Source organism: Bacteroides xylanisolvens XB1A (genome assembly GCF_000210075.1).
Taxonomy (GTDB): Bacteria; Bacteroidota; Bacteroidia; order Bacteroidales; family Bacteroidaceae; genus Bacteroides; species Bacteroides xylanisolvens.
In genome coordinates this window covers 2,688,190-2,803,532 of the sequence record NC_021017.1, presented here as the reverse complement: position 1 = coordinate 2,803,532, position 115,343 = coordinate 2,688,190, and the positions used below count along the sequence as shown (strand labels likewise).

The following is a 115,343-nucleotide window of genomic DNA, read 5'->3' as shown; positions in this document are numbered from 1 at the left end:
GATATTAGCCATCCCGTAATCTTGCTTTTGTCCGTAGAGACGGGTGCCGACGGTCATCCATTTCACTATCTTGGCTTCCAGGTTGGTACGGAAATTGATTTTCTGCGTACTTGAGTCGAGGTTCCAGCGGTTCATGACTCCCTGATTGTCGAGATAGCCTAAGGAAAGCATGTATTTCACTTTCTCCGAACTGCCGGAGACAGACAGGTTGTGCTCTTGCGAATATCCGGTGTCGAATACTTCGTCGAACCAATCGGTGTTGGGATAAGCCACGTAATTGGGTACTCCGTACTCGTTCAACCCGTTCGGATCGGCAGAAGCAGCCCTCCAGCGGTCGATGCTTTCCTGCGAGAAGATGCCTTTGGTATTCACATTGTCGCAAGCCTCGTTCACCAGTCCCATATAACGGGCATAGTCGCTTACGAAAGAGAGGTTGTTGTAGGGCATCTGCACGACTCCCGAATAAGAATAGGAGATTTGCGGTTTGCCTTTCCCGTTTTTGGTGGTGATAAGGATGACTCCGTTGGCGGCTCGCGTACCATAAATAGCTGTGGAGGCAGCGTCTTTCAGTACGGAGATGCTTTCGATGTCGTTGGGGTTCACATTGTCCATGCTCCATTCGATACCGTCCACCAGGACCAATGGGGAGTTGGTATTGAACGTACCGTTACCGCGGACGCGGATGGTGGCACCGTCCGAACCGGGTTGTCCCGAAGCCTGCGTGACGTTCATACCGGCGGCAAGTCCCGAAAGGGCGGAAGAAACACTCATGATGGGTCGTCCTTCCGTCTGGTCGGCAAAGTTGATGGAAGTCACAGAACCGGTCAGGTTCACTTTCTTCTGTACACCGTAGCCCACTACCACTACTTCATCCAGCACTTTCGTTTCCACTTTCATCTGTACATCAAGTTTCGTACGCCCGTTCAGGAGAAGCGTGGTGGTCTGATAACCAATGTAACTGAAAGAAACGGAAGGTTTGGCAGAAGTTGTTTTTAAGGTGTAGTGTCCGTTCAGGTCTGTCAGGACACCGTTTGTTGTACCTACTTCGACGACGGAAACACCCGGCAGGGTTTCTCCATTCTCATCGATCACTACTCCATTTACCGTGGCAGATGTTTGTGCCCACACCACATCTGTCAGTAAAAAGAGCGAAGCCAATAAAAATAATAGATAATGCTTCTTTTTCATTTTATTAGATTTAATGAAACAATTAGGTTGTTAAATACTCACCCTGCAAAGAAATGGGATATTTAGCCAATCTAATAATACTGTTTAGGCGATTGATGCCACTAATTAAGAAAATTCGGCGGAGAATGGAAAGGAAAAACAAGCTTTTAAGATTTCGACCAGCTTTTATCAGAAAATGACTAGCTAGTTTTATTCCATATTTAAAAATAGGTTGTATTTTTGCCTGATACCTAATAATTATTCGTCGAATATCTAATAAAAACAGTATGAAAAAACATTTTCTACTTCTTATTTTATCACTTTTATTCCTGCCGATTGCACAAGGCAAAGTAAAACTCCCTGCAATGATGGGAGATCACATGGTACTTCAACAGAATAGCTCCGTTAAGTTATGGGGGTGGGCGGACGGCAAAAAAGTAATTGTCACCACTTCGTGGAACAACCGGACTTATCAGGCATCTACGGATAAAGACGGGGCCTGGCTGGTGAAAGTAGACACTCCCGAAGGAGGATATACTCCTTATTCTATTACGATCAGTGACGGCACTCCGGTCACTCTCTCGGATATACTGATAGGGGAGGTGTGGATCTGCTCCGGACAGTCGAACATGGAAATGCGTATGATGGGAAATGCAGCACAACCCATTGACCACTCACTTGAAACGCTGCTGAACTCGGGAAATTATCGCGACCGTATTCGTTTTATTACCGTACCGAGAACCAATGATACAGAACGCCGCACGGATTTCAAGAAAAGAAAATGGGAAGTATCGTCACCCGAAACGAGCATTGATTGCAGTGCCGCCGCCTATTTCTTTGCCCGCCAACTGACTGAAAGTCTCCATCTCCCGGTAGGACTGGTTATCAACAGTTGGGGAGGTTCGGCGATTGAAGCATGGATGGATGAACCGACATTGAAAACCGTGGAAGGTATGAACATTGAAGCTGCCAAAAATCCTAAAAGAGGGGTGCACCAGCGTTTGGAATGTCTGTACAACTCGATGTTATGGCCTGTTAAGAACTTCACGGCAAAGGGTTTCCTCTGGTATCAGGGAGAATCGAATATATCCAACTATCAATTCTATGCTCCGATGATGACTGCTATGGTGCAGCTATGGAGAAATGTATGGGAGGCTCCCGATATGCCTTTCTATTATGTGCAGATCGCTCCTTACAAATATGAAAACAGCAGCAATACGGGGGCTGCTTTATTGCGTGAAGCACAGATGGAAGCACTGAAAACGATTCCTAATTCGGGCATGGTGCCCACTACGGATATTGGTGATGAATTTTGCATCCATCCGCCACAGAAGGATGTAGTGGGACTTCGGTTGGCTACACTTGCATTGACTAAAACATACGGTATCCGCCGGTTACCATCCAACGGTCCAACGATGACCAAAGTGGACTATGCGGACAAAAAGGCCATAGTGACATTTGATAATGCACCTGCGGGGTTGTCCCCTACTTTCTCCGAACTGGAAGGATTTGAGATTGCGGGAGCGGACAAGAAGTTCTATCCGGCGAAAGCAAAGATTGTAGGACGTACCAACACAGTAGAAGTGTGGAGTGAAGAGGTAGCCCAACCGGTTGCCGTGCGCTATGCTTTCCGTAATTATGTGGGAAATATCACGCTGCGGAATACTTTCGGATTGAGTGCTTTCCCATTCCGCACAGATACGTGGGATGACGTGAAATAAAGGCTTCTACAAAGGGGGTAATTACCCTGTTTACAGGAGCTATAGATCCAATCTGTTGGGTATATATGTGCTGCGTGTTGGGTATATAGATCCAATACGCAGGACATATAGCTCTTGTAAACAAGAAATATATCCCCCATAAAACAGGCTCTCATAGCTTGTGGAGGGGATAACTGCCAACGAAAACTAAACGGTAGCAAACCGGAATGAATAGAACTAAACTGAACGGAACAAAATTAAACTGAAAAACAGAACGGAACAGAATTAAGCTGGACAGAATTGAATTAAACCGAACCTAATAACAAAGAAAGGAAATTATGAAACGATTCATCTTATTCATAGGTATACTGCTTGCATCCGTTTCTCTGGTCTTCGCCAATATCTACAAGAAATATGACGTTAGATCGGGGTTATCGGGCAATTGTGTCCGGAGCATCCTTCAGGATAGCATCGGATATATGTGGTTTGCAACGCAGGACGGGCTGAATCGTTTCAACGGCATCGAATTTACCAATTACGGACATTCGTCAGAAAACGGTGGAAACAGTTATATGAATATAGTAACTATCTGCCGCCATCAGGATAACAATCAGATTTGGGTGGCCAGTACGGAAAAACTGTATTTATTCGATTCGCGGGAGGAGAAATTCTCCGTATTCGATACACAGACGGAAGACGGAGTGACAGTCAACAGTGTCTTCGGAATGGCATACGACAATGACGGGCAGTTATGGATCGGAACAACCAACGGACTGTTTGTCTACAACGAGAAAAAAGGTACGTTGAGGCACTATCTACATTCTCTTTCCGATCCCCATTCATTGCCGGACAATCACGTATGGGTGATTTACAACGACTCGTTCGGGACTATCTGGATAGGTACCCGGAATGGACTGGCGAAATACAACCAACGCACGGACAACTTCACAGGGTATATATCCGAGGACACTTCTTTCGGACGTCCTGCCTGCAACGAGATTATCTCTTTGATGGAAAGTTCGCAGGGAGTATTATGGGTGGGTACATGGTACGGGGGACTGGCACGGTTCAATAAGGAGACAGGGCAATTCCGCTATTACTTCGGAGAAGGGGACACGCTTACCATTCCGCGCATCCGCACCTTGTTTCAACGAACGGCCAACTCTTTCTATCTCGGCTCCGACGACGGACTTTATACATTCAACACCACGACAGGAGAATGTCTGCCTACCGACGACGGACAAAATAAAGAAAGTATCTATGCCTGTTATCAGGACAGGGAAGGGGGAATCTGGATCGGGACTTATTTCAGTGGGGTGAGTTACTTGTCTCCCAAGCATAAGGATATTGAGTGGTATTATCCCAATGGTACAGAAAATTCTCTTTCGGGAAATGTAATCAGCCAATTCTGCGAAGATCCCGACGGAAACATTTGGATTGCTACCGAAGACGGGGGACTGAATCTCTTTGATCCCCGCACGAAGAAGTTTAAAAAACATCTGTTGAAAAACAGTAACCCTAATATCGGTTATCACAATATCCATGCACTGTTGTACAATGAAGGAAAATTGTGGATTGGCAGTTTCTCCCGTGGATTATATATCCTGGATATTCAAACGGGAAAAATGAAAAACTATCGCCATAACCGCGCAAACCCACATTCAATTCCTAACGACCATATCTACTCCATCTATCAAACGAAGGATGGCAGCATTTATCTGGGAACGCTTTCCGGATTCTGCCGGTATGACCCGGAAAGTGACTCTTTTCGAACATTGGAACCTTTAAGCCATATCTTTATCTACGATATGGTTGAAGACCAACATGGGGACATGTGGCTGGCAAGCAAAAGGGACGGCATTTGGCGTTACAACCGCCAAACCGGTAAATTGCACAACTATCGCAACGACCCAGTAAATCCTGATTCTCCTTGTAGCAACTGGGTAATCCGTGTGTATATCGATCATAAGCAGCATCTATGGTTCTGTACCGAAGGCGGTGGCATCTGCCGTTATCACTATCAGGAAGACCGTTTTGAAAACTTCTCCACCAAAGAGAATCTGCCGAACAATATCATCTATGGCATACTGGACGACCAATCGGGTAACTATTGGCTTTCTTCCAACAGGGGACTGATCCGGTATGAGCCGCAAAACAAACGGGCACAACTCTATACCATCGAGGATGGATTACAAAGCAACCAGTTCAATTTCCGTTCTTCCCTGCAAGCCAGTAACGGGAAATTCTATTTCGGTGGGGTGAACGGGTTTAATTGTTTCTATCCGTTCAAATTATCGATTAATAAGGTAAGACCTACGGCGTCTATCTCGGCGGTATATATGCACAGCCCCGACGACAAAGTAAGCCTTAGCAAGCGTATACCTGCTCTTAGCGGACAAGTAACGATTCCTTATCAGGTGGTATCGTTCGACATCGCATTCGAAAGTCTTAGTTATGTGGCTCCCAGCAAGAATTTATATGCCTACAAACTGGACGGTATTCACAAAGAATGGATATATACGGATAAACATAACGTATCTTTTCTCAACCTGCCTCCGGGTGAATATACTTTCCGTGTGAAAGCCAGTAACAACGATGAATATTGGAGCAATGACGACTGTTGCCTGCATATTGAAATTCTTCCTCCACCCTGGAAGACCATTTATGCCAAGATTTTCTATTTACTAATAGCGTGTGGCCTCGCATATTTCCTGATACAGCTTTATTTGCGTAAACAGCAGGCTGTGAAAGCAAGAAAGATGAAAGAGATGGAACAAATCAAGAATCAGGAATTGTTCCAGTCGAAAATTACATTCTTCACCCAAGTGGCACATGAAATCAAGACTCCGGTTAGTCTTATCAAAGCTCCGCTGGAAGCGATTTTGGAAACACATGAATGGAACAGTGAAGTGGAAAGCAACCTGTCTGTGATACAAAAGAATACCAACCGGCTGATGGAGCTTATCAAACAATTGCTCGACTTCCGCAAAGTGGACAAGGAAGGTTATACGCTTTCATTCAATGAAGTGGATATCAACCGGATGATAGAGGACATCATCGACCGTTTCCGTGCCATCTCCCTGACCGGAATCTCTTTCAGTGTCTCCCTGCCGAAAGAACATCTGCAATATAATGTAGACCAGGAGGCGCTGACTAAAATTATCAGCAACCTGCTGACGAATGCCATGAAATATGCCCGCACCCGCATTATGGTGATTTTGGACGAACATCTGTCTGCAGAAGGGCGTACGCTCTCCTTGTGTGTACGCGACGATGGTCCGGGTATTCCGCAAGAGGAATGCAGCAAGGTTTTCGAACCGTTTTATCAAGTGGGAAACGCAGGAAACAACGGTTCGGGAGTAGGAATCGGATTGAGTCTCGTCAAATTGTTGGTGGAAAAGCATAAAGGAAAGGTTTATATCAATCCCGGCTATACGGAAGGATGCGAAGTATGTGTGGAAATTCCGTATTTGGAGAAAAGCATCTCTGTCAGCCCCTCCATTACTTCCATGCCCGACAAGGTTCCCGCTCTGGAGGAAGAGAGCGAACCCGCCGGTTACTCTCTTCTGGTAGTGGAAGACACGACGGATATGCTGGAGTTTCTGGCTAAGAATCTGGGAAATACCTATACCATCCATACAGCCGCCAATGGCAAGGAAGCGTTGGAATGTCTGGAGACAACGACAGTAGATCTTATTATCAGCGACATCGTCATGCCTCACATGGACGGATTCGAATTATTAAAGTCCATCCGTTCCGACAATATGCTTTGCCATATCCCGTTTATCCTGCTTTCGGCACTCGACAGCATCGATTCAAAGATTGCGGGTCTTGACTATGGCGCGGACGCTTATATAGAAAAGCCTTTCTCGCTAAGCCACATGAAAGCCACCATCAATAATCTGCTGGAAAACCGGCGCATGCTGTTCAACCACTTTACAACTGTTCCGAATATGTCATACGACCAGACATTAATGAACAAAACAGACGTGAAATGGCTGAACACGATCAATGAAATCATTACCCGCAATTTCACCAATGAAGAATTTACCATCGATAAGATGGCAGAGGAGATGGCTATCAGCCGTTCCAACTTACAGCGCAAATTGAAAGGGCTGACCGGAATGCCACCCAATGATTATATCCGGTTGATACGCCTCAAAACAGCCGGAGAACTGCTGCGTGAAGGAGAATACCGGATCAATGAGGTTTGTTTCATTGTAGGATTCAATAATCCTTCGTACTTTGCCCGTTGCTTTCAGAAGCAGTTCGGGATATTGCCGAAAGATTATGTGAAGAAAGGAAGCTAGCCTTTCATATAAAAAACCGAACAGCCAAAGAGGTATTAATGGGCTGACCGCTCTTAACTTTGCTCACAATATTGAGTTTTTCTTCAAATGAATGTCGCATAAAAAACTGCACTCCTAAAGTTTTATGTCTAACTTTTGGGGTGCAGTTCAATGTGTGGTAAGAACACTTTTCTTTAGAAAAGTATTTCGATTTTACCTTTGCATTATTTCTTAACAATGTGCATTCCGTCTTCCTGGATCTGATAGTATTTTTTTAACGTTCTATCGCTCTTGTGTGTTACCTTAATGCTTGCTTTTAGTTTATTGTTATTGTATTGCTCCCGGGAAATGGTGATGCGTTCAACGTAACCGTCCGCACCATATCCGGATGCTTCCAGCGCTTCTTTAAAGCAAGTAGATGAATGGTTGATATACTGTTCGATGTCGGCATAAGTAAAAAGTATGTCTTTGAATAGGTCATACTCCTTAATCACATTGTTTTCCGAATCCGACAGTACGATATCCGTTACACTAAAATCGTTAGGAGACGATTCTGAACTATACCACTTGGCCTCGGCTAATCTATTTTTATTCTGCGGTTTTACAATTTCCAGGTCAACAGAATAACTCGTTTTGCCTGAATGGCTACAACTGGAATTAATGCTGGCGAACTCCGCCGTTTCCAGCGTTCCGCCTGCATTCTCCATAATCTCTGCCAACTTTGCTTTTAGTTCGTCGGGATTGGTGCCTACCGTATCAGTGGGCCGGGGAGCGGTACTCTTTGCTAATCCACAGGATACAAGAATTAATGCCAGCGAAAAGATGGCTACTAATGATTGAAATGTTCTTTTGGTTGTCATACTTGAAAGTTTTTAAGTTGATTTATTTTTTGAATATCAATTCTTTATAGGGGAATGGAGTTTCCACAGACTGCGTTGCCCCACGGGGTGATAGGTGGTGCTTGTTTCAGCAGAAATATACATTTTAATAGTTTCCATCTCGTCTTCTATTTTATCGTCTTTACTACATTCCATAAAGCTGAACGCCCAAAAGGATAGCAAAAAGATTCCGAACAGGTTCTTTGTTTGCATGTGTATCTTTATTTTGTGTGTATAAATCAAATACTATATATATTTATAAAATAATATTATAACAATCTGTATATCAATATAGTATTTAATTTAGATAATATATTGTATTTTTATAAGCCATAAAAATACAATTTTACCGTATTACAAACAAAAGAACAGATCATTTTTTTCTGCCATTCCCTAAAATTGTGTTTTCTAACATGATATAAGCACTTTGCATATTTTTTCATACCTTTGTTTGCCAAAAGGAAATATGAACCGAAAAATGGAAGAAAACAAGCCCAAACGTCCACGTCGTACACGTGCCGAAATAGAAGCCAAAGTATTCGATGCCATCCGTCAGTTGGCGGACACGAAAGGATTATCCAATATCAACTTTGCCGATATTTGCCAATATGCCGATGTTCAGCCAATCGTATTGAACCGTAATTACGAAACAATGGAAAAGCTGCTTGACAAGTACGCTTATACTTGTGATTATTGGCTGCACGACCTGTTCAACAGCCAGCACCCCACAGACCAAGCCGGTAAAGATATTCTAAAGAATACCCTACAGGCATTAGCCGGACACCTTTATGACAATCCGGATATGCAGCGTTTGCTCACATGGGAGCTGTCCGCCGATAACGAAATCACCCGCCGCATGGCTCGTAGCCGTGAGATGTATTACAAGGCTGCCATAGAAGAATACAACCGGATGTTTGCCAATACAGACATTCCTATCGACACGATAGCCGGACTACTCGTAGCCGGAACGTATTGTCTGATTCTGCGCCGCAAACGTTCCACATTCGTAGGGGTGGACTATCAGAAGAAAGAGAGCCGGGAACGCCTGTACAAAGCACTGGATTACCTGTCTCATGTTGTATTCCAGTCCCTCGAAGAACATGACCGCACGATAGAGATAGCACGTAAACTCAAACAGAAAGGAATAGACACCGCCGTCATCGCCGAGTGTACCGATCTTCCCGTTACTACCATCGAGCAACTGTAACCTTGAAATTATCTGCCACATTTTGATCTTTCTTTCTCCAAAAACTTTCCTTCCAAAGCAGTATCTGCTTACACATGTGCAACTTCCATTATACTACCTTATGGATAAATAAAAATATACTATAACTTGAACAATAAATATGGTAGAAAAATACTCATAAAGAACATATTGATTAATCGTTACCGCTAAAAAGTATATGACGGATTTGTAGATTACCGCAGAATGTAAATTGTTAATATACAAACCATTATATTTCAAATTCGAAATATGATGTATATTTGATGTGCCGCTATCAAACAGCAGATGAAACTATTGAAAGCTTTGTAGGGGAAGAATTTTAGGAACTCCCGTTATCTGAATCTATTTTTGTTGACGATAGCAGATTCATTAACTTTAAAATCTTATGAGAATGATAAAACATGTAGTATTGTATCTATTCCTTTTATCTTATACCTGCCTGGTACAGGCGCAGGATTTCAATATCCGAGGGACGGTTTTCGAAGAAGAAACCGGAATGGGATTAATGGGAGCCGCAGTATTGATTGAAGGAACGACCAACGGAGCTCAAACAGATATGAGCGGTTCCTTCTCACTGTCGGGCGTGAAAATAGGAGATAAACTGGTGGTTAGTTTTATCGGTATGAAAACGGAAATTATTCCTATCACTAACCAAAACCGTTCAAGCGAAATCATCGTCCGCTTGAAGAATGATAATTACCAATTGGAACAGGTAGTAGTGACCGGTTACGGTACGGCCCGCAAAAGGGATTTAACCGGAGCGATTGTCTCTGTATCCGGTGAGGAACTTAAAAATGCGCCTACTAATAATGTAATGTCTTCCCTGCAAGGAAAAATACCGGGACTGATGGTAACCAATTCCGGATCGGCAGGTGCGGAACCGGATATTAAAATTCGCGGTATCGGTACGTTGAATGCCAGCAGTAATCCTTTGTATGTAGTGGACGGTATGTTGATGTCGGACATCAAGTTCTTGAGTAACAGCGACATTGCCAGTATGGAAATTCTGAAAGACCCTTCATCTCTTGCTATCTTCGGAGTGCAGGGAGCGAACGGAGTAATTATCATCACAACGAAACGTGCCCAAGGAGACAAAACATCGGTTACCTACGACGGCTATTTCGGTGCACAAACCGTTTGGAAACGCGACCGGGTAAAGCTGACTAATGCAACGGACTTCACCATGCTCTACAATGAGATGTTGCAGAACCAGGACCCAAACGCTGCTTCATGGGTCCCCGACATGCTGGGTACGGGCACTGACTGGCAAAGCAAAGTATTAAGAGAAAGAGCGATGATTACCAATCATAACCTGACGGTATCCAAATCCGGAAAGAACAGTAAGTCTCTATTATCTGTCGGCTACTACAAGCAGGACGGTGTACTGAAATATAATACTTACCAACGTTTCAACGTACGTTTCTCACAGGATTATGACATTACCAAGAATCTAAAAGCAGGAGGAAATATCAACCTCTCGCAGATGGATAGCAAACCTGCTTCTGCCAAAATCCAAAATGCGGTCATGGCGCTCCCTACTTATGTACCATACGCTCCGGAAGAAGATTACGACCCGGAAAACCTGGGTTCGCTCTATCATCCGTCTGCCGATATACAATCCAACGTAAACAATCCGGTAGCTCAAATGGAGCTTTACAAGGATACGGAGAAGTATCGTGATTACCGCATCATCGGTAACATTTATGGTGAGTGGAACTTTCTGAAGGATTTTACGTTGAAAGCAACCGGATATATGGATATCGGACTCTATCGGGGCGAACAGTATACACCGCGCTATGACGTGAATAACTCTACCAGCCATTCGGCACATAAGAACGATATTACCAATTTCTATCGCAAAAGTGATGAGGCTCGCACCTTTCAGGCAGACTTCCTTTTGAGTTATAAAAAGATGATAACCAATCATCGCATCGACGCAACAGTGGGATATACGGCACGCAAAGCCATTAGTGAAGGCTTCAACGCCAAAGTAGACAGTCTGGCTAATGGTATGAATATAGTACCTAATGACCTTTGGATGCTTAGCATGGGGTCCGTCAACCGTGTTTCCGCAGGTGACTGGTGGAACGAGGAGTCTTTTATCTCTTACCTTGCACGTGTGAACTATGCATACAAAGATCGTTATTTACTCACCGCTACTTTCCGTGCCGACGGTTCTTCCAAGTTTTCACCGTCTCATCGTTGGGGATACTTCCCGTCTGTGGGATTGGGCTGGGTAATCAGTGAAGAAGCCTTCATGGAGCCGCTGAAAAAAGTGGTGGACTTTGCCAAGTTAAGAGTCAGCTGGGGTAAACTGGGAAATGACAAGATAGGAAACTATCTCTACTACCCGACCATCAACCCAAAAGGGAAACAAGTCATCATCAACGGAGTGACGCAGTTTATTCCTACCCTTAGTTATGATATCGACAAAAACATCCATTGGGAAGTCATGACAGGTATTGATGTAGGTATCTCCGCGCAGCTTTTCAACAACCGCTTGAGCATGGAACTCGGTTATTATAGCAAAACGACCGATGACCTATTGGCTTATGTATCACCTTCTTCTTCGATAGGCGCAGGTTATGCCATTACCAACGCCGGCTCTATCAACAACAAAGGATTCGAATTCAGCCTTTCATGGAAAGACCGGATAGGGGCTGTGGACTATGGCATCAATGTCAACGGCGCCACTTTAAAGAATAAAGTAACCAAACTGGGTGATAATAACTCGGACATTATTTCAGGAGATTATCATCGTACCTCCGTAGGTCATCCCATCGGCTCTTATTACGGCTACGTACAGGATGGAATCTTCCAAACGCAAGAAGAGGTCGACAATTATTACCCGATGACATGGACAGCGAAACCGGGAGATATCCGCTATAAGGATTTAAACGGTGACGAAAAGATCACGGATGCCGACCGTACTTACCTCGGCAGTCCGATGCCAACTTTTACCTATGGATTCGGCTTTATGCTGGGCTATAAGAATTTTGATTTGAATGTGGATTTCAATGGTGTAAGCGGCAATAAGATTTTGGATTTAAAGAAAACCGTATCGTGGACGACAACCAACTTTTATGAGAAAAGTCTGCAAAGATGGCACGGTGAAGGGACTTCCAACAAAGAACCTATTTTAGATAAATCACGTGGGCACAACTACCTTTCTTCGACCAATCTGCTGGAAAATGGTTCCTATCTCCGTCTGCGCAATGTGCAACTGGGATATACACTGCCATCATCGGCCATCAGCAAATTGGGAATATCCGGTTTGCGTGTCTACGTAAGCGGACAAAATCTGCTGACTTTCAAACATAACACCGGATACACACCTGAAATAGGAGGAAGTGCTCTGCAAGGAGGTATGGACCAGGGAGATACCTATCCATTACCATCGGTGTATACCGTAGGTTTATCCATTAATTTCTAAGCCAACATCGGTTGAGCGAAATGATTCATCCCATCCGCTGTTGAACTAAAAAAAAATATCAGTTGAGTAAGTGGCTCACTCAATCAACTGTTGAATTAAAAATTAAGTCATTAGAAATATCAACGAATTATGAAACGAATTACTTATATAATAGCAATATTGTTCGCCTGTACCTCTTGCAGCGATGCCTTCCTCGACAATGCGCCGAAAGGTAAATATCACGAAGGCAATTATGATATGGGTACCGCACAGGAGCTTCTCGTCCTCGCCACGCTAATGGACGGATACAACGTATTCGCCCAACAGACCTGGCCTGTAACAGCCATGCAATGCCATACAACGGACAACAGTCACCCCGGAGGACCTTCGGGCGACGGCGGTGTAGACTTCAGCCAGTTTCCTACCATGTCATTCACACCGGCCAACAGTATGTTTAACACCTATTACTCACTTCAATTCACCGCCATCACCAAAGCCAACGAAGCTCTGCAGATGTTGAAAGACCTAGAAGAAGCCAACGGAGAAACAGCAGAAACCAGACAGTACAAAGCCGAAGCCTATTTTATCCGTGCGGCAGCATACTTCCGCCTGACACAGGCATTCGGTGCGGTTCCCTACGTAGACAGAGTAATGGGAAAGGACGAAGCAATGGCCGACCAGCTTAGTGCAACGGTTATCCGCAACAAGTATCTGCCCGAACTGATCGGAGTGATAAACGACCTGCCTACCCGCAAAGAAGCAGTCAGCTCGGGAAACATCGGACGTGCCACCCAAAACGCCGCCCGTGCCATCATCGCCAAAACTTACCTCTATGAAAAGGATTACAACAACTGTCTGACCTACACCGGACAAATCATCAGTTCCGAAGATAATGACCTCTCTACTCCTTACGCGGAAATGTTTTGGGAAGAGAACGAATTCGGTCCTGAATCTGTATGGGAAATCAACGCCGACTACAAACCGGACCAAAACATCTCTATCATCGGCGAAAACAACCAATGGTGCCTGATGAACGGTATCCGCGGATTCCCAAACTTAGGCTGGGGACATAATGCACCCAGTGAGAATCTGATGAACGATTACGAAAGTAACGACCCGCGTTTCGGTGCTACCATACTGGAACACGGTGAAAAGGTGGATGGCGAAGAAGTGGTGGCAAGCAACTACAAATACTTCAACAGGAAAGCCTATTGCCGGAAAAGCGAACGCTCGCTCTACGGACGTGCCGACTGGTGTTACGGTTACTGGAGCAATCTTCGCATCATCCGTTATGCCGACATCATACTGATGCACGCCGAAGCCGCCTGCGAAACCAATGACCTCGATGAGGCAAAGAGGAAACTGGAAATGGTTAGAGCCCGCGCCCGTAACGGTCAGTCGGTATTGCCCGAAATTAAGACTACCGACAAAGACGAACTAAGAGAGAAAATCCGTCACGAACGCCGCATCGAACTGGCGCTGGAATTTGAACGTTATTTCGACCTGGTACGCTGGGGAATTGCCGAAGACAAGGTAGCCAACTTCGTTGTCGGCAAACACGAGGTATTCCCTCTCCCGCAAACGGAAATCGACAAATCGAACGGTAAGTTGCAACAAAATCCTAAGTATTAATCGAAATCAAATAACAACTATAAATATGTCAAAGATGATATTAAATATAACCGCTGCCCTGTTCTCGGCACTCATATTGTGGAACTGCGTGGAAGATGAATCGACATTGGGCGAATCGACCGTGAACAACGACAACACCTATTCGCCGCTTACCGTGAAAGCTGCCATGAACGACCAGCAGCAGAAGGTTATCAGTTATTTCTATGAAGGTGCCAATCCGGCAACCGGAATGGCTTACAACGGATCTACAAGTAAAACAACCCTTACCACAGGTGCCACAGGAATGGGAATCATGAATCTTGTGATAGGAGTAGAGCGCGGCTGGATCAGCCGTGAAGATGCTGCCAACCATATCGTAAAGATAGTCCGCTTCCTGAAAACAGCCGACCGCTTTGCCGGAGCCTGGGCACACTGGTACAGACCCGACGGCAAAACTCTCCCCTTCGGAAACCAGAATGAAGCCGGAGAAATTGTGGAAACAGCTTTCATGATGGGTGGCTTATTGACTGCCTGCGAATATTTCACCGGTAACAACGAAGCCGAAAAGGAAATCCGCGAAACGACACACTATTTTTGGGAAACCATCGAATGGAACCATTTCGTAAACAACGGCCGCTTATACTGGATATGGCACAAAGATACCAATACCTACGAACTGCCTTTGATAGGCTGGAACGAAACTCTGTTGGTATACATATTGGCGATGGCCGCACCGGACAATCATAAAGTATCGACAGATATCTACAAGAATTGCTGGCAAGGCCGCAACTTTGCCACGCCCGGCAGAAAAACGTATGGTTACCTGATGCCATTGGGCACTGAATATGGCAACGCACTTTTCCTGTCCCAATATTCTTTCCTCGGACTGGACCCCAGAGCCATGGAAGACAAATATACCTACTATTGGACACAGAACGTAAGCCATACAATGGTCAACCGCCATTACTGCATATATGAGGCTCCGGAAGAATATAAATATTCGGAATCCGACTGGGGACTGACTGCCTGTGGCGGTTGCGGCAAAAACCCCGAATACAAATCGCGCGAACCATTCAAAGACGACGGCATCATTGCACCTACGGCAGCAATCAGCGCTTTTCCATATACCCCGTTCTATTCCACACAAGTATTGATGAACCTGATAAGAAACTACCCGAAACTGAACGGCACCTACGGGCTTAATATATCCTACTGCCCTTCCGACAAATCGGTAGGAACGGAATACCTGGCCATGGAGCACGCACCGATGGCTATCATGATGGAAAACTACCGCACGGGACTTATCTGGAAACTGCTGATGAAAAACGAGTATGTGCAGAAAGGCCTCCAACTGGCAGAAATCAAAACGACTCCCGAATATACCCCGGGATTTTACCTGGCAACAGTCAACACCGCAACCCGTGTGTATGACATGATGCGTCACCCCGACCGTGAAAAGTATGAAATAGAATTCTATACGAAGGCTTCGGGCAACGGACTGCTCATACTGACTAATATGAAAAACGAAGAGATTTACCGCACCAATATCGAGCTGTCAGCAGGCACTAATATCATTTCTTTCTTCGACAACTCCATCCTAAGAGGAAAAAAATACAAGCTCACAGTGACCGACGGTGCAAACCAGTCTTATTCTATTCCTGTAACTTTAAGATAAAAAACAACGATGAAGAAATTATTGACTACTATAGTGTGCCTGATTTTACTAATGGGAACTTCAATGATGAATGCCCGCCCCCCAATGTATACTTCAACGAATACCGAAGTTCCCTCCAGACTCGTAAAAAACGAACACGGAAGCTGGCAACTAATAGTGAACGGAAAACCTTTCATCATGCTGGCAGGCGAACTGCACAACTCTTCGGCCTCAACCACCGAATATTTGAACAGCCTGTGGACTTCCTTAAAAACACTGAACCTGAACACGGTGCTCGCCCCCATCGCTTGGGAACAGTTTGAACCGCAGGAGGGTATATTTGATTATACATTGATAAACAATATGATAGATGGAGCCCGAAAGAATGGATTCAAACTGTCTATCCTGTGGTTCGGCAGTTGGAAGAACGGAGAATCTAGCTATGCGCCTACTTGGGTGAAAGAGGATACCAAGCGTTTTTTCCGCGTGAAGAGCGTGGAAGGCAAAGAAATCGAAACGATTTCCCCTTTCTGCGAAAACGCCATGAAAGCGGACGCCAAAGCATTCAAAACATTGGTGGAACATATCAAAAAGGTGGATCAGGCAACGGGAACAGTCATCGCCCTGCAACCGGAAAACGAAGTGGGTATCTTTCAGGGTATGGACTACTCGAAAGCCTCACTTGCGGCATACGAGCAGGAGGTTCCGCAAGCACTTATTCAGTATATGAAGAAGAACCGCAAGAACCTGCGCAAAGAGTTGCTTTCCGTATGGGAGGAGAACGGAGCCAGGACGTCCGGCGCATGGAAAACGGTGTTCGGAGATAATGCCTGGAGCAAGAGTTTTTACACCACTTGGCAGTATGCCACTTACATCGATTTTATCTCTGCCGGTGCGAAAGAGATTTATCCGCTACCTACCTTCTGCAACTGTTGGCTGGTGCAAAAGCCTGATGACATGCCGGGAGTTTATCCCAACGGCGGACCGGTATCCCGTGTAATGGACATCTGGAAAGCAGCCGCACCGCATATCGATGTGCTTGCTCCGGATATTTATCTATCTGACTTTAAAAATATTGTAGCAGACTATCACCGGGCGGATAATCCGTTATTGATTCCCGAAGCAGTGATGAAACCGGCCAATGCTTTTTGGGCATTCGGCGAACACAGCGCACTTTGTTATTCACCTTTCGGTATCGAAGATGGGGCGGATAATTTCGTCTTTGCACAGTCCTATAAAGTGCTGAATGAATTGATACCGCTTATTTCCGAACACCAAGGCAGCGACCGCATGATTGGCGTAATGAAAATGCCGGGTGAATCGGAACGTACAGTGACGATGGGCGATTATCAACTATGTATTAAATACGATGCCGAAGATGCTTACGGATTGATTATCCAAACCGGAAAAAATGAGTTCGTCGTTGCCGGAATCAACTTCAAGGTTTATTTCACTTCTACTGACAAAAAGAAAACGGGTTATATCAAGCAAGTATGGGAAGGCGGTTACGATACGGACGGTGAGTGGAAAGCCACCCGTTTGCTCAATGGTGACGAGACTTACCACAACGCTGTACTGATTGCCAAAGGACGTCGTACGTTTACATCGGAAAAGAGTAACAACTACAATGCCGACCACAGCGACGAGATATTTGTTTACTCACCTACTTCCTATCAGGCAGTCTGGAGTCCGGGTATATATCGCGTGACAACCTATTTACGGTAAAACCAGCTTATTCATACATGAATAGGGTAGAAATCAGATATAAAATAGATCAGGCCTATTCATCTATGAATAAGTATAAAACTAATAACCAATAATTAAACAGTATGAAACACATATATTGTATATTTATCTCTCTTTGCACGACTCTATTCATCTGGAGTTGCAAAGATTCCGAAGAGATAGCTCCGGCATCTCTGACTATCAACAAGAATGAATTGTCATTCACCGGATATAAAAGTACCCTCGCCGTCAAAGTAGACGCCACCCGTCGCTGGAGTGCCGTTGCTTCCGAATACTGGATCACCATAAGCCCGGACAACTATCCCGGAGTAAATGAGAGTTTTATAGCGAATGTAGCTGTCACTGTCTCCGACAATGCAACAGGTCAGCCCCGCGAAGGACATGTCACCTTTTTCCTGCAAGACGAAGAGGTTATTACCCTGACCGTTAAGCAAAGTATTCAGGATGAAGGAGAAAGACCGGATGAAGAGTTTCCTATCACATGGGCCAATCTGCAATGGTGTGCCTCTAGCGTACTCAATGAGGGAGACGATTTTGAAGCCGGTTCATGTGTGTTTGCCGACGGCATCACCAATTCTGTCGACAGCGAAACAGGAGAAGAGATTACCTGCGATATCGGTTATTCGTTTACCGATACTGACCCGTCCGGAGAAGATTGGATATGGACTTCCTGTCCGTTTAATGGCGACTGGGGCAACAACTTCTATTATCAGGGGCGTATTCAAAACCTCACTGCCGGCACTTACTTTTATACATTCCGTTTCCGTAATGGTTCGGGACCTTACAAATATGCAGGAACAGGCGGATTATGGGATGGAGAAGTAAACGTCAACGGAAAGTTTGAAGTGAAAGAAGAAGAGGAAGAACAAGAAGAATACGCAAGCATCGAAGATTACAGCCAACTATCCATCAGTTGGGCAATACTCGGTGACTGGACAGCCAAGAATCCTATCCCACAAGGAGAACAGTTTGAAACGGGCGCACAGGTATTCATCGAAGGATTAACCGACTTGGGAACAGGCACTGCCAACAAACATGTGACTTGTGAAATCGGTTACTCCACAACAAACTCTGACCCGTCGGGAACCGATTGGACATGGCAATCTTGCCATTGGAACGGGCAATGGGGAAACAATCACTATTATCAAGGCAAAACTCCCGAAATCTCGACTGCAGGAACATATTATTATACTTTCCGTTTCAGAATAGACGAAGGAACTTATGCCTATGCAGGAACAGACGGGCTTTGGAATGGTACAAGCAGCACCTATAAAACTTTTCAGGTAACAATGTAATTGTGTATTAGCATATATGCCGGGCTGGTTCTTTATAGTCCGGCATATATCTTTTAGATGATGAATCCGGGATTCATTCTTTCAGAATTGAGTACATCTTCATATCCACCACAACACCATTTTTTACCGCATTCTTCCTCAATGTCCCCTCTAACTCAAACCCGCATTTCTCAAGGATGCGGCAAGAAGAGGCATTATGTGCAAAAGGTTCAGCATACAGTCGGATTATATCCGTATTTTGAAAGACATATTCGCATATTTGTTTCACAGCACTTGTACCGATACCTTGCCCCCAATAAGGCTCTGCAATGTAATATCCCACCTCGGCAGTTCTCGAATGTATGTTGCTTTGGCGGAAGGCACCTATACTCCCTATTGCTTTATCATCGACAGTTATTGCAAATGAGAACGTACTTTCCGAATCGGCGGCATTCATTGCCTGTATAAACTCCCTTGCATCATGCACGGTATATGGAAAGGGGATGCCATCCCGCAGGTTATCCAGTATATTCTTATTATTCAGTGTCTCTGCAATATCTTCTGCATCCTCTATCCGCCAACAACGTATTTTACATTCCATATTATGATTACATTTTATGATTATACCTTCTTTTTCCTGATACGTCCGTAAAACTACAAAATTAATCCAGAACCGGAAGAAGAGTTGATTTATTTTTCCGGAAGAAAAAGAAGAAAAGAAACGGTTTATTGCATCTTTGATTTTTCTCTTTATCTTTGTAATAAGTACATTCCCTGTTAATACAATACAAATGAGATACAATTGGATTCTTTTTGGACTATCTATTTTATTATCCTTTACCTGTCTCTCTCCGGGTATGGCACAAACACCTATGCAAATCACCAACTATAATTATAAGAACTACAAAGGCGGAATTCAGAACTGGGGCATTGCGATTTCTCCCGAACAGATTCTATATAGCAGCAACAATAACGGACTATTAAGATACAACGGCAATGACTGGGCACTTCTCGAACCGGGCGAGCGAAGTACCGTACGTGCGGTCTGCTGTATCGGGAACCGGATTTACACAGCAGGCGACAACAACATCGGCTACTGGCAATATGATGTAAACGGAAAAATCAACTATACGTCTCTTCTACCGCTGGTAAATAAGCTTGGAATCAAAGGAGAGACTTTTTGGAGTATAGCCGAAACGGAAGGCAAAGTATATTTCCATTCCTTCGGCAATATTATCTGGTATGACGGCAAGGATATGGGTTATCTGGTGAAAAACGACTGTTGTGTTTCTCTCTATCCGGCAGGTGACAAGCTGTTTACGCAGAAGTGCGGCGGTGCTCTCATGCAAATTCGCAGCAATAAGCTGGAAAACTTCTGCGAGGATACAATCTTCATGAATGGAGAAACTAAATTCATGTTTCGGATTGCCGATGATGAATATATCATAGGGCAAGCCAGCGGGAAGATATATACACTGAAAGGTAATACCATAGTCCCGCTACTCCAGTTGGAAAATGCCAATCATATCCCCGTCCGGATAGACTGCGGAAGTATTTGGAAAGACGAACTACTTGCTGTCGGAACCATAGGCGACGGCTTGTTCCTGATTAACCTGAAAAGCGGGCAACAGACGCATTATCATTCTTCGCAACTGCAAGACCTCAATATTCATGGTTTGTGTTTCGCTGCCGAGAACTTCCTTTGGCTCTCGCTCGACAACGGAATATCATCGGTTATCCTCGAACCGGCCACTTATCTATGGAAAACAAATACTGACATAGGCACTTTCTTCGATGCGGCATCTTTCGACGGAAAGACTTATATCGGCTCCAACCAAGGTATTTATCTTTATGAAGAAGACGGTAGGAAGATGCAGACTTCGATGTACCCTCTTCAGTTCTGCAACCTGAAAAATGAATTGTTGTGCGGCACTACCACCCAACTGTTTAAAATGAAAGCCGGACAAACCAATTTCGAACCGTTCTACAACATAAACGGCGTCAGACAGTTTGAATATATAGCCGACCGTGGCGATGAATACATCTTCTTACGTTCTTATTCCGGAATTGCCCTGCTCGAATATAAAGACAACACCTGGAAATATAAGTCTTTACTTATAAATACGGAAGATTATGCCAACATCATGCCGGAAAATCTTCATACGGTATGGGCTATCCATCCGGAAAAAGGAATCTTCCGACTGCGCATCAACAAAGACCTGAATGAGATAACGGATTTCGAGAACTTCTCCGAAATAGACGGATACGCCAATTATAACAGAATCAGTCTGGTAAAAGTGGAAGATAAGATTCTGTTTGCGACGCCTAAAGGAATATACATGTTCGATATTACCGGGAAGAGTTTTAGAAAACAAGAACAAATAAGCAGGGAAATTTTGTATCTGAACAAGTTGCAATCTATAAAACCAGCCTATAAGAACGATATCTGGGTAGCTACGGATGAAGAGTTATTCCTCTATCACATTGCGGATTTATCTGCCGAATTAATAATGCACTGGCCGTTTGTTGATAATGAACTTATGCTTTACGACAAACATTATAATCTGAAATCAATTAATGATTCAATCACGTTTGTTTCTACCTGTGAAGGAACTGTCGTTATCAACAGTAAAATGGTAAACCGCCATGTCTCCAATCCACGCCCGTTACAGATAGAGACTTTCTGTTTCAACGATTATGATAACAATACTTTTTATGCAGATTTCCACCAGCAGAAAATAGAATTGCCTAATACCGCCACCAATATCACTATTCAAGTCACTACCGGACTGGGGACTCATGCCACTTCTATCTCCTACCGCCTTCCCGGAGTAACGAATGAATGGAGTCCGTGGCAAACGTCGGGCACTATCCACTTCACCAACCTGCCATCCGGCATCTATCAACTCGAAATAAAGGATAGTAATCAAAATACATTGATAGTCCCGATACTCGTATCTCCACCTCTCTACAAACGGACATGGATGATTACGCTATATGTGTTGTTCCTGGTGATAATCACCGTTGGAGTGGTGACTCTCTTCAGCGAACGAAAACGGAAGAGATTACTCAAACAATACGAAGAGGAACAGAGAAAACATGCAGAAGAACTGCAACATCAAGCCTACGAACAATTGCAGGAGAAAGTAAGAAACCAGGAAAGCGAACTTAAAAACCGGATGCGTTTCTTAACCCAAAAGCAGGAATTGCTGGACGCTATTTCTACGGAAGTGGAAACACAAAAGAATGAACTGGGCGAGCGGTATCCCAACAAGCTCTACCTCCGGTTAATGAAAATTATTCAGCAGGGCGCTACGGAAAAAGATAAGCTATTATCCTTTGAAAACTACTTCGTAGAAGTGCACTATGAATTTATGCTGCGCATGCAAAAAGTATATCCGGACTTGTCGCCTTCGGAACTGAAATTCTGCTGCCTGATACGTGCCAACTTATCTACCAAAGAGATTTCCGTTATTATGGGCATTGCGCTCCGGTCTGTCGAATTGAAGAAGTACAGACTCAAACGGAAACTCAATCTCGATCAGGATAGTAGTCTGACGTCTTATATACTTAGTATCTGATATTGGTGCGATAACTAATAAAACAACTCAACCCGATGTAGGAATAATCAATAATAAGGTCAACTGTAGATAGGGTTAGTAATATTGCAAGTCAACCCGAAACAGTGATAAGAAATAAAATAGTCAACCATTATCAGGGAAGTGCAAATTCTCAAGCATTCTCACTGCGATGAGAAAAAATACTCATTGTAATGAGAAAAACTCTCACTGCAATGAGAACTTTTTCTCATCGAAGTGAGAATATACCCTTGTCAGAATAGGCTGAAACAGCTCATGAAGCCAATAAAAGGGCGAGCAATAGAATAGGAAGTATAAAACTTCTGAATTCTATAGGTTCGCCCTCTTATATTAATTTTCTTACGTATTATCAAGAAGAAATATATCCCTGTTTAAATTATATTTTAATAAGAAGCTGTTGCCGGAATACCTTCCTTTTCCAATAAAGCCACAATACGGTCTAACTCTTCATGCGTAGCCTTTTGCAAATCGTGGTCGGGAGTCTCCCGGTCAATCGTATAAATCATCACTTGACGGGGAGCGATTTCTTTCACTGCTTCTATCCAGGGGAGCACATACTTGTCGGATGTATTATCCATGTCTTTTCCCTGATAACCTCCTTTCAGAAACATCGTCTGTACGATGCAGTTTCCTTTGAACTCTTTCATTCTTTCGATGATCTTCTTAACAGAATATTTTCCGTTAGGACGGTCCAACAGATGAATGTATTCTTCATCCACCGTATCCAGTTTCAGGATATTATTATCTATCTTGTTCAGTGCTTCGAATACGGCAGGACGGTCGATAAATGTAGAGTTACTCAATACGCTTACTTTTGCTTTTGGGAAATACTTGTCGCGAAGCGCAAGTGTATCTTCTATGATTTCCGGGAAATGGGGATGCGCAGTCGGTTCACCGTTTCCGGCAAATGTCAATACATCGGGAGCAGGGCCGTTTGCCTGCATGTCTTTTAGTTTCTCTTCGAGAGCCATGCGGACTTCTTCACGGGTAGGAAGAAGTTTCTTCGTACGATGTTCGGCATTGAAACCACACTCACAATAAATGCAGTCGAATGAACAAACCTTACCGTCGTCCGGCAATAAATTGATTCCCAATGAAACGCCCAAACGGCGGGAATGAATAGGGCCGAAGATGGGTGAAGGAAAAATAATAGTCATCTTATTCTAATTATTTATTCATAAATCATAGCAAAGATAACCCAAAACTTATAGGTTATTCTATCTGTACGACCATTTTTTCATCATCCCAAACAAATTATTACTCTAACGCCACTCAAGAAACCACACGGAAATATTGATCCATTCTTCTCAAAAGCAGAATATACATATCACGTACTTCCTTTTGGGAATGTATCGTGCTAAGCTCCTCCAGTCTATCGTGCAGACTATGCAATTCGTTCGTTAAACGTTTCTTTATACTATTATGTTCAGTAGCTTCCTGCATAATATCCAGCCACGCTTCCAAACATATCAGCTGAATATCCATCTGTTCATAACTAACGGCAGACTGCGGATCAAAACCATTAAACAATCCTTTATAAAGATCCCGGAAAAAATCAATATCGTCATACCCCTTCCGGTCACTCTGCAACGCCTGCAATCGAAGAGCTGAAATTGTCTTTACACTCAACAATTGTTTGAACAACTTCGCCAGTTCCGGATACAGAAGATTGTTTCTTGTTTCCAACAAATTCTCTTTTACATAGGTACATTCCATCTTTTTAACAGAATGAAATAAATAGTTGTCCAAATCAAGCATTGCCTGACGCTGCGCATCTGCCGGTTGAGAACTACCCACCACCTTTGCCATTTCCATCAGATAACTCCCATACAGACGAATAGCCTTTCTGTATATATCAGTGAGCGAACTCCCTTTATCGTATTTCTTCCCCTTATACACAATCTTATCCAACCGACTCACTACAGTCTGTAAATCCGATATTTTGACCGCATAATCTTCTGGAAATGAAGAATTAGAATTCTCCTTCCCTGATGGTTGGAATAAACGAATGTGATCTGGTAAATTATGATCTATCCATTGGCGGAGCTTCTCCCGTTCATCATAACAATTTTGGTCTCCTTTGAAAGGATGATAGCCAAAATAAATAGTCCGGCAATCATCATCTCCAACTTTTAAAGTCTTTCCACACGAGCTTTTCGATAAACTTCTGCGCAAACCTAAAAGATATCCAATTTCTTCCGTTATTTCATTTTGCAACAATTCTTTTTCCACTTCTTTAGAATAACGGTCAGCCAGAATACGCGAATCCGAGGCACCGCAACTTAACAGATAGTCGTCTAATTTTCCTTTTAGGAATCCATGTCCGATATTCAGACGACATGAAAGTATTTCTCCGGTACGAGGATGACAGATAAAGTCACTTTTGATCCCCGGTATTCTTAAATCATAAGATATAAAAGCACGTTGTTCCGCCGGAATTATCTTTCGGTCTGCATACCTTACTTGTAAAGCATCATGAATACCTGCTTTATGGAAGGCGGTATTCCATGCTTCCACTCCTTCCTTTACTGCCTGGAAGTATTCCTTCGGAAAAAGAGTGTCTACATAGAAAGTAAGCGGTTGTGACATATCCCAACGAAGAATCAATGAATCTTCTACCATACAATAAGGATTTTGCGAGTAATCTTTGAAACTCAATGTCCGGTAAGGTATTCTGTAATCTGCCAAGCGGATCTGATCTTTTTTCAGAGGTAGCAAGCGTACTGCACAAGTGACTTCCAAAGGCATACTACCTTCAGGCAATATAATGGCAGAACTGGACAGCATATATCTTTCCGCTTCAACTCCATGATAGCGCCTGACCGTAAACGACACACCTTCCTTAAAAGGATGTATTTTCATTATTTCCGACAGTTCCGGAACCAAGGAACGAATAAAACTATCATTATAGCTGAACCAGTCATCGCCAGTCATCAGATACTCTGTTATCCGAATAATAGCTCCCTGCTCTTTTGAATAGGCCACCACTGGATAACTTTTACCGGCAGGTTGCATATTTGACAACGAGAAAGATTGCTGATATGTGCTTTTTTCATCTAAAATACGCTCTGTATAAAACGGTTTTTGAAAGCAAATTGTAGCTTTATCCGGAGATATAATACGCACTACTCCCAGTCCGTCAACCGGACGATTCAACAAATCAAACCCTCGGTCTATCTGTCCACTGACTTCAATTTCCCGCCCGATATATTTTTCGGGTATTTCCAAATAGATTTCTTTTTCCGCTACATACACAGGAAACACACCGTCGATCTTATCCATCCCGGCAACAAAAAACTCGTCAAATGACTTGACGAAATCCTGTGCCTGAAGCAAAGCTGTGACACACAACAATATACCAATCACATATCTTCTTCTCTTCATGAATTTCTTTATTTACTTTTCATCATTAAAACAAAATACTATCTACAAGAAACATTGCCCGTTTTTTGGCAACCGGATCCGTAATCTTATGGCTATAATCAAGACTTTCCTCCTTTATTCTATTCAAAGCCTGCATGATGGAAACCAATAATCTCGACGAAGTTATCTTTTCTGATCTATCCAACAATTTAACAAGTTTACTCACATAAAGCAGCTGCACTTTATACTTGGCGTCACTTACAGGAATATTGTCAGCCCATTCGGTAAATAATTCTTTATGTATGCTTTCCAAAAACTCATCTACAGACAACATATCCTCACAAACATTCTCCGTTCTTTCCACTTCCCGGAGGGAACGAATCATTTCCGACATCAGCTCTTCATAAAAGCGATCGAACTCCCGACTACCATTTATTTCTAATTTAGCGGTAAGTTTTTCATCAAACATCCACACAGGCGGTTGTAATATATAAGCCTGTATAAAGCTCATAACCTTCTTATTGTAATCGGCTTTTTCAGGTATGTAAATATTCTCATCATCCGGCTCAGCAAGACGTTTCCCGCCCAAATGAGACAAAACGTGCTGTACCCACTGTTTATAATGCTCCAATACCGCTTCATAACGCCCCTGTAATACACGCAAAGACGTTTTATCCGTCACATTCCAGACATCCGGATGTTCACACAAATATTTCAAGTTCTCTATTCCCTGTGTATTAACCATAACATGGTCATTACCCAAATCTTCTGCCTGAGCCCTTACATCCATTCTGCCCGAAAAATGTAACGAGGGATCTTTCTGTTTTTCCTGATTCCAAAGGCTCCTGTTCTTTTCTCTTTCAGAAGCATCTTTACCCGGAAATATACGGTAGCCCCATTCAATAGCCCACTTATCATATTCGCCGACACGTACCCGCCTGTTTCTCAAATCAACTTTATCTTGAGGACGCAAAGCATAATTACACCGCACATAATCCATTATGGAACTACCAATACTATATTGACTTAAAAAGTCATTATCACGTAATTGATCGATGGAGTAATGAGAACTACCCAGAAAGTTATGTTCCAACCCTAATGTATGACCCACTTCATGTGTCAATACTTGTTTTATCTGTTCGTATTGCAAAGAGTCCGGCAACTCTATATTCCATGCCTGCGGATCATTCGCTCCACATTGAGCAAAATACCATTTCTGTTCCAAATTCAAGACACTGCAAAAAATACCGATGTGGCAAGCTATAATCTCACCGGACCGGGGTTCGCATGGAGTCGGTCCATAAGCGTTATTTTGTCCTGATATCTTCCATGAGATGAACGGATAAGTACTGTCATAAATACTAAAATCAGGATCTTCCTCAACGGTAGGAGCCAGTCGCGCATCAATGGCGTTCTTAAATCCAGCTTTCTCGAAAGCCGGACGCCAGTCACGCACCGCTTCAATGATACAGTCGATGTACTTTTCCGGTGTATTACGATCTATATAAAAAATAATAGGTTGTATGGGTTCTACCAGTTCCCCCCTCATGTATCTTTCTTCATCTTCCGCCCTTATTTCCAGCCGCCATCGTTTGACAACAGATTTCCGAATAGCAGGCTGATTCCCTTGAAAACACTCCTTGCTGATAGAAAAATAAGCTCCGGTATTTGCAGCAACTGCCTCCAACGGTCTTTTTGACAGTAATTTTATGCAGATACCTGTATCCCAGTCTCCAATATAAGGAGGTGCAACAGGCTTACCTGGTATTTTCATTGACGAACTTCGATAAACTCGTGATGCGTGTATCAACAAGCGGTTGTCATATCCTTTAATTTCCTTGATATAATCTTTCTCTCTTAAACGCGTACCTATCAATAAATCAAAAGATACAATATCAAGAGTAAACAAAGGAAAATCTTTTAATACTTCACCAATCTCTATCAAGCTGCTTCCCTGATTCCTAGCTTTAATCGGTAATATCTTATAAAGCCTTTCGTTCCCACGTTGGGCGGCGATTTTTGCATACGTTCCTTCAGGATTTTCTATCACCCTCTCATATTGTGGATCCATCATCCACAACTCGTCACCCTGTTTACGGAAACTGAAAAATACCGGACCTATCATGTCACCCGCATATCCGAATTTCTTTTCCATATCCCGGTCCGGACGGGCAGGAGCTGTCAGGATAGTTGTCGTTACGGCAAACTCACGTCCAATCAATGAATCCGGGATTTCCCAATAGATATGTTTATCACTTCGGTAGGTAGTAAACATACCGGGAATAACTTCCACTGGTGCTTCTTCTTTAATAAAAGTTGTAATACTTTGCTGTTGCCCGTACAGACAAGTACAGACAACAGCAAGAAATACTGCACCGATAATTCCTTTTAGCATAAAGACCGGTTTATACTATTCATAATTATAGCTAATATCAACAATCTTCCCAATAGGCTGATCGGGATCTTCGTAAACACAAATGCTGTTTTCTTCACGAGCTACATCGCCCGCCACTGTCAATTGCAATTCGACAACTACACCTTTGTCAGCAGTATTGATACCCAACCCGAGAGACATACCTAGTTTCTCCTTATATTCGCCTATTTCCTCATCGTCATCTTCCTCTCTCACACTTTCAGGGTCCTTAAATTTAAAACTAACTATCTGTGCTGACGGATCAGTTTCATAAGTATAAAGTTCAATTGCCCTTCCGCGACCAAGATCAATGCGATATAATTTATTACCCGATGTCATAAATATAAGGTTTGCCGTATACGCGTAAGAAGCTGCAAATTTTGCTGTTTCTACATTTACTTCGGACGGTAAAGCAATCGTATACCGGGCAGCACAAATCGGATCTTCATCTTGCGCACTGAATTTAAACACAGTCAGCTCTTTTCCGTTATGGGGAGCAGCAATTGCATAAGCAAAATTTCCCCCGTTTCCTCCCGTAACAATGTCATGCACTTCTAAAGACGGATCAATCTTATTTGGATCAAAGACATTTGATTCATCAGACGACATTAAATATGTCCTGACAGGTTTCTGATCAGTCCATTTAGTTCCATAATTACGTATATCTTGAGTAGCCGAATTCGGTACCATATAATCGCTAAAACCCAGAATAGAGGAAGCAAGAAAACGATGATTTTCAGAATCAAAAAACAAATAGCCTCCTCCATACGAACCATAAGCGGAAATGGCGGGAAACTCACTTTCCTTTTTTACTGAGAATGGTACACAAAATCCATCCATAGGAGCACAATATGCTTTTCCACTATTCACAAACAATTCACCATGAGTACTCATCTTATAGAGCTCGATATTCAACGGTTCCCCTTTTCCAGTCGGTTCAAAAAGTATTTTATTCGATGGATATCTCGTTATTAAAGTACTTGGAGTCAACAAGGCCAAGTCCCGATCGGTTACCACCATTAACGCCGGACTTACTTTAAAACCAAAAAAACCCAGCATACTACTTAAAAACGAATCCCCATAGTTTTTTCTTGCACTTACCGCCAAAGGTTTTCCTTCTAACGGAAATGACTGATTCAGTTCTGATTTAAAGACATCCGGATAAACATAATATCCTTCCGGAGTACCCTCTATCGCTCCTAATACTCCCTTTCCTTCTTTTTCCTGCAATACAAACCAGCAAGGATTTAAAGGACGAATAATTGCAACTTCACCTATCTGATACCAGGTTGTTCCATTCTTTTTATCCGTAATGACCAACATCAAACCTATATTTTCGGATTCATAAGGCTCGACTGTTACTTTACATTCTTTGCCTACGGAATAATCTTTATAATCACTAAGTCTGTCCGACCCCGCTTTCTTTCCTTCGATTGTTTTCTTCCATTGAAATACAAGGTTTTTCTCATTTTGCTCCAAAGTCTGAGAAATCTCGGGTATAATTGAAACTTCGACTGCTTCCTCTTTAGGCATACGTACCTTCGTTTCAGGTATTACGATATCCATCGTATTTACATCATGATAATCGTAATCTCCCTTGTCATCGTAACAGCCTGTTTGCAATAAAGCCGCTCCGATAAAACTTACTATACAGATGATATATTTCCTCATAACGTTTCTTTTTAATCTTATTCATATTCTATTTCATCACCCTCTTCACCTAAAATCGGTGGATTTCCCTCCTCCTTATATTCTCTATAAGCTTGCTTGATTACATCAATATCTTCATCTTCCAAATCATCCCATACACGTTGACATACATCCATAATAAACATATATTTAGCATCGCTATAACTGCCAAATCCCACATAATCACTCCATTCGGTCGGTTTCAACTCCCATCTGACATTTAAAACGATTTGATTCTTTTCTACCAGACCTTTATCAAACTGATGAAGAGGGTTATTCAAATCAAACTCCAGATAACAACCATAAACATTTCTACCTGCCTCTACTTTCGGACGATTTATTTTATAATAGAATATCTGGCAAACTGTATCAAGGTCAGTATATGTATACTTGCTTTCCAATAATACATCCACTGAATTCTGATAATCATTATTCGGAGTTACTTTCACACAGAAATCACGATTCTCTTTCAAAAAATCTCCTTGTATTCTTACCTCGAAACTGTCTACAGCATAAGGTTCTTTCTTCACATAATCCGTATCAACCAAAGTACGGACATGCGTAGTGCTACCATAGAAATTGATACGAGGTGTCTGGTCATATAAGTCTATCTCGTTTTCACTGCATCCTACATAAATGCCGCAAACAAGAATAGCTAAAACAAAATATATAATACGTTTCATAATGCTTCATCATTTAGAGTTGTTTCCAAAAATATACTCGTCATCCGGCAACGTCATCTGATAATGGGCTTCAGTCATCGTTTCAATCCCACAACCATAATAAGTGCTATAATTATGCGCTTTCAAGAAATAGAAAAGTTGACCTTCCGCGAAATATTCTTTTCTATATTCTTTCATTATCTCATTAATACGTTTAGTCTGGTTTTTGTCTTCTTCCGAAGTATTATCAAGGTCATCATATCCGGTAGTCGGTATTTCATCACTATAAGAGATACCACGTGCAAAACGTACGGTATTTAACGCGTCAGCACTTTCCGATGCAGAAGGAACACATTCTGCTACAATATAATACATTTCGGGTAAGCGTATCAAAGGGATAGCGTCAGCACCGGAATAAGCATATCCGCCATTCAAAGGTTTCTGATTATATTTTCTACAAAAAACATCTGTCCGACTTGCCCCATTAATAACCTCAAACATTTCCGTATTTTTTCTCCAGTCAGTATTCCCTGCATCGGCAGTTTCATAGAAGAATTTAAATTTATCTCCATCCAGATAGAAATGTTGCTGAGTATTGGTATTCTCCATATCCATATAATTTCCAATAAGCAAATTGGAGAATTCATTGACTGTTATTCCAAAGATTTGCTCTGCGTAGCGTATGGAATTGTAATTGGAAGCAGTCTGCGATTTATACAATGTAAAATACTTAGAGGCAGCAATCACTTGTTTAGCGTACTCTGTGGCCAATCCTTTACTTTCCGCATCACCTTTGTAACAATATACACGAGCCAGCATAGCTTTAACCGCATATAGATTCATACGAAACTCACGATTGACAAGAAAATGATTTTTATCTATAAAATCTTCATCCGTCTGATCGGTAAAGAAATCAAGAGGATCACTCTCTTTCAGTAATTTTTCAGCGTCATTCAAATCTTTGAGAATAGCGTCAACCACTTCGCTGGCTGGTAAAACAGGAGTGGCATCCTTATCAAAAGCAATACGGTAGGGTATAGCTTTGGATGCAGGATGTTCTTTATAAACAGGACCGAACATACGCAACAAATCAAAGTGAAGAAAAGCGCGAAGCCCGAGTGCCTCTCCCTTCATAGTTTCATAATAGCGTTCGGTAACTAAAACATCTTTATTTTTGTCTACGTACTCCAAGAAGTTATTAATATTGGCTATGATGTTATACATCGTTGAGTAAATCCCATTCTTCTTACTCAAAAACATGTTCTCATAATCGAACACGATACTTTGGTCGAAAACAGCATTTGTATTATACCCCGGATAATCGGAATATAATCCTGCCAACTCATCCAAATAAGCATAAGTCAAGTCTCCGGCATATAATGTCGTGGTTCCCAACTTCAAATAAATACCTGTAAGCGCATCCTTAAATCCTGATTCCGACTCAAATTGCTTGTCGGTAGGAATAGAAGTCTTCGGAGATACATCCAACCAGTCGCTGCAAGACATAAGTCCCAGCATTGTTGTTGTTAATAGTATATATATTATCTGTTTCATACAAATAGGTTTTTAATTAGAAAGCAACATTCAGAGCAAATGTAAACTGACGGGAATACGGATAGTACAAACCTCTTTCGCGTTTCACTGTAGACCAATAGAAAAAGTCTTCCATATTAAACGTCACTTTAGCGGAACTCAATCCCCAATGACTAATAAATTTTGTATTAGTACGATCCATACGATAGTAAACAGACAACGAACTTCCCTGGAATATATTTTCATCCATTATAAACCGGGAAGTGGCTTTCGTTTCCAAACCGTTAGGATTAAGAATACGGAACTGTGCCTTATCACCCGGTTTCGCCCAACGTAGCTGAGTTACCCGTCGATCTACATTATATTTCAAATTAGCATTTTCCACCTTGTCAAGCAAGGTCTGATTATATACCTGACCGCCAAACTGATACCTGAAGCTGACATCTGCTCCCCAACCTCTGTATGTAAAGGAAGAATTAATATATCCTTGCCATTTAGGTTCTGTATTACCAATAGGTACTACATCATTCGCACTCCAGTTAACGGCACTCGTCATCTCCCCGTTACGTTTCAATAATATTTCATCTCCGGAAGCCGGATCAATACCTAATGAACGTACTACCCAGATACGGGAAAGAGATTCACCTTCTTCATAACGTGGCAACGGCGTATCTTTTAAATCTGATGCACTTTTATCATTTCTGTATTTCATCGCTTCCGATATTTTCAATAGTTTGTCAGTATTATGAGAACCGTTTACTGTAATTGTCCAATAAGCTTGTTTAGCAGTGTTTTTATAAGGAATAGCCGAGAGAGAAATTTCCCAACCCTTATTCTCTATCTTTCCCAGATTTTCCGGATAACTGCTGAAACCAAGAGAAGGAGCAAGACTTATATTGGCAACCATATTATCTGTTATTTTCCGATAATATTCCACACGTGCAGTAAAACGCTGATCGAAAAACCCGAGTTCCAAGGCAAGATTAGTACTTTTCGTTGTCTGCCATTTTAAACTCTCATTATGCATAGCCAAGATTTCCGAACCTGTTGCATCAGATGAGTAATAAGGAAGCAGCAAATTAGAGTATGTATAATAACCATGTGCCTGATAAGGATCAAAACCTTGCGAACCGGTCGTACCGTATGTACCCCTCAAAATGAAATCGGAAATAAAAGATACATCTTTCATGAAGTTCTCTTTTTTCAAATCCCAGCGCAATCCTGTTGACCAGAAAGGAGCCCAACGGTTATTTTTTCCAAACTGTGAAGAACCGTCCAAACGTATATTAAAGTCGAACGAATACTTATATTTATAAGAATAACCTCCGGCAGCCACCCAACCGATAGAGCGTGTTGTCCTCTCATCGCCCGTCACTTTCTCGTTATATTTCTTACCAAACAACAAGTTATCCATATTATCATTCGGGAAACCGGTCACATAGTTTCCATAAGTCTCCGAATTATTCTCCAATACACTCATGCGTGCATTAGCAGTCAGATAATGGTCTTTCAATTGCTTGTTCCAGCTTCCTGTCAAATCGATTCCCCAACTGACAGCTTCACTCTGGCTTCTGCGGTAATCACCTCTTAAGGTAGGATCGGTCACATTATCAAAAAGCGTATGTTGTGCAGGACGGAAAATATCACGATGTCCTACACTTTTGGACAAATTAAAAGCTCCTTCAAACCGTAATTCATTAGTAGGATTATATTCTACCCTGAAAAGTTCACGTACTGTGAAGTTCTTACTCTGATCTTTGCTGTTGAATGTCGTATTATACATCGGATTCAGGTAGCTCGACTCACCACCCACTCCTTCAAAATTATCAAGCCGTTTTTGTATTTCTCCGTTCTCTCCATACGGACGCAGATAAGGATTCAAGCGGGTATATTCACTAAAACTTCCCCACGGAGACTCATTAGCCACCGAATTATCCAACGTAATGCTATTCTTTAACAACACCTTTTTCAGACGATACTGAAAATCAAGTGAACCGGTCAGTACATCACGTTTGCTGTCTTTCATCACACCCGGAGAACTATTATATCCGACATACATCCGATAGCGTAAGGCTTCATCACCACCTTCCAGCGTAACCGTATGTCGTTGTTGGAAAGCTGTTTGCAAAGGCTTGTCCAGCCAATAAGTATTTACTCCTGCCAGCACTTCACGCAATTTAGATTGATAGAGCTGCCATTTTTCAACTGTTTCGCCGCCGTATGTATAAAGTCCGCTTTGCAACTCTGCATCTATCTTCTCTCTTGCATTCATCAAGTTATACCCGGTCATATCCGGAGCTTCAATACGAAGTTCCCCACCATAAGTCACCCAAATCCGTCCCGGTTTGGGAGTCTTGCTTTCGATAACAATTACTCCATTTGCCGCACGCGAACCATAAATAGCCGTAGCTGCCGCATCTTTCAACACAACGATGGAAGCAACACGGTCGGGATCCATATCAGCAAGTGTCTGTATACTGATTTCAAATCCGTCCATGATAAGCAGCGGTTGATTGGCATAGGTCTCATATTCGCCCTGAACTGCCAGCACATCATTACTGGCAGAATTTAAATCTACCGTAGCCTGTGCATTCAAATCCATATTTGCACCGCCACGCATACGCATATCAGGCAGATTATTCGGATTAGACCCCATATTGATATTATCCATGATACGAAGCCCGGGAGCGACAGCAGCTATCGCTTTAGCCACATTATTCGTACTATACTTTTTCAGTTCTTCACCCTTGATAGTAACAGCAGAACCAGTGAATCCCTCTTTCTTTCTATTAAACATACCTGTCACCACCACTTCATCGAGTGCTTTTGTATCAGACTTCATCACTACCGACATATAGGATGAAGGATTCAAGAACTGAGTCTCCAAACCTACATACGATATTCTAACCCGACTATCTTTCGAAACATTAGAAAGCTGAAAATTACCATTATTGTCCGTGATAGCCCTAATATTATTGGCATCTTCTACGATAATAGTGGCACCGATAACAGGAAGTCCGTCTTCCTCGGAAAAAACTTTTCCTTTTACTTGTGAAAAAAACTTTTTAGAATCCTCTTTTGTGATATTGATGAATTGTCCGTCAATGTGGTATTTCAACGGATTTTTCCCGATAATCACTTTCAATGCTTCATCGACTGTAGCTTTTTCTACTTTTCCGGTAGAAGTATAAGAACTGATTTCATCGTAGATAAAAAGAACTTTATATCCCGATACTTTTTCAAAACGTTTAAAAATAGAGGGTAATCCTTCATTTTTAAACTCCATTGTTATTTGCTTTTCCTTACCTGTTTGCGCTTCAACACGCCATGAATAGGCAAAAAGGAAAAACAAGAACAAGACAATGAACTTTTGTGCTTGATTCTTTTTCATAAGCCCGAATAGTTAAATAATATTTCATTCTTTTAATTATATACGAAGTTTAAAAAAGAATGGTTACCCTTAAAAGAATTTATTTTTCAGAAATATATATTTCTATTCAGATTTATGACTTTTTGCTCGTTTTTTATTCAATAATTAGTTTTCCTGTTTCAAAATGAGCATGTATCCTCTCCATTCGATTCAATAATTCAATCAAGTGAAAGATGTCTTGGTGACGATTTGCAAAGAAATGCATACGAAGATCCATAATTTTGCTATTGCGGAACTCAATATCTATATTATACCAACGCCCTATTTCTTTCATCATGTCAACCAGGGCAACATCGTCAAAATAGAAAAATCCTTCCTTCCAATATAAAAATGATTCAATGTCCACCTCGTTCACAGCAAACGTTCCGTCAGAAGAAAGCTGTGCACTTTGTCCCGGCATCATTTCAACACTATGAATTCCACAAGTATCGCTAACAGCCACTTTTCCTGTAATGAGCGTAACACGGACATCAATAGGAGAGTAGCTACGCACATTAAATTCCGTTCCTAATACGCGAACCTGTAGATTTCCACTTTTCACAATAAAAGGATGTTTTGCATCTTTAGTAACTTTAAAATAAGCTTCACCTTCCAAAGAGACGACTCTTTCTTTTCCTTTAAAAACCGTAGGGTAAGCCAGACGACTATCCGAATTCAAGAAAACTTCAGTCCCATCAGATAAAACGACTTTGAATGTCTCTCCCCTAGGAATACTTAATCTATGTATCTGTACTTTCTGCTTTCCTACTTCCTTGGTTTCTGTCTGAAGAAGAGCACGACTATAATCTATTTCTTTAGAAGACAACTGTGCAGTAGAGGAAGACGAAAGAGATTCTACCACTTCTTTTAGTGGTTTTATTTCCTTCTCATCATTCACTTGTAAAGTGACTTCTTGGGCAACATGATTGGCTTGAAACACTTGAATGATTTCCGGTTGCGACGAAATCATCATTGCACGCAAAACTAAAATTATGACAACAGTCGCCGCTACACCCGTGGCACTGGCCCACAACAGTATCCGCGTATTTTTTCTTCGATCGTTTTTAGAATGTTTATTATGAAAATCTGCCAATTCATTCCGGACATCAATTGCCAGCATATTTTGTTTTTTCTGCATTTCTATCACAATTTCTGCCAAATCAGAATATGCCTGCAAGCACTCCTCATCTTCTTTCAAATTATGCAATTGATCAGTAGTTATATGAGAACGATTCTCCATAATTTCCAGGAGTTCTTCTTCCGACTTACTTATATTTATATTCTTTTCATCCATAAATAATGTATTCAATATATATATTTACGTTTTAAAGTCTATTCCGGTTACCCTCTTGACCCAATTCTTCGCGAAGAATACGCAAAGCCTTTACTATATTCTTATGAATAGCCGCAACACTTACATTCAATTCTTCGGCCACTTCTTTATATTTCTTATTATGAATATAGCATGCTTCCAATATATGATAATTATAAGGAGTCAACTTTTCCATAGCTTTACGAATACGCAAAACACGAGAATCAGAATGTTGCGAATCGCTTTCTATCATTTTATCAGTTAATTGCGAAGTAAACTCTACATATTCTTCATGGATATTTTGCTTGCGAAGATAGTCAATGCAACGTGTACGAATGATTGTATAAAGATAAGTTTTAGCCGTCGCCTCTTCTATCTTTTCATAATTACGCCACAAATACTCAAAAGCATCACTTACGATATCTCTGCATACCTCAGCGTCATTTATAAAATAATATGCAAAATATACAAACTGTGCATACCATTCATTAAACATTTTGTCAAAAGTAGCCCTGTCATCCATTTAATATCGTATTCTTCTATTATTTTTGGCAGACAAATATACATTAAAACTTAATACGCAGTTGCATTTGCACATCTGCTTTTTTATTTCCACAGATCAAATCATTGCCCGAACCGATCTCATTCCGATCTAAATAGACTGTTTCGCCAAACTTGGTTATGAACAACCAGTGCTTATTCAGTTCATATCTGAGACGGACGCTACAGCGAAATCCACGACCTTGGAAGGACGGTGTGTAGAACGTATAAAGCAATCCGCTTTCCGAAGCATATACGCGCGAATCATAATCCTCTGTAAAAAAGTAACTGCCCTGAACGTCAGCAAACAGCCTGGCCCAAGGCAGTTGGGAGGATATCATTTGTGTAACCTGATATCCTATATTAGCAGCTCTGTCCTGAGAATGAAAATGATTATAATCTAAAGTTGTACGACTGCTTAACACATCTCCTAAAGAATAGTTCAAACGATAACGAAGTTGATGGTGAAAAATAGGAAGTGTTAGTGATCCTTTACTACCTGTCCAATCCCGTTCTTTGCGTTTATAGCGGTACTTCAGATACATGGATAGATAGCTGCGTGGAGTGAAAGTGGCTTGAAGCAATCCGTCTGTTCCGCGAGAGGGTTTATTTACTCTGTATTTTTTCCACGGAAAAGAAAATAAATCGAATGAGGCGAAGAATTTCCAATAGGCAAAAGGAGAAGTCTCCATGCCGATATAATATCCCTGTTCATTTTGTGTCGTACTTCCTTCACCAAAAGAATGGGCAAACATGGCCCAATAGTTATAAGAATAAAACCGGTGTATCAACATGATTTGAGTGTTTTGAACCGGTGAATATTGCAAACGGTTCAAAGAGGCCCAACCTTGTTTTCCGATGGCCGTCTCTCCTTGAAAAGAAAAACGATGCCAGCGGTAAGCATAATCAATCCCCAGATTATAGAAGTTGTTTCCATGAAGATTGTATTTGGAATAGCCTGTTAATTCCGGTTCGTATGGTCGGTTGAAAAGGTAGTAAATACCGGTGATACCCAGTCGAATACGGTTGTGTTGATAACTCACGTGTCCACCTGTTAATTGCATGGTGAATAGGTTCTTTTTATCCGCTTCTTTTTGACTTCGGTGCAGTCCGGTTTTATAGATAGAGGTGATTTCTCCGTCAGTGATTACTCCATCTAATGAACGGTGTGAATAGAAACCGGAAAGATCCCAATCTTTAGATAAAGCAACAGTGGCGGCCACTCCCCGAAAATAATTGTATTCATCGCTGGAAGAGTGTTTCTTTATTCCGCCACTGCGATTGTTGAAAGAAGAGGCATAAATTGTTTTTCCCATCAGATAATCAGTGCTAATCACTAATCCTTGTCCGAAACTAAGCCGATAGTTACCAATAGCTAATGCTTTTAATCGTCCACAATCTTTTAATAACAGATAAAAGGAATAATAATCATAGCCGTAGCGATTGTGTAAAGCTCCAAAAGGTTCTCCAGCATCTTTTTCAGCAACGACTCCTGCATAGAGTCGGTCACTGTATCGGAAACTGTATTTCACAGAGTTATAAACAGAAGGTCCTAAATAGGTATGTTCATAACCTTTTCGCCTATAAAATGGTATATCAAAGCGAGTTAACAGCTCATTTTTTCCATATTTCGCTGCGCTTTTCAACAGACTTTTCCACCGAAAAGCAGGTTCATTGTTAATAGCTTTTATACAGACAAAAGGTAGTAAATACTGGATTGTTTGCCTATCCATCTCTTCTACCAGTTGAAGTTCATAGATGGTTTTCATCTGTCCGTGTATATAGATGTAGGCCAGCAAATGTTCAATCTGAATATCACTAAGGAAAGGAAACTGTTCGAGTTGTTCACGGGTAGCAACATTCAAATTAACTGGTTCCTGCATACGATTGGAAAGTTCTTCCAATTCATTTTCCCAATTAGGAGTATTAACAGAGTTATCAGTTCCGTTATTAACGGATAAATCTTCAAGAACATCTTCTAAAAGACTTTCAGAAAGGTTTTGAGCACTACAAGCAGGAATTATTAACAGGCTGTTTATAATACTTATCAACCGTAAAAGTTGAATAGTTTTCATCAATAAAATGGTTTATTCTTCCTGCTTTTTAACAGATAAGGCCGCAAAGATACTTTAAATAGGTTAACATCGAAGAGAAATGTCTGAATAATAAAATTTTAATTCTATTTTTGTATCGTGAAAAGAAGGCTTAACATAGTAGTAATGACGCTGTTTGCTATTGTTTGTTGTTCGTTGCGCCTGCAAGCTCAAGATAAACAAAGCATCAATGGATATTTGGTTCCGATGTGTATCTACAATGGAGATACCATTCCATGTGTCCAGTTAAGAACTGTGTATATTTTCCGTCCGTTGAAATTCAAAAATGAAAAGGAACGCCAGGAATATTACCGACTGATCCGCAATGTGAAAAAGGTATATCCTATCTCCAGAGAAATTAACCAGGCCATCATTGAAACTTACGAATATCTTCAGACTTTACCCAATGAGAAAGCCCGCCAAAAACATATCAAACGGGTTGAAAAAGGATTGAAAGATCAATATACTCCCCGAATGAAAAAACTCTCGTTTGCACAGGGAAAACTGTTGATTAAATTAATAGACCGCCAAAGCAATTCTACCAGTTATGAACTGGTAAAAGCATTTATGGGACCTTTCAAAGCGGGATTCTATCAGACTTTTGCTGCATTGTTCGGAGCCAGTTTAAAAAAAGAATATGATCCGCAAGGTGAAGACAAACTAACGGAACGTGTAGTGTTGATGGTGGAGAACGGACAGATCTAAAATCAATCAGCTTATAAGTTTATAAACTTTATAAACTAATTGATCACTACTCAACCATACTAGTTATCATTTCAAGAATTAACAAGCTTCCTGCAAGGTATTAATTTCCGGTTTCTCAGAAGTTAATACTTGAGTTCCCAGCTATTAATACATATCATATAGGCTGTTAATACCTGAAAACTCAAGTATTAACAGCCTGAAAACGAACTATCAACAACTATAATAATAATTACCCAACACCCATAGAATCAACATGGCTCCATATAGTTATAAACAGAACATAGTTATTGATTATGAATGAATTAACTAAGCTATTAACTCATTATAAACAACTTATTAACCAATCCTGTATTATGACTATTAGTGTAACTTTTTGAACAAATCCCAAATCACAATACCAGTAGTTACGGAAACATTCAACGAATGTTTGGTACCATATTGAGGAATCTCTATACAGCCATCCGAATGGTTAATAACCTCCTGCTGTACCCCTTTCACTTCGTTTCCCATAACGATAGCGTACTTCTTGGTTTTATCCAACTGGAGCTCATCAAGCATGATGCTTCCTTCCGCCTGCTCTACAGAATAAACGATATACCCTTCATTTTTGAGGTTATCAACAGCATCAACAGCGTTATTAACATACTTCCAGTCGACAGTGAACTCTGCACCCAGCGCAGTCTTATGCATTTCAGGGTGCGGTGGGGTAGCTGTTATACCACACAGATAGATACATTCAATACGGAAAGCATCCGAAGTACGGAACACAGAACCTATATTGTGCAAACTACGAATATCGTCCAGCACTACCACCAAAGGCAGTTTTTCAACCTGTTTAAACTCTTCGGCACTGATACGGTTCAGCTCTGTTATTTTCAGTTTACGCATACGTCTTTTCTTTTATTATGTTCTTGTCCACAAAGGTAATTCTTTTCAGTTAACAAGGTGTTGATAACGGTTTAAAACCTGTCAAAACTATCGGCAAAGATTTTGAAAAATAATTCTTGCATTATTCAAAAGAAGATATAAGAGGCCTTCATTATGAACATTCCAAAAAACTAACCCAAAACTTTCTACACAGACATAAACATATTTTTCAGCACTTATCTACCTGTTTATATCCATAAAGTTTTTAACTTTGCACTTTATCAACAGGGAGTTAATAGCAAACTTCCATTTGACGGCATTTAACGATGCTTTCATTGATAATGAAGCAAGTAGAATAGGATATCTTGCCCTTTACATCAGTTCATAACCGACTCATAAAGCAGAAGTATGGACTAATAACTTATCCGGCAAGAAAAATCGTATTTATTTGCTAACATTATTAACAGGCTATCATCACCAACAAAAGATTTTTTTAAAAGGAAAGAAATAAGAATATTATTATGAATGAACTCATAAAGGCTATTAACGAGCTAAAGAAAGAAAAGAATGCAATCATTCTGGGACACTACTACCAGAAAGGGGAAATACAAGACATCGCCGATTACGTTGGCGACAGTTTGGCATTGGCTCAATGGGCAGCCAAAACGGAAGCGGACATTATTGTGATGTGTGGCGTTCACTTTATGGGGGAAACGGCAAAGGTGCTTTGTCCGGACAAGAAAGTGTTGGTACCCGACATGGCGGCAGGTTGTTCGTTGGCGGACAGTTGTCCGGCGGATCAGTTTGCACAGTTTGTCAAAGAACACCCGGGATACACCGTTATTTCGTACGTCAACACAACAGCTGCCGTGAAAGCAGTGACAGATGTGGTGGTGACTTCCACCAATGCGAAGCAGATCGTGGAAAGTTTCCCCAAAGATGAGAAAATAATCTTTGGTCCGGATAGGAATTTGGGTAATTATATCAACTCAGTTACGAACAGGAATATGCTTCTTTGGGACGGAGCTTGTCATGTGCATGAACAGTTCTCTGTTGAAAAGATTGTGGAATTGAAAGCGCAGCATCCGGAAGCGTTGGTCTTGGCACATCCCGAATGTAAGAGTACGGTTTTGAAACTGGCGGATGTGGTAGGGTCTACGGCAGCATTGTTGAAGTATGCCGTGAACCATCCGGAAAACACGTATATTGTGGCTACCGAATCGGGTATCTTGCATGAGATGCAGAAGAAGTGTCCGCAGACAACGTTTATCCCTGCTCCTCCGAACGATAGTACGTGCGGATGTAACGAGTGTAGCTTCATGCGGTTGAATACGTTAGAGAAGCTCTATGAGTGTTTGAAGAATGAAGCACCGGAAATAACGGTAGATCCGGAGGTGGCTAAGAAGGCAGTGAAGCCGATTCAGCGGATGTTGGAGATTTCGGCTAAGTTGGGATTATAAAGAAATTTGGTTTTTATTATTGTTCTTGAATGAATAACAGTTAGAAACTGTTTTAAAATAATTCAATTCTTTAAAGATAAAAAAATCCTCCCAGTTTATTAACCGAGAGGATTTTTTATTGTTGATTATTGAATCAATTATTTTTTATTTGGATTCTTCCGAACTTTGAAGCATCTGGAACAACTTATCCAACTTCGGAGCCATGATAATCTCCGTACGGCGATTCTTGCTTCTTCCTTCTATTGTTTCGTTGTCATCAATAGGCATATATTCACCGCGGCCGCTAGGCTGAATCTGTAAAGGATTTACATTGTAATTCTTGATGAGGATACGAACTACGGAAGTGGCACGGATCACACTCAAATCCCAGTTATCTTTGAATTGTACAGTATTGATCGGTTTGTTGTCCGTATGTCCTTCGATAAATACGTCGATGTCCGTCTGTTTGTTCAATACTTCGGCCAGTTTGCCGAGAGCTTCCTCTCCACGTTTATCTAGGCGGGCACTTCCTGACTGGAATAATAATTTGTCGGACATCGCTACATATACTTTTCCGTCTTTTTCGCGAACGGTCAGCTCGTCAGTACTAAAACCAAGTAATGCATCTTTTACATTACTCAAGAGATTTTGTACCTTATCATTCTGTGCCTTAATCATGTCCTGCAATTCATTGATCGTGCGTTCTCTTTCGTTCAGCTCATTTTTCTTCTGGCTCAACAGCGCATTCAGTTTTTCCTGTTCAGTCATGTTGACATTCAACATACTCTGATATTGGCGGATACTGTTCCCCATCTTGGTCGTATCACGCAAGAGGTTTTTGACTTGTGCCGATAGCTGGTTACCAACTTCGCGGGAGTTATTCAACAACCCTTGCAGACTGTCTTTGCTTGCGGTGGCTGCCATCTCTGCAAGCATGAACTTCTTTTTTGTTACACACGAAGTACACAATAGGAGCGTAAGTAAAGTAAATAAAGTAATTTTCTTCATTGTGTTTTATATTTTAAGTGGGTATGTATAATCAGCTTTGCAGAAACTCACAAAGTTTCTGTACAGCCAGTGCGCGATGGCTGATTTGGTTTTTTATATCATTTCCCAATTCGGCAAAAGTCCGGTCGTAACCTTCAGGCATGAATACAGGATCGTAGCCAAATCCGGAATCACCACGTTTTTCTTTGATTATTTCGCCTTTTATCACTCCTTCAAAGAGATACTCCTTTCCGTCCAGTATCAACGAAATAGCGGTGCGGAATTGTGCTTTACGGTTTTCTTTTCCGTCCAGTTCGTGAAGAAGTTTGAGCATATTTGCCTGGGCGTCGTGTCCTTCACCTCCTGCATAGCGGGCGGAATAGACTCCGGGAGCTCCGTTCAAGGCTTCCACTTCCAATCCCGTATCATCGGCAAAACAATCCAGATGATAGTTTTTGTAGATATAGGAAGATTTTAATAACGCATTTCCTTCCAGTGTTTCAGCAGTTTCGGGAATATCCGCTTGGCAACCGATATCATTGAGACTTAATAATTCTACTTGATCTCCCAGGATAGCGGCCACTTCTTCCAGTTTATGAGCATTATTGGTAGCAAATACAAGTTTGCGTTTCATCATCTTATTTTTTGTTTTAACAGGGTTGTTCACTACTTATCAACCGGTTATTATTTCACTTTCAGCTTATCGAATCCTTCGCCATACACACCGATAACGGAACTTTGAGAGATAAAAGCATTCGGATCAATGCGTTTTACCAAACGGAAAATTTCGAGTGACTGACGTTTCTTGGCAAGTACTACCAACACTTTCACATTGGTTTTACTGTACCATCCCGTACCGTCGAGTACCGTTACTCCCCGGTCGGCGTCTTTAATGATACGGTCGGCTATTTCATCATATTTCTTGGAGAAGATGAAAAATTGAACCGATTGACGGGCACTGTTGATAATCCAGTCGAGCACAACACCAATAATAAATAGGGTGACAAAACCGAAAATAACCCGGCGCCAATCATGAAATATAAAGTAACAGGAACTGATAATGAATACATCACAAATCATAATCATTCGTCCAAGCGATACATCTTTGTATTTATTGACGATGGCTGCGATAATATCTGTTCCACCCGTACTTCCATTGTAGTTGAAAGTGATACCGAGGCCTACACCGCACATGGCTGCACCAATAATACAGGCCATAAAATCCTGTCCTGTACCGAGCAATAGCGGCTTACCGTCCGGCGTCATATCCGGTGCTTCTACGTAATTGTTCACCACTAACTGGAATAACCAAAGCAGAAAAGTCAGCGTAAAAATAGCATAAGTCGTTTTTATACTGAATTTCGGACCCAATATCCGGATGGCAAACGTCATCAGAACTGCATTGATAATAAAGTATGACCACTGAATTGGAAATCCTGTTGCATAATAGATAATAGCTCCGATACCGGTAGTTCCTCCGGTAGTTATCTGATAAGGTAACAGGAATGCAGCCCATCCCAAAGAATAGCTTATCAATCCGAGAGTGATATAGATGTAATCTTTCACTTCTCTCATTATTTCCGCTTTTGTCAGTTTATGCATGGATTTTAAGTTCAAGTATTAGGTAATAAGTATTAACCTGACGGATATATTTGGAAAACGACTACGGATAATACTTATTACTTAATACTTATTGTTTTATACTTAATACTTTAAATTACAACGTTTACAATCTTTTTCGGAACGACAATGATCTTTTTCGGAGTCTTGCCATCAATCCACTTCTGTGAACGTTCGTCTGCCAATACTGCGGCTTGGATAGCGTCCGAAGCTTCATCTGCTGCAAATTCCATATTGAAACGTGCCTTTCCGTTGAAAGAGATGGTATAGTTGATAGTATCTTCTTTCAGATATTCTTCGTTGTATGCAGGCCATTGGGCGTCGCATACGGAAGTTTCGTGTCCCAATACATCCCACAACTCTTCGCAGACATGCGGAGCGAAAGGAGCGAGAGTGATAACGAGCTGTTCCAGAATCTCTTTTTTGCTGCATTTCAGGTTGAAGAGTTCGTTTACACAAATCATGAATGCGCTGATAGATGTATTGTAAGAGAACTGTTCAATATCACCAGTCACCTTCTTGATTAATTTATGAAGGCTCTTCAATTCTTCTTTTGTTGCAGGTTCGTCCGTTACCAGATATTCGTCCGTACGGCTGTAGAACAACGACCAGAATTTACGGATAAAACGGTGTACACCGTCGATTCCGTTTGTATCCCACGGTTTAGACTGTTCTACCGGGCCGAGGAACATTTCATACATACGAAGTGTATCTGCACCGTATTTCTCAACAATCATATCCGGATTGACTACATTGAACATAGATTTACTCATCTTTTCAACTGCCCATCCGCAGACATATTTTCCGTCTTCGAGGATAAATTCGGCTGTTTTATATTCAGGACGCCATGCTTTGAATGCTTCCAAATCCAAAATATCATTAGATACGATATTTACGTCTACGTGAATAGGGGTAACTTCGTACTGATCTTTCAGGTTCAGTGAAACGAAAGTATTGGTGTCTTTGATACGATATACAAAGTTGCTGCGGCCTTGAATCATTCCTTGGTTTACTAACTTTTGGAAGGGTTCTTCCATTACAGACACACCCATGTCATACAGGAATTTATTCCAAAAACGAGAATAAATCAAGTGCCCTGTTGCATGTTCGGTACCACCTACATATAGGTCTACATTTTTCCAGTACTGGTCAATTTTCGGATCAACTAATGCCTGATGATTATGCGGGTCCATGTAGCGGAGATAATAAGCCGAAGAACCGGCGAATCCCGGCATGGTGTTCAGTTCCAGCGGGAAGACGGTTACATGGTCAATCTTCTCATTTTCTACGACACATTTGTTTACTGTATCCCAAGCCCATTTAGTTGCGTGTCCTAATGGAGGCTCACCTGTTTCGGTAGGCAGGAATTTAGCGACTTCCGGAAGTTCCAGCGGCAGGCTGGCTTCGTCAATCATATAGGGCATTCCGTCTTTGTAGTAAACAGGGAACGGCTCACCCCAGTAACGTTGGCGAGAGAAAATAGCGTCACGCAGACGGTAGTTCACTTTCACACGGCCCAGATTGTGCTCTTTTACATATTTCTTGGTTGTTTCTATCGCTTCTTTGATGGTCAGTCCGTTCAATGAAAGATCACAGTAAGGAGTGACATCAAGACGCGGAGAGTTGCAAACAATGCCTTCTTTTGCATCGAAACTTTCTTCGCTAACATCACAACCTTCTACCAACGGACGGATTTCCAATCCGAAATGTTTGGCAAATGCATAGTCGCGGCTATCATGAGCAGGTACAGCCATAATAGCTCCTGTTCCGTATCCGGCCAGTACGTAATCGCTGATCCATACAGGCACTGCTTCACCTGTGAACGGATTGATAGCATACGAACCACTGAACACACCGGTAACACTACGGTCGGCAATACGTTCGCGTTCCGTACGTTTTTTGGTACGATCGAGGTAGGCGTCTACTTCTGCTTTTTGTTCAGGAGTCGTTAACTGTGCCACCAATTCACTTTCCGGAGCCAATACCATAAAGGTAACACCGAACATGGTATCTGCACGAGTGGTGAAAATAGTGAATTCGAGGTCACTGTCTTTTACTTTGAATTGCACTTCAGCACCTTCCGAACGTCCGATCCAGTTTCTTTGGGTTTCTTTCAGAGAATCTGTCCATTCGATCGTGTCCAATCCATCAAGCAAGCGTTGTGCGTAAGCGGATACACGCAGACACCATTGGCGCATTTTCTTCTGGATAACAGGAAAACCGCCACGTTCGCTGACTCCGTCTACTACCTCGTCGTTAGCCAGTACAGTTCCTAATTCGGCACACCAGTTTACCATTGTTTCACCCAGATAAGCGATACGATAGTTCATCAGGATTTCCTGCTTTTCTTTTTCGCTTTTGGCGTTCCACTCTTCGGCAGTAAAGCTGATATCTTCGCTGCAAGCGGCATTGAGTCCTTCGTTTCCGTAGATGGCGAAGGCTTTTTCCAGTTCTTCGATAGGACGGGCTTCCTGTTCGTCGTTACAATAATAGCTGTTGAACATTTTTTGGAAGGCCCATTGGGTCCAATGATAATATTCCGGGTCGCAAGTACGGATTTCACGGTTCCAGTCGAAAGAGAAACCTATTTTGTCCAACTGCTCGCGGTAGCGGTTGATATTGTTGACGGTAGTGATGGCGGGATGCTGTCCGGTTTGGATGGCATACTGTTCTGCCGGCAGACCGTAAGCGTCATATCCCATCGGGTTGAGTACATTGAAGCCCTGCAGTCGTTTGTAACGGGCGTAAATATCCGAAGCAATGTATCCCAGCGGATGACCTACGTGTAGACCAGCTCCTGATGGGTAAGGAAACATGTTTAGTACATAAAATTTTTGCTTCGAATCATCTTCCGTAACTTGGTAGGTTTTCTCTTCTACCCACCTTTTCTGCCACTTCTTTTCAATTTCTCTGAAATTGTACTCCATAGTGATAAAGTTTTTATTTATAGTGATTTATACTGTTATTTCTAATTCGAGGCACAAATTTACGTGTTTATTTTCAGATAACCACGCTTTCCCTATTGACTTTCTTCTTTTTATTTTGTATATTTGAGGTCAATAATAATAAAGAAATAACAATGAAATATATAAATTTTATTACATAAAGTTCAATAGGTTAATATGCGAATTGCATAACGAGGATAACGAATGGGCAAGAAACTGTGAAGGTTCTTGCCCATTTTTGTTGCAATAATTCTATTTTAGGTATTGAAAGTGTCAAAAAAGAGTTTATAATAAACTTGGATACCGTTTATAATAAACCTCTTTGTTATTTATTAAAAACTTGAATAGAGTTTATTCGATTTCGAGGCTTTCGTGTAAAGAAGAAAGAATGATTGCAATGAATAACCGGCATCTTCTTTTCTTTTTTAATAAATAATTTCTACAATATACTGAATGAGTGTATTGATTATATTATTTTACAATATGTCATTGTTTTGCCCGGTAATTGATCATTCAACGTAAAAAGCTCCTGTTGTCTGTTCAATCAGTTCGGACTTATGAGTCAGTTCCGGATTGAATAGAAACCATCATTGAGTCAAAAAAAATGCAGAAATCGTCTGTCATATCATATAATTCTGTAATTTTGTTGTGCAAGCCCTGTAAAACTAAAACAGCATTTCCAAGTTAATCTTTTAATACTAAAAATACATATAAGTATGAAAATGAATCTTCATTGTTTTGCGAATCTTATCCCGATAATGATTCTCGCGCTTTTCTCGAATAGCGGACTGATAAACGCAACCGAAGTCGGAAAACGTACTGACGCATTGGAAGCATCAGCCTGGAACGAATCCAAATGGATTTCCGCAGTAGACGCTCCTGTAGTGAAAGGACATAACGACGATCGCGCAGCCGATGGCGCGAGTTGGTTCGTGTCCACCGTGAAAAATGAACAGAAAATTGTCTCCGCCAAGTGGATGACCGCTGGACTGGGAGTTTACGAGTTGTATGTGAATGGGAAACCCGTAGGCGAGGAATTTCTGAAACCGGGCTTCACACACTATGCCAAGACCAAACGTTCTTTCACTTATGATATTACAGACATCATCCGTACCAAGCTAAACGCCGAGAACATGCTTTCCGTACAGGTAACGCCGGGATGGTGGGGTGACAAAATCATAACTCCCGGAGGATATGACGGCATGATAGGCAAGAAATGTGCCTTCCGTGGTGTACTGGAACTAACTTTTTCTGACGGAAGTAAGAAGCGTTACGGTACCGACCTCGAAAACTGGAAAGCCGGAATTGCCGGTCCGGTGAAACATGCCGGTATCTTTGACGGAGAAGAGTACGATGCACGCGAACCGATGGGCTTCGAATGTGTGGATAAACTCTCCATACCCGAAGAGAACACCGAATTTTCTGGCGACATTCTGCCTTCGGACGGAGCGGAAGTCTATCTGCGTACAGATCTTGCTCTTGCTCCTATCAGAGCATATATTTGGAAGAATATAGAAGGAGCGAAAGAGAACGAGTTCGGTAAGGTGATTATCGCCCGTGAGTTCGCATCGGGCAAGGAGATAACCGTAAGTCCGGGAGAGACGTTAGTGGTGGATTTCGGGCAAAATTGCGCCGGCATACCCTCTTTCGTATTCAAAGCTGCCGAGGGAACGGTGCTGACCTGCCTTCCTGCAGAGCTGCTCAATGACGGCAACGGCGCCAAGATTCGTGGGATGGACGGTCCGGAAGGAAGCTGCCATCGCGAAAACCTGCGCATCCCCCACACCGGTATCCGTCTGGATTACACCTTTGCTGGCGGAGATAACTATGTGGCCTATTATCCTCACTGCACCTTCTTCGGTTACCGCTATGTCTCCATAACTGCCACCGGGAATGTTGCCATCAAGTCGTTGAAGTCCATCCCCGTTACTTCCATCGCAAAGGAACTGGAGACCGGCACTATCACCACAGGCAACGACCTTGTGAACAAGCTCATCTCCAACACTTATTGGGGACAGCTATCCAACTACCTGTCTATACCCACCGACTGTCCGCAGCGTGACGAGCGTCTGGGCTGGACAGCAGACACACAAGTGTTTGCAGAAACCGGTACGTTCTTTGCTAACACCATGAAGTTTTTCCATAAGTGGATGCGTGACATGCGCGACACTCAAAACAGTTTGGGTGGATTCCCCGGAGTGGCTCCCTTGGCACAATACGGTGATGAGAAAATGCGTTTGGGTTGGGCCGATGCCGGAATCATTGTGCCCTGGACGGTATGGAAGCAATTCGGTGACACGCAAATTATTGAAGAGAGCTGGAACGCCATGGACCTGTTTATGAACCACATCAACGACACCAAGTATAATCACGAGACTCTCTGCGGTGAGAACGGCAACTACCAATGGGCCGACTGGTTGAGCTACGAACCACTGGAAAGTTGTAGCGGACTCGCTTTCTCTCCCCAAGGCCCGCTTCCTGATGCCGTCAGCTATTGGAACTATTTGAGCGCTTCTTACTGGGTGATAGATGCTTTCATGATGCGGGATATGGCTGCCGCCACTGGTCGCGATGCCGCCAAGTACCAGCAAATGGCCGATTCGGCAAAGGCATACATCAAAGAGAACTTCCTCAACGAGGACGGCACCTTCAAAACCGCCATCCTCAACACCATGCAAACTCCTGCCTTATTTGCCCTAAAGAACCAGCTTGTGGAAGGCGAAGCCAAAGCGAAGATGATAGACCGCCTGCGTGAAAACTTCGCACAGCACGATCTTTGCTTGCAGACCGGATTCTTGGGCACATCCATTCTCATGGCCACCCTCACGGAGAATGGCATGGAAGACATTGCCTATGAACTCCTCTTTCAACGTAAGAACCCAAGCTGGCTGTATTCTGTGGACAATGGAGCCACCACCATCTGGGAACGGTGGAACAGCTATATGATAGACAAAGGAATGGGACCGCGCGGCATGAACAGCTTCAATCATTATGCCTATGGATGCGTATGTGAATGGATTTGGGAAACCGTTGCCGGCATCGCAGCCGATCCTGCCACCCCCGGCTTCAAACATATCATTATGAAGCCCATTCCAGACAAGCGGTTAGGACACGTGACTGCCGAATACCGTTCCGCCGCCGGACTCATCAAGAGTGCCTGGAAATACGAAGGAGATACCTGGATTTGGGAATTCACCATTCCTAAGGGTGTTACCGCTACCGTAACCCTTCCCGGAGAGATGAAGTCAAAGGAGTATGGAAGTGGAACTTACAAGGTGACCAAATAGTTCTTCATGTAAGAATTTGATAGTAAGGAGATGTATCGAAACTCTCTTTTAACGTGATTACCCTCATTACAGCTATTTGTGATGAGGGTAATTCTTCATTTTTACAATATATGGTTATATCTTGTCTTTCTCTTCTTTTTCTATCATCTCGTCGTAATATGTTATGCGTGCAGCACATTCTCGGATAGTCACTTCGCGCAGTACCTCTGTTCGTGCCAGCATATACTCGTATTCCTCTTTGTTGACGGTGAACAGCCGGTTGTATCGCGCTTCGATATATGCCCTGCATAATTTATCAAATGCTTTATTATCTTCGAAAGTATTGGTAGGAAACACATTAGCAAATCCTCGTGAACAGCTTCTGACCATCGCTCCCAGTACTTTTAATTCATGAGATTTAGGGCGAATTCCGTTATACACAAGCGTAAATGATTTGTAGAAGCGCTCGCAGGCTTGATGTAATAAGAAAGAACCTAATTTATAGTCTCCATCTTCATAGGCTAGTTCGCCATGTCTTAAGAATCCTTCTGCTAAAGGAAAACATTCTTCATATTCTTCCTCTGCATATTGCTTAATCTCCCGATACGGCAACTTTTCAGGTTTGCCAATATGAAACGTACCATTGTCATACAACAGAATTCCGTCTTTTATAATTTCATAAAAGAAATAATGCTTCCTTCTTATAGCTCTATTAATGGTCACTGGAGTTTCTACAATAATATTAGGCGGTGCCGGATGCCGCTTTCCTTCCATTCTTGTATCATATTTAGGAACGATCACCTCGCGCGCATGCCTCTCTGCTTTATTTGCGTCTCTCGTATCACATATCACCAGAATATCCAAATCACTTTGGTAGTAAGTAGTTACTCCACGTTCGTCGTATGTTTCATCCCAGATAACATATTTTCCCCGTGCATAACTTCCATACAAGATAATCATACGCACATTCGTAAGATTCGACAATATCAGCTCTTGCAACACCGCCAACTCTTCTTGCGTGCGTTTGGGCAAACGTTTTATTGATCTTTTCATATTGTTAGCCTATCTGTTAAACCTCTTCACATATCGGCATATCCATTCCTTTGTATACCACCACAATCTTATGAAGTTGTGTAGTGCCGACTGCTCTCTTTACCGTATCAGTGTCAGCATAATGATTCGCTTGGGCAATAGCTTCCTGTCGCAGTTCTTCCACGCGGCTTTCGGGATCTTTATACTTGGCATACTTCAGTTCCACAATGTAGCTGTGCTTCATGTCGGAATAGATATCCAGTAGCGGACAGAGGAAAATATCGACATAACCTGCCTGTGTGTCCTGTTCGGAAATGGGACGGTAGAAACGGTTTTGTGCCGTCATGGCAAGCGTAAAGCCGTGGACAAAAAATTCACCTTTCTGCTTGTCACGCTGGGAAGTGTAGTGTTTCAGGCAGTCAGCAATATAACCGAAATAGGCTTTCCAATCGCCATCGTAGGCAAGAGCGCTGGCAAGTTCGTTCTTTTCGTAACTACTGAAATTGAGTTCGGCTTCGTTATAGGTACTTAGCAGATAAGTGTAAATTTGTTCGCGGACTACCTGATTAGGAATGGTGAGTTTGGTCTTTCCTTTATACGTGCCGCTAATGGTGAGCATACCGAAATAGTAGAGCAGGCTCACAAAGTTGTCGGGATTGGTGATATTGATGGCAGGAAAACCTTTTTTCAGTTCTCCGGTGACGTAGCCTTCGCTCACCAATGTCTGTATGATGGAGGCATCATGGGCAAACTCTTTGTCCTTCCGGATGAGCATACGTAATTTTTCGTAGTCGATACGGATATTGTCTTCTACCATATCCCGGGGGGCTTTGCCTCGTTGAATATAATTCTTGACGAAGTAGAGTACCATATTAGAGTTGTACATAGTGGTTTCACCATAACATTCTTCCGCAAAGCAGTAGTTGTCATACCAAGGTTTCATTATTTCTATCAGTTCGTCCACACTGTGGTTGAATGGACTGGTGGTGGAATAGTAAGTGAGCATTTGGCGCACTTCTTCTTCCGTGAAACCTATCATCTCGTTGAATTCCGGTGTGAGCGAGTAGTTGGTTCCGATATTGAAACCACTTGTGAGGTCGTCCATTGTCACGGGGCTTACGCCGGTGATGAAACAACGCTCGATGCTGGAATAGGTTCCGGCTTTGATTTTATTGAAAAAGGCGCGCAGATAACCTTCGCCATGTGTTTCGTCCGTATAGCGATGCAGGCTTTCTATATCCGAGAGGATGGCATTGGTGAAATGGTCGTATTCGTCGATAAAGAGGTAAATACGTTGGTTGGTCTTATTACATTCTGTGAACAGGTATTCAAATTGTTCGACAGCTCCTTCTTTTTTGTCGAGTTCTTCCTTGATGCCTTTGGGGAGATAGTCAGCGTAAATGTCACAGAAGTAGTCGAACATTGTTTGGCAATGCGCGTCCAGTCCCTTGCGGTAGTTGTGTAGTTCGCCTACTATTCCGGAGAAGTTGAGGTATAGTACCAGATAGCTGTTCCGGTCGCGCGTAGGGTGCTTTCCGATGTAAAGGTCGCCAAACAGCGCTTCGAACTTATCCTTGGCAAGTATATCATAATAGTGCTGCAACATATTTACAGTGAGGCTTTTGCCGAAACGGCGCGGACGAATAAAGAAGAAAAACTTGTCCGCTTCTTCTATCATGGGTATAAACCGGGTTTTGTCCACATAATAACAGTCGTCGCGGCGGATTACTGCAAAGTTCATCATGCCGTATGGGATACGTTTTCTGTCCGGTGCTATATATTTTTCCATAACTTATACCTTATTTTAGGAGCTTTCTTTGAACATAAACAAAGGTACGGGCTTTTTGTTACTTCTCCAAACAAACATTCCATAACTTCTCGCTATCTTTGCACTCTATTAAACAAACATCACCACCATTATGGAATTGAAGCATGGATATTACCATCTGATTGCGATACTTGTAGTTGCTATCTGGGGATTGACTTTCATATCAACCAAAGTATTAATTAATCACGGACTGACCCCACAGGAGATATTCTTTTATCGTTTTCTCATTGCTTATCTGGGTATTTGGGTGATTTCTCCCAAACGTCTGTTTGCGGGTAATTGGAAAGACGAACTTTGGTTGATGGCAGGAGGTTTCTTCGGTGGTTCACTCTATTTCTTTACAGAGAATACAGCTTTGGGAATTACGCAAGCATCCAATGTCGCTTTCATCATTTGCACAGCTCCCCTGCTTACTACCATTCTTTCCCTTCTCTTTTATAAGAGTGAAAAAGCCACCAAAGGTTTGATTTATGGTTCCATATTAGCTTTAATCGGGGTGGGACTGGTGGTCTTTAACGGTAGTTTTGTACTTAAATTATCTCCGGTAGGGGATCTGCTCACTTTACTTGCCGCCCTGTCGTGGGCATTTTATAGTTTGGTGATAAAGAAAATGACAGGGCGGTACCCCACTGTATTTATCACCCGCAAAATATTCTTTTATGGAGTATTGACTATACTTCCCGCCTTTCTTCTTCATCCGTTACAACCTGATTTCGATGTACTTTTAAAACCGGTTGTATTATCCAATCTCTTATTTTTGGCCGTCCTGGCATCCTTGGTTTGTTATGTCCTCTGGAATGTGGTATTGAAACAGTTGGGAACCGTTAGAGCCTCCAATTATATCTATCTCAATCCGTTGGTAACAATGGTGGCATCCGTAATCATTCTTCACGAACAAATCACATGGATTACATTATTGGGAGCAGGTTGCATTATTTTTGGAGTCTATCAGGCAGAGAAAAAATAAGAAAGAATTTCTTATTTTCATATAGAAGAAATTCTTTCTTATTTCAGTTTGAATGACAGATCTGTTTTATATCTTATTTAGCGAGTAATTGGAGAATTTTATTACTAACATCGCTGTTTTCCTGAACACCACCAAAAAGCTTGGATTGTGGACCGTATGCAAACAGTGGAACCATGATTGGTGTATGTCCTTTAGATACAAACATTGCTTTCATTTTGCCTTCTTTTATGTTTCCGTCACGTAAAGCTAATGCTCCGGTTTCATGATCAGCTGAAATAATCACTAATGTATTTCCATCTTTTTCTGCAAATCTGATAGCAGCTTCTACCGCCTTGTCAAAGTCCAATACTTCACGGACAACTGCCGAATAATCATTACTGTGCGCACTTTTATCTATTCGGGCACCTTCTACCATTAAGAAGAAACCGTTAGTACTCCTGCTCGAAAGATAGTCAATAGCCATTTGGGTGGTAGACGGAAGGAAATCTCCCCGGTTTTCGTTTACAGAAGCTGTTTTGCTCTTTGTGGGTAAGTATCCCAGTTTTTTAGATTTCTTGATAGCTTTGTCATTCGGTTCCTCTATGATGGTAAACTCTTTTTTGATTTCCTTTTGAACGTTTGGTGCTTGTTTTTCAAATAGTTCATAACTACCGGCAGAAAAGAATGTCAGCTTACTGTTAGGAAGATCCGCCCAAATTTCTTTAGACATTCCACGCTCCGGTTGGTGAGCAAAAAAAGCAGCAGGAGTAGCTCCGTCGAGATTGTCAGTGGTAACGATTCCTGAAATGTAGCCATAGCCGGATAACTTCTCCGGTAAGTTGGGAATAACTTGGTTATTTTCATCCATTCCGAGCGCTCCGTTTTTAGTTTTTTTTCCGGTTGAGTAAGCAGTTCCGGAAGCAGCTGAATCTGTTGTAAACTTGTTGGCGGATTGCGTTCTGACGAAACCGCATGTTTTTAAATTAGTGATAGTAAGCTGTCCTTGATTGGCATACATTCCTGAACAGATATGTGCCAGTCCCATGCCGTCTCCTATCATTAAGATGACATTCTTCACCGGTCTGTCGGTAGCATCCATGTCAAATGAAGGAACATACGAACTTTGTGGATTTTCGTTCTTAAAATCTCCTTTGACGATTTCTTGTGCTGATAGATTATAGCAAAAGAATAAGGAGAGAATAAATAAGTGAGTTTTAAATTTTACATTCATGGCTAATATGTTTTTAATTCGAAGTAAGTAATTCGGATATGTTGACTGTATCGTATGGCTTTTCTCCAAATGCGGCATAATATTCTAATTGCATCCTCTTGGCATTATCTTGTCGGAATACATGCCAGCATCTTTCGTTTACCGGAATCACAAGCTCGTGTAACATGACAAACTTGTAAGTTGCTTTCGAACCGGCTAGTGACTTTTCTAATTGTTGTAGCCCTTCCGGATTCCGATCCCATGGATCATAACACACAAATAATACATCATCAAGAGTAGTAGTGTAATTGGCTGATTGTAATGATGGATGTCCTGCCAACCTTGCCATATTGGGTAAGTATACTTTTTCAAAAGCTTCTTTAGCCCCTGGTCCTGTGATATCATGATTACCTTTAGTCATAATGAAAGGTACTTTCAGATTCATTTTGTTGACAGCCTTAAAGGCACTGTTAGCCATCTGTATTGCTTTTTGTGGAGAACCGGCCAATCCTTCTGACAAGTCCCCCATTTGCAGAACGGCTTTTATTGACGGCTGGTGTTTTTGAACTTGCCCGCTGATTATCCGGGAGAATTCCGGCCATGTATTTTTCGTGAATACTGAATATTCTTTGGTAACTTGGCGCAGATCATCCGGTTTGGTGGATAATCATTCCATATCGTGATCTTCCAATAAATCATAGTGTATATCTCCCAACAAGAGAAATGAAACTTCTTTTTCATTTTGCTCTTGGGAGTATGATTGCAGAGAAGTCAAAAGCGATAAAAGGACAAATAATATTTTATTCATATTCTGTCATTTATTCATTTCAAAAGAAGGGGGTACACTGTCTGCCGCCCAATTCTTATTGGGAGTGTTTCCCATTGTAAATTCCAGTTTGCCGCCATTCATCAGTTCTTTATGTTCGAACCAGGATTGGTTCCAATCTTTGCCATTTAATTTGGCTGATTGGATATATTTATTTGTCGGCGAATAGTTGTGCGCAATGACTTCGAATGATTTGCCGGCTCCTGTTTCAATAACTGCTCTTTCGAACATAGGAGTTCCGATGACATAAATAGGCAAACCAGGAGTAATAGGATAGAAACCTAGCATGGAGAAGACTACAAATGCTGACATTCCTCCGCCATCTTCGTCGCCCGGGAGTCCCATCAGGTCATTTCTAAACCATTCATCGAGCAATGTCCTTACTCTTTTTTGAGTTCTCCAGGGCTCTCCTATATAGTTGTACAGATAAGGAATGTGCATACTGGGTTCGTTAGCCATTGAAAATTGACCTACATTACCCGTATGATCCGGTAATTGTGCATAAAATACATATTTGGCTTCGCCCAATGGGGTGTTATACATCGTTTCAAGATTATTTCTGAATGCTTCTTTCCCTCCCATCAGTTCAATTAAATCAGCAATATTATGGGGAACATCCCATCGGTATATCCAACCGTTATTCTCGCCGTATGCTTCACGAGCACCTAATCCACCGGCAGTGGCATAATCAAAGGGTTCTATGAATTCGCCTTTTGCATTTTTGGGATGGAAAAATTTTGTTTCAGGATTGAAAATATTCCGATAGTTTTTACTCCCTTGTAGAAAGTAGTTATAGTCTTTCTCATACCCAAGTTGTTTGGCTATTTGTGCCAGGCACCATTCATCGTAAGACGTACCTAGAGTGACAGCTACCGGTTGGCGTTTTTCAAATGGGTGTACTTCGTCAGCAGTTTCTTGTTCTCCCGGTGCCAATGCCGGTAAATATCCGTTTTCCCAATAGAATTTTGTGATTTCACCTCCCTTTATGCCTGACCATGGGGCTAACGTTTTTTCTGTAATACCAAGTTTGCAGGCTTCGTAAGCAGCTGATAAATCAAAGTTACAGATTCCTTTTATATATGAATCAATAACAGTGGCTACACCGTGATTGGAATTCATTCTACGGCTGTCTCCCGTAACTTCAGGAAATGTAGGCATCCAGTTATGTTCCATTTGTTGTGCCATTCTGATAAAAGACTGAATCATGTCAGCTTCCATTTCTGGTTCGATGATAACACGTAAGGGGTGGACTGCTCTATACGTGTCCCAAATCCAATCGTCGGTATAAAATGGGACAGAATCTTTGTGGATACTATTGTCGAAAGCACTGTAATAGCGGTTGTCTTCCGAAAGGCAAATCATCCGTTCGTAAGTCCGGTAGAGGGAAGTATAGAATATTGCTTTTGCATTTTCGTCTATTCCTTCCACTTTGATTTTACTTAATGTTTGGTTCCAGATGTTTTTGGCAATGTTCATCTGGTTTTCTACATCATAATCTTTTATTTCCCGCTGTAGGTTGGCTTTTGCTTGCTTTTCATCAATGAAGGATATACCGTAGCGAACTTTGATTGTTTTTATATCTGTTGAATATAAGAGAGCGATACCCACGTTCTTGCCTTTTATGGCAGTGTGGCTGTGATTTATTTCTTCTTTGCTGACAGTCATCGTTTTTTCCGGCAGTGCGGAAGTCTCCATATAAACATATACTTTGGTTTGATGATCTATGTTCTGATAACCGGAAATGGTATTCTCCGTAGTTTTAAGCTCACCATTGGTGGTACTAAGTATTAAATATGGAGCATCGTTTTTCCGGAAACTTAGTTCATAGATTCCTGCCTGGTGGGAAGGAGCGAATTTAGTGGAAACCTCTTCTTCTTCAAAATAGGAAGAATAGGAATAGGGTTTTATCACTTCATTATCATAACAATAGTAATATACCGGTTGTAATCCGCTCTCTGCTCCCTGATAGAAAGACAGGCTGAATGCAGACTTTCCCCGATGCGAGGTAACAATGACCGGTAAGCCTTTTATTTTATCAGAAGTGTAATCTGCTCTTTCCGGATAGATGCGGAGCATACTATTGGGAAGATGGACAGTTGGGTAAGTAGGAACTAACAAATGACTGATATTCCCCATATAAGGATTTACATAGTCAACCGGAGTTGACATTACCTCTTGCTTGTTGCTGCATCCATTGACGATTAAAATCATTAACAGTACTAACGGAATGAATTTTCTCTTGTACATAAACAGATTTTTTTATTTTTCGATGGTTTTAATTAGATTTGCTGTAAATATATAGTAGTTTGATTAATGAAAACTTAATGTAACCTTAAAATCTATCTTCTACAAATATTTTTTTTGTAAAGTCTCGCCATTAAGAGAATATTAATCTAATATTAATCACCATAAAATATCTTTGGTTCATCTTTAATGCATTAATCAATACTGTATTCTTTAATTTAATAATTAAGTATTATGAAAAACTACTTCCTATTCTTATTCTTTTTAGTAATAAGTGTATCGGGTTATGCGCAAGGAAAGCGTATAACGGGTAAAGTGACAGATGCTGCGGATGGAATGCCTATCATAGGAGCTACGGTGGTAGCTGTTGATCCGGATGGTAAGACGAACGCTAAATCGGTAGGTACAATTACCGATATAAATGGTACGTTTACACTTCATGTGCCTAATGGATGTCAAGAATTGAAATTTTCGTATGTCGGAATGGAGACGAAAACGGCTAAAATTACCGGTTTGACTCATATCAATGTATCTTTGGCCAGCACGGCGAAGGCTCTTGATGAAGTGGTTGTTACCGCTCTCGGAGTGACGCGTGAAGCTAAGAGTCTTAATTATTCACGGCAGAGTGTAAATGCGGAAGCCTTGGCAGAAAATAGTAGTGGCAATCTGATATCTTCTCTTTCCGGTAAGGTGGCGGGGGTTACCATTACTCCTCCGGGAACGAGCAATGGTAGTGCGCGTATTGTCATTCGCGGAACAAGCTCACTGACTGAAAACTCACAGCCCGTATTCGTGATTGATGGTATGATTATTGAAAACGAACCGGGTGATACAAGTGTGACCGTTGATGGTGGTACAGGTTCTACCGACCTTGGTAATCCGGTAGCGGATATCAATCCGGATGATATTGAAAGCATTGAAATCCTGAAAGGACCGAATGCAGCTGCACTTTATGGTTCGCGTGCAGCACAGGGAGTTGTATTGGTAACCACTAAACGTTCGAGCACATTCGAAAAAACAAAAGTTTCTTATAGCGGAAATTTCCAATTTGAAAAAGTGAACCAGTTTTTAGATTATCAGAATGGTTGGGGAACGGGAGAAAACTCTTATTTGCTTGACCATAAACTGACACTTCAACCTAATGGTAACAGGTTGCAAACAGATTTACCGAATTTCAGTGGTTATAATTCTTCTGCAGGTGCTAAATTGCGTAGCTGGGGAGCACCTTTGTGGGATCAGGTTATCTATGGACATGACGGTGTACTTACTACTCATTCTTCACATCCGGACAATGTGAAGGATTTCTACGAAACCGCCCATCGGTACACACATACATTGGCTGTAGAAGGTGGTTCGAAAAAGAATAATTATCGCGTATCGTATACGAGAAGTAAGGGTAATAGTGTAGTACACGGTATCAATGAAAGCTTTAAAGATATATTCAATCTCCGGTTGATGAATACGATTACCAAATGGATGACTTTAGATTCTAAAATGACTTACTCACATGAAAAGGTAGACAATCGTCAATATATGAATGGTTCGGATAAGAATCCTATATATGCGTTTGTTACTCTTCCCCGTTCGCTTTCTATTGATGTATTGAAACATTATAAGGATGAAAATGGAAATGAAATGATTCCGATTGGTGAACGTGGTTATAATCCGTATTGGAATATTTATGAAAATACGAACTCTGACACGCGTGACAGGGTGAGCGGATCGATGAATCTGGAAGTAAAATTACTTCCGGGCTTGAAGGCGGTAGGTAAAGCCGGACTGGATGCTTATTGGTGGAAAGGAATGGAGTTCTTTAATCTGGGTGCACGTAGTGATGTGGACGGTGGTATGAAGAACTGGATCAATAACAGTACTTCTACTAACTTTGAAGCTTTATTGATGTATAATAAAACATTTCATAAAATATCAGTCAATGCCATTGCCGGTATTAGCCGATATGAACGCAACTCGGAGAAAAGAACGGAAAGCGTGAATAGCATATTGGTTCCTGATTTCAAGAATATTTCTAACTCGAATGAGTATCCTAGTGCCACTCAACTGCAATCTAAGAAGATAATCCGTTCTGCCTACGGCTCGGTGTCATTAGGTTACAATAGTTATGTTTATTTAGATGTAACGGCCCGCAATGACTGGTCGTCTACTTTACCACTGGATAATTGCTCTTATTTTTATCCTTCTTTTGGTGCTACGTTTATTTTTACCGATGCATTTAAGATCAAATCACCTATCTTGTCGTTCGGTAAGATTCGTGCTTCTTTTGCTTATGCCGGTTCTGACACAGATCCATATCGGATTAATCAAACCTATAAGTTGGGTAGCATTTATAATGGTTCACCTTTGCAAACCATTAGTACAACTTTAAATAATGATCAACTTTTGCCGGAACGTAACCGTTCTTTGGAACTTGGAGCTGATCTCCGCTTTTTCCATAATCGTTTGGGTGTAGATGTAACTTATTATCGTTCTGATGCCTATGACTTGATAACGAAAGTCGCTTTGCCGGTGCCTAGCGGTTATAGTTTTAAATTCTTGAATACAGGTCATGTACGTAATCAAGGATGGGAAGTTGTGTTGTCTGCTACTCCGGTCAAGACCAAATTGTTTGAATGGAATGCAAATATTAACTGGGCGCGTAATCGGTCGGAAGTGATTAAGGTAGTGGACGGAAATCCTAATGTGCAATTATTGAAATCAAGTAATGTCAGTATTATGTTGGAAGAAGGCATGCCTTATGGAGTCATTCGGGGACGTGCTTGGAAACGTGATGACCAGGGACGTAAATTAGTCGATTCTTCAGGTAAAATATTGGTAACGGATAATACGCAATATTTAGGCTGTGCCGAGCCGAAATGGACGGGAAGTTTTGGAAGCAATTTCAGAATCCAGAATTTTACAGTTAGTTTCCTGTTTGATGCACGTATTGGAGGAACTCTTTATTCGGGAACATGGAATAGAGCGACAACAGCCGGTGTGGTTGCCGAATCTGCCGAAGGACGTGAAGGATATTATTTGAGTAATGTGATTTATGGTGAGAGTAGCGCGAAGGCAACTTCCGGTTATCAATATCCGGACGCTTATTTTGAAGACGGAACGCCTTGTCTCTTGTTTGTCAAACCTAATAACCGCTATGCTAGTTTTGATGAAAGATCTGTATTTGATGCTTCCTATATTAAATTCCGTGAACTCTCTGTTGCCTACAGTCTTCCGAAGTCTATCCTAAAGAAATTACCGATTAGTGGTCTACGACTGGCTGTGGTAGGACGTAATTTGGCTATTCTTCATCAAAATACTCCTAAAGGCATAGATCCGGAGGCTTCTTCTTCATCAGGAAATGCTCAAGGTATAGAATATGGAGGAATGCCGCCCGTATCTTCTGTCGGATTTGATATTAAACTAACCTTCTAAAGATAGAATATTATGAAACAGATTAAAATATTATTAGCCAGTTTTGCTGCAATGGTCATTTCTTTCGTTTCGTGTACGAATGACTTTGAATCTGCCAATGCCAATCCCAATGAACTGAATGAGATTAATCCAGAATATTTGTTCAATACGAGTTCTTATTATACGCTGAATGCTTTTTGCGGAAGCATGAAAAAAGTGTTGTTGGCCAACTATAGCCATTATTATGGTGGAGCTACCGGTGGACAGGTACAACGGTATGGAAATCAAGGTTCAACCAATGATTCATATTGGAAGAATGTATATAACTATGCTATTTTTCCTGTTCACTTTATACAAACGCAAATGGAAAATGACGAGCAATATCACAATCGTGTACTTATTGCTAAAATATGGGAAAACTATCTTTTCTCACAAGCAGTTTCTATTTGGGGAGGTATTCCTAAAAGTCAGGCATTTAATGCCGGCGAGAGAGTGCCTTACGATAAGGAATCGGATATTTATTATGCTATGCTGAATGATTTGAAAGCATGTGCCGACGGGTTGAAGATGGATGGAGATGTTTATAAAGCAGACCCTATTTTTCCTTCAGGACAGAAATCCAGCGACTTATTGAAATGGAAGAAGTTTGCCAATTCACTACGTTTGCGTTTGGCCGTTCGTATTTGTAATGCTGACCGTTCGAAAGCGACTGAAGTGATTGATGAACTTATGGAAAATGAACAGAACTTGATGACAAGTAATGAAGATAATTGTCTTTTGCAATGGGGAGATAACGCAGATACAAGAAATTATTTTTATGATTATCTGGTTATCAACCGTGAAAGTAATTTGGATAAGCTTCATTCTGCCGGCGAATCGATTCTGATGTATATGGCTCCCTATGCTGATCCGCGGTTGGAGAAGTTTTTCACTCCTGCCAATGCTGCTTCTATGCCTGATAACTTCCATTGGGCACCTTATTGGGGACAACCGAAAGTTTCTAATTTGCCTTCGGGAGTCAGCTTGTCTCCCAATCCGCATAGTGGAAAGACGGCTGATGATTACTCTCAATTACAGGATAAATTCACGGAGCAAAGTTATGCAGAAGTAATTATGAATTATGCAGAAGTGTGCCTGTTGAAAAGTGAATTGGTTCATAAAGGTTTGGGAAGTGGTTCGCAAACAGCCGAGGCTTATTACAATGCGGGTGTGAACGCTTCAATGGTTCAATATGGCGTAGACGGTGGAAAAGTGAATAATTATCTTCAGACTCCGGGAATTAAATGGAATACATTGACAGATCTCACAGTCACAGAAGAAGGGGAAGATTATTATAAAGATTTTATCGGCATTGTATCTTCTGCTATTACCTCTGATGAACCTGATCCGATTTATCGTCAGATTATCATGCAGCAATATATAGCTATGTTTTATCAATCGTTGGATGCGTGGACACTGATTCGCCGTAGCCAAGTATTGGAATTCCCGCCGCATTTCTCGCCGGAAACCGGATATGGCGCTGTAAATGCCGGCACCAAGGATAATCCTTATGCTTATATTCCTCAGCGATTGGTATATCCCGATAGCGAGAAAACAAACAATGAATATGAATTGACGAAAGGTATTGCAAATCTCGATGGTGGACAGGATGCAATGTCGACTAAGTTATGGTTTGCATTGCCCACTAAGACTAACCCTTATTTGACGAATAATTAAAAAATGAAGGATATGAAAAAGATAACTATTATATTGCTCGGATTCATCGCTTTGTTAGCTGTATCTTGTGATAAAGACGATCATTTGGCTCCTGATAAGAGCAAATATGTGTATGATATACCACAGACGGATTTACCTGTGGATGCGATAGTCGGTGCTTATTATACCAATATAACTTCCTCTTCCAGCTGGTTAAAATCCGGTAAGAAAATATATGCCGGTACTCCTTTGTTGGGTGAATATTTGTCTACAACCAGTGGAGTGTTACAGCAACAGCTTGCTTGGGCGGATGAGGCTGCCTTGGACTTTCTGATAGTTACTTGGGATGCTGCTTCAGCAGATAATACATTGATTACAAACTTTAAGTCTGTACGTACGGCAACCAATGCAAAAGTCCGCTTAGTGATCAATTATAACACCAAACATCTGAAAGTATCTAATGACAAACCGCTTCAAGAGGAAGAGAATTTGAATAAGATGATCAATGACTTTACGAATACTTTAGTGCCTTTATTTAATGATGAGGCCTATTATAAAATGAACGGAAGACCGGTTATTCTAATAACTCCGTCTAACCTTTCTTCTTCTGCATTGAAGAGTATTGATTATTCTTTGGTCATCCCGGCATTAAAGAAGGCTGTATCAGAATTGGGGTATGATCTTTATACGATTGGAGAATTTACTACCGGTTGGGTAGCTCCGGTGAATTATGAGGAACATCAGATTGCTTCTTTTGATGGAGTGACAGTGAACGACTGGTCAACGAATATGTATGACCGTTATTATGCCTTTTTCAGTTTTGTTGATTTGAATTGGGCCAATTGGAAGACTACAATATCCAAATGGAATACAGACTTTGTTCCTTGTATCTTTCCTTCTTATAATGACCGTATCAATTCAACTTCAAGTTATAAATATACTTTCGGGCAAGATGGAGAGACTGCTGATTATATTAATTTCTGTAATGTAGCTAAACGGAATATCGGAAGTAAAAACATTGTGTTAGTCAATTCATGGAATAATTACCAGAAAGGAACGAATTTGGAACCGACGGAGGAAAACAAATCCGAATTTCTGAAGATAACCAGAAATCAATTTAAGAAGTAATAGTTATTAGTAACGGGATACGACGCATCAGGCAGATCGTCGTATCTCATGATAACAATAAATAATTTATGAGAAAGAAAATAATATCGGTCGTTTGTTTTCTCTTGGCTGTTTTTGTATCTCATGGGATAGCAGCGGATTCTGCTCCCTTTTTCTTTTTGCAATTAAGTGATCCCCAATTTGGCTTCATGGATAACAATAAGAGTATTTCGGCAGAAACAGAGGCTATGAATAAGGCTGTGACAGCTATAAATCAGTTAAAACCTCCGTTTGTGGTGATAACCGGTGATTTTGTAAATAATTCGAAGAGTAAGGAACAGATTGCTGCTTATAAGTCGATGATTGCTCAAATAGACTCTTCAGTAAAGGTTTATATGATTCCGGGAAATCACGATATAGGTAAGGTCAGCCGATCTTCTATAGATAATTATAAAAAAAACTACGGAGAAACCCATTTTTCATTCAGGTATGGTGATTGTGCATTTATAGGTATTGATTCAAATATAATAAAAGAAGAGGACAAGGAGAGGGAAGAAGTTCAATTTAAGTGGCTGGAACAGGAATTACAGAAAACGAAGGATGCCAGATTCAAGTTTGTTTTTACTCATTGCTCTGTTTTTCTAAAGCGGATGGATGAACCTGTGAATTATTCGAATTTCTCTTTGCCTATGCGAGAGAAATATGTGCGTTTGTTTCAGAAATATGGAGTAAACGCAATATTTGCAGGGCATTTACATAACAATGCTTATGGAAAGGTTGGCAATATGGAAATGATAACGATAGGTCCGGTAGGAAAGGTGCTGGGGACAGGGTATCAAGGGATGAATCTTGTGAAAGTATATCCGGATCGGTTTATCAGTGAATTTATTGCCTTAAATCAATTTCCTAAAGAGGTGGTGATGTCTGATCCGGCGACAAAAACGACGGAGTCGATGAGTCGTGTCCGTTTCAAATCAATAAGGAATTTAGTGATGGCAGGGTATCAGGGTTGGTTTAATACTCCTGAAGACGGTGCTGGTTTGGGTTGGAAACATTTTGAAAAAGAAAAAGAGTTCAAACTGGGCAAGTGTACCATTGATCTTTGGCCGGATGTTTCTGAATATGAGAAAACCTATGAAACGGCTTTTAAGTTACCTGATGAGACACCAGCAAAGGTTTTTAGTTCGTATGATGCTTCTACTACAGATCTGCATTTTAAATGGATGAAGCAATATGGAATTGACGGGGTATTTATGCAACGTTTTGTTGTTTCTATACGAAATCAGAAAGGGAAGGATAATTATAATAAGATACTGAATAATGCTGTTCTTTCGGCAGAAAAGTATGACCGGGCAATTTGCCTGATGTATGACCTTTCCGGTATGGAAGCCGGTGAAGAAGATATATTGATATGTGACTGGAAAGAGCTGTGTGAGAAGTATAAACTAGTTTCCCGGAACAACAATCATTATGTTTATCATCATGGTAAACCGTTAGTTGCTGTTTGGGGAATAGGGTTTAATGATCGCCGTAAATATGGATATGAGCAGGTAAAGAAAATCATTGATTTCCTGAAGAGTGAAGGTTGTTCCATATTGGTAGGTGTACCTACTCATTGGCGGACATTAACGATAGATGCTGTCTCTGATACGCGATTGCTCGAACTGGTAAAACAGGCGGATATTGTCCATCCATGGTTGGTGGGACGTTTTGATAATAATACGTATGAGCCATATCGTAAGTCGATAGAGGAAGATATAAAGTGGTGTAAAGCGAATGGTAAAGATTATATGCCGGTGTTGTTTCCGGGCTTTAGTTGGCATAACATGAAAAAGGATGCTCCACAAAACATGATTCCGAGATTGGGGGGACGTTTCTTCTGGCAACAGGTGAAAGGTGCTGTAGATGCAGGAGCAGAGAGCCTTTATTTGGCAATGTTTGATGAGATAGATGAGGGGACAGCTTTCTTTAAATGTACAAATACACCTCCGGTGGGTGAAAGTTCTTTTATAACTTATGAAGGAGAAGCACCCGATCATTATCTTTGGCTGGCAGGTGAAGCTGCTAAATATTTGAGAGGAGAACTGCGTTCATCCCGGATGCCGGTTCGATAAGGATGTGGAGTATAATAGCCGGATATATTTCGTTATTGGTGCAGAGTAACTATATTATTTTAATATCCTAAGATTGAAAAAACATATTTTTTATATCTTTGCTTCAAATAAGCTTTTGCTATGAAATATATCCGACTGTTATTCTATATTTTATTTATCTCGAAGACTATAGTCACTTGGGGTGGTGAAAATATCGGAGGTCTTTCTTTTCGTGCTTATGAATATTCAAAAGATGAACGTACTTCATTCATCATACCGTCCGGCAATCAGGGAGTGAGATTCAAAGATTATTTATCTGTTTCTTTTGATTTGAAGATTAGGGAAAAAGGCGAGCATTTTGGTTATGTATGTCGTATGATTGTTGACAATAGAAATAGCCTCAATCTGATATTGGTTAATCCTGTGAACGAAGAGCCTTATTTGTGTTTGATTAAAGACCAGCAATATTTAGGAAAGATACATTCTTCTGCGACTATCGATATTCATGAGTGGAATAGGATAAAGATAGAATTGGAGTATAAAAATGATACGTTATATGTCAGAAATAATGGTTCTCTTATTTCTAAAGAGAAAGTTACTGCCCCGGATAATCATTCTGTTAAAGTCTGCTTTGGTGCTAATAAATTAGCTTCTTACACAACTTCGGACGTGGCACCTATTATTTTGAAGGATGTACAGATCGGTCTGGAACCTGGGAGCATAAAATACGAATGGTCGTTGGAGCAAGCCGTATCTGACACTTTGCTTCAGGACAAGTTTCGGCAGATGACAGCTTTTATATCAAATCCGGAATGGATTATTAATAGTCATATATATTGGAAACATAGGAAAACGTTATCTTTTTCATCCAAGACTTTTCCTGTTCCGTGTGAAGAGCAGTCGGCATGTTATTTTATTGCAAAAGATCGTATTGTCAAATATGATTTAATACGGAGTACAACTAAAGAATATGTTTTCTCGCCGCTGATTGATGTAAATCGGATCACTAACCAGTTTCTTTTTGTTCCTTTGAAAGATAAAGGTAGCCAGTTGGTTTATTATGACTTTGAGAAGCCTGATGGGGAGAATTTGTCTTTTTTCAATTTTCAAACAAAAAGTTGGTCTACTCCTATCCAACGGAAAAGGCAGTCTTCTTATACACAACATAATCGGTTTTTCAATCCAAAAGATTCATCCATTGTACAAATTCTGGGATATGGATTTCATTTGTATACCCGTGAGTTGAATAGAATATCTCTGTGGGGTGAAGTGATAAAGGGAGAGTTGCCGGATGTGATTACTCCTCGCTATTTGAGTGCCATAGGCAAGACCGATTCGCTGGTTTATATTTATGGAGGATTGGGTAATGACTTGGGCAAACAGGAGTATGGGGTCGTTCATTATAAGGATTTGTATAAATTGAACTTGAATGATTATTCTTTGGAAAAAAAGTGGGCTATGCCGGAGAACCTTTGTGATGAGGTAGCTGCTTCTACGTTGATAGTTGATGAAGTAGAAAAAGGTGAACATGCAAAAGGATTGTTTTTTTCTTCAGGTCGTTTTCTATCTTCTCTGGTTTTGAAAGATTTAAATTTGGAGAATGGACAAGAAACTGTTTTAGGTGATACAATACCTTATACTTTCTTAGATGTTAATTCTCATGCAGATTTAATTTATCTTGCTTCAGAAAAATGTTATTACGCTGTAACAGTTCACCAAGTAGAGGGGAATAATTATGAAGCTAATATTTATTCTATTGCATCTCCAGTGTTGCCTATTCAAAATATGACAGTACAGGAAAGCAAGGGGACTTGGTGGAAATTACTGTTTATATGTATTTGTGTAGCAGGTTTAGGAGGAATTGGGTGGAGATTAAAGAATAGCAGAAAGCATGATAAGAAAGAAGCTATATCTATTCCGCAACAAGATATTTGTGAAAAAGAAGAAGGGGTTGTTTCAGATATAAATAGTGAAAAAGAAATTCAAGAAAATGACCACCTATATTCCTCGTTTGAAGTTCCTGTATTGAACACCACACCAGGAATTTATATGCTAAACGGATTTCAGGTTATTAATCGGGATTTAAAAGACATTACCGGAAAATTTACGCCTATTATGCGTCAATTATTATCTGTTATTATTCTTTATTCCAATCAGAATAATAAGGGGATTTCTAATATCAAGTTAAAAGAATTGTTGTGGTATGATAAGTCCGAGGAGAGTTTCTCTAATAACCGTAGTGTAAATATACGTAAGATACGTCTTTTGTTGGAAGAGGTAGGAGATACGGAGATATCATCAGCAAATGGTTATTGGTACTTTCTTAATAAGGGGCATGTATATAATGACTATACTATAGCAAATCAATTGATGCAAAAGATGGCGCCTTTAGATGTGGTCCATAAGGAAGATCTGGAAAAATTATTGAGTCTGGCTTCATTTGGTCAATTGCTTCCTAATATGCAATTTGATTGGGTAGATAGTTTTAAAGCAGATTATTCCGATTCAATGATTGATCTTCTGAGCCGGTTAAGAGATAGCAAGCAATTTGTAGGAAATGATAACTTGAGAATACAAATCTCAAATTGTATTCTGCGATTTGATTCGTTAGATGAAGAGTCTGTTCGCGTTAAGTGCCGTGCTTTAGTGGATTTGAAACGCATGGGAATGGCATATACTGCATTTGATCAATTCACCAAGGAGTATAAGCTAATATTGAATGAGGATTTTAAATATAGTTTTGAGCAGTTTATAAGTGAAGTGTAACTTATAGGTCGATGTATTACAAAAAATATTGTGTAGTTTTTCTGGAGGAAAAAGTCGATTTTATTGGAGTTAATTCTTTATAATTCTTAAATTTGTATCCTATTACAGAATATGAATTAACACTATTATCAAAATGAAAAGAATTTGGGTGGCTCTTTTGGTGTTTTCTATACTAGGAGGGAGTGTATCAGCAAATGCTATTTCTTTTAAACGCAAAAAGTCAAAAAAGAAGGAGTCTATTGAGAAAGAAAAAACTGCTTATGATAAACTGTTCTCATCTAATCATTCAAAAGCAGAAGGTTTTATCACTGTACATAAAGTAAAGGAGAAAGTTTATTTTGAACTTCCTTTATCAATGTTGCAGCGTGATATGTTACTAGGTTCTACAGTAACAGAAATTAGTGATAATAAGAATGCTATTATTGGTTCGAAACCTACCGAACCTCTTCATTTTCGTTTTGAGAAATTGAATAATAAAGTCTGCTTGTCGGCAGTGCAGACCAATAATGTGGGTGATGACAATGGTCACCGATTGAAGGCAGCTATTGAGATGAGTAATATGAATGCCATTCTGCAAGTATTTGATATTTCGGCTTATAATAACGACAGTACGGCAGTTGTTTTTGATGTTACCGATTTCTTTGTAAGTGACAATAAATTAATGTCCCCGTTCGATAAATACAGCGTGAATACATCAGGGGGACGTAAACGTTTGACCTCATTTCAAAGTAACAAATCATTTATTGATAGTTTTAAGGCTTTTGAAGATAACATATCAGTCCGTAGTTGCTTGAATTATACTTATTCGTTGACTGGGGGCAAAGGGAAAGACATAAAAGACGAGCCTTTGACCGCAAAGGTAACCCGTTCGATTATATTATTGGATACGATTCCTTATCGTCCCCGATTGATGGATAGCAGAATTGGCATTTTTCCTACAATGAAAAATGAATATTCAGCTGCTAAACAGACAACCCGTTCTATCTATTATGCCAATCGTTGGCGTTTGGAACCTTCAGATTTGAGAGGTTATATTGAAGGAAAGAAAGTGACTCCTATTAAACCGATTGTATTCTACGTAGACAGTTGTTTTCCTGAAAGTTGGAAAGCATCTATATTTGAAGCTGTCAATCAATGGAATGAGCCATTTGAAAAAATCGGTTTTACACAAGCTATCCAGGCTAAAGAATTTCCGAAAGACGATCCGGAATTTGATCCAGATAATTTGAAATATTCATGTATTCGTTATGCTCCGATAGGGATTGAGAATGCAATGGGACCATCGTGGGTTGACCCTCGTAGTGGGGAAATATTGAATGCTTCGGTATATCTGTACCATAATGTCATAAAATTGTTGAATAATTGGCTGTTTATTCAAACTGCTCAAGCCGATAAGCGTGTACGTCATAAAGTAATTCCGAGAGAGGTGATGGACGATGCTTTACGTTATGTCGTTTCTCACGAAGTGGGTCATTGTTTGGGATTTATGCATAATATGAGTGCTTCTTCCGTAATTCCCGTAGATTCGCTCCGTTCTCCTTCATTTACGCAGAAGCATGGTACTACCACTTCCATTATGGATTATGCGCGTTTTAATTATGTGGCACAACCTGGTGATATGGAACGGGGAGTACGTATGATGCCGCCATATTTTGGTTTGTATGACGATTATCTGATTCGCTGGAATTATACACCTGTGCCGGAAGCTAAAACTCCGGAAGAGGAATATGCCATCACTTCGAAATGGATTACGGATTTATCAGATAATCCTGTATATCGGTATGGCAAGCAGCAGTCGGATATACTCGACCCTCGTTCTCAAATGGAAGATTTGGGTGATGATGCTGTGAAAGCAACCCGATATGGAGTGAAAAATCTGAAATACATTCTGGCTAATCTGAATCAATGGCTAGGAGAAGAAGATGTGGATTATACACATCGGTCGGATATTTACGATGGTATAATCATGCAATATTTGACTTATATGTTGCATGTATATCATAATATAGGAGGAATCTATTTGCATGAAAAATTGGTTGGTGATAAGGTGGAAGCCTTGCAGGTTGAACCTAAAGAGAAGCAGAAAGAGGCGATGAATTACTTTTTGGAGCAATTGGCGACCTTGGATTGGCTGGATGATGAAAATGTCCTGAAGGTACTGCCTATGGTAGGGAAACCATCGGATGCTTTGCGGGATGTAATGATGAAATTATTGATGAAAGCTCCTGCCCGGGTAGAATTCTCGGCATTAAAAGCCGGTAAAGAAGAAGGATATGATGTTGATGAATGTATGAATGATATTTATACATATATATGGAATCCTACTATACAAGGACGTAAATTAAGTGCTACTCAAATGAAACTGCAGAATTTGTTTATCAAACACCTGGCTTCGACTGCCGGAATCCGATTGAGTAAAGATACTAAATCATTGAAAAGTGAAGAAGATGCATGGGGGCAGTTAGCTGCTTTTCATCATAAAACAGGTGTAGGGCATAAAGGATGTTGTTGTGCGTCCGATCTGGGGCGTATGTTTAATCCAGTGGCTGGATTTGACGAACCAATGGCAGAGTATTTTATTCCCAAAAACCAGGATAGTATGTGTTATGGTTATTTCCTGCGCATACGTAATTTATTAAACAGCCGGAAGCAACATGTTGATAAAGATACGCGGCTTCATTATCAGTTATTGCTTCATCAAATGAATAATGCATTAAACAGATGATTATGAAGAATAAATATATCTTTTTGCTCTTTTTATCAGTATTTGGTGTGTTTGTTTTTTCTCCTTTGGAGGCTGTTGCCAAAAAAAAGAAAAAAGGGAAAATAGAGCAGGTTAAACCCAAAAGCGCATACGAAAAACTGTTGAAGGATAAACCGAATAGCGTCGAAACTAAAGGACTGATGAATCTTTATTGGGTAGACGATAAAGTATATATGGAAATACCCAGAGATGTGTTGGGTAAACGTTTGCTGATGGGAGGTGTAGTCGATAAACTAAGTAACCCTCAGGAATCATCTGTTGGCTTTTGCCCTGTTGCACCTTTACAAGTGAAATTCTGCCGGTCCGATTCTTTGGTTAGGTTATATCAGGTAGCGGACCGTCCGGTGACAGAACAAGATTCCCGTATCGGAGATGCGCTGAAAAAAAGTTTCAGTGATGTCATTTTAAATCAGTTTTCTATAAAGGCTTATTCTCCGGACAGCGCTTTGGTGATTGACGTTACATCTTATGTTTTTCAGGATGATAAATACATGAATCCGATTGATCCGAAAGCATACAATACGATGGGGGGCTGGGTGAAGCGTAAAGCCTCTTTCAAACAGAAACAATCAATGATATCCGGAATAGCTTCTTATCCAGATAATGTATCTATTTCATGCTATATGAGCTATGAATTAGCGATGTCATTATTCGGTATTTTTCCGATAGCAGAAAATATTCCCTTCAGCGCAGTTGTGAAGCGTACTTTTATGTTATTACCGGAAGATGGGGATTATTGTCCTCGTTTGGCTGATCCTCGTATCGGAACTTTATGGAGCGGCAAGGTGAATTTTTCGGATAAGGAGCAAGGCAGCAACATACAGTATTGGGTGAATCGCTGGAACCTGGCTGTTGATAAACCTGTTGTTTTCTATGTGGATACGCTGTTGCCTGAAAAATGGCAGAAGTGTGTGTATCGTAGCGCTGAGATATGGAACAAAAGCTTTCAGAAAATAGGTTTTTCTAATGCGTTAGATGTGAAACCTTACCCTAAAGATATAGGATTTGATGCCAACAGTATTACTAAGTCTTGTATCCGGTATGTCGTTTCACCTTCCGGTCAGATTACGGATAATTATTGGAGTGATCCGTTGACAGGAGAAATAATAAGTGCCAATATTTATATCCCTCATAATTTAGCTTCGAAAATTCAGCTGAATTATTTCTTACAGACAGCTTCCTTTAACGAGAAAGCCCGCACGTTGATGCCGGATGAAGATTTGGTGGAAGAAGCATTGACTTCGTTATTGTTGAGGCATTGGGGGCATTGTCTGGGATTGACGGATAATATGGCAGGATCTATTGCTTATCCGGTAGATTCGCTTCAGTCGAAAGAGTTTGTAAAAAAACATGGGCTATCTGCGTCAGTCATGGATAAGTTGCCGATGAACTATTTACTTTCGGTTGATAATTATAGTGCTGATATACCTTTGACGCAACAAGTGCTGGGAGAATATGACCATTGGGCGATTCGTTATCTTTATCAGCCAATGAATAAGAAAACACCGCAAGAAGAATTATCGGATTTGCGGAAGCTGGTTTCTGAACGGAATCAGAACCCATTATTGCTTTTTAAACGTCCGCAGAGCAGGAAAGCTTATTATGATCCTCGCGGAATGGAGATGGATTTGGGAAATGATGCTATTCGTGCGGCAACCATTGCTTTTGAAAATTTGGGTAAAGTAGTGGCGAATGCAAACCAATGGTTAGACAAGGAAGATTTCAACTATGAAAAACGAGCCTCACTATATGGAGAAATTATCAATCAGGCGGATGAATATGTGAAGCATGTATTGCAGCAAGTTGGTGGAATCTATTTGAATGACAGTTATCAAGGGGATAGTTACCCTTCTTATCAACCGGTATCCAAAGAGGTGCAACGTCGTTCGTACCAGTGGATGATGGAAGCTATCAGTCAAATGAACTGGTTGGACAATCGGGAACTGTTGAATCATTGTGCGCTGACAGGTAGCGCTGCTGACTATTCACAGAAGTTTTTCGCCAATTTGCTATTAATACAGCTCAATAACCTTTGGCTTAGCGAAAGCAAATCGAGTGACCCTTATACGCAACAGCAGGCTGTTGAAGATTTGAAGAATCATCTTTTCAAGGAAACAAGGGCAGGAAAGGAGCCTGACGACTGGAAACGTTTCTTACAGGGACAATTGCTGAGTTTTGTCATTTCTTGGTCGAATGTAAATGTGCCGAAAGGGAAAGATGAGACAGCTAATGCTTCTTCTAAACTGACTATTCAGACTGTCTGTCCTTACCGGGGTATGACGGCTATTGAGAGCATTCCTTATTCTTCTGCTCCTGAACGGGCTCCATTCTGGTATGGCTGTCTGTTGGATTTGAAAAGTGAGTTTACGAGAGCGAAATCAGTAGCACCTAACCGGGAAATGCAAGAGGAGTATGATTACCGGTTGTTTACGATTGAGAAGGCACTGCGGAAATAGATATAATCTATAAAATGATTAGATATAAAAAAAGCCAATTAATTCGTGATAAGATGAATTAATTGGCTTATATTTTTAATGAAGTTTTTCTTCTGTTTTGTTTATTCTACTACCCTTGTGAATGCGTAGGTTATACCAAAGAAACTCGCATCGAAATAATGACCGTACTCTTCAAACGTTGAGCTGAAGAAATCAGTTGGTATAAAATCGTGAAAGTAAATGATGATATTATTATCATCTATCTTATCCAATCCTATAAATGCATTTCCGAGCTCTGTTTTTCTCTTTGAGAAACAACGATTCACTTGAGAGGTGGTGAAATAAGGAGCGTCATATTCCTCATCAGCTATCCAGTTATAGATACCTTTCTCTATATGGTCGAAAACAACAGTGTGGCCTTGAGGGTTGCAAAAGAAGTCCTTTAAATCTCCCGTTAGATATGGGATTATTTTATCTGTGCCATCTTCTTGATGTACAAATTCCAGGTAGTCATTAGCTCCATTGTTTTCCGGCAGACTATTTATCCAGTCTTCGTCAGGCATGCCAACATATACATAGTTGTCTTTATCTTTAATCTCCACAGGTTTCCATTTGCCCAGCATGTCAGTAAACTTTAACTGATCCAGTTTTATATTATAGGATACAAATGAGCCCGGATAGTAGAGTTCGGAGTTGTCAACTGGTGTACCTAGTTTAAGGATAGCGTTTTTTCCTGTATAATCTTCTGCTCCTTCTTTTATTTTTATCTTAAAACGTGTGTAGTAAGATCCTTTTGGAATGGTGACAGAAGTTATTCCGTTTTCAAGTTCAAAATCTTCGTTCAATATGGCTGTACTGGACGGGTCTATTTCTATCGGCAACACGATGTCTGTTGTTGCCCTGAAACTGCTGCCGCTATTTTCTCCTTCCACTTCGATTCTAATGTCTATTTCACTTAACAGACGATAGATAACAGGCTTGAAAGTATACATAATGTGCTCTTTCACTTCAACGGGGATGATCGCTATTTTCTTGTCACCGAGCGTATATCCGGAAACCGGGTTGATGGAAAGGCGGATTTCACGGTTGGCAGTCAGGTTGTTTTTGGGAGTAATGGTTAAAGTGGCACTTGTTTCTCCGGCTTTTATCATGAACCCGTTAGCAGAAATTTCATAGTCTTCATCCAATATGGCAGTACCTTCAATGATGACAGGAATGCTTAAGTCTGTTTCAGGTGCTACAGAAGCTCTCAATTCCACTTCCAGGCTACCGTTAGAAGGTAATATGTATATGGAGCGACTAAAAGATAACTTTGCACCCGACGAGTCGTCATCGTTGCAAGCTGCCGACACTATGATTAGTATAATCATTAGAAGAAAGGAGCCTGTTATTCTGATTTTTGTTTTCATTTTAATCCCTTTTTATTGGTTAATGGCATTGTTGTATTCATCCCATAATGCTTGTACTTCTTCACGGTCTTGTGCATTCAGGATACTTCCGGTGGGAAGTAAATAATCTTCTGATGTATTATCTACTTTGGGTGTCAGTTCTTCCGGTTTATCACATGAGACCAAGAAAGCGGAAGAACCTGTGAGAATGAAACATAGGATATATAGTATCTTTTTCATAACTGTTTCTGTTTTTTATGGATAAATTATTCTATGTAGCCTGGATTTTGAATGAGCAAATCAGGAAATAATCTGATGTCTGCTTTGGGAATAGGAAAAGTATAAAGATACTTTTCTGTGATAAATTTCTTTCCTTTGGCAGCGACCCAAAATTCCGGACGTCCGTTGCGTTTTAATTCAAACCAGCGGTCGCCTTCAACAAACAATTCTTTACGGCGTTCACAGAGGATGGCTGACATCAATTTTGTCAAAGGGATCCCAGTGGCGTCGGTTTTTATATTTTGTTGGAAAACTTCTGGGAGATTGTCAATTGTGTAGGCTATATAATCCTGAGTGATTCGTTTGGAACGAAGCTGGTTAAGATAACCTAGTGCGTCTGTTTCCTGATTCAGATGTGCGTGGGCTTCGGCTATAATCAGGCAAAGTTCTTCACTACGAAACTTGGTGGTGATGATTTTATTGACAATCCGTTTGGAATCATAGTTGCATCTGCGACGTACGTCATTGTCGGTGGCTGCAAATAAATCAACCAAATTTCTGTCGACAGGTCTTGATTTTATATCGGCTTGTGCAGTTGCGTAACTCATGGTTCCTATATCATCATCCATGGTGAATGAACGGATAATGACATTGTGTGCTTTTGCTTGTTTCTGGTTAATGGCTTCTACATATTCGTCAGCTTCCAGCATCGGGTATTTTTCCAATACTTCTTTGGCATAGGTAATGGCATTACTCCAGTTCTGTGTCCAAAAGAAGAAACGTGCGAAGTAGGCTTTTGTTACGGATGAAGTAAAGATAAAGTCTTCATTAGACACATTATATGAGAGGGCTTTTTGGAATCCTTCTTCTATAAATTCAGCAGTTTCTTTCAGATTGGCGCGTGCAGGCTTTGCTTCCATATCAAAATCGTCGACAAGTGGAAGTCCGAGAGTCTCTTTTGCCGTCTCCGGCTGGTATGGCTCACAGTAGCGCTGCATAAGGTTATAATAGCAAATAGAACGAATGCTCCAGGCTGTTCCCAATAGGGTTCTAGCTAAATCGGATTCCGTATCATCCATGTTGCCGATAACCATATTACAGTCTTTGATAACAGAGTAGAGTGTTTTGTAAGTGGCCTGATTTTTGTTAATGGCACTTCCCACATAAATGCTCGTATAGCCGAAATTGCTGGCAAGCGTTGCATTCAAGTCATCGGCAAACATCTCTAAAGTTGTCATTACTTCTGGATTGGGAATGATAACGTCATCTCTTCCTTTTTCTATCTGATCCAGCCAATAATGGATAATGGTGGAAAAGTCTTCAGCTGTTTTAGGAATTATCTTTCCTTTGGGTTTTACGTCTAAGTAATTGTTGCAGGAAGCCAACAATATCATTAGACCACAATAGATAGATATGAATAGTTTATTTTTCATCGTTTATTGTTATTTAAAATCCAACATTTACGCTAAACATCACAGAACGGCTTATCGGATAAGTAGCACCGGGGGTTTCAGGATCCATGCCTGAATAGCTGGTGAATGTGAAGAAGTTGTTCAGTGACAGAGAGAAATCTACATTGGAGAGAGCGGAATTACTTATTAACTTCTTAGGTAGCGTATATCCTAAAATGATGCTCTTAATTCTGGCATAAGATAAGTTGGTAAGGAAAGCTCCATGCGTGATTTCTTTGTGCATAGGGTTATAATAGCCAAATCCGTAAACCTCACCGAACGGATTCCATACGCGCGGATAAGTGCCATTTGTATTATTGGGCGTCCAACGGTCGGCTGCTGCTTTCGGAACATTCAGATGGTGTGCGAACAAATCATTTTGGAAGACTTGTTCGCGTTCTGTGTAATTAAATACCCCATTACCGCTTACGGTGTTAGCTGAAGTTGGCGACTTGATGAATTCAAAATTTTTGGCTCCTGTGGCAAAAGTTCCGTTTACGCTAAGGCGAATACCTTTATATTCGGCGGTTACATTAAATCCTCCGGTTACGGGAGCTTCACTCGTGCCTAGATAATACCGGTAATTATCGGGCTTATTCAAGTCGGTAGCTGTGTGTATTTCAGCATCGGGACGCAGCTGGTATGTATATAATCCTGTTTCGGGGTCAATACCTGTGTATCTCCCACTATAGATGGCGTCTACAGGATAGCCCTCCCATAAGTTATTATATCCCATGCTGCTATAGGAAGCTTTATATTTGGTCACTTTATTCTTGTTGTAAGCTATGTTGGCAGAAAGAGACAGACTGAAATCTTTTGTTTTAACAGGAGTTCCATTCAGGGTAGCTTCGATACCTTTGTTGTCAATATTGGCAGTATTGTATTTCTGTTGGGTGAATCCTGTGCTGCTTAGTACTTGCACACCTGTTACAATATCTTTACTTTTCCGGTAGTATCCTTCCACTATACCTGTCAAGCGGTCGTTAAACATTCCGAAATCAAGAGCCACTTTCACGTCTTGCGTCTTTTCCCAACGTAGATTGGGATTCGGTGGACTAACTACTTTTCCTATATGATAAATATTGTTGGAAATATTCCGGTAGTCATCGTAGTAACTGATAATCATTTGTGGGCTGACACTACGGTTGATGTTACCAGTAAATCCGGTTGCTATACGGAGTGTTAATCTGTTCAGTACGGGTTTCAGCGAAGCCATGAAATCTTCTTCACTAACATTCCACGCTGCGCCGGCTGCCCAGTTAGGATTAAATTGTTTGTCACTACCAAAATTAGAACTACCGTCAGTACGGAAAGAGACATTCAGTACATATTTGTTTTTGTAGTAATAGTCAGCAGATGCATAGAAAGAGACAAAGCGTTGTTCGCTCCATGTTTCTCCGTTCGAGCCATCAATAGCAGCGAGATAGGCTTTCAGCTTCTCGTAGCCTACTCCTGTCGGGTCATCAGGAAGTGGGGTTATGGCATTTCCGGTGATTTCGTCGTAACCGTATCGTTTGCTGTACAAACCGTCTGATTTACTTCCGCGGAATTCGGCACCGGCTATAAGGGAGACAGAGTGGTCTCCAAAAAAATCATCATAAGCAAAATGCCCGCGGACCATATAGCTCTCATTATCTACATTGCGTTGCAAGATAGAAGCATATTCCTTATTAGTATTGTTATCGATAGAGAGACGGTTGTCTAAAGCTGCTTTTGTGTTTTTACCATATATTTCCTTTAGACGGTTGGTGGAATAAGTATATGAAGCCAGGCCCACAAAACGCAAATGGTTGATAATGCTGTAATCAATTCCTGCACGAACCATTGTTTTTATATTCTTAGTGCGTGAAGAAGTTTCGTCCATTTCGCGAAGTACATTAAATCCACAATCAGGTATAATCTTGGAACTAGTCTTTTTATTGTTATATTCTCCTAGTGCATAATATGTTTCATCTGCCCGGTAACTGCCGTCTTCGTTATACGGACTTTCGTATGGATTGGCAAAATAAGCATATTGGAAAGGATCGAGACTATTCAGTGCCGGGGACTTTGAATATTGATAAGACATGGATGCCCCAAAGTCAATCTTTACTTTCTGGCTGGGGTGCATTGATAGATTAGCTGTCAGGTTATAACGGTCGTAATCATTATTTTTCAATAAACCGGCGTTGCGGGTATATGCTAGTGAAGTATAATAGGTGTATTTGTCTCCACCACCATTAATGGACAAGTTGTGGGTGGTAGAAACACTGTTGCGAAACAGTTCATCGTACCAATCGGTATTCGTTTTACCTAATTCTTCGATATACGTATCTTGTTGTTCTTTGCTCCATCCGGCAAACTTTCCCCTACCAGCACGAATGATGCCTACTACTCCTACCACCGGATAGTCATTTGTCCCGGCTTCAAATCCCGGAGCAGAGAATTCATCCCATAATCCCTGTTCATAGGCAAGCTTCTCTTGTGAATTCATCAGAGAGTAGTTCCGTTGGGGTGGTAAAGTGACTGATACATTGCCTGAATAGTTTATTTGGGCTTTTCCTGATTTGCCTTTTTTGGTGGTGACAACAATTACCCCACCGGCTGCTCGCGAACCATAAATAGCAGCGGCTGAAGCATCTTTCAAAATAGTAATACTTTCTATGTCGCTGGGATTGATGCCAGCGACACCATTCATGAACAAGTCGTCAAATTGACCGGATTTTATTTCAGCACTGGTAGGCATATCGGTACTTCCACTTTGCATGGGAACTCCGTCGATAACCCATAGTGGTTCACCATCTCCGGTGATTGTATTGGTACCTCTGATTCGTATTTTTTGTGTACTACCAGGTTGTCCGGATATGGCTGATACGGCCACTCCTGCTATTTTACCTTGCATGAGGGCGTCTACCGTTGGTTGGGCTTGGTCTTTTAACTGGTCGGCCGAGATAATTCCGACAGAACCAGTCATTTTCTTAAAAGTAGTTTGGGTATAACCTGTAACGACAACTTGATCCAGTTCACTTGTTGCAGATTCCATTTTAATTTTGATAAAAGGTGTTGCTCCTTTCAATAAGTGCTCTACATTTTTCATGCCAATGTAAGAAAAAACAAGTGTCTTGCCTTCTTTCATCTCTTTGATGGAAAACTTACCATCAATATCTGTGGTAACACCGACTTGGGGGAGCTCCTTATAGCGGACGGATACGCCTACTAATGGTACCCCACTTTCGTCAGTTACAATACCTTTCACTGTTACCTGTGCATTTGCAAATAAAGGTAAAATTAGAGCGAAAAGTAATGTTAATGAAAAAATGGTAATTTTATTCATAATTGTATTATATTGGTTTGAATATATGCAAATGTATTATTATTAGCTGATATAAACAAGAAAAATGATAATATTTGTATTTAAAATGTGTGCTTTTGTTTGAGTGAATATCATTCGATGTTTATTATATTTTTATAAAAGTATAGAAAATTGGTTCATGGTATGTTACGACTGGCTTTTTGCATTATACTGCATATTGGGGAGTTTGATATGTTGTAGAAGGCAAAAAAGAAGTGGCTTAATTTGACAATTTTGGGGCATAATTGCTATACCCAAAACGGTTCGTTTCATGTATGGTTATAAATTTATTCCATATCATTATATTTTGGACATGATAAGATTATCATTGAAATATATTTCAACATATGCATTCCTACGATAGAAGTGTCAAAAATAAAAGAGACTAACAATTTCCTTAATTATAAGTTTAGGACTTTATCAGTTAATTCGTTTCTCGGTGAGAAACACTTCGTTTCTCGGTGTCGAACAGGTTGTTTCTCGGTGAGAAACGGGGCGTTGGTTTTAAAGGAAAACCCCGAATAGTAACCGACTGGATAACAGTGCTTTACAAAACAGTGTTATCTATCAGAAATACATAGGAGTTTTATTGACATTTTTTTGGTAACACCATTTGTTTCTATTGCATCTATTACTGTGATAATATTTACATTAAAACTAAAATATGGCATTTATAAAAGAATTTGTTTCATTCCTTTCTGAAACAGGAATGAATCTATTTTTAAAGGTGGGGCTGCTCTGAACCGAATCTCTAGGATTTCAGATTGCGCCAAAATAATCTGATGATTGAAAAGAGAGAGTTCTGCTGGTTTATATCAAATAGGGACGAAGCGTATAGGCATAAAAAAAGGAGCAACGCCTTGCTCCAACCTTTGTTAACCTTAAATCTAATACTATGAAAAACACATTGCAAAGATACGGACTCTTGGGAAATTAGCAAATTATCCAAGAAAAATAGCATGTTTTATAACACGTTTTAATAATTTTCTCCTACTTATTAAGAAATAAACTCTCCTTTTTTCAAGGTATGCAACATTTATTTTGAAAATTGAATCGGAGCATACCGTTGATTCTCTGCCGAAAAACCGTTATCTTTGCAAGGATAATTCATTATATACTCAACAAAAAAGAAAAGGAGACACCCGTGAACGAAGAAGAGATTGTCCTCACCCCGATGATGAAACAGTTTCTGGATTTGAAGGCAAAACATCCGGATGCAGTGATGCTGTTTCGTTGCGGTGACTTTTATGAAACATATTCTACGGATGCCATCGTCGCAGCCGAAATTTTAGGGATCACACTGACAAAACGTGCCAATGGGAAAGGAAAAACTATCGAGATGGCAGGTTTTCCTCATCATGCCCTTGATACCTACCTTCCGAAACTGGTTCGTGCTGGAAAACGTGTCGCTATCTGCGACCAGCTCGAAGACCCGAAAATGACGAAGAAGCTGGTGAAGCGTGGTATTACCGAATTGGTTACTCCCGGTGTTTCTATCAATGATAATGTTCTGAACTATAAAGAAAATAACTTCCTGGCTGCCGTTCATTTCGGAAAGGCTTCCTGTGGAGTTGCTTTTCTCGATATTTCTACCGGTGAATTCCTTACTGCAGAAGGACCTTTTGATTATATAGACAAGCTGTTGAATAACTTTGCCCCTAAGGAAATTCTTTTTGAACGTGGCAAACGCCTGATGTTTGAAGGTAATTTCGGTAACAAGTTCTTCACATTCGAGCTGGACGACTGGGTATTTACAGAAACGACTGCCCGTGAGAAACTGCTGAAACACTTTGAAACGAAGAATCTGAAAGGTTTCGGAGTAGAGCACTTGAAGAACGGTATCATTGCTTCCGGTGCTATCCTGCAGTATCTGACAATGACGCAGCATACGCAAATTGGTCACATCACTTCATTGGCGCGTATTGAAGAAGATAAATACGTCCGTCTGGATAAGTTCACGGTGCGTAGTCTTGAGCTGATTGGCAATATGAATGATGGCGGAAGTAGCCTGCTCAATGTGATTGACAGAACAATCAGCCCGATGGGAGCGCGTCTGTTGAAACGCTGGATGGTTTTTCCCTTAAAGGATGAGAAACCGATCAATGAACGCTTGAACGTAGTGGAATATTTCTTCCGCCAACCTGATTTTAAGGAACTGATTGAAGAACAGCTGCATTTGATAGGTGATCTGGAGCGTATTATTTCCAAAGTGGCTGTAGGACGTGTGTCGCCTCGTGAAGTCGTTCAGTTGAAAGTTGCCTTGCAAGCAATTGAGCCGATAAAACAGGCATGTATGGAAGCTGATAATGCGAGCTTGAATCGCATTGGCGAACAGTTGAATCTTTGTATTTCTATTCGTGACCGGATTGCCAAAGAGATTAAAAATGATCCTCCTTTACTGATAAATAAAGGTGGAGTGATTCAGGACGGTGTGAACGCAGACTTGGATGAATTGCGGCAAATCTCCTATTCAGGAAAAGATTATCTGCTAAAGATACAACAGCGGGAGAGCGAAGAGACGGGTATTCCGAGCTTGAAAGTGGCTTATAATAACGTATTCGGTTATTATATCGAAGTCCGTAATGTCCATAAAGATAAAGTTCCTAAAGAGTGGATTCGTAAACAAACGCTGGTTAATGCGGAACGTTATATTACGCAGGAACTAAAGGAATATGAAGAAAAGATTTTGGGAGCGGAAGATAAGATTCTGATTCTGGAAACGCAGCTATATACGGACTTAGTACAGGCATTGATGGAGTTTATTCCACAGATACAGATTAATGCGAATCAGATTGCACGTCTGGACTGTCTGTTGTCATTTGCCAATGTGGCCCGTGAGAATCGTTATATCCGTCCGATTATTGAGGATAATGACGTACTGGATATTCGTCAGGGACGTCACCCGGTAATAGAAAAACAACTTCCAATAGGCGAGAAGTATATTGCCAATGATGTAATGCTGGACAGCGATACACAGCAGATTATTATTATTACAGGTCCGAACATGGCCGGTAAGTCGGCACTCTTGCGCCAAACAGCATTGATTACGCTATTGGCTCAAATCGGCTCGTTTGTTCCTGCGGAAAGTGCGCATATCGGTTTAGTTGATAAGATATTTACCCGTGTAGGAGCGAGCGATAATATATCAGTCGGTGAATCTACATTTATGGTAGAGATGAATGAAGCGGCTGATATCCTGAATAATGTTTCTTCCCGGAGTCTGGTATTATTTGACGAATTGGGTCGTGGTACTTCTACTTATGATGGTATTTCCATTGCTTGGGCAATTGTAGAGTATATCCATGAACATCCGAAAGCAAAAGCACGTACATTATTTGCTACGCATTATCATGAATTGAATGAGATGGAGAAATCTTTCAAGCGCATCAAGAATTATAATGTATCGGTGAAAGAAGTTGATAATAAAGTAATCTTCCTTCGTAAACTGGAACGTGGCGGTAGTGAACACTCTTTCGGTATTCATGTGGCAAAGATGGCCGGTATGCCGAAAAGCATTGTGAAACGTGCAAATGAGATATTGAAACAGCTTGAATCTGATAATCGCCAACAGGGCATAGCAGGTAAACCGTTGGCAGAAGTGAGCGAGAATCGTGGAGGTATGCAGTTAAGCTTCTTCCAGTTGGACGATCCGATTCTCTGTCAGATTCGCGATGAGATATTGAATCTTGATGTGAATAATCTTACTCCTATTGAAGCGCTGAATAAACTGAATGATATTAAGAAGATAGTCAGGGGGAAATAAGCTGAAAATGTATATAATGTCTTAGGATATGTTTTCGATTATTGTCCTGACATTAGGGAAATGGCATTTGTTTTATTGATAAAAAAAAGGGATTAGCGATGTTTGAACCGCTAATCCCTCTTTTTTGATTTAGGCTATTTTCTTTTTCTTCTTGTCATAGAAGAACATGAAATAGACGCCTATTATGATAAACGGAACGCTTAACCATTGTCCCATATTGAACATCATGCTGTTTTCAAAATCTTCCTGATTTTCTTTTAGGAATTCGATGAAAAAGCGGAAGGTGAAGATATAAGTCAGACAAAGCCCGAAGAAGAAGCCACGGTGCAGTTTCTTGCTGTAATTCTTATACAGGTAAATCATGATGAAGAACAGGATAAGATAAGCGATGGCTTCGTAGAGCTGTCCCGGATGACGGGGTTGCATATCTACACGCTCGAAAACGAATGCCCAAGGTACATCAGACGGTTTGCCGATGATTTCGGAGTTCATCAGGTTGGCAAGGCGGATGAAGCAGGCGGTGATTGGAGTAGCTACGGCAATCATATCCAGCACGTCCATATAATGGAGTTTCGTCTTGCGGCAATACAGCCAAAGGGCGATTATCAGTCCTAATGTACCGCCGTGGCTGGCAAGTCCTTCATATCCGGTGAATTTCCAGTTTCCGTCCGGCATGAATTTGATAGGAAGAATCATTTCCCAGAAATGAGACAGGTAGTATCCCGGGTCATAGAATAGGCAGTGTCCCAGGCGGGCACCGATCAGAATACCAAAGAAACAGTAAAAGAAAAGCGGGTCAAACTTCTTTTCCTCTATCTTTTTATCCCGGTACTGGTAGTGAACAACCACATAAGCAAAGAATATTCCTACTGCCCACAGTAATCCGTAATAACGGATAGAAATGCCGAACAGGTTGAATAGTTCGGGATTCGGGTTCCAGTTGATGGATAATAGCATGGTATTCATTCTATATTGGATTAATGTTAATGATTAGATTTTTTGAATTTCTCCGCAACCATCCGGTAGGTCGGTATATCTATTCCCTGTTCTTCGGCTGCTGCAATCATGTCGAAGAGCAATCCTTGTATTTCCGAGTCGTGTCCGCGTGCCAGGTCTTTTTGCATAGAAGCGGTACTTTCGGGGTCGAGCTTGTCAATCACTTTCAGGTTGTAGCTGACTGGGTCTTCGGGAAATTCGACGCCTAGTTTCTTTCCTAAGGCAGCGCTTTCCGTAGAAAGTCCGATAAATGTATTCCGTATCTTTCCCGGTTTCTGTACTTCTCCCATCGGAACGTCGTAGTAAGCACCCGTTACGGCCATTGCAGAGATAAACGACCATTTGATAAACGTATCCCGGTTGATGTCTGGTGACAGGTCTACCTTTATGCCTGCTTCCTGCAAGTCTTGTTGGATGGCTTCCAGCAATCCGGGCTTCACAACCGTGCCGTGATGAGCACCATATACCAGACGGAATATTTTTCCCATTTGGGTGATTTCTCCGGTGCCGGATAAGAAGCCTACGATATAGATGCAGCCGTCGAGAACGGTAACTTCCGGAACTAGCTTCTGTATGCGCGGCCCTGTGCCATATACATTCAGAATAGGGATGACAACCGTGTCTTTGTGTGCTGCTCTTTTTATCAGTTCTACGATGGAATCGACCGAATAACCTTTCACGCATACAAATATCACATCTGCTTTCCCGCTAAATTCTTCAGCCGTAGTAACCGGGATTCGGAGCGTATGTTCACCCTTTAAATCCGACTTCAGTTTCAAACCGTTCGTTTGAATCGACTGCAAATGAGCTCCACGGGCAATACAAGTTACATCTTTGCCTGCCAGCGACAAGAATCCTGCGATACTGCCGCCTACACCTCCCGTTCCTGCAATGAGATATTTCATATTGTTAGCGAATTAGTAATTAATAAGTCGTCGGTAGTTACCGATAATCACACGTTGAAACGGAAATGCATGATGTCGCCATCCTGCACCACATATTCTTTTCCTTCCACACCCAGTTTTCCGGCTTCTTTCACAGCTGCTTCCGAGCCGTATTTGATATAATCATCGTATTTGATAACTTCGGCACGGATAAAGCCTTTTTCAAAATCGGTGTGGATCACTCCGGCACATTGAGGAGCTTTCCATCCTTTTTCGTATGTCCAGGCACGTACTTCTTGTACACCGGCAGTGAAATATGTTTCGAGATTCAGGAGTTTATAAGCAGATTTGATAAGACGTGCTACGCCCGATTCTTCCAAGCCTACTTCGGCAAGGAACATCTGACGGTCTTCATACGTTTCCAGTTCGGCGATGTCCGCTTCTGTTTTGGCTGCGACAATCAGGATTTGAGCATTCTCGTCTTTTACTGCTTCGCGTACCATATCTACGTATTTATTTCCGTTTACTGCGCTTGCTTCATCAACATTGCAGACATACATTACCGGCTTGCTGGTCAATAAGAACAGTTCGTGAGCAATCTTTTGTTCGTCTTTTGTTTCAAAAGTCACTGTACGTGCAGATTTTCCCTGTTCCAATGCGTCTTTATATTGAACGAGTACATCGTAAGCTAACTTTGCAGCTTTGTCTCCGCCCGTCTGTGCTTGTTTCTGTACTTTCTGGATACGGCTTTCGATGGTTTCCAGGTCTTTCAATTGAAGTTCGTAGTCAATGATTTCTTTGTCGCGGACGGGATTTACGCTTCCGTCTACGTGTGTCACATTGTCGTCATCGAAGCAACGGAGTACGTGGATAATTGCATCTGTCTCACGGATATTGGCAAGGAACTTGTTTCCCAGTCCTTCACCTTTGCTTGCGCCTTTCACCAGTCCGGCGATATCTACGATTTCTACAGTTGTAGGAACAATTCGTTGGGGGTGCACCAATTCAGCGAGTGCGTTCAGACGTTCGTCAGGAACAGTGATTACACCTACATTGGGTTCAATTGTACAGAAAGGGAAATTTGCCGCCTGTGCTTTCGCATTCGACAAACAGTTGAAAAGTGTCGACTTACCCACGTTCGGTAGTCCTACAATACCACATTGCAATGCCATTTATCTATTTCGTTTTTATTTAGTTATCGATAATCTGACTGCAAAGATAGGCATTTTGGCAGAGTTTTAATATTTTGCCTGATATTTCTTATAAAAAATCAAGAATAAAGTAAATCCAATTAGAGCAAATGGTACACCCGCCAGAGCCGGATAACGGTATCCACCACTAACAGCCAGTCCGCCTGCATAAGCACCGATGGCATTTCCGAGATTGAATGCAACCTGCACGCAGGCTGCTCCCAGCATTTCTCCTCCCTTTGATACGCGGATAATTAATATCTGCTCCGGACTGGATACTGCGAACAGTCCTGCCGTACAAAGACACATCAACAGGGCTGCTGCCCATTTATAGGGAGAAAGGAAGAAAATGAGCAATAACATAATACAGATAAGTGCTTGTGCGGCAGTCCCTACTTTTCCGGGGGTGTAGCGGTCGGAGAGACGTCCGCTAATCAGGTTTCCCATCACCATACCGAAGCCGGCAAGGATCATTAAAGGCGTAATGCTTTCAGCGGAGAAGCCGGACACATTGGTAAGCATCGGATTGATGTAGCTATACCAGCAGAATACACCGCCATTACCTAGTGCCGTAGCACCGAGAATCAGCCACGGAGCCGGAGTTCTAAGAAAGCGGAATTGTCCTTTAAAGCCGGTATCCTTTAAGCCTTCTACATGCGGAACCCATCGCCAGATGTAATATAGGATAACAATTCCCCAGATACCGACCAGCAAGAAAGTGGCACGCCAGGAAAGCATGGTACTTAGGGAAGTGCCCAAAGGTACACCAAACAGGTTGGCAATGGTCATTCCTGCAATCATGATGGAGACGGCTTCCGAACCTTTACCCTTGTCGGCTAGTTTCTCTGCAACAATAGAGCCTACTCCGAAGTATGCACCATGAGGCAAGCCGGAGATAAAACGGGCAGCGAGCAACACCCAGTAATTGGGAGCCATAGCCGCACAGATATTACCTATCATAATTAAGGTAACTAATACTAACAGAATATGTTTTAGCGGATATTTGCGAGCCAGTGTCAATACAGGTGCACCGACACAGACGCCTAATGCATAAGCAGAAATGAAATGCCCTGCGGTAGGAATACTAATACCTAAATCTTTTGCCACATCGGGCAAAATTCCCATCATTACAAATTCGGCAATACCTAATCCCAGTGTGCCGAACGCCAATGCAATAAGACTCTTCTTCATACAAAACTTAACCTTAATACCTGTTACCTTTTTACCTTACTATTATTTGCCGCTTATTTATTTCGGCTGCAAAGGTAAAACAAAATCTTTCAGGGTGAGTTCGATGAGATAGATTTTGATTTAAATCAAATTAGACAATGTTGGTGTAAGCTGATGACGGGAGATTTATGTAGTATATGTAAATTGTAGCCATTTACTTTCTTTCCAATTCTTGCAAATATTTGAAGAATTTGCAAGAATTAGCAAGAAAAGAATGTGATATTGAGAAATGTGTACTTGCTAAGTAATATCATTAATAGACTTATTGTTTCCTTATCCATTCAATGATATCTTTCAAGACTTCCGGATTGATTGTTTCTTCCAACTGCCCGTATTCAGCCAATGTTCCTTTTTCGCAAGTCTGAAACAGATGATTTAAGTTCGGATAGGCTTTGACTGTTACATTTTTGTTTCCATTTCCGGTGATTCTTTCCTGAATGGCAGCAAGATTCATGGCGGCATCCACTTGAATATCCTTTTCTCCGTTCAGAGCCAGAACCGGACATTTTAGTTTCTTCAAATCCTGGGCCGGGTCATATCTCATAAAATGAAGATACCACGGAGAAGTCATCGAACTGATTTGTGCGGATAGTTGCTGGATGGTATTCAGGTCTTTCAATTGTTCGGGAGACATTGTTTTTGTAACATCTGCATACAGTTCTTTCTGCAACTCTTCGGGAGTTTTGTCTGTTTGTTGCAGTATGGCATATCTGTTCCGTATCGAAGGCTTCATCCCTTGCCAGACGGCATCCGGCATTCCCTGGGATTTAGAGATTAACTCTACCTGCTTCAGCATCAGACTGTCGCCTCTCACGCCGGCTCCTGCCAATGAAACGACAAATGCAATGGATGGGTCCTTTTTGGCAACGATGAATGCAATGATTCCGCCTGCGCTATGTCCGATAATTCCGATTTTCTTTGCATTTATTTCTTTTCTGCTGCGCAGATAATTCACCATTGCTTCCGTATCTGTGGCAAAATCCTCATTGGTAGCTGTTGCGTGAGTACCTTGTGAAGCGGCAGTACCCCTGTCATCACATCTAAGCACAGCAATTCCGTTTCGGGTCAGATAATCGGCGATGACAAAGAAAGGTTTGTGTCCCATGATTTCCTCATCCCGGTTCTGCGCACCGCTTCCTGTCACCATTACCACTGCCGGAAATTTAGTTCCTTTTTCGGGAAGAGTCAATGTTCCGGCAAGGTTAATACCATCGCGTTCATTCCTCACGGTGACTTCTTCACTTCTGTAAGGGAAAGGCGGTTGAGGCTCCTGCGGACGCTTGGGGCGGCTGGCTTCTCCCTTTTTCAAATTCAACGGAAGGGGCATCCCTTGCGTAAATGTTCCGTTGATTGTGTTATCACTGTTCAGTTTTCCTTTGTACGAAGCATGAATCACAGGTATCTGGATAATTAAAGTAGAATCATTGAAAGAAGTAGTCTGTGTCTTGATACCGTTGGCTCCCTGGTCGGGACTGTCCAGTGTGGTCACATAAGCGCCTTGTTCCGTTTGACTGATGTGGAATACAATAGTCAATGAACCGGTGGGAAGGGAAAGTTTTCCGTGCCAGGCTCCCGAAATATCTTGGGCGGAAACAGAGGATGAGAAGAACACTCCGGCTAATAGTCCGGTAATGAATATAACGATGTAGGTAGCCTTAACTATTTTCATAAGCGAAAAATTAGGTTTAATCTTAATTGTAAATATAAGATATATACAAAGGTAACAATTTTCATCATTATAAAAATAAGACATTACCTAATCTTGTCAGAATCCGGTAATATCTTATTGGGCTGTTCCTGTATACTATTACAGTTTTTATTGTTAAGCACAACCTCTATTCCAAACTATATAGCCTCCCTTAAAAAACGATGATTCTTAAAAAAGGAATATTTAATCATCGGAGAAGGACATAAATCGCAGTTTGGTAAAGAAAAGCCGGAAAATGCCATGCATTTGTAATTACGTGATTCTCTATTCTCGCTGTTTTGGGAATATACTAATCGAATTGCGATAGATTCTTGATTCTTTTTGTTATTTGGAGAGTAGATACCTGAATAACCAATCATTTTATTATTTTCTCCTTTCCAATATATTATGATAAACTAGGGAGAAAATATTTCTTAATAGTCCATTTTTATCTTCTTCACCGGAGAACGATAGCTTCCTCGGTGAGGAACAAGTCGATGCACACCGAGGAACACTTCGTTGGTTTTAAGGCAATGAACGGTTCCTGAATAGAGAAAGATGTATATCTTGTTTGGCTTTATGCAATATTAGACTGTTTTTTGTATGCTCATGCGTTTATTTATACAGTTTATTTTCTAGTTTGCTACTTTCTAACTGGCTATTTTCCTGTAGAATATTAAAAGTAGAACATTGACAGGCCTATGCTATCATTTCGAGTTAATTCATCACACGCATTTTCATACCTTATTTCTCTGGAATAGTTGCAGGATGGACATTTCTCCCCATTATTAAACATTTGTTCTACATAAATAAATAAGTGGTGGCTAAATTTGCATCGTTATTAACTACATAATATTATGAAAAAGATAATCTATCTAGTTCCTACGTTGTCTTTAGTAGGTTGTACCTCACAGCCAGTAGAAGAAAAGCCGAATGTGATTGTGATTCTTGCCGATGATCTGGGATTTGGTGATGTCAGCGCTTATGGCTCTACTACGATTCATACTCCGAATATCGACAGTCTGGCTCATGGCGGAGTTTGTTTCACGAACGGATATGCCACTTCGGCAACTTCCACTCCCAGCCGTTATGCTTTGATGACCGGAATGTATCCGTGGAAAAATAAGGATGCAAAAATCCTGCCGGGAGATGCTCCTCTTATCATTAATGAAAATCAGTTTACCTTGCCGAAGATGATGCAGCAGTGCGGGTATGTGACCGGAGCTATCGGAAAGTGGCATTTGGGGATGGGAGACGGCAATGTCAACTGGAACGAAACCGTCAAACCGGGTGCCAAAGAAATCGGTTTCGACTACTCTTGCCTGATTGCGGCAACCAACGACCGTGTCCCGACGGTTTACGTGGAAAACGGTGATGTAGTAGGACTCGACCCGGCCGACCCTATCGAAGTGAGTTACGAGCATAATTTTGAGGGCGAACCGACTGCCATCTCTCATCCGGAGATGCTGAAAATGCAGTGGGCACACGGACATAATAACTCTATAGTAAACGGAATTCCTCGTATCGGATATATGAAAGGCGGACAGAAAGCCCGTTGGAAAGACGAGGATATGGCCGACTATTTTGTAGATAAGGTAAAGAACTTTGTTACTGAACACAAAGGTGCTCCTTTCTTCCTGTATTATGGCTTACACGAACCTCACGTCCCTCGTGCTCCCCACCAGCGATTTGTGGGCAAAACAACGATGGGGCCTCGTGGCGATGCCATCGTTGAGGCAGACTGGTGTGTCGGCGAACTGCTTGCCCACTTGAAGAAAGAAGGCTTGTTGGAAAAGACACTGATTATCTTCTCCAGCGATAACGGGCCGGTTCTGAATGACGGTTACAAAGACGGTGCTCCCGAACTGGCAGGCGATCACCTTCCTGCAGGAGGTCTGCGCGGAGGTAAATATAGTTTGTTCGACGGTGGTACGCATATTCCTCTGTTTGTTTATTGGAAAGGAAAGATTCAGCCGGTCGTATCCGATGCACTGGTTTGTCAGGTAGATATTCTCGCTTCTCTGGGTTCGATGATACATGCCGATTTGCCGGAAGGTTTGGATAGTCGGAACTATCTGGATGCTTTCTTCGGAAAAGAGCAGACTGCCCGCAAGGATGTAGTGCTGGAAGCGCAAGGACGTATGGCTTATCGTTCGGGCGACTGGATTATGATGCCTCCTTATAAAGGTTCCGAACGAAACCTGACCGGAAATGAATTGGGTAATCTGGGTGAATACGGATTATTTAATGTAAAAGCCGACCGGACTCAACAACAGAATATGGCGGCACAACAGCCCGAACTTCTGGACTCCCTGAAGCAGAATTTCTTTGCTGAAGTGGACGGTTATTATCGCAGTGAAGTAGAAGAAGAACCATTAAAATAAGGTCAAATGTTTATTCTGAACATAAATCCCGTTGATAAAACAATCGTTCTATTCTACCGGAGTTTATTTCTCTACCTTTGTTCTGTTCGATGTCGGACAATTAACCTTGAAGTATGTATATGAAAATGAAAGCTTTTTTAATGTTTGTATTGCTGTTCTTATGTTCGATGGGAACAAAGGCGCAGGATTTGGGGGCGAACTATAATGAAAATATAGATTACCCGATTACGGAAATAGAGATGTTGAAACAGTCGAAAGTGACTTGGGTGAGAGGATTTGTCAATATCCCCAATCTGTTTCTTCAAAATGAAAACGGGAAGATTGTTGGTGTGAAAGAAAATGCCATCAGGACACATATTCCTACACTGAAATTTATTCAGGCCAAGAAAGCCTTGGGCGACCGTGTGAAATTTATATTGAGCCTGAAAATACCTTTTGAATTATATACCGACACGGTTCCCAAAGTAGGAACTAAGGAGATGGAGTACATATTTCAGGCAACTGAAGTATTACTGAAAACCTATGATATGGCGAAGAATATTGAAATACTTGTCATGGGTAACGAACCGGAATGGGAGAATGCATTGGATACCGATCTCTGTCATGCGGACGGTGAGGATTATCGGGCATTTCTGAATGAGTTTGCCAATCGGCTGACTGCCTGGAAACAGGCTAATGGATGGACATTTGATATTTATGCCGGAGCATTGAACCGTGTATCCGAATTGCCGAAGAGCGAAACGGTACCTGCGGTAGTCTCTGTGGTTAATAACAATCCTAATGTTGTAGGGCTCGACTTACACGTTCACGCATTGAAAATCAACCAGGCGGAAGATGATTTCCGTATTATCCGCGATAAATATGGTGTAACAAAGAAACTGATTTGCACGGAATTCTCTATGGTACGTGCTTTAAATCCTCATGTAGCCGACGCACTGGGAGAATGGGGAACCAAGCATGGTTATACGGCCGGGATGAAAATTTACGAATACCTTAATCTGATAGCTGAAAAAGCTAATGCCGGTACACCGGTCAGTGCAACCGAGTTCAAGAGCCTTTTTGAGAGTTATTCCTGGTATCCGAAGAATTGGTATAAAACTTTTTATGAGGTGTTCAAGAAATATGATACGTATGCCATTACCGGACGTTTTAGTGTGGTTCCCGGTGGAGCGAGAGCTGTTTACGATGCGAAGACTGAAATGTGGGAACTTGGAGGAATTTATTTTTCCCGTTATTTAGGACTGGATGCAGACGGATTCTACAATCCCAATCCATTGCTGTATCCCGATTTCATCGCTGCCCGGGATGGATTGGCAGTTTCCAGCCTTGTCGGAGGGCAACGGGAATTGTTCATTCGTTGGGGGAATGGAGCCGATAAAACAGGTATATTGTCAGTAACAGATGAAAATGGAACAGAGGTAGTACGTCGGTCGCTTGATTCGGAGAATGACTATACATTGGTTGAAAATCTTGTTCCCGGAACTGCCTACCATGTAGCATTGCTGAAATCGGATGATGCCGTGTTGTGGAAGGATGATGTTAAGACCAAGTCTGTAACAGGAAAGTTTCCTTTGTTGAAATATCAACAAGTGGATGAATATATGTTAGTACAACTATTAAATTTGCCGGCTGATGTCTCATCTTATAAAGTAAAGCTGGATGGACAGGAAATCAATATAGTGAATAAGAACCTGAACGGACAAATACTTACCGCCGAAGTGACTTATAAGGATGGATCGGTAGAAATATTGTCGACAACTATTAGAAAGTAATTATCTTAAATTTATTCGCTTATGAAAGTAATATATGTAGTGTTGGTATGTTTGTTGGCTTTCACCTCTTGTGCGGAGACGGAATATGCCGAAAACGGGGTTGATAAGAAGAATATAACAGGATATACCGAAGTTGGGTTTTATAGTTTGGATGGAATTTGTACTTTTACAGAGCAGGAACAACTTCAGGCTGCAATTAATCCTAAACGGTTGACTTATCGCCTGCAAAATTCGGATCAAAGCAAATACATTCATGTGAAGTTTGACGGGAAGCCCACGGCTGTCGGTCAAAAGATAAAGGCTGAATTCTCATTCCAAGGAGTTTCTTTCCTCAAAGAAGGGATGGAGATGGAAGTAGTTCGTATAGATGGAGATAAAGTTTGGTTGTCAGGAGATAACGTCGGTATGGTAATCCCTGTTTTTAATAATTAAAAGAAAGATATTATGAAAAGATACATTCCTGTTGTAGCGTCATTAATGGCGTTTTCGTTGATAGCATGTGGTGAAGTCATGGATCTGACACAGCCGGAAAAGGCTGAAGTTACCTATTCCAATATTACCTTGTCGCTTTATCAGACAGGCAAATATGATTTATATCTGGATGAGCCGGAATACCAATATAACATTATGGTGGAGAAAAGCCATTGCGAAAAAGAAGCAAAGGCGGAATTGGCTGTTGTCGATGCCAAAGAGTTTGGTGAAGAATATCACCTCTTACCTGTGGAATATTATGATCTGGATGGAAGTAATTTTAATTTTAAGGGGGACGATGTCCTGCGTATGGTAAATTTGCGCTTCCATGATTTAGGTACGCTTGACGGATCAAAGAAATACGTTCTCGGTTTGAAACTGGTTTCCGACGATCTTGCAGTCAATCAAGAGAAAAGTACAATGACTTTCTTCCTGCAACAGAAACAGGGAGAAATCGACAACCCTTATACCGTGGCGACAACGAACGACTTGATAACTCTCGGAGAGAAACTCAAAGATGGTAAGACGATCTATGCCAAGATAGAGAATGATATTGATTTGCAAGGTGTAGACTGGCAACCGATAGAGACTTCGGTTTCCAAACAACTTGTATTGGATGGAGGCGGACATACGATTCGTAATCTGAAAGTAAATACTTCCTCTTCTGTTAATCAGGGATTCTTTGGATTGTTGGTTGGTAAGTGTTCCAATATAAACTTTGAAAATGCGCAGATTACAGCCAATACAAAGATGGCAGGCATCCTTGCCGGACAGGTGGGAGCTGCTACTTCTCCGGGTATTGTGGAGAATGTTCGGGTATCCGGTACGATTTCTTTAACTTCGGGAACGGGAGCGGCTGCCTGGGATAACGGTCAGGCTGGTGGTATCTGTGCAAGACTTCATGGTGCAGATAGTAAAATTCATCAGTGTACATCGGCAACGGATATTACTGCCGTATGGTGCGCCGGCGGTATTTGTGGGGAAACGAGAGGCGGAGCAACGATCTCTCAATGCTCTTCCACTGGGGATATTGTGACTGAATCATGTGTAGGAGGCATTGTTGGACGTATGTTATATTCTATCGTTACGCAGTGTTATTCTTCAGGTCTTGCACAAGCTTTCCCGATGAAAGTGGCGAATCCTGCGGGTGGTATTGCCGGATTTGTAGATCCTAGTCCGACAGCTGTGATCTCTTATTGTTATTCCGATTGCGAGATTTCCGCTCAAAATCAGGTAGGCGGTATTATGGGATTTGCTAACAAGGCGACAGGAATCACCGTAACACATTGTGTGGCTTGGAACCAGAAATTATTCTCTAACGGTGCACCTAAGTCGGGAAGAATTTGCGGACGCTTTAACAAGAATGAGGCTAATAATTGCTATGCGAATCCAAATATGGAATGTCGTTTCTCTGCCAATACGCCCGCTATCGTAGACGAAGAAATACCCGATTACGGAGCACAAACATTTGGTGCCGACCGTTACAATGGTCTTTCTACGATGAGTACCCCGATAGATGCTGCCAAGGCTCTTTCTTGGGATGAAGCAATATGGAATCTCGCAGGGGAGAAACCCGGTTTGGTTTGGATGTTAGATTGAAATTTTGTAGATGAGATAAAGATCAGATATAGAATAAAATAGGTATGAAAAAATATAAAATGACAAAAAGACTTATTCTCGCATTAGGAATCATTGGTTTGTCTGTCACTGGGGTACGGGCTGATTCGGTTAATGAGAAGGAGATCACTTATGCCGATCCTACAATTTATGTGGAAAACGGCAAGTATTACCTCACCGGCACACGCAATCAGGAACCGCAGGGCTTTGCTATCCTCGAATCGACCGATCTGGAGCATTGGACGGTGCCTGATGGCACTTCTCTACAACTGATTCTGCGGAAAGGAGATCGAACGTATGGTGAAAAAGGCTTCTGGGCACCTCAATACTTTAAGGATAAAAGAACTTATTATTTCACTTATACTGCTAATGAGCAAACAGTAATTGCTTCCTCAAAATCGGTATTCGGACCTTTCCGGCAGAAGGAAGTCAAACCGATAGACGCTTCCGCTAAGAATATAGACTCTTTCCTATTTAAGGATGATGATGGAAAATACTACCTGTATCATGTCCGCTTTAATAAAGGCAATTATCTTTGGGTAGCCGAGTTTGACATAAAGAAGGGAAGTATCAAACCGGAAACATTGAAACAATGTATGGACTGTACGGAGTCTTGGGAAAAGACTCCGAACTATAAGTCTGCACCGGTGATGGAAGGACCGACTGTTATGAAGTGGGACGGGGTATATTACCTCTTCTATTCTGCCAATCATTTTATGAATATCGACTATTCGGTAGGTTATGCCACTGCTTCTTCCCCTTTCGGTCCGTGGAAAAAGCATCCGAACAGTCCGATCATTCATCGCAGCCTCGTAGGAGAAAACGGATCAGGACATGGAGATGTATTTAAAGGTCTGGATGGAAAATATTACTATGTTTACCACGTTCATCGTTCAGATTCCACCGTGTCCCCTCGTAAAACACGTATTGTTCCGCTCATCCTGAAGAAAGGAAACGATGGCATATACAACATCACCGTAGACAAAGAGCACGTCATAAAGCCAATGTGGAAATGATTTGTTCAGAAATGTAGTAGAGAAATCTATTTTGCACATTTGTACGGGTTTTGAGGATAATCTTCCTTTTCATTTGAAGATTTTCCCGCTTAATTTGTGTCTTGAGATAAAGAATTTGTTAACAGTTAAAAATAATGTTTATGAAAAGAGACAGACTTTATTTTTCTTTCTTATGTCTTTGTTGCTTTTTGTTTTGTGCGCTGGACGTGCAGGCACAACAAGATTATTGGAAGGGACAAGTGAAGGATGCAGTATCTGGTGAACCGATGATTGGCGTCAGTGTTCGCGTGAAAGGTACGGGAAGCGGTACGATTACTGATTTTGACGGTAATTTTACTGTGAAGGCATCGAAAGGAGACGTACTTGTCATTTCTTATGTGGGTTATAAAACTCTGGAACTGGATTTAAAGAATAAAACGACTTTAGGAGTAATCTCTTTAGGAGAAGATACGGAGACACTGGAAGAAGTGGTAGTGGTTGGATACGGTGTACAGAAAAAGGTATCCAGTGTCGGTTCCATTGCTACTGCAAAAGGAGATGATTTATTAAAGATAGGTAGCGTGAACTCCGTTTCCGAAGCCTTGCAAGGTCAGATGCCGGGTGTGGTTGCCATCAATTCCACTTCAAAGCCGGGAGCCGATAAGGCTTCTTTATTGATTCGTGGTAAGTCTACCTGGGGAGAAGCGGAGCCACTGGTATTAGTGGATGGTATCGAACGTGACTTCAACGATGTCGATGTGAACGAAATCGAATCTATTTCTGTACTGAAAGACGCTTCGGCAACTGCGGTTTACGGTGTGAAAGGTGCGAACGGCGTTATCTTGTTGACAACCAAACGCGGACTCGAACAGAAACCGGAAATCTCATTCACAGCTAACTTCGGTTTTAAACAACCTTCTGCTGCTCCTGAATGGTCTGACTATGTGACCTCTATGAAACAGTATAACAGAGCCCAGGCTAATGATGGTAACTGGGGAGCAATGGTTCCCGAATCTACCATTACCGCATGGGAAAATGCGTATGCTACCGGAAATTACGGTCCATATAACGATGTCTTTCCCGAAGTGGACTGGTGGAAAGAACTGGTAAAGAATGTAGGTTATGAACAGGCTTATAATCTTAATGTACGTGGTGGTACGAAGAAAATGAGTTATTTCGTATCTTTGGGTTATTTGCATGACGGAGATATTTTTAATACTACCAAACAAGAGGATTTCGATCCTTCCTTCTCTTACCGTCGTTATAACTGGCGTAGTAATTTCGACTTCAATATCACAAGTACTACTAAACTTTCGTTCAATGTGGCCGGTAAGATGGGTTATCAGAACCAACCGTCTTATTATGAGAATGTCGATTCTCCGGATGAACGTTTTTTTAAAACGTTCTTTACGGCTCCAAGTAATGAATTTCCGATTAAATATAGTAATGGAATATGGGGAGACGGGTTAAGCTCCGATCAAAATATAGCCTGTCTGATGAACGAAGGAGGTAGTCGTAATATTAAGCAACATCAAGGTTTCTACGATGTAATCTTGAATCAGAAGCTGGACTTTATTACAAAGGGACTGTCATTGAAAGCATCATTGTCTTACACTACTTCTTCTTCATGGACTACCCAGATCATGCCGGGTAAGATTTTAGGTAAAGACGATTTGGTTGCCCAACGTACACATATTCGTATTAATCGTGTGTATGATTACGCCAATCCTATTTATAATGCTGACGGAACAATTACTTATAATTATACCGAGAAACGCTATCCGGATGAAAATGCTCCCGGAGATTTGCCTGTTGGTGGTGTTTATGACGGTTTCAAGGCTTACGGACGTAAACTTTATTACGAATTAGCATTGAATTATAGTCGCCAGTTTGGCGATCACGATGTAAGTGCCTTATTTGTATTTAACCGTAAGATGAACGAATCAACCAATACTGCTAATTCGGGTGTGATGAACTTCCCGGCTTACGAAGAAGACTGGGTAGGCCGTGTCACTTACAACTTCAAAGAGCGTTATCTTGCTGAATTTAACGGTGCCTACACTGGTTCGGAAAAATTTGCTCCGGGACGCCGTTTCGGATTCTTCCCCTCTGCCTCTATTGGTTGGCGTATCAGTGAAGAACCATGGGTAAAGAAATTGACCAAAGGTGTACTGACCAACCTGAAAGTGCGCTATTCGTATGGAGTAGTTGGTAATGATAAAGGTGCTACCCGTTTCAACTATATTCAGAAGTTTGAGCAACTATCTGCCAATGCGCAGTTTGGTAAATATCAGACCAGTAACTGGGGACCTTTATACAAAGAAGGAAAATTGGCCGACCCCGATGCTACCTGGGAAGAATCTATTAAGCAGAATATCGGTATCGAAATAGGTTTGTGGGGTAAACTAAACTTTACTGTGGACTTGTTCGATGAAAAGCGTAATAACATTTTGATGACACGTAATACGATTCCGTCATGGGCCGATAGTGGTATTGCTTTTCCGCAGGTGAATCTGGGTAAGACTAAAAATCACGGTCTTGAACTGGATATTGCTTGGAACGACCGTATTGGAAAGTTTAATTATTACGCGAAGTTTAATTTTGCAACCAGTGAGAACCGTGTTGTCTTTATTGATGACCCGAAGAATCAGAGCGAATATTTGAAAAAAGCCGGAAAGTCAATCGGATATGTGAATAAATACCTGGCAACAGGAAACTTCCAGTCATTGGATGATATTTATAACTCGGCGCAGTCCACTATTGCCAATGGTACACATAATACATTGATTCCGGGAGACTTGTATTACATCGATTATAATGGTGACGGCATGATTGATGCTAAGGATATGGTTCCGATGAAAAACCTGAACTATCCGACTACTACCCTCGGATTTACATTGGGAGGTTCTTACAAAGGAATCGGATTCAATATGTTGTGGTACAGTGCTATGGACGTTTATAAAGAAGCGATTCCTTCCTATTTATGGGATTTCCCGGAAGGTAATATCAAGGCTCAACCAAATACGTTGAATACATGGACAGCCGATGCTCCGATTCAAGGCGGTCCGATTCGCCCCAGTATTCATGTTCAGAGAAGTTATAATTCGGTGGCTAGTACATACACATATACCAACCATGCTTATCTTCGCTTGAAGAACCTGGAAGTGAATTATCAGATTCCGAAGCGTTGGTTGCAGCCTTTACGTCTGACAAAACTGCAAGTATATGTCAACGGTACCAATTTGTTGACGTTCTCGAAAGGTGATTCCCGCCGTGACCCCGAACATTCGGGACAGAATGTTTATCCGGTGGTGAGACGTTATAACATTGGTTTTAGATTAGGATTATGAGACACTTTAAATTTACTGATATGAGAAGACATAAGTTGAATTGGATATGGATCATTCTATTGGGGTTGTTTGTAGGAAGTTGTGAGGACTATCTGGACCGCTCTCCCGATGACGGACTTTCCGAAGATGATGTTTATAAAGATTATAGCAGTTTGTTAGGGTTCATGGACCGCATCTTTCAAAATGATGATATATTAATCTTTACACATGGTATCAACTCTTATTCGAATACATACGTAACGGTAGGTAATTTATCGGATGAATATGCATCCGTTCGCGATAATGATCCGTCGAAGTTTGTCAATGCAGGTAACTGGCTGGAGAATGCCGGTACACGTTTCGAAATAGGAAGTAAAAGTGATGGGAAGAATTTCAAAAGTGCTATTTCTCGTGCTTATACCGGACTTCGTATCGTGAACCGTGTAATTAGCGGAGTAGATCAAGTGAAATCCATCACAGACGACCAAAGGAGAAAACTGTTGGGACAGGCTCATTTCCTACGTGCCTACTTCTATTTTGAGATTATCAAGCGATATGGCGGAATGCCCATCTTTGACCAGCTTTGGGGAGCATCGGATGACTTTGACTTTCCCCGTAAAACTTATCAGGAATCCAATGCTTGGATGCAGACAGACTTGGATAAAGCCATTGAATATTTACCTATAAGCTGGCCTGACGAGGAACATGGACGGCCTGACAGAGTAGGCGCCATGGCATTAAAAGCGATGACACAGCTTTATGCTGCCAGCCCTTTGATGCAGAACGACTTGAATTCTATTGAAAACAAAGGGTATGGAAAAGAGATGGCTGCCGAAGCTGCCCGTAGTGCGCAAAAGGCGATCAATGCTATTGAAAGTCACGAATATTATCGCTTGATGAATCACGACGAATATCGTAGTATTCAATTAATGCCTAATTCCAATCAATTCGCACAGCCGGAATACTTATGGTTCCTGCGTTGGCATCATGGCAACTGGTCTGCTTTCGTCAGAGCGCAATGGCTGACACAACCATACGATAATAAAACCGGTGCCGAAGGTACTCCTTATAATGCTCCGACACAAAATGCGGTAGATATGTACGAACGTAAGGGAGCTGACGGCAACTACTATCCGATCACTGATCCGCGTTCCGGTTATGATGCGGTAAAGACTACCAATCCTTACTCGGATAGAGACCCTCGCTTCACTAATAATATCCTCGTGCCCGGTGAGCAATGGGGAAAGAATTTACAGGGTGTTCCTTATTATCTGACTACTTATTCGGGCGGTTACTCCGAGAACTTCATTTCTACCAATCAGTTTACGAGAGGCTCTCAACAGACCGGATATATGTGTAAGAAGTTCATTTGGCCGGAAGCAAGTGTGCCTTTGTTTGGCGAAGCTGGTTTCCAATTATATCGTTTGGTGGCTGTGTACATTCGTGTTTCGCAAGTTTATCTGGATATGGCAGAGGCTTCATACGAGGCGACAGGTGATCCGGATGCAGTCGTTACGGGTTGTACGATGTCGGCCCGTCAGGCTTTGAATAAAATCCGTGTAAGAGCCGGAATCGGCGAACTACCGGATGGAGTGGATTTTAGAGAAGCTTATCGTCGGGAACGTGGTGTGGAATTGATGTTCGAAGGACACCGCTGGTATGATATCCGCCGTTGGATGATTGCTGAAGACCTGTTTAAGGGTGAATATCCGATCATGGGTGTCAAAGCAACCCCGATCAATCATTCTTATACGGCCGACCAGTTGAAAGTGGAAAAAGCCTGCACTTATAAGTTGACCGACTTTACTTACGAGTATGTTCCGGTGAGGACAGCCGTGCGGACGTTTAACAAGCGTAATTATTGGTATCCGCTACCGATGGATGAAGTGGCGGCTTTGGATAATCTTCAACAGAACCCCGGATGGTGATACCTAAAATAAAGAAAAGTATATGAGAAACAAGATTAGATATATAAGACTGATAGGGCTCATATTTGTCCTTATCGTTGGCTCTAGCCTGACTTTCGCACAGAATAAATCAAAGAGAAAGTCGGCGAAGAAGCCTTTGGTGGAAGTAGTTTCTATTGTTACCGACGAGAAAGGTAGCCCGTTGAAGAATGTTTCTATCATTTGTGGAGAAGGCGCAGTCGTTCTATATACAGATGCAAAGGGACGTTTTCAGACGAAGGTCGAGAATGACGCAACCGTCATGGTGGAGGCTTTGGGATATGAAGATAAAGTGTATAAGCTGACAGGCAGCAATATCGTTCCTGAAAAGATTGTCCTGAAGAAAGAGCCTCTGTTCCTGACCGAAGAATCGTTGGTGAATAGAGCCGATGGTGGCAAGACGTATAAAGGGAATGAAGTAGGCGCAACGAGCGTACTGGAGAACGGACAGTTCGGAACGTTCCCTGATTTGACGCTGACTAATATGCTGCAAGGTAAAATGTTAGGTCTGCAAGTTCGCTCCACAGTCAGCGGATTGGGTAATAATACGCCTGATTTATTTATCCGTGGCCAGCATGGCATGTCGGAGAATACAGCTATTGTTATCATCGATGGTGTGGAACGTCCGGCAGCGGATTTGATTCCTGAAGAAATCGAACGTATCGAGTTGCTGAAAGATGCCACTGCCAAGATTCTTTATGGGGCGCGTGCTGCGAATGGCGTACTTTGGGTGACTACCCGCAGAGGAAAGGCCAACCGCCGCATTTATAACGCAACCGCCGAAGCAGGTGTGGTACAGATGACGCGTACTCCTGATTTTCTGAATTCTTATCAGTATGCTAATCTGTACAATGAAGCGCGTGCAAATGACGGATTGACTCCTTACTATAATCAGAAACAACTGGAAGGATATAAAAACTCCAAAGGAGCCAATGACCTATTGTATCCGAACGTCGATTTGTACGATCAGTTATTGAACAAAAATGCCAACTATCGGAAAGTATCGTTCGATATGACGGGAGGTACCGACAGAGTGCGTTATGCCCTGATTGCCGGATATGTAGGAGGTAGCGGATTTGAAGACGTTACCTATACTCCGCAACTGCACCGTCTGACTCTTCGCGGAAACCTCGACTTCAATGTAACGGATTTCCTGACTATATCCGCAGACGTTGCCGGACGTATGGAAATGCGTAAATGGGGGCAATTGGACTGTGGTCAGGTATTTACGGCCCTGTCTACGCATCGTCCGAATGAATACCCGCTGACTATGTCACCGGAAGAAACCGGACTAGCCAGCTCGGACGGAATTCCTTTGTTTGGCGCAAGTCTGCTGCGTCCGATGAATGCATACGCGGAAACAATGTACGGAGGATATACGGATGAGCGTTATACACGCAGCCAGACCAATATCGGTTTGAAATTCGATCTTGATATGCTGACAAAAGGGTTGAAAGCCGGTGCTTTCCTTTCTTTCGACAACTATGATTACCTGCAACTCTCTTTGAGCAAAGTCTATCCGACGTATGCCATCAAAACATATCGTAACTTTGCCGGTGAGGAACAGATCATGTACACCCAGATGAAGAAAACAGATGTAGCCACTTCACAGAGTCGGAAGTCGACTACCTTGCAGCAGACATTGGGTTGGAATGCCTTTGCCGCATACGAGAATACATTCAACCAAAAGCATGATGTATCGGCACGGCTGACTTACATGTACTCGAAAACAACGAATCAGGGAGTGACCCAGGACATCATCAATGCAAACTACGCATTGCGCTTAAACTATATGTATGACCGCCGTTATGCTGTGGAAGCCGACATGGCATTGATGGGAAGCAACCGTTTCAAATCGGGAAATAAATACTTCTTCTCGACTGCGGGTGGCCTTGCCTGGATTCTAAGCAATGAAGATTTCCTGAAAGACAATGAATACGTGAACTTCCTGAAACTGAAAACCAGCGCCGGTATATTGGGCTATGACAGAAGCACTGAACATTTATTGTATGAACGTGCCTGGTCGCAAGACGGCAGCTTCCGGTTCGGAACAACGAACAATGGCGCTACGGCTTACTATTCCACTTTTGTCCGTGCGGGCAATCCGAACCTGAAATGGGAAAAGGCAGCAGAATGGAACATCGGTGTGGAAGGCTTGTTCCTGAACAACCGCTTATATACCGAAATGAACTATTTCCGTGAGAAACATACGGACATCATCGGTTCTGTTGATGCCTCTTACGGGGATTATACTGGCAACTTTACCTACCAGGATAACATGGGCTCCGTCTTGAATCATGGTATAGAAGGAATGTTCACTTGGAGCGACCGCATCAACGACTGGGCTTATTCGGTAGGAGCCAATTTCGTATGGTCAAAGAATAAAGTATTGAAATGGAACCAGGTGAAACATGGTGAAGAATACCGCTACACAGTGGGGCGTTCTACCGATGCTATGATGGGACTGGTTGCCGAAGGATTATTTGGCAAAGATGTAGTCATCAACGGACATGCAACCCAGACGTTTGCCGATTATCAGGAAGGCGACATCGCCTACAAAGACCTGAACGGTGATAAAATCATTGACGGTCGTGACGTAAAGGAACTCGGAAACTCATTCCCACGTACTACATTGGGCATCGATTTCAATGTAAGTTATAAAGGCTGGGGGTTGTATCTTCAGGGATATTCCGAACTGGGCGTTCACACTTGGGCAACGAATGCTTATTACTGGAATAATGGAGAAGGTAAATACTCCAAACTGGCATTAGACCGTTATCATCCGGCAAACAATCCGACCGGAAATTATCCGCGCCTGACAACCACTGCTGGTGAGAACAACTTCCGCAATTCTTCTTTCTGGTTGAAGAATACAAGCTTCTTCCGTATGAAGAATGTTGAATTGAGCTACACGTTCAATCAGTTCTCCCCAAGTTCGGTAGTGAAGAAGATGAAGGTTTTCGCTCGTGGTGCAAACTTGTTTGTGCTTTCTTCCGTGAAAGATTTGGATCCTGAATTGCTGAATGCCGGTGTGACAAACTACCCGGTGACGCGTACTTTTACAGGCGGAGTCTCTTTTGTATTTTAATTTTGAACAATTAATAGATGGCAATATGAAACATATATTAGGAAGTTGCGTTTTAGCAGGTCTGTTTCTCTTTTGTGCTTGTGACGACACATTGGATACAAAGGTGACGTGGCAGATCGGAGACTCTGATACCTGGAGAGTGCCGGAACTTGCTCAAGGCGTACTATATAAAGCTTATAATGGCATAGCCAACCGCCCGGATTGTTTTGAAGATAACTTTCTGGATTGTGCTACCGATAATGCAGTGACTAATCTGCGCAGCTCTTCTGTCTATAAATTAAATATGGGTGGGATGACAGCGTTTAACAACCCGATCGGAAACTGGAGTAATGCGTATAACATGTTGAACTATGTAAACTCTTTCCTCGAAAACGGCTTGACCGACCAGGTGCAGTACAACCGCACCGATCCGGAAGTGGACAAGCAAATCAAGCTGCGTCTGGAAGGTGAATCGTATTTCCTGCGTGCATGGTGGCATTTTGAGCTATTGAAGATGTACGGCGGAAAGGCGAAGAATGGAAAAGCGTTGGGTATTCCGTTGGCAGATCATTTTATTTCGCAGGATGAGGCCGCGCAGAACGGTGAATTTCTTCGTCCTACTTATCAGGCAACAGTCGATTTTATCGTCAACGATTTGGATAATGCCATCGAGTTATTACCGAATGTGTATCAGGGAGATGACCTGGAGTTTGGTAATACACAAATCGGCCGTGCCACGAAAGCGGCGGCAGCTGTTCTGAAAAGTCGTGCGCTTTTATATAGCGCAAGCCCTGCCATGCAGGATGATGACGTGACGAAGATCACCGGCATGGGACAATTCGAAATTCTGAATCCTACGGTTTACCAGGCAAAATGGGAAGCGGTAGCCAAAGAGATCAATAAGATTCTGGGCATGGAAGGTTTCGGAACTTATGTTCCTGTTGCGGCTTCCTCCATTGCCGATGTGCAGACCGAAAGTTCCGATTATGCTTTCCGCAAATATTTTAATAGTAATCTACTGGAAGGCCTTCATTTCCCGCCATTCTATTATGGAAGTGCTCGTACCACTCCTTCTCATAATCTGGTAAAGGCTTTTTATGCGAAGAATGGTTATCCGGCAACCGATGTTCGTTCCGGTGTCGATCTGTCTGATCCTGATTTCGATCTGACGCAGCTTTATGCCGTACTTGATAATCGCTTTGCGCTGAATGTCTACTATCATAGTGCTATATTTGGCGATTCCGGCCAGCCGTTGGATATGTCCGAGGGTGGAAAAGATTCTCCTTCGTTTAGTGAGAATGCTACACGTACGGGTTATTATTTGGCTAAATTCGTTTCCAAGAAATCGGCTATGCTGAATCCGATTCAGACCTTAAACTCGGTTCATTACAATCCTTTGTTACGAAAATCGGAAGTTCTTCTTAACTTTGCCGAAGCTGCTAATGAGGCTTGGGGCAACCCGACGGTGAAAGCCGAAGGATGCCTGTATTCTGCATACGAAATATTGAAAACAATCCGTTCGCAAGCCGGGGGTATCAATTTTGATCTTTATCTGGATGAAATGGCTCAAAGTAAGGACTCGTTCAGAAAGTTGATTCAGAACGAACGTCGCTTGGAATTTACTTTCGAGAATCATCGTTATTTTGATATGCGTCGTTGGGTATTGCCGTTGAACGAAGAGGTGGAGGGTGTTGCCGTTACCCGCAAGGAAGATGGTACATTCAGCTTCAAAGTACAGAAAGTGGAACAACGGAAATATGAAGTGAAAAACTATTTCATGCCGCTACCGTATGCAGAGCTGGAAAAGAATAAGAATCTAATGAATAATCAGGGTTGGGAATAACGTGCTGTTGATATAAATACTTATTTACAATGAAAAGACTAAATATATTATGGATAGGGCTGATAAGCGTTCTGATGACTGCTTGTTATGACGATTATGAAAAGGACTACGATAAGAGTTCTGTGTACTTTGCTTCGCAAAAACCTCTGCGGACACTGGTAGCCGATACAGATATGTCGATAAAGGTGGGAGTGGCTATTGGCGGTAAAAGAGAGGTGCATACCGATGATTGGGCTACGTTTGAGATCGATCCGTCTTTACTGGATGGTACGGGCTTGACACTGATGCCGGAAAACTATTATCAGTTGGCTAATCCGAACAAGATGACAATTAGCAATCCGAATCTGGCAATAGCAGATGTGAAAGTGACTTTCTCCGATGCTTTCTATAATGACGATGCCGCTTTGGATAAGCATTATGCCATCCCTTTCCGGCTGGTCGATCATAATCAGGATGAAGTAAGTACCGACGTGAACGGTCAGTTGAAGGATTACAGCATTGTAGTTGTCAAGTTCGTCAGCCAGTATCATGGGACATACTTTGTGAAAGGGAAAGTTACTAACTTATCCACCCAGCAGGTGACTGAATACAATAACAAGGATTTGAGTCAGAATATGACCCGCGACTTTGTTTCGTTAGGTAGAAACAAAGTACGCAGACCGGGTTTCGGAAACACATTGGAAAATAATGAGTCGGTAAATCTGACAGTCAATCCGGACGGAAGCGTTACTATCGAAGCCGGAGGAAGTGTTGCTATCATAGATGCGTCCGCCTCATTAGATCCTGCAGCCGAATCGTTGGAATTTGTAGGAAAGCAGCCAAAGTTTACGCTTTCTTATAAGTACACGAAAGGTGGCGTCACTTATCAGGTTGACGAGGAACTGATTCGTCGTCAGAATCCAGAAGCCGATTTACGTTTCCAGGAGTGGTAGAATAGGTATTAGTTGATATAGTTTTTATCGCCAGTGAATTAGCTTACAGCATTTGTTAGCTAGTTCCTGGCGATGTTGTTTTTATTTGCAGCCGACATTCCGTTGGCGTTTATACCGCTTAAATTAACTTACGGCTCTGTCTTATGACAGAATAGATTTCCCTTTTTCTGTTATCATCCAATAACCTATCTTTTTTAAAGGGACTTTGATTGGGAAAAATCTATCGAATGAACCTCGGTTTTTAAATTTATCGACTTTTTTAAGTAGACTCTTAATAGAGGAAACTGAAAAAATCACTTCTTCTATTTTACTTTTATTCTTTTACAAGGTCTTTTATATAGAACGTCCATTCGGTTGAGCTCACGAAAAGGTACGTGGAACATGAATGTATAACGAGATAAGATAAATGACTATGTGTACAACGATAAAATGGAAAACAGGAATACTGGTAGTTGCGATGGCGCTGGTTTGCGGATCCGCAAATGCACAACATTGGCATCGGCATTATTATTATCGTCCTGATCGGGTGGTGACTGTTGTGGTTCAACCTGACGTGACATCTTATGTCAGCAACCCTTTTAATCAAAAGGAACGATTGGCAATGGCTATAGCTTACTTGGAAACGCATAAGCACCTAGGCATCAGGCAATATGCAAAAATGACGAGACTTAGCATGGCCGCGGCAGAAGCTGAACTTGATGCTTTCGCTATGGATAAAAAAAAGCCTATACAACTTATTATCAAAGGAAAAAAGAAAGTGTATATAAAAAGACAATAGTGTATGAAGCGGATTTGGAAATTACTGGTTTTAGGAATGGCTGTTATGTTTTTGCTGCAATCATGTGTGACCGTGCGCCGGTCCCACCGCCATCACCATCGCAAACATTGTTTTGTCGTTACGCAACGGATAACCGATACGACCTTGTATAACTTTCTTCCTACCGAATGTTGGGTGGTGTCAAAACCTGCTGTTTATGAAAATGAAGGATGACCGGGAACTGGTGATGATAGCAGCTAAAGAACCGGAAAAAGGATTTCGTTGTCTGATGGCAAAGTATAAGGATGCAGTTTATTGGCATATCCGAAGGTTGGTAGTGGTTCATGAGGACGCACAAGACGCAACGCAAGAAACTTTTGTAAGGATATTCCGGTCGCTGTCCGATTTTAAGGGCGAATGTTCTTTCCGATCTTGGGTATACCGGATTGCCACCAACGAAGCCTTGCGTCTTCTAAACCGGTATCGAGACGATCGGGTATCGTTGAATGACTCTGTAGACGAGTTAGACAGTCTGATAGCCGACGAATATGTAGACTACAGCGATTTGGAAGTCGTGAAACTACAAAAAGCTATTTTAACGTTGCCAACTAAGCAACAGTTGGCTTTTAACTTACGATACTATGACGATTTGGGATATGACGAGATTGCCGGAATCATCGGTTCAACAGCAGATGGTGTAAAGTCCAGTTATCATATTGCCAAAGATAAGATTATTAAATATATGAATTCAAACAATTAGATGTATGAAAGAAGATTTTGATTTCAACCGCATAGGTAAGCGTCTGCCCTATACCACACCCGATAGTTTCTTGGATGATATAGAAAACAACGTATGGGAAACTGTAAAACAGGAGATGCAGCCTTCTAGACCCAAACGCAACTTTCGTCTTTGGTATTCTGTAACGGGAGGACTTGTGGCAGCAAGTATTGCACTATTAATTGTCTTCAACCTATTGCCCCATCATCCAAGGAATAATTTTGAAGATGTTGAAAAGGCGTTTGCCAATTTGAGCAGTAGTGATCAGGATTACCTGTTTGCAACCTATCAGAACGATTTGTTTATGAACGAATAAAAAAACAAACAGACATGAAGAATATGATTAAAATTCTTGTACTTGCAGTAGCAATGATTACTTTTAATGTGAGTACTTATGCCCAGAAGAGCGAACGACAGCGTATGACTCGGGAACAGTTGGCTGAAGCCCAAGCTCATTTTATTGCCGATGAGATGGCGATGGATGATACGACAGCCAAGCAGTTTGTAGAAACTTTCTGCCAATTCCAGAAAGATATTTGGGCATTGGGGCCCCGTCCTAAAAGAGACGCTTCCCATCTTTCGGATAAAGAAGCTGAACAGGCAATGAATGAAAGATTCACTCATAGTCAAAAGATACTTGACCTAAGGAAAAGGTATTATTTGAAATACAGCAAATTTTTGACACCCAAACAAATTGAGAGAGTATATGAATTGGAAAGAAAGATGATGAATCGCCTGTTTCATCGCTCTCAAAATAAAGAAAACCGTAAATAATTGAAGATTATGAGATTAAAAACATTTAGCATATTTGGTTTATCGTTCCTTGTGATGTTTACCCTAACTTCGTGTGATAATGAAAACCTGGTAAACGAAGAGGAACTGAATTTCAGTGATGAAAATCCTACCCTAATTGTTCTTGCTGAACAAAAGGCAGGAAATGATGGATATGATGAAAAAGGTTTTTCAATAGTAAACTGCCCTAATTCACTGGAGCTTCACAAGCTCTACAGTGGCTTAAAGCTAAATTTTCAACTGTCGGGAGTAACCAGGATAGAACTGGAAAGTGTAGACGGTTATGCCTTGTCCGGAACTGTTGGCATCCAATGGGACGAGACGGGACAGCCGGTTATCGGCGAAGCGGAAAATGCCGGTTCCATTTTGGTTTTCAATGCTCCCGATGAAAACGGTTTCACTCCGGGAAAAGACTACTCTATTTTCACCTTGCCTTGCGACCTCTACGGAGGATACCGGCTTTCCATTTACAAGGACGGACTGGTTGCCCACTATTTTGGAGTGCATCAGACTGTAGAACCGGGCACATTCATAACCCCCGGTGATTTGGCAGAAAGCGAACTGGAATTTGACGACCCGGATGCGCCGCTCGTAGAAGAAGAGCGTCCGGAACTGGATGCCACAACTACAGCCCTTCTCCGCCAATACCAACAGAACCAAACGGAAGAAAACAAGCAGGCATTATTGAATCAGATGGGAATTCGTTACGACAAGGTAGTGGCTCGAAAGAAAGCCAAGCTCCGCGAGCTGGAGAGAGAAGCTTTGACCCCGGATGTGGTGGAAGAAATGCAGGAGATTGTGGATGAGATGGTTGAGAATCGAGACGTCCGACTCGAACAGCAGTTTCTGCGACTCATCGATCCTCGAAACGACGACAATCCCAATGACGCATGGATGGTGTTGCGAGGTGCGTCAGCTCCCAATGCCTACATCGGTTATGCACCGGTAACCAATGCAGAATATGCTGCCTTTAAAGAAGACTTCACCTATAATGAAGGACAGGACAATTATCCGGTAGTATATATAACCATAGCTGAAGCCACGGCTTATTGCGATTGGCTTATAGCAAAAGACAATTTGCATAACTACCGTTTGCCGACCGACGAGGAATGGGTTCTTGGAGCCGGACACATGCCGAAAGATGTTACGATGAACGCAGGTCGTGTGGAGACGGGACTGACAGCGGTAGATGCTTACAGCCAGACAACGGGTGCTTGTGGTGGTATCGACTTCTGGGGCAACTGCTGGGAATGGACTTCATCCACAGATGCAAATGGACAATACATCATCAAAGGCGGCAGTTGGGATTCTGAACGAGACGATTGCCGTAGTGAAAAATCGGATGTGGTAAGAATTGGTACACAAGGATATACCAATGTCGGTTTCAGAGTCGTAAGAACAGATTTCATTTAATTCCCTAATAACATACGAATATGAAAAAAATATTTTTAGCAATGGCTATTGCCATTGTGACGGGTACTGCTGTGTCCGCGCAAGACGATGACAAAGAAGATAAAATCGTGGTTTCAACCCACCAAACGGATAAAGAGGATGGATATGAGGGTCATTCGGCTAGCCGATGCGGTATCAAATTCAATTTCCAGCTTATAGGTGTGACAAAGGTAGAACTGGAAAGTGTCGATGGCTTTCCGCTAGCAGGTACGGCGACTACCCAAAGGACCGCCCAGGGAAAAACTGTAATCGATGATATGGTACATACAAGTACCATTATAACGTACAGTTCAAGCAGCAAGTCTGGATTTATACCCGGAAAAGACTACTACATTTCCACCTTACCTTGCAACCTTTACGGAGGATACAGGCTCTCTATTTACCGAGACGGACTCGTGGCGCATTATTTCGGTGTGCATCAGAAGGTGGAATTGGGAGAATTTATCAGTCCCGATGATTTGGTAGAGAGCGAGTTAGAGTTCGACAAGCCCGGTGCTCCACTCGTAGAGGAAGGACGACCCAAAATGGATTCCAAGACACACAATCTATTCGTTCAATACCGTAAGAAATCTACGGAAGCCAACAAACAAGCATTGCTGGATCAGATGTGTGTACGGTATGACAAAGTGGTAGCCAGAAAGAAAAACAAGCTCCGTGAACTGGAACGTGAAGCCCGGACTTACAGCATTGTGGAGCACATGCAAGGTATTGTGGGCGAAATGGTACAGAATCGAGAAACCCGCATCCAACAGCAATTTCTTCGCTTCATCGACCCTCGAAGGGACGAGAATCCGAAAGATGCTTGGATGGTGTTGCGTGGCGCATCAGCTCCCAATGCTTATATCGGCTATGCACCCGTCACCAATGCCGAGTATGCCGCCTTCAAGTCCGGATTTACCTATGAAAAAGGACAGGACAACTATCCGGTTGTGAACATTACGATGAATGATGCCAAAGCTTATTGCAAATGGTTGACAGCACAGGACAGCAAGCATATCTACCGTTTACCCAATGAAGAAGAATGGATTCTTGGTGCTGGTCACATGCCTAAAGATGTGGCAATGAATGCTAACCACATTGAATCAGGACTGACAGCAGTGGATGCTTACAAACAGTCCACAGGTGCATGTGGAGGCATTGACTTTTGGGGAAACTGCTGGGAGTGGACTACTTCAACTGATGCTAACGGGCAGTATATTGTCAAAGGTGGAAGTTGGGACTCCAAACGTGACGATTGCCGTAGCGAGAAATCAGATGATGTAAGGACAGGTGCGCAAGGTTATGCCAATGTAGGTTTCCGAATTGTAAGGATAGATACCT

72 protein-coding genes (2 of these 72 only partly in view) are annotated in these 115,343 nt (G+C 41.6%); 38 read left to right on the top strand and 34 right to left on the bottom strand.

All coding sequences use genetic code 11. The features are described 5' to 3' along the window. A protein-coding gene (locus BXY_RS11040; protein ID WP_015531922.1) for a SusC/RagA family TonB-linked outer membrane protein crosses the window boundary here: on the bottom strand, positions 1-1,188 show its 5' end (the start). Its footprint begins 2,085 nt before the window's first position; the window shows 1,188 of its 3,273 coding nt (coding positions 1-1,188); the start codon lies at positions 1,186-1,188; its stop codon lies off the left edge, out of view. Between the two features lie 266 nt (positions 1,189-1,454). Here BXY_RS11040 and BXY_RS11035 point away from each other — a divergent pair, with 266 nt between their 5' ends. Together BXY_RS11035 and BXY_RS11030 are read left to right on the top strand one after the other, a co-directional pair. Continuing rightward, on the top strand, positions 1,455-2,888 hold the full coding sequence (locus tag BXY_RS11035; protein WP_015531921.1) for a sialate O-acetylesterase: 1,434 nt from the start codon (positions 1,455-1,457) through the stop codon (positions 2,886-2,888). 317 nt (positions 2,889-3,205) lie between these two features. After that, positions 3,206-7,177, top strand: a complete 3,972-nt coding sequence (locus tag BXY_RS11030) for a hybrid sensor histidine kinase/response regulator transcription factor (protein WP_015531920.1) — start codon at positions 3,206-3,208, stop codon at positions 7,175-7,177. 203 nt (positions 7,178-7,380) lie between these two features. On the opposite strand, the gene BXY_RS11025 is transcribed toward BXY_RS11030, so the two are convergent. Both BXY_RS11025 and BXY_RS11020 read right to left on the bottom strand, forming a co-directional pair. Further along, the gene (locus tag BXY_RS11025) at positions 7,381-8,016 is read right to left on the bottom strand and encodes a hypothetical protein (RefSeq protein ID WP_015531919.1); all 636 of its coding nucleotides are present in this window, start codon (positions 8,014-8,016) and stop codon (positions 7,381-7,383) included. 36 nt (positions 8,017-8,052) lie between these two features. Continuing rightward, entirely contained in the window at positions 8,053-8,247 is a 195-nt protein-coding gene (locus BXY_RS11020; RefSeq protein WP_015531918.1) for a hypothetical protein, read from the bottom strand. A gap of 265 nt (positions 8,248-8,512) precedes the next feature. Here BXY_RS11020 and BXY_RS11015 point away from each other — a divergent pair, with 265 nt between their 5' ends. From BXY_RS11015 to BXY_RS10990, 6 genes are all read left to right on the top strand, one after another. Beyond that, a complete protein-coding gene (locus BXY_RS11015) occupies positions 8,513-9,241 on the top strand; it encodes a TetR/AcrR family transcriptional regulator (RefSeq protein WP_134993130.1) in 729 nt (242 codons plus the stop codon). Between the two features lie 409 nt (positions 9,242-9,650). Further along, positions 9,651-12,692, top strand: coding sequence for a SusC/RagA family TonB-linked outer membrane protein (locus BXY_RS11010; RefSeq protein WP_015531916.1), 3,042 nt, complete (start codon positions 9,651-9,653; stop codon positions 12,690-12,692). A gap of 129 nt (positions 12,693-12,821) precedes the next feature. Next, the gene (locus tag BXY_RS11005; RefSeq protein ID WP_015531915.1) at positions 12,822-14,303 is read left to right on the top strand and encodes a RagB/SusD family nutrient uptake outer membrane protein; all 1,482 of its coding nucleotides are present in this window, start codon (positions 12,822-12,824) and stop codon (positions 14,301-14,303) included. A 34-nt stretch (positions 14,304-14,337) separates the two neighbouring features. Continuing rightward, positions 14,338-15,957, top strand: a complete 1,620-nt coding sequence (locus tag BXY_RS11000; protein WP_243442488.1) for a glucoamylase family protein — start codon at positions 14,338-14,340, stop codon at positions 15,955-15,957. 51 nt (positions 15,958-16,008) lie between these two features. Then, complete coding sequence (locus tag BXY_RS10995) at positions 16,009-17,661, top strand: beta-1,2-galactosidase (RefSeq protein WP_015531913.1); 1,653 nt, start codon at positions 16,009-16,011, stop codon at positions 17,659-17,661. Between the two features lie 104 nt (positions 17,662-17,765). Continuing rightward, positions 17,766-18,977 (top strand): BACON domain-containing protein, encoded by a 1,212-nt coding sequence (locus BXY_RS10990; protein WP_015531912.1) that lies wholly within the window; start codon positions 17,766-17,768, stop codon positions 18,975-18,977. Positions 18,978-19,050: 73 nt separating this feature from the next. Here the strand turns inward: BXY_RS10990 and BXY_RS10985 are convergent, their stop codons facing one another. Continuing rightward, a complete protein-coding gene (locus tag BXY_RS10985) occupies positions 19,051-19,557 on the bottom strand; it encodes a GNAT family N-acetyltransferase (RefSeq protein ID WP_134993125.1) in 507 nt (168 codons plus the stop codon). A 190-nt stretch (positions 19,558-19,747) separates the two neighbouring features. Between BXY_RS10985 and BXY_RS10980 the strand changes: the two genes are divergently transcribed. After that, the gene (locus BXY_RS10980; protein WP_134993126.1) at positions 19,748-22,537 is read left to right on the top strand and encodes a helix-turn-helix and ligand-binding sensor domain-containing protein; all 2,790 of its coding nucleotides are present in this window, start codon (positions 19,748-19,750) and stop codon (positions 22,535-22,537) included. Positions 22,538-22,938: 401 nt separating this feature from the next. Here BXY_RS10980 and BXY_RS10975 read toward each other — a convergent pair whose 3' ends face one another. From BXY_RS10975 to BXY_RS10930, 10 genes are all read right to left on the bottom strand, one after another. After that, positions 22,939-23,712, bottom strand: coding sequence for a radical SAM protein (locus BXY_RS10975; RefSeq protein WP_015531910.1), 774 nt, complete (start codon positions 23,710-23,712; stop codon positions 22,939-22,941). A gap of 115 nt (positions 23,713-23,827) precedes the next feature. After that, positions 23,828-25,939, bottom strand: coding sequence for a DUF5117 and DUF5118 domain-containing protein (locus tag BXY_RS10970; RefSeq protein ID WP_015531909.1), 2,112 nt, complete (start codon positions 25,937-25,939; stop codon positions 23,828-23,830). Between the two features lie 25 nt (positions 25,940-25,964). Beyond that, a complete protein-coding gene (locus BXY_RS10965; protein WP_015531908.1) occupies positions 25,965-28,313 on the bottom strand; it encodes a zinc-dependent metalloprotease in 2,349 nt (782 codons plus the stop codon). Positions 28,314-28,328: 15 nt separating this feature from the next. Further along, complete coding sequence (locus BXY_RS10960; protein ID WP_004316105.1) at positions 28,329-30,002, bottom strand: PKD-like family lipoprotein; 1,674 nt, start codon at positions 30,000-30,002, stop codon at positions 28,329-28,331. A gap of 17 nt (positions 30,003-30,019) precedes the next feature. Next, positions 30,020-30,703 carry a DUF4843 domain-containing protein gene (locus BXY_RS10955; protein ID WP_004316104.1) on the bottom strand — a complete coding sequence of 228 codons (684 nt, stop codon included), beginning with the start codon at positions 30,701-30,703 and terminating at the stop codon, positions 30,020-30,022. A 9-nt stretch (positions 30,704-30,712) separates the two neighbouring features. After that, positions 30,713-32,236: a RagB/SusD family nutrient uptake outer membrane protein gene (locus tag BXY_RS10950; protein ID WP_004316103.1), complete on the bottom strand. Its 1,524-nt coding sequence runs from the start codon at positions 32,234-32,236 to the stop codon at positions 30,713-30,715. Between the two features lie 16 nt (positions 32,237-32,252). Then, complete coding sequence (locus BXY_RS10945; RefSeq protein ID WP_004316102.1) at positions 32,253-35,606, bottom strand: SusC/RagA family TonB-linked outer membrane protein; 3,354 nt, start codon at positions 35,604-35,606, stop codon at positions 32,253-32,255. 133 nt (positions 35,607-35,739) lie between these two features. After that, positions 35,740-36,918 carry a FecR family protein gene (locus BXY_RS10940; protein WP_004322647.1) on the bottom strand — a complete coding sequence of 393 codons (1,179 nt, stop codon included), beginning with the start codon at positions 36,916-36,918 and terminating at the stop codon, positions 35,740-35,742. A gap of 31 nt (positions 36,919-36,949) precedes the next feature. Then, positions 36,950-37,459, bottom strand: a complete 510-nt coding sequence (locus tag BXY_RS10935) for a sigma-70 family RNA polymerase sigma factor (RefSeq protein ID WP_004316100.1) — start codon at positions 37,457-37,459, stop codon at positions 36,950-36,952. A 43-nt stretch (positions 37,460-37,502) separates the two neighbouring features. Continuing rightward, entirely contained in the window at positions 37,503-39,551 is a 2,049-nt protein-coding gene (locus BXY_RS10930; protein ID WP_015531907.1) for a helix-hairpin-helix domain-containing protein, read from the bottom strand. Between the two features lie 144 nt (positions 39,552-39,695). Here BXY_RS10930 and BXY_RS10925 point away from each other — a divergent pair, with 144 nt between their 5' ends. Then, a complete protein-coding gene (locus tag BXY_RS10925) occupies positions 39,696-40,274 on the top strand; it encodes a DUF4294 domain-containing protein (RefSeq protein ID WP_004308443.1) in 579 nt (192 codons plus the stop codon). Positions 40,275-40,634: 360 nt separating this feature from the next. Here BXY_RS10925 and BXY_RS10920 read toward each other — a convergent pair whose 3' ends face one another. Then, complete coding sequence (locus BXY_RS10920; protein WP_004298728.1) at positions 40,635-41,162, bottom strand: RNA methyltransferase; 528 nt, start codon at positions 41,160-41,162, stop codon at positions 40,635-40,637. A gap of 500 nt (positions 41,163-41,662) precedes the next feature. On the opposite strand from BXY_RS10920, the gene nadA reads away from it, so the two are divergent. Next, the gene (nadA, locus tag BXY_RS10915; protein ID WP_004298721.1) at positions 41,663-42,601 is read left to right on the top strand and encodes a quinolinate synthase NadA; all 939 of its coding nucleotides are present in this window, start codon (positions 41,663-41,665) and stop codon (positions 42,599-42,601) included. Between the two features lie 144 nt (positions 42,602-42,745). Here the strand turns inward: nadA and BXY_RS10910 are convergent, their stop codons facing one another. The 4 genes from BXY_RS10910 to leuS form a co-directional block, all read right to left on the bottom strand. Continuing rightward, complete coding sequence (locus BXY_RS10910) at positions 42,746-43,588, bottom strand: OmpA/MotB family protein (RefSeq protein WP_008775350.1); 843 nt, start codon at positions 43,586-43,588, stop codon at positions 42,746-42,748. 31 nt (positions 43,589-43,619) lie between these two features. Beyond that, positions 43,620-44,201: a non-canonical purine NTP diphosphatase gene (locus tag BXY_RS10905; protein WP_008775349.1), complete on the bottom strand. Its 582-nt coding sequence runs from the start codon at positions 44,199-44,201 to the stop codon at positions 43,620-43,622. A gap of 50 nt (positions 44,202-44,251) precedes the next feature. Then, complete coding sequence (locus BXY_RS10900; protein WP_008775348.1) at positions 44,252-45,169, bottom strand: YitT family protein; 918 nt, start codon at positions 45,167-45,169, stop codon at positions 44,252-44,254. A 110-nt stretch (positions 45,170-45,279) separates the two neighbouring features. Further along, positions 45,280-48,114, bottom strand: a complete 2,835-nt coding sequence (gene leuS / locus BXY_RS10895) for a leucine--tRNA ligase (RefSeq protein ID WP_015531905.1) — start codon at positions 48,112-48,114, stop codon at positions 45,280-45,282. A 734-nt stretch (positions 48,115-48,848) separates the two neighbouring features. On the opposite strand from leuS, the gene BXY_RS10890 reads away from it, so the two are divergent. Beyond that, on the top strand, positions 48,849-51,419 hold the full coding sequence (locus tag BXY_RS10890; RefSeq protein ID WP_009040663.1) for a family 78 glycoside hydrolase catalytic domain: 2,571 nt from the start codon (positions 48,849-48,851) through the stop codon (positions 51,417-51,419). Positions 51,420-51,533: 114 nt separating this feature from the next. Here BXY_RS10890 and BXY_RS10885 read toward each other — a convergent pair whose 3' ends face one another. Both BXY_RS10885 and BXY_RS10880 read right to left on the bottom strand, forming a co-directional pair. Then, entirely contained in the window at positions 51,534-52,451 is a 918-nt protein-coding gene (locus BXY_RS10885; protein WP_008775344.1) for a HEPN domain-containing protein, read from the bottom strand. Positions 52,452-52,467: 16 nt separating this feature from the next. Beyond that, complete coding sequence (locus BXY_RS10880) at positions 52,468-54,219, bottom strand: AAA family ATPase (RefSeq protein ID WP_009040286.1); 1,752 nt, start codon at positions 54,217-54,219, stop codon at positions 52,468-52,470. A 130-nt stretch (positions 54,220-54,349) separates the two neighbouring features. On the opposite strand from BXY_RS10880, the gene BXY_RS10875 reads away from it, so the two are divergent. Continuing rightward, positions 54,350-55,225: a DMT family transporter gene (locus BXY_RS10875; RefSeq protein ID WP_007757676.1), complete on the top strand. Its 876-nt coding sequence runs from the start codon at positions 54,350-54,352 to the stop codon at positions 55,223-55,225. A 73-nt stretch (positions 55,226-55,298) separates the two neighbouring features. Here the strand turns inward: BXY_RS10875 and BXY_RS10870 are convergent, their stop codons facing one another. From BXY_RS10870 to BXY_RS10860, 4 genes are all read right to left on the bottom strand, one after another. Beyond that, a complete protein-coding gene (locus BXY_RS10870) occupies positions 55,299-56,435 on the bottom strand; it encodes an alkaline phosphatase (RefSeq protein WP_015531904.1) in 1,137 nt (378 codons plus the stop codon). Between the two features lie 13 nt (positions 56,436-56,448). After that, complete coding sequence (locus BXY_RS10865; RefSeq protein WP_015531903.1) at positions 56,449-56,943, bottom strand: metallophosphoesterase family protein; 495 nt, start codon at positions 56,941-56,943, stop codon at positions 56,449-56,451. Between the two features lie 138 nt (positions 56,944-57,081). Then, positions 57,082-57,222 (bottom strand): hypothetical protein, encoded by a 141-nt coding sequence (locus BXY_RS23550; protein WP_015531902.1) that lies wholly within the window; start codon positions 57,220-57,222, stop codon positions 57,082-57,084. A gap of 6 nt (positions 57,223-57,228) precedes the next feature. After that, a complete protein-coding gene (locus tag BXY_RS10860) occupies positions 57,229-59,487 on the bottom strand; it encodes a GH92 family glycosyl hydrolase (RefSeq protein WP_015531901.1) in 2,259 nt (752 codons plus the stop codon). Positions 59,488-59,718: 231 nt separating this feature from the next. On the opposite strand from BXY_RS10860, the gene BXY_RS10855 reads away from it, so the two are divergent. From BXY_RS10855 to BXY_RS10825, 7 genes are all read left to right on the top strand, one after another. After that, positions 59,719-62,910, top strand: coding sequence for a SusC/RagA family TonB-linked outer membrane protein (locus BXY_RS10855; protein ID WP_015531900.1), 3,192 nt, complete (start codon positions 59,719-59,721; stop codon positions 62,908-62,910). 12 nt (positions 62,911-62,922) lie between these two features. Further along, entirely contained in the window at positions 62,923-64,605 is a 1,683-nt protein-coding gene (locus BXY_RS10850) for a SusD/RagB family nutrient-binding outer membrane lipoprotein (protein ID WP_015531899.1), read from the top strand. 12 nt (positions 64,606-64,617) lie between these two features. Next, positions 64,618-65,712: a glycoside hydrolase family 99-like domain-containing protein gene (locus tag BXY_RS10845; protein WP_008023605.1), complete on the top strand. Its 1,095-nt coding sequence runs from the start codon at positions 64,618-64,620 to the stop codon at positions 65,710-65,712. Positions 65,713-65,780: 68 nt separating this feature from the next. Beyond that, on the top strand, positions 65,781-67,805 hold the full coding sequence (locus BXY_RS10840; protein ID WP_004307695.1) for a metallophosphoesterase: 2,025 nt from the start codon (positions 65,781-65,783) through the stop codon (positions 67,803-67,805). A 273-nt stretch (positions 67,806-68,078) separates the two neighbouring features. Beyond that, positions 68,079-70,550, top strand: a complete 2,472-nt coding sequence (locus BXY_RS10835) for a hypothetical protein (RefSeq protein ID WP_224262818.1) — start codon at positions 68,079-68,081, stop codon at positions 70,548-70,550. A 133-nt stretch (positions 70,551-70,683) separates the two neighbouring features. Next, a complete protein-coding gene (locus BXY_RS10830; RefSeq protein WP_015531896.1) occupies positions 70,684-73,275 on the top strand; it encodes a zinc-dependent metalloprotease in 2,592 nt (863 codons plus the stop codon). Further along, complete coding sequence (locus BXY_RS10825) at positions 73,272-75,770, top strand: zinc-dependent metalloprotease (protein WP_015531895.1); 2,499 nt, start codon at positions 73,272-73,274, stop codon at positions 75,768-75,770. Before BXY_RS10830 ends, BXY_RS10825 begins: the two co-directional genes overlap by 4 nt. A 101-nt stretch (positions 75,771-75,871) precedes the next feature. Here BXY_RS10825 and BXY_RS10820 read toward each other — a convergent pair whose 3' ends face one another. The 4 genes from BXY_RS10820 to BXY_RS10805 are packed head-to-tail and all read right to left on the bottom strand — an operon-like array spanning position 75,872 to position 82,120. Continuing rightward, positions 75,872-77,158, bottom strand: coding sequence for a hypothetical protein (locus BXY_RS10820; protein ID WP_004307712.1), 1,287 nt, complete (start codon positions 77,156-77,158; stop codon positions 75,872-75,874). 12 nt (positions 77,159-77,170) lie between these two features. Further along, a complete protein-coding gene (locus BXY_RS10815) occupies positions 77,171-77,377 on the bottom strand; it encodes a hypothetical protein (RefSeq protein ID WP_004307714.1) in 207 nt (68 codons plus the stop codon). Between the two features lie 26 nt (positions 77,378-77,403). Then, the gene (locus BXY_RS10810) at positions 77,404-78,789 is read right to left on the bottom strand and encodes a RagB/SusD family nutrient uptake outer membrane protein (protein ID WP_004307716.1); all 1,386 of its coding nucleotides are present in this window, start codon (positions 78,787-78,789) and stop codon (positions 77,404-77,406) included. Positions 78,790-78,802: 13 nt separating this feature from the next. Continuing rightward, entirely contained in the window at positions 78,803-82,120 is a 3,318-nt protein-coding gene (locus tag BXY_RS10805) for a SusC/RagA family TonB-linked outer membrane protein (protein WP_004307718.1), read from the bottom strand. 1,192 nt (positions 82,121-83,312) lie between these two features. On the opposite strand from BXY_RS10805, the gene mutS reads away from it, so the two are divergent. Further along, on the top strand, positions 83,313-85,901 hold the full coding sequence (gene mutS, locus BXY_RS10800; protein WP_032846723.1) for a DNA mismatch repair protein MutS: 2,589 nt from the start codon (positions 83,313-83,315) through the stop codon (positions 85,899-85,901). 129 nt (positions 85,902-86,030) lie between these two features. Here mutS and lgt read toward each other — a convergent pair whose 3' ends face one another. The 5 genes from lgt to BXY_RS10775 all read right to left on the bottom strand — a co-directional run bounded on the left by lgt (position 86,031) and on the right by BXY_RS10775 (position 91,870). Further along, positions 86,031-86,867 carry a prolipoprotein diacylglyceryl transferase gene (gene lgt, locus BXY_RS10795; RefSeq protein WP_004298678.1) on the bottom strand — a complete coding sequence of 279 codons (837 nt, stop codon included), beginning with the start codon at positions 86,865-86,867 and terminating at the stop codon, positions 86,031-86,033. A gap of 17 nt (positions 86,868-86,884) precedes the next feature. Beyond that, positions 86,885-87,802: a ketopantoate reductase family protein gene (locus tag BXY_RS10790; protein WP_015531892.1), complete on the bottom strand. Its 918-nt coding sequence runs from the start codon at positions 87,800-87,802 to the stop codon at positions 86,885-86,887. A gap of 47 nt (positions 87,803-87,849) precedes the next feature. Continuing rightward, a complete protein-coding gene (gene ychF, locus BXY_RS10785) occupies positions 87,850-88,953 on the bottom strand; it encodes a redox-regulated ATPase YchF (protein WP_004298673.1) in 1,104 nt (367 codons plus the stop codon). 66 nt (positions 88,954-89,019) lie between these two features. Continuing rightward, positions 89,020-90,162 (bottom strand): MFS transporter AraJ, encoded by a 1,143-nt coding sequence (gene araJ, locus BXY_RS10780; protein ID WP_004298658.1) that lies wholly within the window; start codon positions 90,160-90,162, stop codon positions 89,020-89,022. Between the two features lie 301 nt (positions 90,163-90,463). Then, positions 90,464-91,870, bottom strand: coding sequence for an alpha/beta hydrolase family protein (locus tag BXY_RS10775; RefSeq protein ID WP_004324096.1), 1,407 nt, complete (start codon positions 91,868-91,870; stop codon positions 90,464-90,466). 875 nt (positions 91,871-92,745) lie between these two features. Here BXY_RS10775 and BXY_RS10770 point away from each other — a divergent pair. From BXY_RS10770 to BXY_RS10690, 17 genes are all read left to right on the top strand, one after another. Beyond that, the gene (locus tag BXY_RS10770) at positions 92,746-94,272 is read left to right on the top strand and encodes a sulfatase-like hydrolase/transferase (protein WP_004298654.1); all 1,527 of its coding nucleotides are present in this window, start codon (positions 92,746-92,748) and stop codon (positions 94,270-94,272) included. Positions 94,273-94,385: 113 nt separating this feature from the next. Next, positions 94,386-96,044 (top strand): hypothetical protein, encoded by a 1,659-nt coding sequence (locus BXY_RS10765; protein ID WP_009040299.1) that lies wholly within the window; start codon positions 94,386-94,388, stop codon positions 96,042-96,044. Positions 96,045-96,065: 21 nt separating this feature from the next. Continuing rightward, positions 96,066-96,476, top strand: coding sequence for a hypothetical protein (locus BXY_RS10760; protein WP_004317373.1), 411 nt, complete (start codon positions 96,066-96,068; stop codon positions 96,474-96,476). A gap of 12 nt (positions 96,477-96,488) precedes the next feature. Further along, the gene (locus BXY_RS10755) at positions 96,489-98,114 is read left to right on the top strand and encodes a DUF1735 domain-containing protein (RefSeq protein ID WP_208946802.1); all 1,626 of its coding nucleotides are present in this window, start codon (positions 96,489-96,491) and stop codon (positions 98,112-98,114) included. A gap of 44 nt (positions 98,115-98,158) precedes the next feature. Next, a complete protein-coding gene (locus BXY_RS10750; protein WP_015531890.1) occupies positions 98,159-99,148 on the top strand; it encodes a glycoside hydrolase family 43 protein in 990 nt (329 codons plus the stop codon). Between the two features lie 140 nt (positions 99,149-99,288). After that, positions 99,289-102,477, top strand: coding sequence for a SusC/RagA family TonB-linked outer membrane protein (locus BXY_RS10745; RefSeq protein ID WP_134993164.1), 3,189 nt, complete (start codon positions 99,289-99,291; stop codon positions 102,475-102,477). 20 nt (positions 102,478-102,497) lie between these two features. After that, on the top strand, positions 102,498-104,384 hold the full coding sequence (locus BXY_RS10740; RefSeq protein ID WP_022199270.1) for a RagB/SusD family nutrient uptake outer membrane protein: 1,887 nt from the start codon (positions 102,498-102,500) through the stop codon (positions 104,382-104,384). A gap of 22 nt (positions 104,385-104,406) precedes the next feature. Further along, on the top strand, positions 104,407-107,490 hold the full coding sequence (locus BXY_RS10735; protein WP_015531888.1) for a SusC/RagA family TonB-linked outer membrane protein: 3,084 nt from the start codon (positions 104,407-104,409) through the stop codon (positions 107,488-107,490). Between the two features lie 25 nt (positions 107,491-107,515). Continuing rightward, complete coding sequence (locus BXY_RS10730) at positions 107,516-109,312, top strand: RagB/SusD family nutrient uptake outer membrane protein (protein WP_134993165.1); 1,797 nt, start codon at positions 107,516-107,518, stop codon at positions 109,310-109,312. Between the two features lie 29 nt (positions 109,313-109,341). After that, complete coding sequence (locus BXY_RS10725; RefSeq protein WP_134993166.1) at positions 109,342-110,244, top strand: BT_3987 domain-containing protein; 903 nt, start codon at positions 109,342-109,344, stop codon at positions 110,242-110,244. A gap of 412 nt (positions 110,245-110,656) precedes the next feature. Further along, entirely contained in the window at positions 110,657-111,022 is a 366-nt protein-coding gene (locus tag BXY_RS10720; protein WP_134993167.1) for a hypothetical protein, read from the top strand. A gap of 3 nt (positions 111,023-111,025) precedes the next feature. Next, complete coding sequence (locus tag BXY_RS10715) at positions 111,026-111,235, top strand: hypothetical protein (RefSeq protein ID WP_134993168.1); 210 nt, start codon at positions 111,026-111,028, stop codon at positions 111,233-111,235. Continuing rightward, complete coding sequence (locus BXY_RS10710; RefSeq protein ID WP_015531885.1) at positions 111,219-111,761, top strand: RNA polymerase sigma factor; 543 nt, start codon at positions 111,219-111,221, stop codon at positions 111,759-111,761. Before BXY_RS10715 ends, BXY_RS10710 begins: the two co-directional genes overlap by 17 nt. 4 nt (positions 111,762-111,765) lie before the next feature. After that, on the top strand, positions 111,766-112,095 hold the full coding sequence (locus tag BXY_RS10705) for a hypothetical protein (protein ID WP_015531884.1): 330 nt from the start codon (positions 111,766-111,768) through the stop codon (positions 112,093-112,095). A 14-nt stretch (positions 112,096-112,109) separates the two neighbouring features. Beyond that, the gene (locus tag BXY_RS10700) at positions 112,110-112,553 is read left to right on the top strand and encodes a hypothetical protein (protein WP_015531883.1); all 444 of its coding nucleotides are present in this window, start codon (positions 112,110-112,112) and stop codon (positions 112,551-112,553) included. Positions 112,554-112,562: 9 nt separating this feature from the next. After that, positions 112,563-113,984, top strand: coding sequence for a formylglycine-generating enzyme family protein (locus tag BXY_RS10695; protein ID WP_134993170.1), 1,422 nt, complete (start codon positions 112,563-112,565; stop codon positions 113,982-113,984). A 20-nt stretch (positions 113,985-114,004) separates the two neighbouring features. Next, a protein-coding gene (locus BXY_RS10690) for a formylglycine-generating enzyme family protein (RefSeq protein WP_015531881.1) crosses the window boundary here: on the top strand, positions 114,005-115,343 show its 5' portion. 14 nt of this gene lie beyond the right edge of the window; the window shows 1,339 of its 1,353 coding nt (coding positions 1-1,339); the start codon lies at positions 114,005-114,007; its stop codon lies beyond the right edge, outside the window.

What these genes read in the sequence shown, in the direction of transcription:
- BXY_RS11035 (WP_015531921.1), top strand. Translation starts at nt 1,455, where the DNA reads ATGAAAAAACATTTTCTACTTCTTATTTTATCACTTTTATTCCTGCCG.
- BXY_RS11030 (WP_015531920.1), top strand. Translation starts at nt 3,206, where the DNA reads ATGAAACGATTCATCTTATTCATAGGTATACTGCTTGCATCCGTTTCT.
- BXY_RS11025 (WP_015531919.1), bottom strand. Translation starts at nt 8,016, where the DNA reads ATGACAACCAAAAGAACATTTCAATCATTAGTAGCCATCTTTTCGCTG.
- BXY_RS11020 (WP_015531918.1), bottom strand. Translation starts at nt 8,247, where the DNA reads ATGCAAACAAAGAACCTGTTCGGAATCTTTTTGCTATCCTTTTGGGCG.
- BXY_RS11015 (WP_134993130.1), top strand. Translation starts at nt 8,513, where the DNA reads ATGGAAGAAAACAAGCCCAAACGTCCACGTCGTACACGTGCCGAAATA.
- BXY_RS11010 (WP_015531916.1), top strand. Translation starts at nt 9,651, where the DNA reads ATGATAAAACATGTAGTATTGTATCTATTCCTTTTATCTTATACCTGC.
- BXY_RS11005 (WP_015531915.1), top strand. Translation starts at nt 12,822, where the DNA reads ATGAAACGAATTACTTATATAATAGCAATATTGTTCGCCTGTACCTCT.
- BXY_RS11000 (WP_243442488.1), top strand. Translation starts at nt 14,338, where the DNA reads ATGATATTAAATATAACCGCTGCCCTGTTCTCGGCACTCATATTGTGG.
- BXY_RS10995 (WP_015531913.1), top strand. Translation starts at nt 16,009, where the DNA reads ATGGGAACTTCAATGATGAATGCCCGCCCCCCAATGTATACTTCAACG.
- BXY_RS10990 (WP_015531912.1), top strand. Translation starts at nt 17,766, where the DNA reads ATGAAACACATATATTGTATATTTATCTCTCTTTGCACGACTCTATTC.
- BXY_RS10985 (WP_134993125.1), bottom strand. Translation starts at nt 19,557, where the DNA reads ATGGAATGTAAAATACGTTGTTGGCGGATAGAGGATGCAGAAGATATT.
- BXY_RS10980 (WP_134993126.1), top strand. Translation starts at nt 19,748, where the DNA reads ATGAGATACAATTGGATTCTTTTTGGACTATCTATTTTATTATCCTTT.
- BXY_RS10975 (WP_015531910.1), bottom strand. Translation starts at nt 23,712, where the DNA reads ATGACTATTATTTTTCCTTCACCCATCTTCGGCCCTATTCATTCCCGC.
- BXY_RS10970 (WP_015531909.1), bottom strand. Translation starts at nt 25,939, where the DNA reads ATGAAGAGAAGAAGATATGTGATTGGTATATTGTTGTGTGTCACAGCT.
- BXY_RS10965 (WP_015531908.1), bottom strand. Translation starts at nt 28,313, where the DNA reads ATGCTAAAAGGAATTATCGGTGCAGTATTTCTTGCTGTTGTCTGTACT.
- BXY_RS10960 (WP_004316105.1), bottom strand. Translation starts at nt 30,002, where the DNA reads ATGAGGAAATATATCATCTGTATAGTAAGTTTTATCGGAGCGGCTTTA.
- BXY_RS10955 (WP_004316104.1), bottom strand. Translation starts at nt 30,703, where the DNA reads ATGAAACGTATTATATATTTTGTTTTAGCTATTCTTGTTTGCGGCATT.
- BXY_RS10950 (WP_004316103.1), bottom strand. Translation starts at nt 32,236, where the DNA reads ATGAAACAGATAATATATATACTATTAACAACAACAATGCTGGGACTT.
- BXY_RS10945 (WP_004316102.1), bottom strand. Translation starts at nt 35,606, where the DNA reads ATGAAAAAGAATCAAGCACAAAAGTTCATTGTCTTGTTCTTGTTTTTC.
- BXY_RS10940 (WP_004322647.1), bottom strand. Translation starts at nt 36,918, where the DNA reads ATGGATGAAAAGAATATAAATATAAGTAAGTCGGAAGAAGAACTCCTG.
- BXY_RS10935 (WP_004316100.1), bottom strand. Translation starts at nt 37,459, where the DNA reads ATGGATGACAGGGCTACTTTTGACAAAATGTTTAATGAATGGTATGCA.
- BXY_RS10930 (WP_015531907.1), bottom strand. Translation starts at nt 39,551, where the DNA reads ATGAAAACTATTCAACTTTTACGGTTGATAAGTATTATAAACAGCCTG.
- BXY_RS10925 (WP_004308443.1), top strand. Translation starts at nt 39,696, where the DNA reads ATGACGCTGTTTGCTATTGTTTGTTGTTCGTTGCGCCTGCAAGCTCAA.
- BXY_RS10920 (WP_004298728.1), bottom strand. Translation starts at nt 41,162, where the DNA reads ATGCGTAAACTGAAAATAACAGAGCTGAACCGTATCAGTGCCGAAGAG.
- nadA (WP_004298721.1), top strand. Translation starts at nt 41,663, where the DNA reads ATGAATGAACTCATAAAGGCTATTAACGAGCTAAAGAAAGAAAAGAAT.
- BXY_RS10910 (WP_008775350.1), bottom strand. Translation starts at nt 43,588, where the DNA reads ATGAAGAAAATTACTTTATTTACTTTACTTACGCTCCTATTGTGTACT.
- BXY_RS10905 (WP_008775349.1), bottom strand. Translation starts at nt 44,201, where the DNA reads ATGAAACGCAAACTTGTATTTGCTACCAATAATGCTCATAAACTGGAA.
- BXY_RS10900 (WP_008775348.1), bottom strand. Translation starts at nt 45,169, where the DNA reads ATGCATAAACTGACAAAAGCGGAAATAATGAGAGAAGTGAAAGATTAC.
- leuS (WP_015531905.1), bottom strand. Translation starts at nt 48,114, where the DNA reads ATGGAGTACAATTTCAGAGAAATTGAAAAGAAGTGGCAGAAAAGGTGG.
- BXY_RS10890 (WP_009040663.1), top strand. Translation starts at nt 48,849, where the DNA reads ATGAAAATGAATCTTCATTGTTTTGCGAATCTTATCCCGATAATGATT.
- BXY_RS10885 (WP_008775344.1), bottom strand. Translation starts at nt 52,451, where the DNA reads ATGAAAAGATCAATAAAACGTTTGCCCAAACGCACGCAAGAAGAGTTG.
- BXY_RS10880 (WP_009040286.1), bottom strand. Translation starts at nt 54,219, where the DNA reads ATGGAAAAATATATAGCACCGGACAGAAAACGTATCCCATACGGCATG.
- BXY_RS10875 (WP_007757676.1), top strand. Translation starts at nt 54,350, where the DNA reads ATGGAATTGAAGCATGGATATTACCATCTGATTGCGATACTTGTAGTT.
- BXY_RS10870 (WP_015531904.1), bottom strand. Translation starts at nt 56,435, where the DNA reads ATGAATGTAAAATTTAAAACTCACTTATTTATTCTCTCCTTATTCTTT.
- BXY_RS10865 (WP_015531903.1), bottom strand. Translation starts at nt 56,943, where the DNA reads ATGGGGGACTTGTCAGAAGGATTGGCCGGTTCTCCACAAAAAGCAATA.
- BXY_RS23550 (WP_015531902.1), bottom strand. Translation starts at nt 57,222, where the DNA reads ATGAATAAAATATTATTTGTCCTTTTATCGCTTTTGACTTCTCTGCAA.
- BXY_RS10860 (WP_015531901.1), bottom strand. Translation starts at nt 59,487, where the DNA reads ATGTACAAGAGAAAATTCATTCCGTTAGTACTGTTAATGATTTTAATC.
- BXY_RS10855 (WP_015531900.1), top strand. Translation starts at nt 59,719, where the DNA reads ATGAAAAACTACTTCCTATTCTTATTCTTTTTAGTAATAAGTGTATCG.
- BXY_RS10850 (WP_015531899.1), top strand. Translation starts at nt 62,923, where the DNA reads ATGAAACAGATTAAAATATTATTAGCCAGTTTTGCTGCAATGGTCATT.
- BXY_RS10845 (WP_008023605.1), top strand. Translation starts at nt 64,618, where the DNA reads ATGAAAAAGATAACTATTATATTGCTCGGATTCATCGCTTTGTTAGCT.
- BXY_RS10840 (WP_004307695.1), top strand. Translation starts at nt 65,781, where the DNA reads ATGAGAAAGAAAATAATATCGGTCGTTTGTTTTCTCTTGGCTGTTTTT.
- BXY_RS10830 (WP_015531896.1), top strand. Translation starts at nt 70,684, where the DNA reads ATGAAAAGAATTTGGGTGGCTCTTTTGGTGTTTTCTATACTAGGAGGG.
- BXY_RS10825 (WP_015531895.1), top strand. Translation starts at nt 73,272, where the DNA reads ATGATTATGAAGAATAAATATATCTTTTTGCTCTTTTTATCAGTATTT.
- BXY_RS10820 (WP_004307712.1), bottom strand. Translation starts at nt 77,158, where the DNA reads ATGAAAACAAAAATCAGAATAACAGGCTCCTTTCTTCTAATGATTATA.
- BXY_RS10815 (WP_004307714.1), bottom strand. Translation starts at nt 77,377, where the DNA reads ATGAAAAAGATACTATATATCCTATGTTTCATTCTCACAGGTTCTTCC.
- BXY_RS10810 (WP_004307716.1), bottom strand. Translation starts at nt 78,789, where the DNA reads ATGAAAAATAAACTATTCATATCTATCTATTGTGGTCTAATGATATTG.
- BXY_RS10805 (WP_004307718.1), bottom strand. Translation starts at nt 82,120, where the DNA reads ATGAATAAAATTACCATTTTTTCATTAACATTACTTTTCGCTCTAATT.
- mutS (WP_032846723.1), top strand. Translation starts at nt 83,313, where the DNA reads ATGATGAAACAGTTTCTGGATTTGAAGGCAAAACATCCGGATGCAGTG.
- lgt (WP_004298678.1), bottom strand. Translation starts at nt 86,867, where the DNA reads ATGAATACCATGCTATTATCCATCAACTGGAACCCGAATCCCGAACTA.
- BXY_RS10790 (WP_015531892.1), bottom strand. Translation starts at nt 87,802, where the DNA reads ATGAAATATCTCATTGCAGGAACGGGAGGTGTAGGCGGCAGTATCGCA.
- ychF (WP_004298673.1), bottom strand. Translation starts at nt 88,953, where the DNA reads ATGGCATTGCAATGTGGTATTGTAGGACTACCGAACGTGGGTAAGTCG.
- araJ (WP_004298658.1), bottom strand. Translation starts at nt 90,162, where the DNA reads ATGAAGAAGAGTCTTATTGCATTGGCGTTCGGCACACTGGGATTAGGT.
- BXY_RS10775 (WP_004324096.1), bottom strand. Translation starts at nt 91,870, where the DNA reads ATGAAAATAGTTAAGGCTACCTACATCGTTATATTCATTACCGGACTA.
- BXY_RS10770 (WP_004298654.1), top strand. Translation starts at nt 92,746, where the DNA reads ATGAAAAAGATAATCTATCTAGTTCCTACGTTGTCTTTAGTAGGTTGT.
- BXY_RS10765 (WP_009040299.1), top strand. Translation starts at nt 94,386, where the DNA reads ATGTATATGAAAATGAAAGCTTTTTTAATGTTTGTATTGCTGTTCTTA.
- BXY_RS10760 (WP_004317373.1), top strand. Translation starts at nt 96,066, where the DNA reads ATGAAAGTAATATATGTAGTGTTGGTATGTTTGTTGGCTTTCACCTCT.
- BXY_RS10755 (WP_208946802.1), top strand. Translation starts at nt 96,489, where the DNA reads ATGAAAAGATACATTCCTGTTGTAGCGTCATTAATGGCGTTTTCGTTG.
- BXY_RS10750 (WP_015531890.1), top strand. Translation starts at nt 98,159, where the DNA reads ATGAAAAAATATAAAATGACAAAAAGACTTATTCTCGCATTAGGAATC.
- BXY_RS10745 (WP_134993164.1), top strand. Translation starts at nt 99,289, where the DNA reads ATGAAAAGAGACAGACTTTATTTTTCTTTCTTATGTCTTTGTTGCTTT.
- BXY_RS10740 (WP_022199270.1), top strand. Translation starts at nt 102,498, where the DNA reads ATGAGAAGACATAAGTTGAATTGGATATGGATCATTCTATTGGGGTTG.
- BXY_RS10735 (WP_015531888.1), top strand. Translation starts at nt 104,407, where the DNA reads ATGAGAAACAAGATTAGATATATAAGACTGATAGGGCTCATATTTGTC.
- BXY_RS10730 (WP_134993165.1), top strand. Translation starts at nt 107,516, where the DNA reads ATGAAACATATATTAGGAAGTTGCGTTTTAGCAGGTCTGTTTCTCTTT.
- BXY_RS10725 (WP_134993166.1), top strand. Translation starts at nt 109,342, where the DNA reads ATGAAAAGACTAAATATATTATGGATAGGGCTGATAAGCGTTCTGATG.
- BXY_RS10720 (WP_134993167.1), top strand. Translation starts at nt 110,657, where the DNA reads ATGTGTACAACGATAAAATGGAAAACAGGAATACTGGTAGTTGCGATG.
- BXY_RS10715 (WP_134993168.1), top strand. Translation starts at nt 111,026, where the DNA reads ATGAAGCGGATTTGGAAATTACTGGTTTTAGGAATGGCTGTTATGTTT.
- BXY_RS10710 (WP_015531885.1), top strand. Translation starts at nt 111,219, where the DNA reads ATGAAAATGAAGGATGACCGGGAACTGGTGATGATAGCAGCTAAAGAA.
- BXY_RS10705 (WP_015531884.1), top strand. Translation starts at nt 111,766, where the DNA reads ATGAAAGAAGATTTTGATTTCAACCGCATAGGTAAGCGTCTGCCCTAT.
- BXY_RS10700 (WP_015531883.1), top strand. Translation starts at nt 112,110, where the DNA reads ATGAAGAATATGATTAAAATTCTTGTACTTGCAGTAGCAATGATTACT.
- BXY_RS10695 (WP_134993170.1), top strand. Translation starts at nt 112,563, where the DNA reads ATGAGATTAAAAACATTTAGCATATTTGGTTTATCGTTCCTTGTGATG.